The sequence below is a fragment of the Pseudomonas sp. TTU2014-080ASC genome (assembly GCF_001446935.1).
Lineage (GTDB): Bacteria > Pseudomonadota > Gammaproteobacteria > Pseudomonadales > Pseudomonadaceae > Aquipseudomonas.
Genome location: NZ_LKKK01000014.1, coordinates 57,672 through 170,563, shown reverse-complemented (window position 1 = coordinate 170,563; position 112,892 = coordinate 57,672). Strand labels below are relative to the sequence as shown.

Annotated in this window: 105 protein-coding genes, 8 tRNA genes, 1 pseudogene and 1 riboswitch (2 of these 115 cut by a window edge); of the genes and pseudogenes, 72 read left to right on the top strand and 42 right to left on the bottom strand. The window is 55.3% G+C overall.

The features are described 5' to 3' along the window. The 8 genes from uvrC to AO726_RS18480 all read left to right on the top strand — a co-directional run. Positions 1-1,307, top strand: the 3' portion of a protein-coding gene (gene uvrC, locus AO726_RS18515) for an excinuclease ABC subunit UvrC (protein ID WP_058069583.1). The gene continues 535 nt to the left of window position 1, outside the view; only the last 1,307 of its 1,842 coding nucleotides appear in the window; the start codon falls outside the window, past its left edge; it ends in the stop codon at positions 1,305-1,307. A 33-nt stretch (positions 1,308-1,340) separates the two neighbouring features. Further along, positions 1,341-1,901: a CDP-diacylglycerol--glycerol-3-phosphate 3-phosphatidyltransferase gene (gene pgsA / locus AO726_RS18510; protein WP_058069582.1), complete on the top strand. Its 561-nt coding sequence runs from the start codon at positions 1,341-1,343 to the stop codon at positions 1,899-1,901. A gap of 67 nt (positions 1,902-1,968) precedes the next feature. Then, positions 1,969-2,044 (top strand) — tRNA-Gly (locus tag AO726_RS18505). A 38-nt stretch (positions 2,045-2,082) separates the two neighbouring features. Continuing rightward, positions 2,083-2,156: transfer RNA gene (locus tag AO726_RS18500), tRNA-Cys, on the top strand. Positions 2,157-2,266: 110 nt separating this feature from the next. After that, a tRNA-Leu gene (locus AO726_RS18495) sits at positions 2,267-2,353 on the top strand. Between the two features lie 182 nt (positions 2,354-2,535). Further along, complete coding sequence (galU, locus tag AO726_RS18490) at positions 2,536-3,375, top strand: UTP--glucose-1-phosphate uridylyltransferase GalU (protein ID WP_058069581.1); 840 nt, start codon at positions 2,536-2,538, stop codon at positions 3,373-3,375. Between the two features lie 139 nt (positions 3,376-3,514). Further along, positions 3,515-4,876, top strand: coding sequence for a glutathione-disulfide reductase (gene gorA, locus AO726_RS18485; protein ID WP_058069580.1), 1,362 nt, complete (start codon positions 3,515-3,517; stop codon positions 4,874-4,876). 6 nt (positions 4,877-4,882) lie between these two features. Further along, positions 4,883-5,506: a trimeric intracellular cation channel family protein gene (locus AO726_RS18480; RefSeq protein WP_058069579.1), complete on the top strand. Its 624-nt coding sequence runs from the start codon at positions 4,883-4,885 to the stop codon at positions 5,504-5,506. A gap of 49 nt (positions 5,507-5,555) precedes the next feature. Here AO726_RS18480 and rdgC read toward each other — a convergent pair whose 3' ends face one another. After that, the gene (gene rdgC, locus AO726_RS18475; RefSeq protein ID WP_058069578.1) at positions 5,556-6,476 is read right to left on the bottom strand and encodes a recombination-associated protein RdgC; all 921 of its coding nucleotides are present in this window, start codon (positions 6,474-6,476) and stop codon (positions 5,556-5,558) included. Positions 6,477-6,731: 255 nt separating this feature from the next. Between rdgC and AO726_RS18470 the strand changes: the two genes are divergently transcribed. The 7 genes from AO726_RS18470 to AO726_RS18440 all read left to right on the top strand — a co-directional run bounded on the left by AO726_RS18470 (position 6,732) and on the right by AO726_RS18440 (position 9,881). After that, positions 6,732-6,807: transfer RNA gene (locus AO726_RS18470), tRNA-Val, on the top strand. 17 nt (positions 6,808-6,824) lie between these two features. Then, positions 6,825-6,901: transfer RNA gene (locus tag AO726_RS18465), tRNA-Asp, on the top strand. A 175-nt stretch (positions 6,902-7,076) separates the two neighbouring features. Next, positions 7,077-7,781: an FKBP-type peptidyl-prolyl cis-trans isomerase gene (locus AO726_RS18460; RefSeq protein ID WP_058069577.1), complete on the top strand. Its 705-nt coding sequence runs from the start codon at positions 7,077-7,079 to the stop codon at positions 7,779-7,781. Between the two features lie 370 nt (positions 7,782-8,151). After that, the gene (locus AO726_RS18455) at positions 8,152-8,580 is read left to right on the top strand and encodes a YkvA family protein (protein WP_058069576.1); all 429 of its coding nucleotides are present in this window, start codon (positions 8,152-8,154) and stop codon (positions 8,578-8,580) included. A gap of 136 nt (positions 8,581-8,716) precedes the next feature. Continuing rightward, entirely contained in the window at positions 8,717-9,046 is a 330-nt protein-coding gene (locus AO726_RS18450) for a helix-turn-helix domain-containing protein (RefSeq protein WP_058069575.1), read from the top strand. Next, positions 9,043-9,408, top strand: a complete 366-nt coding sequence (locus AO726_RS18445) for a hypothetical protein (protein ID WP_177330567.1) — start codon at positions 9,043-9,045, stop codon at positions 9,406-9,408. The genes AO726_RS18450 and AO726_RS18445 overlap by 4 nt, the downstream gene beginning before the upstream one ends. Continuing rightward, positions 9,408-9,881 (top strand): SEL1-like repeat protein, encoded by a 474-nt coding sequence (locus AO726_RS18440; protein ID WP_177330571.1) that lies wholly within the window; start codon positions 9,408-9,410, stop codon positions 9,879-9,881. The genes AO726_RS18445 and AO726_RS18440 overlap by 1 nt, the downstream gene beginning before the upstream one ends. A 13-nt stretch (positions 9,882-9,894) precedes the next feature. Here AO726_RS18440 and AO726_RS18435 read toward each other — a convergent pair whose 3' ends face one another. From AO726_RS18435 to AO726_RS18425, 3 genes are all read right to left on the bottom strand, one after another. Further along, on the bottom strand, positions 9,895-12,717 hold the full coding sequence (locus AO726_RS18435; RefSeq protein WP_058069573.1) for an FAD-binding and (Fe-S)-binding domain-containing protein: 2,823 nt from the start codon (positions 12,715-12,717) through the stop codon (positions 9,895-9,897). A gap of 13 nt (positions 12,718-12,730) precedes the next feature. Beyond that, positions 12,731-13,885: an FMN-dependent L-lactate dehydrogenase LldD gene (gene lldD / locus AO726_RS18430; protein WP_058069572.1), complete on the bottom strand. Its 1,155-nt coding sequence runs from the start codon at positions 13,883-13,885 to the stop codon at positions 12,731-12,733. Between the two features lie 70 nt (positions 13,886-13,955). Continuing rightward, positions 13,956-15,632 (bottom strand): lactate permease LctP family transporter, encoded by a 1,677-nt coding sequence (locus AO726_RS18425; RefSeq protein ID WP_058069571.1) that lies wholly within the window; start codon positions 15,630-15,632, stop codon positions 13,956-13,958. A gap of 270 nt (positions 15,633-15,902) precedes the next feature. Between AO726_RS18425 and AO726_RS18420 the strand changes: the two genes are divergently transcribed. Further along, positions 15,903-16,673 (top strand): FCD domain-containing protein, encoded by a 771-nt coding sequence (locus tag AO726_RS18420; RefSeq protein WP_058069570.1) that lies wholly within the window; start codon positions 15,903-15,905, stop codon positions 16,671-16,673. A 79-nt stretch (positions 16,674-16,752) separates the two neighbouring features. Here the strand turns inward: AO726_RS18420 and AO726_RS18415 are convergent, their stop codons facing one another. Continuing rightward, complete coding sequence (locus tag AO726_RS18415) at positions 16,753-18,834, bottom strand: carboxy terminal-processing peptidase (protein ID WP_058069569.1); 2,082 nt, start codon at positions 18,832-18,834, stop codon at positions 16,753-16,755. A 129-nt stretch (positions 18,835-18,963) separates the two neighbouring features. Between AO726_RS18415 and AO726_RS18410 the strand changes: the two genes are divergently transcribed. The 3 genes from AO726_RS18410 (at position 18,964) to ahpF (ending at position 22,328) form a co-directional block, all read left to right on the top strand. Then, the gene (locus AO726_RS18410; protein ID WP_058069568.1) at positions 18,964-19,929 is read left to right on the top strand and encodes an NAD(P)H-quinone oxidoreductase; all 966 of its coding nucleotides are present in this window, start codon (positions 18,964-18,966) and stop codon (positions 19,927-19,929) included. Between the two features lie 115 nt (positions 19,930-20,044). Continuing rightward, positions 20,045-20,608, top strand: a complete 564-nt coding sequence (gene ahpC / locus AO726_RS18405; RefSeq protein WP_058069567.1) for an alkyl hydroperoxide reductase subunit C — start codon at positions 20,045-20,047, stop codon at positions 20,606-20,608. Between the two features lie 163 nt (positions 20,609-20,771). Then, a complete protein-coding gene (gene ahpF / locus AO726_RS18400) occupies positions 20,772-22,328 on the top strand; it encodes an alkyl hydroperoxide reductase subunit F (protein ID WP_058069566.1) in 1,557 nt (518 codons plus the stop codon). Positions 22,329-22,407: 79 nt separating this feature from the next. On the opposite strand, the gene zapE is transcribed toward ahpF, so the two are convergent. The 7 genes from zapE to AO726_RS18365 form a co-directional block, all read right to left on the bottom strand. After that, entirely contained in the window at positions 22,408-23,526 is a 1,119-nt protein-coding gene (gene zapE / locus AO726_RS18395; protein ID WP_058069565.1) for a cell division protein ZapE, read from the bottom strand. A 90-nt stretch (positions 23,527-23,616) separates the two neighbouring features. After that, on the bottom strand, positions 23,617-24,270 hold the full coding sequence (locus AO726_RS18390; RefSeq protein ID WP_058069564.1) for an HAD family hydrolase: 654 nt from the start codon (positions 24,268-24,270) through the stop codon (positions 23,617-23,619). Continuing rightward, on the bottom strand, positions 24,270-25,259 hold the full coding sequence (locus tag AO726_RS18385; RefSeq protein ID WP_058069563.1) for an ABC transporter ATP-binding protein: 990 nt from the start codon (positions 25,257-25,259) through the stop codon (positions 24,270-24,272). Before AO726_RS18385 ends, AO726_RS18390 begins: the two co-directional genes overlap by 1 nt. Positions 25,260-25,276: 17 nt before the next feature. Further along, positions 25,277-26,083: an ABC transporter permease gene (locus AO726_RS18380; RefSeq protein ID WP_058069562.1), complete on the bottom strand. Its 807-nt coding sequence runs from the start codon at positions 26,081-26,083 to the stop codon at positions 25,277-25,279. Then, positions 26,070-26,909, bottom strand: a complete 840-nt coding sequence (locus tag AO726_RS18375; protein WP_058069636.1) for an ABC transporter permease — start codon at positions 26,907-26,909, stop codon at positions 26,070-26,072. The genes AO726_RS18380 and AO726_RS18375 overlap by 14 nt, the downstream gene beginning before the upstream one ends. Further along, the gene (locus AO726_RS18370; protein ID WP_058069561.1) at positions 26,909-27,715 is read right to left on the bottom strand and encodes an alkaline phosphatase family protein; all 807 of its coding nucleotides are present in this window, start codon (positions 27,713-27,715) and stop codon (positions 26,909-26,911) included. The genes AO726_RS18375 and AO726_RS18370 overlap by 1 nt, the downstream gene beginning before the upstream one ends. 91 nt (positions 27,716-27,806) lie before the next feature. Then, positions 27,807-28,859: an ABC transporter substrate-binding protein gene (locus AO726_RS18365; protein ID WP_058069560.1), complete on the bottom strand. Its 1,053-nt coding sequence runs from the start codon at positions 28,857-28,859 to the stop codon at positions 27,807-27,809. Between the two features lie 311 nt (positions 28,860-29,170). Between AO726_RS18365 and AO726_RS18360 the strand changes: the two genes are divergently transcribed. After that, positions 29,171-29,887, top strand: coding sequence for a UTRA domain-containing protein (locus tag AO726_RS18360; RefSeq protein WP_058069559.1), 717 nt, complete (start codon positions 29,171-29,173; stop codon positions 29,885-29,887). A gap of 6 nt (positions 29,888-29,893) precedes the next feature. On the opposite strand, the gene AO726_RS18355 is transcribed toward AO726_RS18360, so the two are convergent. Together AO726_RS18355 and AO726_RS18350 are read right to left on the bottom strand one after the other, a co-directional pair. Further along, positions 29,894-31,186 (bottom strand): M18 family aminopeptidase, encoded by a 1,293-nt coding sequence (locus tag AO726_RS18355; protein ID WP_058069558.1) that lies wholly within the window; start codon positions 31,184-31,186, stop codon positions 29,894-29,896. A gap of 60 nt (positions 31,187-31,246) precedes the next feature. Beyond that, complete coding sequence (locus tag AO726_RS18350; protein ID WP_058069557.1) at positions 31,247-31,957, bottom strand: 4'-phosphopantetheinyl transferase family protein; 711 nt, start codon at positions 31,955-31,957, stop codon at positions 31,247-31,249. Between the two features lie 338 nt (positions 31,958-32,295). Between AO726_RS18350 and AO726_RS18345 the strand changes: the two genes are divergently transcribed. The 4 genes from AO726_RS18345 (at position 32,296) to AO726_RS18330 (ending at position 36,266) form a co-directional block, all read left to right on the top strand. Next, complete coding sequence (locus tag AO726_RS18345; RefSeq protein ID WP_058069556.1) at positions 32,296-33,477, top strand: MFS transporter; 1,182 nt, start codon at positions 32,296-32,298, stop codon at positions 33,475-33,477. A gap of 103 nt (positions 33,478-33,580) precedes the next feature. Next, positions 33,581-34,186 (top strand): outer membrane beta-barrel protein, encoded by a 606-nt coding sequence (locus tag AO726_RS18340; protein ID WP_058069555.1) that lies wholly within the window; start codon positions 33,581-33,583, stop codon positions 34,184-34,186. A 59-nt stretch (positions 34,187-34,245) separates the two neighbouring features. After that, positions 34,246-34,923, top strand: a complete 678-nt coding sequence (locus tag AO726_RS18335; protein ID WP_058069554.1) for a response regulator — start codon at positions 34,246-34,248, stop codon at positions 34,921-34,923. 44 nt (positions 34,924-34,967) lie between these two features. Continuing rightward, positions 34,968-36,266, top strand: a complete 1,299-nt coding sequence (locus AO726_RS18330; protein WP_275044106.1) for an ATP-binding protein — start codon at positions 34,968-34,970, stop codon at positions 36,264-36,266. A 10-nt stretch (positions 36,267-36,276) separates the two neighbouring features. On the opposite strand, the gene AO726_RS18325 is transcribed toward AO726_RS18330, so the two are convergent. Next, the gene (locus AO726_RS18325) at positions 36,277-37,275 is read right to left on the bottom strand and encodes an AraC family transcriptional regulator (RefSeq protein WP_058069552.1); all 999 of its coding nucleotides are present in this window, start codon (positions 37,273-37,275) and stop codon (positions 36,277-36,279) included. A gap of 349 nt (positions 37,276-37,624) precedes the next feature. On the opposite strand from AO726_RS18325, the gene AO726_RS18320 reads away from it, so the two are divergent. The 4 genes from AO726_RS18320 to AO726_RS18305 all read left to right on the top strand — a co-directional run bounded on the left by AO726_RS18320 (position 37,625) and on the right by AO726_RS18305 (position 42,726). Then, a complete protein-coding gene (locus AO726_RS18320) occupies positions 37,625-38,959 on the top strand; it encodes a dicarboxylate/amino acid:cation symporter (protein WP_058069551.1) in 1,335 nt (444 codons plus the stop codon). A gap of 274 nt (positions 38,960-39,233) precedes the next feature. Then, positions 39,234-40,874, top strand: a complete 1,641-nt coding sequence (locus AO726_RS18315; protein ID WP_082629185.1) for an AMP-binding protein — start codon at positions 39,234-39,236, stop codon at positions 40,872-40,874. Between the two features lie 28 nt (positions 40,875-40,902). Then, on the top strand, positions 40,903-42,084 hold the full coding sequence (locus tag AO726_RS18310; protein WP_058069549.1) for a CaiB/BaiF CoA transferase family protein: 1,182 nt from the start codon (positions 40,903-40,905) through the stop codon (positions 42,082-42,084). A gap of 99 nt (positions 42,085-42,183) precedes the next feature. Then, positions 42,184-42,726, top strand: a complete 543-nt coding sequence (locus tag AO726_RS18305) for a cupredoxin domain-containing protein (RefSeq protein ID WP_058069548.1) — start codon at positions 42,184-42,186, stop codon at positions 42,724-42,726. A gap of 39 nt (positions 42,727-42,765) precedes the next feature. On the opposite strand, the gene AO726_RS18300 is transcribed toward AO726_RS18305, so the two are convergent. From AO726_RS18300 to AO726_RS18285, 4 genes are all read right to left on the bottom strand, one after another. Then, positions 42,766-43,299 carry a cytochrome b gene (locus AO726_RS18300; protein ID WP_058069547.1) on the bottom strand — a complete coding sequence of 178 codons (534 nt, stop codon included), beginning with the start codon at positions 43,297-43,299 and terminating at the stop codon, positions 42,766-42,768. A gap of 21 nt (positions 43,300-43,320) precedes the next feature. Further along, complete coding sequence (locus AO726_RS18295) at positions 43,321-43,815, bottom strand: SprT family zinc-dependent metalloprotease (protein WP_058069546.1); 495 nt, start codon at positions 43,813-43,815, stop codon at positions 43,321-43,323. A 149-nt stretch (positions 43,816-43,964) separates the two neighbouring features. Beyond that, on the bottom strand, positions 43,965-44,564 hold the full coding sequence (locus tag AO726_RS18290) for a Yip1 family protein (RefSeq protein ID WP_058069545.1): 600 nt from the start codon (positions 44,562-44,564) through the stop codon (positions 43,965-43,967). 249 nt (positions 44,565-44,813) lie between these two features. Further along, complete coding sequence (locus AO726_RS18285) at positions 44,814-45,419, bottom strand: DNA-J related domain-containing protein (RefSeq protein WP_058069544.1); 606 nt, start codon at positions 45,417-45,419, stop codon at positions 44,814-44,816. 96 nt (positions 45,420-45,515) lie between these two features. Between AO726_RS18285 and ttcA the strand changes: the two genes are divergently transcribed. The 13 genes from ttcA (at position 45,516) to AO726_RS18225 (ending at position 55,102) form a co-directional block, all read left to right on the top strand. Next, on the top strand, positions 45,516-46,340 hold the full coding sequence (gene ttcA / locus AO726_RS18280) for a tRNA 2-thiocytidine(32) synthetase TtcA (protein WP_058069543.1): 825 nt from the start codon (positions 45,516-45,518) through the stop codon (positions 46,338-46,340). Positions 46,341-46,362: 22 nt separating this feature from the next. Continuing rightward, complete coding sequence (locus AO726_RS18275) at positions 46,363-47,034, top strand: DNA-3-methyladenine glycosylase I (RefSeq protein ID WP_058069542.1); 672 nt, start codon at positions 46,363-46,365, stop codon at positions 47,032-47,034. A gap of 14 nt (positions 47,035-47,048) precedes the next feature. Further along, positions 47,049-47,834, top strand: coding sequence for an NAD-dependent deacylase (locus AO726_RS18270; protein WP_058069541.1), 786 nt, complete (start codon positions 47,049-47,051; stop codon positions 47,832-47,834). A gap of 53 nt (positions 47,835-47,887) precedes the next feature. After that, a complete protein-coding gene (locus AO726_RS18265) occupies positions 47,888-48,511 on the top strand; it encodes a C40 family peptidase (RefSeq protein ID WP_058069540.1) in 624 nt (207 codons plus the stop codon). A gap of 168 nt (positions 48,512-48,679) precedes the next feature. Then, positions 48,680-49,207, top strand: a complete 528-nt coding sequence (locus AO726_RS18260) for a C40 family peptidase (protein ID WP_058069539.1) — start codon at positions 48,680-48,682, stop codon at positions 49,205-49,207. A 49-nt stretch (positions 49,208-49,256) separates the two neighbouring features. Next, a riboswitch (cobalamin riboswitch) is annotated at positions 49,257-49,412 on the top strand. Positions 49,413-49,552: 140 nt separating this feature from the next. After that, positions 49,553-50,209, top strand: a complete 657-nt coding sequence (gene bluB, locus AO726_RS18255) for a 5,6-dimethylbenzimidazole synthase (protein WP_058069538.1) — start codon at positions 49,553-49,555, stop codon at positions 50,207-50,209. Positions 50,210-50,230: 21 nt separating this feature from the next. Beyond that, the gene (gene cobU / locus AO726_RS18250; RefSeq protein WP_058069537.1) at positions 50,231-50,752 is read left to right on the top strand and encodes a bifunctional adenosylcobinamide kinase/adenosylcobinamide-phosphate guanylyltransferase; all 522 of its coding nucleotides are present in this window, start codon (positions 50,231-50,233) and stop codon (positions 50,750-50,752) included. Further along, positions 50,749-51,801, top strand: a complete 1,053-nt coding sequence (cobT, locus tag AO726_RS18245) for a nicotinate-nucleotide--dimethylbenzimidazole phosphoribosyltransferase (protein WP_058069536.1) — start codon at positions 50,749-50,751, stop codon at positions 51,799-51,801. The genes cobU and cobT overlap by 4 nt, the downstream gene beginning before the upstream one ends. After that, positions 51,798-52,373, top strand: coding sequence for a histidine phosphatase family protein (locus AO726_RS18240; protein WP_058069535.1), 576 nt, complete (start codon positions 51,798-51,800; stop codon positions 52,371-52,373). Before cobT ends, AO726_RS18240 begins: the two co-directional genes overlap by 4 nt. Beyond that, a complete protein-coding gene (locus AO726_RS18235; protein WP_058069534.1) occupies positions 52,370-53,095 on the top strand; it encodes an adenosylcobinamide-GDP ribazoletransferase in 726 nt (241 codons plus the stop codon). The genes AO726_RS18240 and AO726_RS18235 overlap by 4 nt, the downstream gene beginning before the upstream one ends. Before the next feature lie 98 nt (positions 53,096-53,193). Next, the gene (locus AO726_RS18230; protein WP_058069533.1) at positions 53,194-54,402 is read left to right on the top strand and encodes an MFS transporter; all 1,209 of its coding nucleotides are present in this window, start codon (positions 53,194-53,196) and stop codon (positions 54,400-54,402) included. Continuing rightward, complete coding sequence (locus tag AO726_RS21525) at positions 54,399-54,521, top strand: hypothetical protein (protein WP_275044105.1); 123 nt, start codon at positions 54,399-54,401, stop codon at positions 54,519-54,521. The genes AO726_RS18230 and AO726_RS21525 overlap by 4 nt, the downstream gene beginning before the upstream one ends. Positions 54,522-54,544: 23 nt before the next feature. After that, positions 54,545-55,102 carry a glutathione peroxidase gene (locus tag AO726_RS18225; protein ID WP_058069532.1) on the top strand — a complete coding sequence of 186 codons (558 nt, stop codon included), beginning with the start codon at positions 54,545-54,547 and terminating at the stop codon, positions 55,100-55,102. A 70-nt stretch (positions 55,103-55,172) separates the two neighbouring features. On the opposite strand, the gene AO726_RS18220 is transcribed toward AO726_RS18225, so the two are convergent. The 4 genes from AO726_RS18220 to AO726_RS18205 all read right to left on the bottom strand — a co-directional run bounded on the left by AO726_RS18220 (position 55,173) and on the right by AO726_RS18205 (position 59,222). Then, positions 55,173-56,402, bottom strand: a complete 1,230-nt coding sequence (locus tag AO726_RS18220; RefSeq protein WP_152987320.1) for an OmpP1/FadL family transporter — start codon at positions 56,400-56,402, stop codon at positions 55,173-55,175. Positions 56,403-56,511: 109 nt separating this feature from the next. Next, positions 56,512-56,997 carry a hypothetical protein gene (locus tag AO726_RS18215; protein WP_058069530.1) on the bottom strand — a complete coding sequence of 162 codons (486 nt, stop codon included), beginning with the start codon at positions 56,995-56,997 and terminating at the stop codon, positions 56,512-56,514. Between the two features lie 218 nt (positions 56,998-57,215). Continuing rightward, positions 57,216-58,070, bottom strand: coding sequence for a sulfurtransferase (locus tag AO726_RS18210; RefSeq protein ID WP_058069529.1), 855 nt, complete (start codon positions 58,068-58,070; stop codon positions 57,216-57,218). Between the two features lie 90 nt (positions 58,071-58,160). Further along, positions 58,161-59,222: an SMP-30/gluconolactonase/LRE family protein gene (locus AO726_RS18205; protein WP_058069528.1), complete on the bottom strand. Its 1,062-nt coding sequence runs from the start codon at positions 59,220-59,222 to the stop codon at positions 58,161-58,163. A 138-nt stretch (positions 59,223-59,360) separates the two neighbouring features. On the opposite strand from AO726_RS18205, the gene rnd reads away from it, so the two are divergent. The 5 genes from rnd (at position 59,361) to AO726_RS18180 (ending at position 63,573) form a co-directional block, all read left to right on the top strand. After that, positions 59,361-60,494 carry a ribonuclease D gene (rnd, locus tag AO726_RS18200; protein WP_058069527.1) on the top strand — a complete coding sequence of 378 codons (1,134 nt, stop codon included), beginning with the start codon at positions 59,361-59,363 and terminating at the stop codon, positions 60,492-60,494. Next, complete coding sequence (locus AO726_RS18195; protein WP_058069526.1) at positions 60,491-60,784, top strand: YcgL domain-containing protein; 294 nt, start codon at positions 60,491-60,493, stop codon at positions 60,782-60,784. The genes rnd and AO726_RS18195 overlap by 4 nt, the downstream gene beginning before the upstream one ends. Before the next feature lie 19 nt (positions 60,785-60,803). After that, positions 60,804-61,736 (top strand): D-2-hydroxyacid dehydrogenase, encoded by a 933-nt coding sequence (locus AO726_RS18190; protein WP_058069525.1) that lies wholly within the window; start codon positions 60,804-60,806, stop codon positions 61,734-61,736. An 87-nt stretch (positions 61,737-61,823) separates the two neighbouring features. After that, entirely contained in the window at positions 61,824-62,273 is a 450-nt protein-coding gene (locus tag AO726_RS18185) for a YcgN family cysteine cluster protein (protein WP_058069524.1), read from the top strand. A gap of 73 nt (positions 62,274-62,346) precedes the next feature. Then, positions 62,347-63,573 carry a hypothetical protein gene (locus tag AO726_RS18180; RefSeq protein ID WP_058069523.1) on the top strand — a complete coding sequence of 409 codons (1,227 nt, stop codon included), beginning with the start codon at positions 62,347-62,349 and terminating at the stop codon, positions 63,571-63,573. Positions 63,574-63,577: 4 nt separating this feature from the next. Here the strand turns inward: AO726_RS18180 and AO726_RS18175 are convergent, their stop codons facing one another. The 4 genes and pseudogenes from AO726_RS18175 to AO726_RS18160 all read right to left on the bottom strand — a co-directional run bounded on the left by AO726_RS18175 (position 63,578) and on the right by AO726_RS18160 (position 66,977). Then, positions 63,578-64,048: an RNA methyltransferase gene (locus AO726_RS18175; RefSeq protein WP_058069635.1), complete on the bottom strand. Its 471-nt coding sequence runs from the start codon at positions 64,046-64,048 to the stop codon at positions 63,578-63,580. Positions 64,049-64,095: 47 nt separating this feature from the next. Then, a complete protein-coding gene (locus AO726_RS18170) occupies positions 64,096-64,458 on the bottom strand; it encodes a YajD family HNH nuclease (RefSeq protein WP_058069522.1) in 363 nt (120 codons plus the stop codon). A gap of 155 nt (positions 64,459-64,613) precedes the next feature. Beyond that, a pseudogene (locus AO726_RS21520) lies at positions 64,614-64,832 on the bottom strand (methyl-accepting chemotaxis protein); the annotation flags it as partial. A 114-nt stretch (positions 64,833-64,946) separates the two neighbouring features. Then, positions 64,947-66,977, bottom strand: coding sequence for a S9 family peptidase (locus tag AO726_RS18160; protein ID WP_058069520.1), 2,031 nt, complete (start codon positions 66,975-66,977; stop codon positions 64,947-64,949). Positions 66,978-67,126: 149 nt separating this feature from the next. Between AO726_RS18160 and AO726_RS18155 the strand changes: the two genes are divergently transcribed. From AO726_RS18155 to AO726_RS18145, 3 genes are read left to right on the top strand one after another with little or no spacing between them, the layout of a single operon-like run. After that, complete coding sequence (locus tag AO726_RS18155; RefSeq protein WP_058069519.1) at positions 67,127-67,600, top strand: hypothetical protein; 474 nt, start codon at positions 67,127-67,129, stop codon at positions 67,598-67,600. 56 nt (positions 67,601-67,656) lie between these two features. Further along, a complete protein-coding gene (locus AO726_RS18150) occupies positions 67,657-68,433 on the top strand; it encodes a class II glutamine amidotransferase (protein ID WP_058069518.1) in 777 nt (258 codons plus the stop codon). A 19-nt stretch (positions 68,434-68,452) separates the two neighbouring features. Next, positions 68,453-68,977, top strand: a complete 525-nt coding sequence (locus tag AO726_RS18145) for a DUF2937 family protein (protein ID WP_058069517.1) — start codon at positions 68,453-68,455, stop codon at positions 68,975-68,977. Positions 68,978-69,019: 42 nt separating this feature from the next. On the opposite strand, the gene AO726_RS18140 is transcribed toward AO726_RS18145, so the two are convergent. Next, positions 69,020-70,198: a vWA domain-containing protein gene (locus AO726_RS18140; protein ID WP_058069516.1), complete on the bottom strand. Its 1,179-nt coding sequence runs from the start codon at positions 70,196-70,198 to the stop codon at positions 69,020-69,022. Between the two features lie 28 nt (positions 70,199-70,226). Continuing rightward, a complete protein-coding gene (locus AO726_RS18135; RefSeq protein ID WP_058069515.1) occupies positions 70,227-71,072 on the bottom strand; it encodes an AAA family ATPase in 846 nt (281 codons plus the stop codon). Between the two features lie 320 nt (positions 71,073-71,392). Here AO726_RS18135 and cysK point away from each other — a divergent pair, with 320 nt between their 5' ends. After that, entirely contained in the window at positions 71,393-72,367 is a 975-nt protein-coding gene (gene cysK / locus AO726_RS18130; protein ID WP_058069514.1) for a cysteine synthase A, read from the top strand. A gap of 107 nt (positions 72,368-72,474) precedes the next feature. Here the strand turns inward: cysK and oprI are convergent, their stop codons facing one another. Further along, positions 72,475-72,726, bottom strand: a complete 252-nt coding sequence (oprI, locus tag AO726_RS18125) for an outer membrane lipoprotei OprI (protein WP_037058464.1) — start codon at positions 72,724-72,726, stop codon at positions 72,475-72,477. Positions 72,727-73,221: 495 nt separating this feature from the next. Here oprI and AO726_RS18120 point away from each other — a divergent pair, with 495 nt between their 5' ends. Beyond that, positions 73,222-73,500 (top strand): GNAT family N-acetyltransferase, encoded by a 279-nt coding sequence (locus tag AO726_RS18120; RefSeq protein ID WP_058069513.1) that lies wholly within the window; start codon positions 73,222-73,224, stop codon positions 73,498-73,500. A gap of 31 nt (positions 73,501-73,531) precedes the next feature. Here the strand turns inward: AO726_RS18120 and pabB are convergent, their stop codons facing one another. After that, positions 73,532-74,899, bottom strand: a complete 1,368-nt coding sequence (gene pabB / locus AO726_RS18115; protein WP_058069512.1) for an aminodeoxychorismate synthase component I — start codon at positions 74,897-74,899, stop codon at positions 73,532-73,534. Between the two features lie 161 nt (positions 74,900-75,060). On the opposite strand from pabB, the gene AO726_RS18110 reads away from it, so the two are divergent. From AO726_RS18110 to AO726_RS18080, 7 genes are all read left to right on the top strand, one after another. Then, positions 75,061-77,772 carry a LuxR C-terminal-related transcriptional regulator gene (locus AO726_RS18110; RefSeq protein WP_152987319.1) on the top strand — a complete coding sequence of 904 codons (2,712 nt, stop codon included), beginning with the start codon at positions 75,061-75,063 and terminating at the stop codon, positions 77,770-77,772. Further along, the gene (locus AO726_RS18105; RefSeq protein ID WP_058069511.1) at positions 77,769-80,492 is read left to right on the top strand and encodes a helix-turn-helix transcriptional regulator; all 2,724 of its coding nucleotides are present in this window, start codon (positions 77,769-77,771) and stop codon (positions 80,490-80,492) included. The genes AO726_RS18110 and AO726_RS18105 overlap by 4 nt, the downstream gene beginning before the upstream one ends. Positions 80,493-80,724: 232 nt before the next feature. Continuing rightward, the gene (locus AO726_RS18100; protein WP_058069510.1) at positions 80,725-81,162 is read left to right on the top strand and encodes a DUF6160 family protein; all 438 of its coding nucleotides are present in this window, start codon (positions 80,725-80,727) and stop codon (positions 81,160-81,162) included. Between the two features lie 85 nt (positions 81,163-81,247). Next, complete coding sequence (locus AO726_RS18095) at positions 81,248-82,009, top strand: C39 family peptidase (RefSeq protein ID WP_058069509.1); 762 nt, start codon at positions 81,248-81,250, stop codon at positions 82,007-82,009. A gap of 78 nt (positions 82,010-82,087) precedes the next feature. Then, positions 82,088-83,050, top strand: a complete 963-nt coding sequence (locus AO726_RS18090) for a transporter (RefSeq protein ID WP_241492145.1) — start codon at positions 82,088-82,090, stop codon at positions 83,048-83,050. A gap of 16 nt (positions 83,051-83,066) precedes the next feature. Next, on the top strand, positions 83,067-84,659 hold the full coding sequence (locus AO726_RS18085) for an outer membrane protein transport protein (RefSeq protein ID WP_152987318.1): 1,593 nt from the start codon (positions 83,067-83,069) through the stop codon (positions 84,657-84,659). Positions 84,660-84,668: 9 nt separating this feature from the next. Next, positions 84,669-85,817 carry a MalM family protein gene (locus AO726_RS18080; RefSeq protein ID WP_058069506.1) on the top strand — a complete coding sequence of 383 codons (1,149 nt, stop codon included), beginning with the start codon at positions 84,669-84,671 and terminating at the stop codon, positions 85,815-85,817. Between the two features lie 60 nt (positions 85,818-85,877). Here the strand turns inward: AO726_RS18080 and AO726_RS18075 are convergent, their stop codons facing one another. Genes AO726_RS18075 through rloA form a run of 3 tightly spaced genes read right to left on the bottom strand, consistent with a single transcriptional unit; the run spans position 85,878 to position 88,933 of the window. Beyond that, entirely contained in the window at positions 85,878-86,861 is a 984-nt protein-coding gene (locus AO726_RS18075; RefSeq protein ID WP_058069505.1) for an alpha-L-glutamate ligase-like protein, read from the bottom strand. Between the two features lie 3 nt (positions 86,862-86,864). Beyond that, positions 86,865-88,391 (bottom strand): osmotic stress tolerance membrane protein RloB, encoded by a 1,527-nt coding sequence (gene rloB, locus AO726_RS18070; RefSeq protein WP_058069504.1) that lies wholly within the window; start codon positions 88,389-88,391, stop codon positions 86,865-86,867. A gap of 5 nt (positions 88,392-88,396) precedes the next feature. Next, positions 88,397-88,933: a retropepsin-like aspartic peptidase RloA gene (rloA, locus tag AO726_RS18065; protein ID WP_058069633.1), complete on the bottom strand. Its 537-nt coding sequence runs from the start codon at positions 88,931-88,933 to the stop codon at positions 88,397-88,399. Between the two features lie 296 nt (positions 88,934-89,229). On the opposite strand from rloA, the gene AO726_RS18060 reads away from it, so the two are divergent. From AO726_RS18060 to prpF, 5 genes are all read left to right on the top strand, one after another. Next, the gene (locus tag AO726_RS18060; RefSeq protein WP_058069503.1) at positions 89,230-89,952 is read left to right on the top strand and encodes a GntR family transcriptional regulator; all 723 of its coding nucleotides are present in this window, start codon (positions 89,230-89,232) and stop codon (positions 89,950-89,952) included. Further along, a complete protein-coding gene (gene prpB, locus AO726_RS18055) occupies positions 89,949-90,833 on the top strand; it encodes a methylisocitrate lyase (protein ID WP_058069502.1) in 885 nt (294 codons plus the stop codon). Before AO726_RS18060 ends, prpB begins: the two co-directional genes overlap by 4 nt. A 68-nt stretch (positions 90,834-90,901) precedes the next feature. Further along, a complete protein-coding gene (gene prpC / locus AO726_RS18050; protein WP_058069501.1) occupies positions 90,902-92,062 on the top strand; it encodes a bifunctional 2-methylcitrate synthase/citrate synthase in 1,161 nt (386 codons plus the stop codon). Position 92,063: 1 nt separating this feature from the next. Then, positions 92,064-94,673, top strand: coding sequence for a Fe/S-dependent 2-methylisocitrate dehydratase AcnD (gene acnD, locus AO726_RS18045; RefSeq protein WP_058069500.1), 2,610 nt, complete (start codon positions 92,064-92,066; stop codon positions 94,671-94,673). 100 nt (positions 94,674-94,773) lie between these two features. Continuing rightward, positions 94,774-95,961 (top strand): 2-methylaconitate cis-trans isomerase PrpF, encoded by a 1,188-nt coding sequence (gene prpF, locus AO726_RS18040; protein ID WP_058069499.1) that lies wholly within the window; start codon positions 94,774-94,776, stop codon positions 95,959-95,961. Positions 95,962-96,123: 162 nt separating this feature from the next. Here prpF and ppsR read toward each other — a convergent pair whose 3' ends face one another. After that, the gene (ppsR, locus tag AO726_RS18035) at positions 96,124-96,942 is read right to left on the bottom strand and encodes a posphoenolpyruvate synthetase regulatory kinase/phosphorylase PpsR (protein WP_058069498.1); all 819 of its coding nucleotides are present in this window, start codon (positions 96,940-96,942) and stop codon (positions 96,124-96,126) included. Positions 96,943-97,119: 177 nt separating this feature from the next. On the opposite strand from ppsR, the gene ppsA reads away from it, so the two are divergent. The 8 genes from ppsA (at position 97,120) to AO726_RS17995 (ending at position 105,033) form a co-directional block, all read left to right on the top strand. Further along, entirely contained in the window at positions 97,120-99,492 is a 2,373-nt protein-coding gene (ppsA, locus tag AO726_RS18030; RefSeq protein WP_058069497.1) for a phosphoenolpyruvate synthase, read from the top strand. Positions 99,493-99,554: 62 nt separating this feature from the next. Then, positions 99,555-100,556 carry an alpha/beta fold hydrolase gene (locus AO726_RS18025; RefSeq protein ID WP_058069496.1) on the top strand — a complete coding sequence of 334 codons (1,002 nt, stop codon included), beginning with the start codon at positions 99,555-99,557 and terminating at the stop codon, positions 100,554-100,556. A gap of 103 nt (positions 100,557-100,659) precedes the next feature. Then, positions 100,660-101,148 (top strand): ribonuclease E activity regulator RraA, encoded by a 489-nt coding sequence (rraA, locus tag AO726_RS18020; RefSeq protein WP_058069495.1) that lies wholly within the window; start codon positions 100,660-100,662, stop codon positions 101,146-101,148. Positions 101,149-101,168: 20 nt separating this feature from the next. Continuing rightward, positions 101,169-102,164, top strand: coding sequence for a zinc transporter ZntB (locus tag AO726_RS18015; protein ID WP_058069494.1), 996 nt, complete (start codon positions 101,169-101,171; stop codon positions 102,162-102,164). 53 nt (positions 102,165-102,217) lie between these two features. Then, complete coding sequence (locus AO726_RS18010; RefSeq protein ID WP_058069493.1) at positions 102,218-102,463, top strand: hypothetical protein; 246 nt, start codon at positions 102,218-102,220, stop codon at positions 102,461-102,463. 1 nt (position 102,464) lies between these two features. Further along, positions 102,465-103,289, top strand: a complete 825-nt coding sequence (locus AO726_RS18005) for a mechanosensitive ion channel family protein (RefSeq protein ID WP_058069492.1) — start codon at positions 102,465-102,467, stop codon at positions 103,287-103,289. A 64-nt stretch (positions 103,290-103,353) separates the two neighbouring features. Next, positions 103,354-103,962: an RNA polymerase sigma factor SigX gene (sigX, locus tag AO726_RS18000; protein ID WP_152987317.1), complete on the top strand. Its 609-nt coding sequence runs from the start codon at positions 103,354-103,356 to the stop codon at positions 103,960-103,962. A gap of 108 nt (positions 103,963-104,070) precedes the next feature. Beyond that, on the top strand, positions 104,071-105,033 hold the full coding sequence (locus AO726_RS17995) for an OmpA family protein (RefSeq protein WP_058069490.1): 963 nt from the start codon (positions 104,071-104,073) through the stop codon (positions 105,031-105,033). A gap of 656 nt (positions 105,034-105,689) precedes the next feature. Here the strand turns inward: AO726_RS17995 and AO726_RS17985 are convergent. From AO726_RS17985 to AO726_RS17970, 4 genes are all read right to left on the bottom strand, one after another. Further along, a complete protein-coding gene (locus AO726_RS17985; protein ID WP_058069488.1) occupies positions 105,690-106,652 on the bottom strand; it encodes a bifunctional GNAT family N-acetyltransferase/nucleoside diphosphate kinase regulator in 963 nt (320 codons plus the stop codon). A gap of 261 nt (positions 106,653-106,913) precedes the next feature. Further along, positions 106,914-106,998 (bottom strand) — tRNA-Leu (locus AO726_RS17980). Positions 106,999-107,051: 53 nt separating this feature from the next. Then, positions 107,052-107,127 (bottom strand) — tRNA-His (locus tag AO726_RS17975). A gap of 32 nt (positions 107,128-107,159) precedes the next feature. Then, positions 107,160-107,236, bottom strand: a tRNA-Arg gene (locus AO726_RS17970). Between the two features lie 265 nt (positions 107,237-107,501). On the opposite strand from AO726_RS17970, the gene folD reads away from it, so the two are divergent. After that, positions 107,502-108,356 carry a bifunctional methylenetetrahydrofolate dehydrogenase/methenyltetrahydrofolate cyclohydrolase FolD gene (gene folD, locus AO726_RS17965; protein WP_058069487.1) on the top strand — a complete coding sequence of 285 codons (855 nt, stop codon included), beginning with the start codon at positions 107,502-107,504 and terminating at the stop codon, positions 108,354-108,356. A 44-nt stretch (positions 108,357-108,400) separates the two neighbouring features. On the opposite strand, the gene AO726_RS17960 is transcribed toward folD, so the two are convergent. From AO726_RS17960 to AO726_RS17950, 3 genes are all read right to left on the bottom strand, one after another. Beyond that, positions 108,401-109,801 (bottom strand): hypothetical protein, encoded by a 1,401-nt coding sequence (locus AO726_RS17960; RefSeq protein ID WP_152987316.1) that lies wholly within the window; start codon positions 109,799-109,801, stop codon positions 108,401-108,403. Positions 109,802-109,891: 90 nt separating this feature from the next. Further along, positions 109,892-111,274 carry a cysteine--tRNA ligase gene (cysS, locus tag AO726_RS17955; RefSeq protein ID WP_058069485.1) on the bottom strand — a complete coding sequence of 461 codons (1,383 nt, stop codon included), beginning with the start codon at positions 111,272-111,274 and terminating at the stop codon, positions 109,892-109,894. Positions 111,275-111,337: 63 nt separating this feature from the next. Continuing rightward, positions 111,338-112,892 carry the 3' portion of a glutamine--tRNA ligase/YqeY domain fusion protein gene (locus tag AO726_RS17950; protein ID WP_058069632.1) on the bottom strand. It continues 110 nt past the right edge of the window, so only the last 1,555 of its 1,665 coding nucleotides appear in the window; its start codon lies off the right edge, out of view; its stop codon occupies positions 111,338-111,340.

Genomic DNA, 112,892 nt, shown 5'->3' with positions numbered 1-112,892 from the left:
GCTGTAAGGCACCCTGCGTGGGGCTTGTTGATAGGGCAGAGTATGCCGAGGACGTTCGGCATTCAGTTATGTTTCTGGAAGGACGTAGTAATGCGCTTGCAGATGAGCTCTCCAGTGCTATGCAGGCGGCATCTACAAAACTAGAGTTTGAGCAGGCTGCGCAGTTGCGCGATCAAATTGCGTTACTAAGACGCGTGCAGGATCAGCAGAGTATGGAGGGAGGCTCCGGCAATGTTGATATTGTTGCGGCTATTGTTAGCCCAGGAGGGGCGTGCGTTCATCTAATAACTGTCAGGGGTGGAAGGGTTTTAGGCAGCAAGAGCTTCTTTCCCCAAGTTGTTATTGAGGAGAAGGGCAGCGATGTTCTGCTGGCGTTCCTAGAACAGTATTACCTGAATAATCCCGAGCGAGATTTGCCTTCAGAACTCATTGTCAATGCACAGCACGATGACTTTTCAACCTTGGTCGCAGCGATCCGAGAGTTGCGAGGTAAGGATGTGAGTATCAGCCATCGCGTGAGGGCTACCCGAGCGCGTTGGCAGCAATTAGCCGTCACGAATGCTGAGTTGGCACTGAGTTCGAGGTTGGCGAATCGCGAACATGTCGCGGCTCGTTTTGAGGCTTTGGCCCAGGCCTTGGACTTGGATGAGGTGCCTCAGCGACTTGAGTGTTTTGATATCAGCCACTCAAGTGGGGAGGCCACAGTGGCCTCATGCGTCGTCTTTGGTCCGGAAGGGGCGCTTAAGTCAGACTATCGACGATATAATATTGATGGTATCTCGCCAGGGGATGACTATGCGGCTATGCACCAAGCGCTGACTCGCCGTTTTAGTCGGGCTAAAGACGGTGAAGGGAAGTTGCCGGATATCTTGTTAGTGGATGGGGGCAAGGGGCAGTTAGCAATGGCTCGGGAGGTACTCACTGAGCTCGCTGTAGCAGATGTCACGCTACTGGGTGTTGCTAAAGGGGTGACGAGGAAGCCGGGGCTGGAAACCCTCTATCTGAATGATGCAAATCATGAATTTACATTGCCAGGTCATTCACCTGCTTTACACTTGATCCAGCAGATTCGCGATGAATCCCACCGTTTTGCGATTACGGGGCATCGTGCTCGACGTGGCAAAGCTCGCAGAACTTCGACTCTAGAAGGGGTGACAGGGGTCGGGCCGAAGCGTCGTCGTGAGTTGTTGAACCATTTCGGTGGCTTGCAGGAACTATCCAGAGCGAGTGTCGAAGAAATAGCCAAAGTACCGGGCATTAGTAAAAAGCTTGCCGAGACAATTTATGCAGCACTCCACAGCGAGTAGAATCCTCACCAACTTTCCCGCCAGCTTGTGCCAATGAATATCCCAAATTTGCTTACCGTACTCCGTGTTCTATTGATCCCGGTGTTTATCTTGCTGTTTTACATCCCGTTTGGCTGGAGTTACTGGGCGTCGAGTGCGGTATTTGCAATAGCTGCTGCCACCGACTGGCTGGATGGATATCTAGCTCGCCGCTGGCAGCAAAGCACGCCGTTCGGTGCGTTTCTTGACCCTGTTGCGGACAAGCTGATGGTGGCAGTAGCGCTGGTGCTGTTGGTCGAAGAGCACGCCAATTTGTGGTTGACCCTGCCGGCAGCCATCATTATCGGTCGCGAGATCGTCGTTTCTGCATTGCGTGAGTGGATGGCCGAACTCGGTGCTCGTGCCCAGGTTGCGGTCTCCAACCTGGGCAAATGGAAGACAGCTGCGCAGATGGTCGCTTTGATCATTTTGTTGGCAAATCCTGCGACTATGAGTCTCTGGGTAGGTATTGGGTATGCGCTGTTATTGGTCGCGGCTGTTCTTACGCTCTGGTCAATGGTCCAGTATCTTTTGGCCGCCTGGCCGCACCTTCAAGCCACGACTGAAAAGAAATAAACTTTTTTGAATCAAAGGCTTGACGAATGGTTCTGAAGATATAGAATGGCCACCGTCAACACGACATGCGGGAATAGCTCAGTTGGTAGAGCACGACCTTGCCAAGGTCGGGGTCGCGAGTTCGAGTCTCGTTTCCCGCTCCAGTTTCAACGGACCGTCTAGGCGGTCCGTTTAGTTTAAAGGCTGAGTAGCAGAGTGGTTATGCACCGGATTGCAAATCCGTGAACGCCGGTTCGATTCCGACCTCAGCCTCCATTTAAAGAGCCTCGTAGATCTATGATCTTCGAGGCTTTTTATTAGCAAATGGAAGTCTTGCGGCTTGCAGATAGGCTGTATATAGTCCTGAGCCGCAATGCAGCGCTACCGCCCGAATGGCGAAATCGGTAGACGCAAGGGACTTAAAATCCCTCGAGGGTAACCTCGTGCCGGTTCGACCCCGGCTTCGGGCACCATATATCTTACGTTGCTATTTTCAGCAGTGTATTTAAAGACCGGCTAATGCCGGTTTTTTGCTATTTGGGAACCGCAGAGGCGAAATATGCTCTGATGTGCTGACAGATTTATCGCTCGTGGTTGCAGTAGTTGCCATCCTGATAAACTTCACTCGACATTCCAACATCACTCAAGGCTAAACATGATTAAGAAATGCTTGTTCCCTGCGGCAGGATATGGAACCCGTTTTCTGCCGGCTACCAAGGCGATGCCCAAGGAAATGCTGCCTATTGTGAACAAGCCGCTGATTCAGTACGGCGTAGAAGAAGCACTTGAGGCTGGGCTGACTGAAATTGCAATGATTACCGGGCGTGGCAAGCGTGCGCTTGAGGACCATTTCGACATTAGTTACGAGTTGGAAAACCAGATTCGAAATACTGATAAGGAAAAGTATCTGGTCGGTATTCGTCGGCTGATTAATGAGTGCAGCTTCTCCTATACCCGTCAGGTTGAAATGAAAGGCTTGGGGCACGCAATTCTATGCGGTCGCCCGCTGATTGGTGATGAGCCTTTTGCTGTGGTTCTTGCTGATGACCTGTGCATGAACCTGGAAGGTGATGCAGTACTGACTCAGATGGTCAAATTGTATAAGCAGTTCAGGTGTTCAATCGTGGCGATTCAGGAAGTACCGCCAGAAGAGACCAACAAGTACGGGGTGATCTCCGGTGAGATGATTCGCGAAGATATCTACCGGGTTAACAGCATGGTTGAAAAGCCCAAGCCTGAAGACGCGCCATCTAACCTGGCGATTATTGGTCGCTATATTCTGACGCCCGATATCTTTGAGCTTATCGAAAAAACCGAGCCCGGCAAGGGTGGGGAGATTCAGATTACCGACGCGCTGATGATGCAGGCGCAGCGGGGTTGTGTAATGGCCTATAAATTCAAAGGCAAACGTTTCGACTGTGGTGGTGCAGAGGGCTATATTGAGGCCACTAACTTCTGCTATGAAAACCTGTACAAGACAGGTAAGGCGTTTTAAAGCTTCCGCTTGTGCGTGTTAGCAGACAGCCACCTTCGGGTGGCTGTCTGCATTTGGGGGCTTTCTTAATCAATGGTTGAGCATGGGCTCATGTGTGGCGCCATTGGGGTATGCTTGGTGATTGTTTGGAGGCGCTGAAATGACTTACGACTACGACTTGTTTGTAATTGGGGCGGGTTCTGGTGGGGTGCGGGCGGCACGTTTTGCTGCTGGATATGGTGCCCGTGTCGCGGTTGTTGAAAGCCGTTACTTGGGAGGAACCTGTGTCAATGTTGGCTGCGTCCCCAAGAAGCTCTTTGTTTATGGCGCGCACTATGCGGAAGATTTCCAGCAGGCGAAGGGATATGGTTGGGAGTTCGATGCTCAGGCACGCTTTGATTGGTCCACTCTGGTTGCCAATAAGGACAAGGAGATTGAGCGCCTCAACGGTATTTATAGGAATCTGTTGCTGAACAGTGGTGTAACGTTGCTGGACGGGCATGGGCGTATTGTGGATGCCAATAGCGTTGAGGTAGAGGGTAAGCGCTATACAGCCCGTCATATTCTTATTGCAACTGGAGGCTGGCCACAGATCCCGCAGATCCCTGGGTATGAATTGGCCATTAGCTCCAATGAGGCGTTCTACTTGAAGGAGTTGCCCAAGCGCGTGCTTGTGGTCGGTGGTGGATACATTGCAGTCGAGTTTGCATCGGTTTTCAACGGATTGGGCGCGCTGACCACTTTGCTTTACCGTGGTGATCTGTTCCTGCGGGGCTTTGATGGTGCTGTGCGTAATCATCTTAAGGACGAGTTGGCCAAGTCCGGTATGCAGTTGCAGTTCAATGCAGACATTGTTCGTATCGACAAGCAAGTGGATGGCAGCTTGCAGGCAACGCTCAAGGATGGACGTGTGCTGGAGGCAGATTGCATCTTCTATGCAACGGGGCGGCGACCCATGCTGGATAACCTGGGATTGGAAAATGCCGGTGTTGAGCTTGATGGGCGTGGATTTATCAAGGTCGATGAGCACTACCGCAGCAGTACGCCCTCGATCTTTGCCATTGGTGACGTAATCGGCCGCGTTCAGCTTACGCCGGTAGCGCTGGCAGAAGGTATGGCTGTAGCCCGCCAGCTTTACAAGCCGGACGAGTATCGCAAGGTCGATTACAGCATGATTCCTACTGCAGTATTCAGTCTACCCAATATCGGCACGGTCGGTCTGACCGAGGAGCAAGCCAGAGAGCAGGGGTATGAGATCAGCGTATTCGAGAGTCGTTTCCGCCCAATGAAGCTGACTATGACCGACTGCCAGGAGCGCACACTCATGAAGTTGGTGGTCGACGCTGGCACCGACCGGGTGTTGGGTTGTCACATGGTGGGACCTGAGGCTGGCGAGATTATCCAGGGGCTCGCTGTGGCACTCAAAGCAGGTGCTACCAAGCAGATATTTGACGAAACGATCGGTGTGCATCCGACTGCGGCTGAAGAGTTTGTAACCATGCGTACACCTGTTTCAGCCTGACGACATATGGAAAAGCTTTTTTATTTCACCGATTTGTTTGGCGTGGCTGTGTTTGCAATTACCGGTGCATTGATGGCTGGTCGCAAGTCGATGGACCTCTTCGGTGTATTGGTGATTGCTATCGTTACGGCTCTCGGCGGCGGTACGCTTAGGGATTTGATTCTGGATAACCACCCGGTCAGTTGGATTCGAAACGACCTGTATATTCTCGTGGCCTCATTAGCTGCAGTAGGTACCGTGCTGTGGGTACGCATGACACGGCCAATACATGAGAAAGGATTATTGATTGCAGATGCGATTGGCTTGGCCATGTTTACCGTGATTGGCTGTGAGATCGCGCTGCAGAACCAGGTGCCCTATAGCACGGCTGTAATTATGGGGGTTATGACCGGGGTTGCGGGTGGAATCATGCGGGATGTGATTTGTAACGAAATTCCGCTGATCTTTCAGAAGGAGATTTATGCCACGGCCTGCCTGATTGGGGCTGTTGTATTTATCACAATGCGTGAATTGAACACGGCCCACTGGCTGGACACCACCGTTGCGATGCTGACAGTGCTGATTATTCGATTGGCAGCAATACGTTGGCACATCAGCTTGCCGCGTTTTCACTTGCTAGACCGGGAATAGGTGGATCTGGCGAAGGCAGCTGGGAGGGGGCTGCCTTCGCCGGTTTTGCTCAGATGCCTTCAGGTGTGTCTTCGCCGCCTAATGCTTCGAACAAGGCTGGTAGAAACTCAACGAGCGTCATCATCATCAGGGTAAAGCTGGCGTCCTGCTGGCTTAGTGCATCATCGCCACCATCTTGCTCAGCTTGCTCCTGCAGCAGGTCTTCGAAGCGCAGCCGCTTGATTGCCAGTTTTTCGTCCAGAACGAACGATAGCTTGTCCTGCCAAGCCAGTGACAATTGGGTCACCTGCTTGCCTGCACTCATATGCTGCTGGATTTCTTCGCTTGTCAGGTCCTGGCGTTTGCAGCGAACCACGCCGCCGTCTTCATGGGTATCTTTCAGCTCACATTCATCGAGAACATGGAAGTCAGGAGCAGCCTGCTGTGATTTAACCCAGTCAGTAAGTGTGGCAGTTGGGGCAATTTTTACTGTCAGTGGGCGTACAGGTAGGGAGCCGATCGCCTCGCGCAGTGTGGAGAGCAGGTCTTCAGCGCGTTTGTGGCTGGACGTGTCCACAAGAATCAAGCCCTGCTTGGGGGCGATAGCTGCAAAAGTGGCCGACTTGCGAATAAACGCACGTGGCAGGAAGGTCTGCACGATATCGTCTTTGAGCTGGTCGCGCTCTTTCTTGTAGACCTTGCGCATCTGTTCGGACTCAATCTCGTCAACCTTCTCCTTGAGTGCGTCGCGCACCACGCTTCCAGGAAGGATGCGCTCTTCCTTGCGTGCGGCAATCAGCAGGAAATCTCCGCTGGGGTGAACCAGTGGGGCGTCAGCGCCTTTGCCAAGGGCAGGAATAAAACCATACGTGCTCAGCTCCTGGCTGGCGCAAGGTCGTGCTTCTTTAGTGGCAAGGGCGCGATCCAGCGTGTCCGCGTCGAGAGGAATGTCTTGGGTGAGACGGTAGACCAGCAGGTTACGAAACCACATAAAAGCTTGAAACTCCTTTATAAACCTGCCTGGGGCAGGGGGTTGGGGCACTGGCAGCCGGGTGTGATCAATCGGTTTGAACGTGAGATAGAACCACAGTTTCGTGCCGTAATGATATTCGGACTCCATTATTAATCGGTGTTCGCATCCGGCCAAGTCTTAGCTAAGTCTTTGGAAAAACAGGAAAAATAAATAAAAATAGCGCTTGCCAAGGTGTGGCGTGGCCTCTACAATGCGCACCACTTCGAGAGTGAAGGGTGATTAGCTCAGCCGGGAGAGCATCTGCCTTACAAGCAGAGGGTCGGCGGTTCGATCCCGTCATCACCCACCAATCTCTAGAGGTTACGCGCAGCGGTAGTTCAGTCGGTTAGAATACCGGCCTGTCACGCCGGGGGTCGCGGGTTCGAGTCCCGTCCGCTGCGCCATTTCTCTCTTCCCTCCTGTGACAATCCTCGCTCTATTGACCAACCTTAAGTTCAGCTAAATATCTGAACTTATGCGGTTTTTCTTATTCCAAACCCCATAGCCAGTATTAAGAGCGGCCTGTTAAGCTCGCGTATTCAAAACTGTGCCCCTGGGCGTACCGAACAAGGAACAAGCATGAAACAACATCGTTTAGCCGCGGCGGTTGCCCTGGTAGGACTGGTTCTGGCCGGCTGCGATTCGCAGACAAGCGAGGTCAAACTTGAAACTGCACCACAGAAAGCCTCTTACGGCATTGGCCTGAATATGGGCAAGAGTCTGGCGCAGGAAGGTATGGATGATCTCGACCCTAAAGCAGTGGCTCTGGGGATTGAGGATGCCATCGCTAAGAAAGAGCAGCGTCTGAAAGACGAAGAGCTTATTGAGGCATTTGCTTTCCTTCAGAAGCGCGCAGAAGACCGCATGGCCAAGATCAACGAAGAGTCGGCCAAAGCGGGTAAGAAATTCCTTGAAGAAAATGGAAAGCGTGAAGGCGTTGTGACCACTGAAAGCGGTCTGCAGTATGAAATTGTTAAGAAGGCCGAAGGTACCCAGCCGAAACCTTCTGATGTAGTGACTGTTCACTATGAAGGCAAGCTTACTGATGGCACTGTATTTGATAGCTCTGTAGAGCGTGGTAGCCCGGTTGATCTGCCAGTTGGCGGTGTTATTCCAGGTTGGGTTGAAGGTCTGCAGCTGATGCACGTCGGCGAGAAGTACAAGCTGTTTATCCCGAGCGAACTTGCTTATGGCGATAACAGCCCTTCACCGGCCATTCCGGCAAACTCGGTGCTGGTGTTTGACCTTGAGCTGATTGGCATCAAGGATCAGGCTAAGGAATAAATCTTATCCAGATTTTGCAACAGCGCCCCGCAAGTCGGGGCGTTGTTGTTTTTACGACATGGCGCTGTACTTTGGTCAGGGTGGCTCATGTCGCTACCACGTCCTGTGATTGTAGGTGTTACTGTTATGCACATTCGATGTTCCTGCATTCTTTGCACAGTAGCAGCCTTCGGATCGGGTTCTTTAAATTTCGTATCTTATTGAATAATAAGACTATTTTGTGCATGTTCAAAATCTGGTCGATCCGTGCGCAGGCCCCGTAGAACGGGGGTTTTAAAGGATAGTCTTAAAAGTGCCCACAGGGTTATCCACAGGCTTTGTGGGTAAGTGTCCATACACCAGTAGGTACGCGGGATTGGAAGGAGTTGAGATGAAAGCACCGAAAAGCTTCCCTCGTTACGAGTTACTCGCGAAGCGTTTCCTCAGCGCAGGAAAGTTACCTTCATTGCTGTTTTCAGTTGCACGCAAACGTGAGGGCCTCGGAAATGGTTTTTCCGAGCTCAAAGACAACCTGAAGATATTTCAGTCGCTGTGTATTGCTTGGATCCGTGGCGAATATCGTGCGATCAAGCCCCAGGCTTTACTCTCTGTAGTCGGTGCTTTGTTGTATTTTGTAGCCCCGATTGATGCCATACCTGATTGGTTGTTGGGAGTGGGTTTTATTGATGATCTGGCTGTTTTGGCCTGGGTTTTCAAAAAATGGTCTGACGAGCTGGCGGCTTTCAAGCAGTGGCGAGAAGCGCAATCCGCACATGTGATCAAGTCTCTGGAAGTTATTCCCAATTCTGAATCGACCTGAGCGCCTGCGGTGCCTTTTTTGCATCAAAGTGCAGGCAGCGTTTGAGGGGGCACATTGGCGTGCTACTCGCTGTTAAGATGCAATTAATAAGGCTGTTGAGTTGTTCGCGGCACTGTCAATGTTTGGAGAGCTATAAATGAAGGTTCAAGTCATTGAGCGTGATGGTCAGCCTGAGTATGCGGTCCTGCCGTGGGATGAGTACCAGGCCCTGCTTGGCGCAGCAGGGATCAAGCCTGCGGAGACTGCTGGGCCGCCTGTAGTGACTGCAGCTCCCCGACCTGGTTTGGATGAACTTGCCAGTCTGCGTGAGGCGAAGGGGCTGAGTATTGAGCAGTTAGCGCGCAATGTCGGTATCAGTCCTCATTATTTGGGGATGATTGAGCAGGGCGAACGTGAACCGGATGCTGCAATCCTACGGGCGCTGGCCTGGCAGCTGGGTATCGAGGGATGGAGGCAGGCGAGTTGAGTCTGCGCATCACCCGCCAGAGCTGGCAGGCGCTGCTGACCGAGTTGGAGTCTGCTCGTAAGAGTCGCCATCTGCTCACCTATCGGGCTCTGATTGAACGTCTCGCATTGCCAACGCCTGCCATGCAAACACTAGTGACTGCCCTGGAGTATCTAGCCGCGCTAGATGCCAAGGCTGATAGGCCACTACGCAGTGCCCTGGTAATTAGTCAGGGGGTCAGTCGAATGCCTCGGTCTGGTTTTTTCGAATGTGCCAGTCGCCTGAACCGTTTTTGCGGCCCCTCGGATGGCCAAGCCGCGGCCTCGTGGCATGCGGCTGAAGTGGCTAGGGTGTTCGAGTTCAATTACCCGGAGGACGTTTGATATTTCATGCTCTCAAAGCGCGACTGAGCTACAGCCTGGCGCGCCGATTGTTCCACTGGCGCTGGTTGGTTAAGCAGCCCAAGGCTTGGTCATGGATGGAGGGGCAGTTTGCCCGTATGGCCAATCTGGGGGATGTTCAGGCGCAGAGCTTTTACGGACATATTTTGCTGTTTCGCGGCCAGGGTGCAGCTGCGCGCAATGAGGGGCGTCGTCTGCTGACGCTTGCGGCCCAAGCAGGTGATGCCAAGGCCGCCTATCAACTCGGTGTGCTTAGTCTGGCGGGTGATATACACCAAGCGGCGGATGCCAGCGCGGCAGTCAAGTGGTGGATGCAGGCAGCCGAAGCCGGGCATCCAGCAGCGGCTCACCGGCTGTCAGGGTTGTACCGCACCGGCGCAGAGGGTGTGCCTGCTGATCCAGTCCAGGCAGAATATTTCGCGAGCCTTAATACTCAATCAGCCCGGCGCGGGTAAGCCTCAGCTCCCGTCAGTTGACGGGAGCCTGTTCCTTTCTGCGACTGACCCGGTCCAGCAAATACACCAGACCGTGATAGTCGATTCCGCCATGCTGGCTCAGGCCGATTTCGCAAGTTCTGCTGGTACTGATTCCTTCTGAGCAATGCTGCACTGCGGTTTTCAAACTGCGTAGGGCGTGGCTATTGAGTTCAGGCTGAGTAAATCCTTTATCTCCAGCAAAGCCGCAGCAGTGAATACCTTCTGGAATCACAACTTCAGTGGCGCAGCGCCGGGCGATGTCGATCAAGCCTTGGGCTTCGCCCAGGTGATGTGTGCTGCAGGTGACATGAACTGCCACGGGCTGTTGCTGAGGTGTGATATCCAGCCGGTCTAACAGGTGTTCGCGGATGAATCGCACCGGGTCATAAAGCTTTAAGCGCGTTTGCACCGTGTCCTCGAGTAAGCGCAAGGTACAGGGGCTGGTATCGCAGTAGATCGGATCGATGCCGCCGCGACTGGCTTTAAGCAGTGAGTTAAGCATTTCCTGACGCTTGCGCTCGGCTTGTTGCGGATAGCCTTTGGAGGCGAATGGCTGGCCACAGCAGAGTCCGTCGAGGGCGTCGGGTAAAACTACCTGATAGCCTGCCTTTTCCAGCAGTGCGCGGGTTTTGTCGAAGAGCGAGGTTTGCTCTCGATCACCCACAGCAGGGCCCATGACCCGTGAGACGCAAGCAGGCAGATAGACCACTCTTGGACGACTGTCGTCGAGTGCGGGGGGTACCTGTACAACTGAGGTGCTTTGTGGCATCGCCGGCGTCCATAGAGGTAGTCGCTGCTGGCTGAGCCGGCGCAGACTGCTGGACACCCGACTCAAGCGCGCACTGCCGAGCGCCTTATGCGCCAAGGCTGCTGTGCTCAGGACTAGTCGCGCACCTTGCAGGCTGCGTTGGAAGTTATCGGCCAGCCAGTCAGCCCGCTTCGGGTGTTGTGCAGTGTTGCTGCGCAGCTTGCGCACCAGATCACCGGTGTTAATCCCGACTGGGCAGCGCTGAGCGCACAGACCTGTGGCTGCACAAGTATCAATACCTTGATAGTGGTAAATAGTTTCCAGCTCACGGGTGTCTATGCCGGCACGCTGCTTGGCCTGAATATCCCGCCAGATAACAATGCGTTGTCGTGGGCTCAGTGTCAGCCCTTTTGATGGACAAACCGGCTCGCAGAAGCCGCACTCAATGCATTTGTCGACGATCTCATCAGCGGCTGGAAGTGGTTTGAGATTCTTCAGGTGCAGCTGTGGGTCTTCTGTGAGGATGACGTCTGGATTGAGGATGCCTTGGGGGTCGAGCAGGCGCTTGATTCGCCACATCAGCTGATAGGCGTCATGCCCCCATTCCAGTTCAACAAATGGGGCCATATTACGGCCTGTACCGTGTTCAGCTTTCAGCGCGCCGCCATATTCAACGGCCACCAGTTGTGCCACATCACCCATAAAGGCTTCATAGCGTGAAACCTGGTGCGGATCATCAAAACCCTGAGTGAAAACGAAGTGCAAATTACCGTCCAGGGCATGGCCGAAGATGATTGCTTCTTCATAGCCGTGCTTGTCGAACAGTTGCAACAGGCGGTTGACGCCTTCGGCTAGCTGTTCGATGGGGAAGGTGACGTCCTCGATGATCACTGTTGTGCCGGTCTGGCGTACGGCGCCGACGGCGGGGAAGGTGTCTTTGCGGATTTTCCACAGCTGGTTGTAGACCTGCGGGTCGGTGCTGAACGCTACCTGCTTCTCCAGCGGATAGTTTGCAATAGAGGCCATGACGTGCTGGATGTGTTCATCCAGCAGGCTGGCGCTGGCCGCCCGGATTTCAATTAGCAGGGCGCAGGCGGTATCTGATAGTGCTTTAACCCAATCGGGCATGCCGGGCATGTCCTGCACTGAGCGCAGACTGCGGCGGTCAAGCAGTTCCACGGCAGCAACCGGTTGTTGTTTGAGTACGGTGACCGCACGGCAGCAGCTCTCCACATCAGGGAAGACGAGCAGGGCGCTGGCTTTATGTGGGTGATCAGGAACGGTGTCGTAAGTTACTGCACTGATAAAGCCCAGAATGCCTTCTGACCCGACCATCAGGTGGCTTAGGATCTGCAGCGGATCATCAAAGTCGATCAGGGAATTAAGGGACAGGCCGGTGGTATTCTTGAGCCGATATTTGTGGCGGATCTTATCTGCCAATGCACTGTTGGCTCGGGTTTGGCGGCCCAGTTCGGCCAGCTCCTCAAGTACTGCGTTGTGGCTGTCACGAAAGCGCGCCACGCTTTGCGGGTCTTCGGTATCAACCACGGTGCCGTCAGCCAGCACGAAGCGCATGCCTGCTAGCGTCTGGTAGCTGTTTTGCGCGGTCCCACAGCACATCCCGCTTGAGTTGTTGGCGACCATGCCGCCGATTTTGCAGGCGTTGATTGATGCCGGGTCAGGGCCGATTTTGCGTTGGAAAGGAGCCAGCACGGCATTTGCCTGAGCCCCGATAACTCCTGGCTGCAGGCGGATTTGCTGGCCATTGTCACGGATTTCGCGACCATTCCAGTTGTCGCCCAACACGATCAAGACCGAATCGGTAACTGCCTGGCCGGACAGACTGGTTCCGGCGGCCCGAAATGTTACTGGCACTTGGTGCTCACGGGCCAGTTTCAACAGGTCAACCACCTCCAGCTCAGCTTCTACACGGATTACCAGTTTCGGGATCAGGCGGTAAAAGCTGGCGTCTGTACCAAAGGCTAAGGTGGACAGCGGATCGTCAAACAGGCGCTCACTGGGGATCAGGCGTTCAACGGCGCTCAGAAAGGCGCTGGGCAGGCTCATACAGACTCCAGAATCAGGATGCGGCGTGTCGCAGTTCACGTACCAGCGAGTCGGTGGTGATCTCGCTGATGGATTTAGCGCCGGTCAGAACCATGGCCACGCGCATTTCTTTTTCGATCAGCTCGAGCAGGTTGCTGACGCCCGCGCCACCGGCTGCCGCCAGCGCGTATACAAAGGCGCGGCCGAGCATCACGGTGTCAGCACCGAGAGCGAGCATACGCACTACATCCAGCCCGGTACGAATGCCAGAATCCGCCAAAATCGCCAGCTCGCCTTTGACCGCATCTGCAATTGCAGGCATGGCACGGGCACTGGAAAGAACACCGTCGAGCTGCCGGCCGCCGTGGTTGGACACCACGATGCCGTCAGCACCGAAGCTCACGGCGTCTTTGGCATCTTGCGGGTCGAGGATGCCCTTGATCACCATCGGGCCGTCCCAGAACTCGCGGATCCACTCTAGATCCTTCCAAGAGATCGATGGATCGAAGTTCGCTCCCAGCCAGCCGATGTAGTCAGCCAGGCCGGTTGGATTGCCACGGTAGGTTGAAATATTACCCAAGTCATGCGGGCGGCCAAGCAGGCCAACATCCAGGGCCCAACGTGGATGGGTGCAGGCTTGCAGCATGCGTCGCAGGGGCGCGTTTGGGCCGCTCATTCCAGAGTGTGCGTCACGGTAGCGGGCACCGGGAACTGGCATATCCACGGTGAAAACCAGCGTGGTGACGCCAGAAGCTTTGGCCCTCTCCAGGGCATTCTTCATAAAGCCGCGATCTTTCAGCACATACAGCTGGAACCACATTGGTCGCTGGATGGCTGGTGCGACTTCTTCAATTGGGCAAACCGAGACAGTGGACAGGGTAAACGGGATGCCTTTGTCCGCAGCAGCCTTAGCGGCCTGGACTTCGCCACGGCGGGCGTACATACCGGTGAGGCCGACTGGGGCCAATGCGACTGGCATGCTCAGGGTTTCGTTGAACAGTTTGGTCTCAAGGCTCAGCTCTGACATGTTGCGCAACACGCGCTGGCGCAGAGCAATGTCCGACAGGTCTGCTACGTTGCGGCGCAAGGTATGTTCTGCGTACGCGCCACCGTCAATGTAATGGAAAAGAAACGGCGGCAGGCGGCGTTGGGCCGCCGCACGGTAGTCGGTTGAGGCAGAGATGATCATGGTTTTCTCATCCGTAAAATGAGTCGAACAATACGTAAAAAGGCGCGCCTGTGTAGGTGCGCCGGGAGGCTTACTTAACCAGCATGCCGGTTAGCCAATAGGCCTGCACGATGGTGATTAGACCGACAAAGGTGGCAAAAATCAGGCTGTGCTTCAGGGTAAAACGGAACAGATCAGACTCTTTGCCTACCATCCCGGTGGCCGCACACGCTACGGCGATGGACTGCGGTGAGATCATCTTGCCGGTCACGCCACCGCTGGTGTTGGCAGCAACCAGCAAAGTCTGGTCAACACCAATTTGTTGGGCTGTAGTAGCTTGTAGCGAGCTGAACAGAGCGTTGGAGGAGGTGTCCGAGCCTGTCAGGAATACACCTAACCAGCCCAGGAATGGCGAGAAGAACGGGAACAGGGCGCCCGTGCCAGCCAGGACCAGCGCTAGCGTGCTGGACATGCCCGAGTAGTTGGTGACAAATGCGAACGCCAGCACCATGCCGATGGACAGAATCGGCCACTTCAGTTCAATGAAGGTGTCTTTAAGGGTGATCAGGCCTGTACGCAGATCAATTTTCAGCACCAGCATCGAGATCAGCGCCGAGAGGAAAATCGACGTGCCGGTTGAAGAGATCGGGTCAAGTTTGAACACCGCAGCCATCGTCGTCGGTTCTGCCACGATAGGGGCCACCTTGACCACCAGCTGATCCAAGTACGGAATCGCGAAGTTGAAGACGGTTGAATACATCGCGCCGCCAGCTGCAAACAGAGCTTTGAACGGCTTCAGCGTCCAAATGGTCACCAGCAAGGTGAGAATCAAGAACGGTGACCAAGCTTTGAGAATCTGGGCAAAGCTGTAAGGCGACGGGGTAGTTGTACGTGCGCCCGAGAACCCGCCACCTGCGATGCTGCCGTCGGAGTTGACCGCGTCCGCTTCGCGATGTGGACTCCAGACTTTCAGGAAGCATGCCAGGCACACCAGGCTGACCAACGCCGAAGTGATATCCGGCAGCTCAGGACCAATGAAGTTTGAGGTGAAATACTGGGTGATGGCAAAGCTGACGCCCGCAACCAGCGCAGCCGGCCAGGTCTCTTTAATGCCACGCCATCCATCCATCATCGCTACCAGCCAGAATGGCACAATTACAGACAGAATTGGCAACTGGCGACCGGTCATTGCTCCGATGTCGAACGCATCAATCCCTGTTACCTGGCCCGCCACAATGATTGGAATCCCCAAGGCACCAAACGCTACCGGAGCCGTGTTGGCGATCAGGCACAGGCCCGCGGCATACAGCGGATTAAAGCCCAGCCCCACTAAGAGGGCGGCGGTGATTGCTACAGGAGCCCCGAAACCGGCGGCACCTTCCAGGAACGCACCGAAGGAGAAACCTATCAGCAGCACCTGCAAACGCTGGTCGTCGGTAATCGACAGTACTGAACTGCGGATGACTTCGAACTGACCGCTTTTCACCGTCAGTTTGTAAAGAAATACCGCCGAGACAATGATCCAGGCAATTGGCCACAGCCCGTAAGCGAAACCATATCCCGCTGCAGCGAATGCCATATTGGCGGGCATCTCAAAGGCGAAAATGGCGACTAGCAAGGACAGCGCAAGGGTGATCGTACCTGCGACGTGACCTTTGAGGCGAAAAACGGCAAGGGCAAGAAAGAAAAATACAATTGGGATCAAGGCAGCGGTGGCTGAAAGGCCAAGGCTGCCGAGGGGCGCGTAGAGTTGTTGCCAGGTTTGCATGGGCACGGACTCACTGATTATTTTGGTTTGTCATTTTTACCATTTGTCCGTTTTCAGCACGGACCATGGATTAAATCCTGATCTAATTGGTAATACCAATTTACAGACTGCAAAACCAGAATAGTGTCTCTGCTTTGTAGGAGTCAATTTGGCGCACTACGACTTTTGTCTAACCTGCACTTCAGGCTGCATGGGCTTATGGCCGCAACAGCGCAGGTTGGTTACAGTTCACAGCGCATATTGCTGCGTCAGTTATGGAGTCAGATGAGTATGGGCTTTGGCCAGGTTCAGCCACGTCGGTTATCCGACGATATCGTTCAGCACCTCGAGTCAATGATTCTCGAAGGCAGCCTCAAAAGTGGCGAGCGTTTACCCGCAGAGCGCGTGTTGGCTGAGCAGTTCGGCGTATCCCGGCCGTCTTTGCGTGAAGCTATTCAGAAACTAGTCGCCAAAGGCTTGCTAATCAGCCGGCAAGGCGGTGGCAACTATGTGGCTGACACTCTGGGCTCGACGTTCAGCGACCCCTTGCTGCATTTGCTTGAGAGCCATCCAGAAGCTCAGCGTGATCTTCTCGAATTGCGCCATACCCTCGAAGGTTCGTGTGCCTATTACGCAGCGTTGCGTGCTACCGAGGTGGACCGCGAACGGTTGAGTGATGCCTTTGCTGCACTGCAGGATTGTTATGACCGTCAGGGAAAAGTCAGCCGTGCAGAAGAGGGGGCGGCAGATGCGCGCTTTCACCTAGCCATAGCTGAGGCGAGCCACAACGCGGTGTTACTGCACACCATCCGCGGATTATTTGATTTGCTCAAGCGCAACGTCGTAACCAATATCGGTGGGATGTACGCTCATCGCGATGAGACCCGGGATATGCTGATTACGCAGCATCGGGAGTTGTACCAAGCGATCATCGATGGACGGGCAGAGGATGCGCGCACGCTTTCTAACCGGCATATCGATTATGTCCAAGAGGTACTGGCTGACGTGCAGGAGCAGACGCTGAGAGAGGAGCGCTCATTGCGCCGTAATCCCGCGCGTTGAGATCATTTTCTATCGTGCATGAAAAACGGGGCTGGTTTGTGCCAGCCCCGTTGATTGGGTTACTGCTGATAGCTGCAGGTTAGTGTTTAGCTATCTGTGTGTTAAGGCCCAGATAATCGATCAGAATGCGCCCGGATTCAGTGAGATAAGCATCATCTTCCGGCTTGATCTTATCTTCTTCAACCGGCAGTGCTTCCTCGTCTTCTTCCTTGATTTTGCTTAGCAGGTCTTCACCTTTTGCTTTGCGGCGAGCGTTCTCGATGGCCAGTTGCTGAGCTTCAATGCTGCTTTGCTGAGCGCGGCGCTTCGCTTCGTTGAGGCTGACGCTTTTCTCTTCCATCAGCTTCTTGGACAAGGACAGACGATCACGTGCGAAGGTAAAGTCCGGGTCACTTGCGGTGCGGGACTCATGCAGTTTGCTCAGCTGCGCTAGGAACGGTTTGATCGGATCAAGCTCAGGCTCAATGGCTGGCTTGATGCTGTCCCAAGGCAAGGCTTCGGGCAGTGCGCTCTCGCCAATGTCCTTGTTGTCCATAATGTCCGGGTAGGTAATGTCCGGAATTACACCCTGATGTTGCGTGCTCTGACCTGAGACGCGGTAGAACTTGGCCAGAGTCAGTTTCAGCTCACCATGATTGAGCGGTTGAATGGTTTGCACTGTGCCTTTACCGAAGGTTTGGCCACCAAGAATCAGGGCGCGGTGGTAGTCCTGCATGGCGCCGGCAAAAATCTCGGATGCTGACGCAGACAAGCGGTTTACCAGAACTGCCATCGGGCCTTTATAGAACGCGCCTTTGTGTTCATCAGCAAGCACGTCGACGCGGCCGTCGCTGTTGCGCACCAGCACTGTCGGGCCTTGGTCGATGAACAGTCCGGTCAGCTCGGTGGCCTCTTGCAGTGAACCGCCGCCGTTGTTACGCAGGTCGATGACGATGCCGTCGACTTTTTCTTTCTCAAGCTCACTGATCAGGCGCTTAACGTCGCGAGTAGTGCTCTTGTAATTAGGGTCTCCAGCACGGTAGGCCTTGAAATCCAAGTAGAACGCGGGAATTTCAACAACGCCGAGTTTGTAATTGCGGTTCTCGTGGGAGAGGTTGATGACTGACTTTTTCGCCGCCTGCTCTTCAAGCTTCACTGCTTCACGGGTGATTGTGACGATCTTGCTGGTCTGATCATTTGGCGCATTGCTGGCCGGAATCACTTCAAGGCGCACTTGAGAGCCTTTCGGGCCGCGAATCAGCTTCACCACCTCATCCAGGCGCCAGCCAATCACATCAACCATCTCTTTGTTGCCTTGGGCAACGCCTATGATTTTGTCAGCCGGAGAAATCTGCTTGGTTTTTTCGGCAGGGCCAGCTGGCACCAAACGCACGACTTTCACGTGCTCGTTATCGCTCTGTAGCACCGCACCGATGCCTTCAAGCGACAGACTCATGTTGATGTCAAAGTTTTCAGCATTGTCCGGTGACAAGTAGCTGGTATGCGGGTCGTAGGACATCGCAAAGGCGTTGATATAAGCCTGGAACACGTCTTCGCCGCGGGTCTGTGAGAGACGGGTCAGCTGATTTTTATAGCGTTTGGTGAGCAGGTCCTGAATCGCTTTCGGCTCTTTACCGGCAATTTTAAGACGCAGGACTTCGTCCTTAACACGCTTGCGCCACAAATCGTCAAGTTCGGCGACATCTTTCGCCCATGGCGCATTTTCCCGGTCAATCAGCAGTTCTTCATCAACGGTGAAGTCGATGTTCTCAACGCCTTTGTCGAGCATGCTCAGAGCATATTCAAGGCGGCTCTGCAAACGCTCCAAGTGGCGCTTGTAGATGGCAAAGCCAGGCTCAAGGTTGCCGTTTCTGAGGAAGTCATCGAAACGAGTTCTCCATTGATCAAACTCAGCAATATCGGATGCAGTGAAATACACCCGCGCAGGGTCAAGCATCTTCAGGTAGCCCTGATAGATCTTCTCTGAGCGCTCGTCATTGAGGGGGGGCTTGTTGTAGTGATGACGCTTAAGCAACTCCACAACGTTAAGACTGGCGATAACCTGATCACGATCAGGCTGGAGGTAATCCCAGGTGGTTGGCCCGGAAACCTTAGCTGCCGCTGGGAGAATATTGAGGGCAAGCGACAGAGCTAGGGTGGCGCTGAGGATGGTTCGCTTCATGCTGATTCGACGTATTGGGAGTTGATAACGCATATTAGGCCATCTTTAAGGGCGCCGGGTTCCATCTGGCGCAATGCAAACGCCCGGCATGGTAAGCCGGGCCCGTTAGATTTGAACTATGGAGGCTGTGTGAAGGCATTGCAAGGCGTTGAAGGGCGTGTTGTGTGGGCTGATTACCCAACACCCGCCTGTGATGTTGGGCAAGTCCGTATCCGTGTCATAGCGGCGGGCCTGAATCGTGCTGACTTGTTGCAGCGCTCGGGTCTATACCCACCGCCGCCCGGCGCTAGCGAGGCGCTTGGGCTTGAGTGCTCCGGAGTGATCAGTGAGGTTGGCGCCGGTAGCTCCTGGCAGATTGGTGATCGCGTATGTGCGCTGCTGCCTGGCGGTGGTATAGCTGAAGAAGTGGTGGTGGACTCACGCCACGTTTTGCCGGTGCCCGACGGCGTCAGCCTCGAAGAGGCTGCAGCCTTGCCTGAGGTCTATGCCACAGCGTGGCTTAACCTGTTCCAGCTGGCACGCCTGAAACCAGGCGAGAAAGTGTTATTGCACGCAGGAGCCAGCGGTGTGGGCTCTGCTGCTATTCAGTTGTGTAAAGCGTTCGCCAGCCCCTGTTGGGTGAGCGTCGGTTCTGCTGAGCGATTGGCCTACTGTCAGTCACTCGGGGCCCAAGGCGGCGTGCTGCGAGATGGTGAACATATATCCGGCTTGCGTGATTTTGCCCCGTTTGATGTGATTCTCGACCCGGTTGGTGGCAGCTATGCAGCGCTTAATCTGGAGCTGCTGGCCCGTGATGGACGATGGGTGAATATCGGTTTGATGGGCGGGCGCAAGGCTGAGCTGGATCTGGCGTTGGTGCTTGGCAAACGCATTGAGTTGATCGGTTCTACCTTGCGCAACCGCGATGATGAATTCAAAGCAGAACTGATTCGCGAACTGCGGCAATTTGTGTGGCCGCTCTTTGAACAGAAACTAATCGAGCCTAAGCTTGAGCGCCTGTATCAGCTCAAGGATGCCGAGTTGGCCTTTGCAGCGCTTGCCAGTAACCAAGTTAATGGCAAACTTGCGCTGCGGATCGCCCCTACAGACGATTGAATGGCTAGCGATTGAGCTAGTCAATCAATGTGATGGCGCTAATCAATAAGCTTTTTTATTTTTTGGCGTTAATATGGGTCCCGTAAGTTTTCCAACCCTCAAGAAGGAACCAGAGATGTCCCTGATCAATACTCAAGTACAACCGTTCAAAGTTAACGCTTTCCACAACGGTAAGTTCATCGAAGTAACCGAGCAGTCGCTGCAGGGCAAGTGGTCGGTTCTGATCTTCATGCCAGCTGCTTTCACCTTCAACTGCCCGACTGAAATCGAAGACGCTGCCAACAACTACGCTGAGTTCCAGAAGGCCGGTGCAGAAGTTTACATCGTGACTACTGACACCCACTTCTCTCACAAAGTGTGGCACGAGACTTCCCCGGCTGTTGGCAAGGCTCAGTTCCCGCTGATCGGTGACCCGACTCACCAGCTGACCAACGCTTTCGGCGTTCACATCGCTGAAGAAGGTCTGGCTCTGCGCGGCACCTTCATCATCAACCCGGAAGGCGTTATCAAGACTCTGGAAATCCACTCCAACGAAATCGCTCGTGACGTTGGCGAGACTCTGCGCAAGCTGAAAGCTGCTCAGTACACCGCTGCTCACCCAGGCGAAGTTTGCCCGGCTAAGTGGAAAGAAGGCGAGAAGACCCTGGCTCCGTCCCTGGACCTGGTTGGCAAGATCTAAATGCCGGTTCGAGAGCTGCCGCAGTTGCGGCACTCTCACCACTGCAGCTTAGATTCACTCGCGCTTCAAGGGCTGTAACCCAGTCCCGCAAGTGCCCGACGCCCGGGCGCAATCCGTCCGGGCGTTTTTGTTCCTGAAATTTGTATAAAGGGATACCTGAATCATGTTGGACGCAACGCTTAAAACCCAATTGAAGGCCTACCTCGAGAAGGTCACTCTGCCGTTTGAGATTGTCGCGACCCTCGATGACAGCGAAAAATCCCGCGAACTGAGTGGTCTGCTCCACGACATCGTCAGCCTGACTGACAAGATCACATTGCGCGAAGACGGTACTGATGCACGCATCCCGTCCTTTTCGCTGAATCGCCCGGGTGCTGAAATCGCGCTGACTTTCGCCGGCATCCCAATGGGCCACGAATTCACCTCGCTGGTGTTGGCACTGCTGCAAGTCGGCGGCCACCCATCGAAGCTCGAGCCTGAAATCATCGAGCAAATCAAAGGCATTGAAGGCGAGTTCAATTTCGAAACCTATTACTCGCTGTCCTGCCAGAACTGCCCGGACGTTGTTCAGGCGCTGAACCTGATGGCTGTGCTGAACCCTAATATCCGCCACGTAGCGATTGACGGTGCACTGTTCCAGGAAGAAGTAGAGCGTCGCCAGATCATGGCGGTGCCGAGCATTTATCTGAACGGCGAAGTATTCGGCCAGGGCCGTATGGAAGCCGCCGAGATTCTTGCCAAGATCGATACCGGCGCTGCCAAGCGTGACGCCGAGAAAATGAATGCTAAAGAAGCATTCGATGTACTGGTTGTCGGCGGTGGCCCAGCAGGCGCTGCAGCAGCTGTATACGCTGCCCGTAAAGGTATTCGTACCGGTGTAGCGGCTGAGCGCTTTGGCGGTCAGGTGCTGGACACCATGTCCATTGAGAACTTCATCTCTGTACAAGAGACTGAAGGCCCGAAACTGGCTCGCGCCCTTGAAGAGCATGTGCGTCAGTACGAAGTGGACATCATGAACCTGCAGCGTGCATCCGCGCTGATCCCAGCCGCTGAAGAAGGTGGCCTGCACGAAGTGAAATTCGAGAGCGGTGGTAGCCTGAAAGCTAAAACCGTGATCCTGTCGACTGGTGCCCGCTGGCGCGAAATGAACGTGCCGGGTGAGCAGGAGTACAAAGCCAAGGGCGTTTGCTTCTGCCCGCACTGTGACGGTCCGCTGTTCAAAGGCAAGCGAGTGGCAGTAATTGGTGGCGGTAACTCCGGTGTTGAAGCGGCGATTGACTTGGCAGGTATCGTGGCACACGTGACGCTGCTGGAGTTCGCAGACACCCTGCGCGCAGACGATGTACTGCAGAAAAAGCTGTACAGCCTGCCGAACGTGACTGTGATCAAGAGCGCTCAGACCACTGAAGTGGTTGGTGACGGCCAGAAAGTAACCGGTCTGACCTATAAAGATCGCACCACTGAGGCGCTGCACACTGTTGAGCTGGAAGGCATCTTTGTGCAAATCGGCCTGCTGCCTAACACCGACTGGCTGAAGGGCACCATTGAGCTGAGCCGTTTCGGTGAGATCGAGACGGATGCCAAAGGCCAGACCAACGTGCCGGGTGTATTTGCTGCTGGTGACTGCACTACTGTGCCGTACAAGCAGATCGTAATTGCGATCGGAGAGGGTGCCAAAGCCTCGTTGAGTGCATTTGATCACCTGATCCGTCACAACTGAATGTCATTTGCCTGATGACGATTGAGGGGTGAATAACCCCTTTACAAGCGGACATCCCTCCCCGAGGTGTCCGCTTTTTTTATGCGTGGCTGAAACGCTGAAGCTGCATTTCCTGTAAGCGGCTGAAGGTGCGACGGAAAGCAAAGCCGAGGTAGCCTTCGGTGTACAGATGCTCCAGCGCAACTGCGGCTTCGATATACAGCGGCACTTTGCGGTCGTAGCACTCATCAACCAGCGCAATAAAACGCCGCACGCTGTCATCTTTAGAGGAGAGGCGTGGTAGTTGGCGATCGCCTGCTTCGACCTTAACCGCCGCATCCTCTGTGCCTCGTGCGATCTTGGCGTCACGCTGTGCGCTGCCGAGTGAAGGTACATTGCTCAGCAGAATGGCTTTGAACTGGTCACATAACTCGATGAAGTCTTGCGCGGCCAGGGGCTGTTCGCACAGCTCGGCAAATGTGCACCAGATTGCATCCTGACAGCGCTTGACCACGTTGATGCTGCGCGGGCCGATTTGAAGGGGCTGTTCCGTGACGTTCTGGCCAACTGAGAGCTCGCTGAAAGCGGCCTCCAGCGCGCTGGCCTGATCTGGCTGTACTTGCCAGTAACGGGTTTGAATAGCGCCGGGATGTAGGCGGTGATCCTGTTCGCCATCTACGCTAACCACTTGCATATGCTGTTTGATCGCTGCGATTGCTGGCATGAAGCGCTCACGGTTGAAGCCATCGGCATACAGCTGCTCGGGCGGTTGGTTGGATGTAGCAATCACGATCACGCCTTGATCGAACATCACCCGAAACAGGCGGCCAAGAATGATGGCGTCGCCAATATCATTGACGAACAGCTCATCAAAGCACAGCACGCGCACGTCACGGGCAAGTTCTACTGCCAGTGCATGCAGCGGATCAGCCGTACCGGTCAGTTCGAACATGCGCATATGGACCCAGCGCATGAAGTGGTGAAAGTGCTGACGCCGAGCAGGTACCTGTAAGCCTTGATAGAAACAATCCATCAGCCAGGTTTTGCCTCGGCCAACAGGCCCCCATAGATACACGCCGTTTACTGTTGTCTTGCCTGAATGAATGTCGTCCTGGCAGCGCTGCAGGACTTCTACGGCTTTTTGTTGGGCTGGGTCAGGATGGAAGCCATCGCGTTCAATGGCTTGTTGATAGGCGGCAAGGGGGGAGAGCAGGCTCATCGAGGTTTCTGTCCAGTGCTGGGAGCAGGCAATTGCTTAGCAAGCTATTGTTTTTCCCTGGGCGTGTCCAGCACTGGCAGTCTTAGGGCGTTATTTCCAGCTCAGAACGGGCCAACCGGCAGACTCTGCATGCTTGAGCAGTACAGGATCGGGATTGACCACATGGGGCTTGTCGACCAGTTGCAGCATCGGCAGGTCATTGCGTGAGTCCGAATAGAAATAGGCCCCTTGCAGACTTTCACCTTGTTCTTTCAGCCATTGATTCAGCCGCTCTACTTTGCCTTCGCGATAGGTCAGGACACCCTGCGTGTGGCCGCTGTAATGCCCATGCTGTTCTGCAATGTCGATAGCCAGCACTTCTTCAATGTTCAGGCGGGCGGCAATAGCGCTGACCAAGAAATGCGCAGAGGCAGAGATGACCAGAATTCGATCACCATTTTCACGATGTTTGGCCACACAGCGCATGGCATCGCTGTAGATGATCGGCTCGATCACGTCTTCTACAAAAGGCTCTACTACGTGAGCGACTTCTTCAGCAGTGCGTCCTACCAGCGGGGTCAGGGTGAAGTCCATGTAGTCCTGCATGGAGAGTTCACCGCTGGCGTATTGACGCATGAGTTCCTGCTCGCGGGGAAGGTAACTGCCCGCATCAGCCCAGCCGAGCTTGACCAGTTCCTGCGCCCAAAGCGTTGAACAGTCGTCGGCGATCAGGGTTTCATCCAGGTCGAATATTGCCAAGGCCATCAGGCCACCTCACAAATTGCGTTGTCTTCGATATTCAGGGTAATGCGTTCGCCACAGCTCTGCAGGTCGGATGGTGACCTGTTCAGCACATCCACCAGCAGTTCGACACCACGGGCTTCCACACGGTAGCGGATGACGTTACCTAACAGGCTATGGCTGCGAATATGGGCCTCGATTGCTCCATTTTTCGCGACTTCGATGGCCTCGGGACGAATCGCGATGCGGCTGCCGACTGGGCGTGCGAGCAGGCGGCTGGCAGCTTCAGGATCGAGCAGGTTGTAGTTACCAATAAATCCGGCAGCGAACGCATCGGCCGGTGCGGTGTAGAGGTCTTCCGCTGCGCCAGACTGAACGATTTTACCGCCATTCATGAGCACAATCCTGTCGCTCATGGTCAGGGCTTCTTCCTGATCGTGGGTGACGAAAATGGTGGTCAGTCCAAGCTCGCGCTGAATGCTGCGAATTTGCTCGCGTAAATGTTTACGGATACGTGCATCGAGCGCAGACAGTGGCTCATCCAGCAGCAGCAAGCGCGGACGCGTGACCAGCGAGCGAGCCAGGGCGACTCGTTGACACTGACCGCCTGAAAGCTGCTGCGGATAGCGGTTGGCAAAGTCGGTCAGTTCAACCAGTGCCAACACCTCTTTAACGCGCTGCTCGGCCTCGCTGCCTTTGATCTTCTGCATGCGCAGGCCGAAGGCGACGTTTTGCTGGACAGTCATGTTGGGGAACAGGGCATAGCTTTGGAACACCATGCCGATGCCGCGCTTTTGCGGGCTCAACGGCAGTAGGTCCTCGCCATCCAACCGGATTTTCCCGCCATCAACACTTGTCAGGCCGGCAATGCAGCGCAGTAGTGTGGATTTACCGCAGCCAGAAGGGCCGAGCAGGGTGATGAACTCGCCTTTGTTGATTTCGCAGTTGATATCCGTGAAAACGGTGGTCTCGACGTAACACTTGTGCAGGTTCTGGATACTCAGATAACTCATGGTAAGCCCTTGCTTGATCAGTCCGGCGCTTGCGCCTTGTCCTTATTGAGGCGGCTGGCCGCCCAGGTCATCAGCAGCACGAAGAGGAAATAGGAGATCACCAGCGCGCTGGTGAAGTGGCCGCTGCCCTGACGCATGTTGAACAGATACACCTGCAGGGTTTCGTAGCGTGTGCCGACCAGCAGATTGGCAAACACGAACTCACCGAACAGGAAGCTAAACGAGAGAAACACAGAAACCATCAGGCCTTTGTGCAGGTTGGGCAGCACCACCATAAAGGCTGCACGCCAGGTGCTTGCGCCAAGAAGGTGAGCCGCATCCATCAGGTCACGCAGGTTGATGGCTTGCAGGTTGTTGCTGATGGCCCGGTACATGAAGGGCAGGGCGATTGTGAAGTAGCAGCCGATCATGATCCACGGTGTGCCAATGATCGGCAGCGGACCACCGGCAAACAGCTCCATAAGCCCGACCGAAGACACCACCGGTGGCACGGCGAAAGGCAGCAAGATCAGCACATTCATCAGGCCGTCGAGCTTCGGAAAGTGGTAATTGACCACAAACAGTAGCGGCAGAATCAGAAACAGCGACAAGGCCAGTGCAACGAAGCACACCAGTAGCGAGCGACCGAAGGCTGCGAGAAAGCGTGTGTCGCTCCACAGCTCCACATACCACTTGAAGGTAAAGCCGCTGGGCAGGATGGTGGCCGACCAGCTGGTGGAAATGGAGTAGATCAGCGTCGCCAGCAGCGGTAACAACAGCACCAGCAGCAGGCTGTACACGACAACCTGATGGAGCGCGGTGGAGCGTTTCTCAGCGTGGGACATGGTAGCTCCTGCGCAGTAGCCATTGATGCACCAGGGTGATCAGGGTCATCAGCCCGACCAGAATCATTGCCAGAGCGCTGGCCATGTTCGGATCCAGGAAGATATCGCCGGAAACCATCGCTGCGATGCGGATTGGCAGGATGTTGAAGTTGCCGGTAGTCAACGCATAGACCGTGGCGTATGCCCCCAATGCGTTGGCCAACAGGATTACGAAGGTGCCCAGCAGCGCTGGCATCAGTACCGGAAGGCCGATATGCCGCCAGAACTGCCAATTGCTTGCGCCGAGCAGGCTGGCGGATTCACGCCAGTCTTCGCGCAGCGCATCAAATGCCGGGTAGAGCAGCAATACACCCAGGGGAATCTGGAAGTAGGTATAGAGCACGATCAGACCTGTTTTGGAGTACAGGTTGAAGTCCTCGATGATGCCGAGCTGCTTGAGCAGGATGGTCAGAGCCCCGTTGAAACCCAACAGAATGATGAAGGCAAAGGCCAATGGCACGCCGGCAAAGTTACTGGTCATGTTGGCGAACGCCATGACGAAGTCCCGCAACTTGCTGTTGATCTGTCGTAGCGAGTAACTGCCGACAATAGCAATCAGGATGCCGAACAGGCTCGACCAGAAGGCTACCTCCAGACTGTGGCGAATGGCCTGACGGTAGAAAGCTGAGTCAAAAGCAGCAATGTAATTGGCCAGCCCCCAGCCTTCAGAGGATTTGAAACTGTTGATGGCGACCAGAATCAGCGGGGCAATCTGGAACGCCACAAAGAACAGGGCAAACGGCAGTAGGCACAGCAGTGCAGCCCATTTACCGCGCAGGGTCTTTATCACTTCAAAAGCTCCCGGCAGACAGGTTTGTCATGGTGTGCGCTCAGTAGTTCGCAGATCGTCCCGCACAGTTGCAGCTGTGAGGGCTGCGCGTTGGCACTGAGGCTGAAGGCATCGCCCAGTACGAATAGTGGAACTTCGCGTTCCTCTGGAAGCAGGCCGTTGTGCGACCGGTCGTTGTTCATGCCGTGGTCAGCGGTCACCAGGATCTGGTAGCCGTCATCCAGCCAGCGCTGAAGGTAATTGGCCAGCAAGACATCGGCACTGCGAGCACTGTTGCGGTATTGCGAACTGTCCAGCCCATGTTTGTGCCCGGCGTCGTCAATATTCATCGGGTGTACGAGCAAAAAGTCCGGTTGGTGCACGCGGCGTAGGCTTTCTGCATCGGCAAACAGATGGGAGTCCGGGTAATGATCAGCGTAATAGAAGTGGCCGTACTGGATCGGTAACGAGGCGTCACTGGTATGACGATCCCTGCCTGCATCGAATGGCGCCCGGTTGTACAGCTCGCTGATCCAGTGGTAAGCCGCAGCAGCAGTTTTCAGGCCGGCACTACGGGCGTAATGGAATACGCTGCTCCCGCTTGAGAGCCGCACCACATCGTTATTGACGATGCCGCTGTCGATGGGGGTAATCCCGGTGAGAATGGTTTCGTAGAGGGGGCGGGATAGTGCAGGTAGTTCACATTCCAACTTGTACAGCGCAGCCCTGCCTGCTGCACAGAATGCCTGAAGATGGCCAAGGGCGTGCCGGGCGACCTGATAATTCAATCCGTCCAGCATTACGAGAATAACTTTGTGTGACATGAGCAGCCTATGTCCTTAAGGCGCTCCGGCAATTGCACGGAGCAGTGGGCGCTCTGCGGGAACGTGAAGACTCCCGCAGAGCGCCGTGGCATCAGTTCATGTGGATGATGACGTGCTCTTGCCACAGACGCGGCAGAACTTTGGAGGTTGCCTCCCAGGCTGCGTTGTCCTTGATCGGCTGGACTTTGGCGTATTGCTCCTGTGGCAGCAGCTTGGCCTGAACTTCGGCTGGCAGGGTCAGATGCTCAGCACGAATAGGGCGGGCATTGCCTTTGGCCAGATTGATCTGGCCTGCGTCGCTGAAGATGTATTCGCGGGTCAGCTTCGCCGCATTCGGGTTTTTCGCCCATTTGTTGATGATGGTGGTGTAACCGGAAATCACCGAGCCGTCAGACGGGATCAGCACTTCAAAACGCTCAGGATCAATCTGGTCGCGGTAGGAGAGGCCGTTGAAGTCCCACACCACACCGACTTCCACTTCGCCTTTTTCCAGAGTCTGGATGGTCGGGTTGGCCATGGACAGGCGGCCTTGCTTGGCAATATCGCCGAACAGTTCAAGGCCGGGCTTGATGTTCTTCTCATCGCCGCCCAGTGCGATGGAGGCAGCCAGAACGCCGTTAACAGCTTGCGCGGCGGCGCTGACGTCACCGATGGCGACTTTGTACTTGCCAGTTTTCAGATCAGCCCAGGACTTCGGTGATTCTTTGACCAGCTGTTTGTTAACGATAAAGGCGATGGTGCCGGTGTAGGCCAGTGCCCAGTGCCCATCTTTGTCTTTGGCCCAGTCAGGAACCTGATCCCAGGTGGTTGGTTTGTAAGGCTGGGTGACGCCTTGCTGGACGGCGATTGGACCAAATGCAGCACCTACGTCGCCGATGTCAGCGGTGGCGTTTTCCTTTTCAGCGGCGAATTTAGCGATTTCCTGGGCAGAGCTCATGTCGGTGTCCATGTGCTTCAAGCCGTAAAGTTTGCTCAGATCGGCCCAGGTATCTTTCCAGTTTGCCCAGCTGTCCGGCATGCCCACGCTATTAACCGCGCCTTCTGCACGAGCTGCCTGTTCAAGTGCTTGCACATCGTTGGCCTGCGCCATATTTGCCAGGGCAATGGTTGTACCCAGCAGTGAGGCGAGTAGCAGGTTTTTCATCGAAAGCTCCTTTACGGGTGAAGGTTCTGGTCTAGATCAGGAATGTAGGCGGCTTTAATGACGTTTTTGTGTCATATCGCCGCGAAGATCAGCCTTTATTGCTTCGAACAACTGCACTGCAACGTTCAAACCATAGCATTAGATCCACCACTGAAATAAGCGGCGTTAGTGTTCTGCACTGACAAATGTCTATGCCGCATCTGCCGTAACTTTGCTGTCATCAGACGTGCTTAGGATTGAAATATCGCGTGCAACGGCTCTCCCAGAGCCCGTTGACATGGAGTTGGTCTAGTCCAGTAAGTGAGGCGGTGATGCGCGAAGATGAGCCAAGAGCGGCCCTGGCAATTAGCCGTGCGCTTGAGGAGCAGATAGAGGATGGCTTACTGGTACCCGGCAGCCAGTTACCGGCTGAGCGCAAGTTGAGTGAAGTATTTGCGACAACGCGCATAACCTTACGAGAGGCGCTCGGGCAGCTTGAAGCACAGGGGCTTATCTATCGGGAGGAGCGGCGTGGTTGGTTTGTTTCGCCGCCGCGTCTTTCCTATAACCCGCTGGTGCGTAGCCACTTTCACAAAATGGTCGGGGAGCAAGGGCGAGTCCCGGCGACTGAGGTGCTCAGTGCCCGATTGATCCCCGCAAGCTCAGAAGTCTGTCACCTGCTGGGGTTGCCCGGCTTGTCCCGTGTGTATCAGATCAGGCGGGCACGTCGGGTGGATGGGCGGCTCGTGTTGTATGTCGAGCACTACCTCAACCCGACGTTTTTCCCCGGCATACTTGATTATGATCTGACCCGTTCGCTGACTGAGCTGTACGAGCAGGAGTACGGCATCCAATACGGCAGAGTACGTTTTGAGATAGTCCCGACAGCACTTCACAGTGAGGCGGCGACAGCATTGAAAGTCGTGAGAGGAAGCCCAGCACTGCGAATCGTGCGGGTCAACCGTGATCAGCATGGCCGTTTGATTGACTGTGACCTGGAGTTCTGGCGCCACGACGCCCTGCAAGTGAGCGTCGAGGTGCCAGATTGACCCGGCTTACGGTAGTTCCGGGCTGGCGTAGAAAGCGCTTAGCACTTTGACCAGATGAGCCAGATCGTGGCTACCTGCCATTTCCCGGATAGAGTGCATCGCGAAGGTCGGCAGGCCGATATCCACGGTGCGCACGCCCAGCTGGCTGGAGGTGATCGGGCCGATAGTGGAGCCGCAGCCCATGTCACTGCGTGTTACGAAGCTCTGCACCGGCACTTCGTTCTCCAGGCACAGGTGGCGGAAGAAGCCCGCTGTTTCACTGGTGGTGGCGTAGCGCTGGTTGCTGTTGATCTTGATCACCGGGCCTGCGTTCAGTTTCGGGCCGTGGTTTTGATCGTGCTTGTCCGCGTAGTTCGGGTGGATGCCGTGGGCGTTGTCAGCCGACACCAGCAGAGAACGCTGAATGCAGCGGACGTAATCCTCACCATCCGGCAGCAGGCGTCGCAGTACCTGCTCAAGCATCGGGCCGTCAGCACCACAGGACGAGCAGGAACCCACTTCCTCATGGTCAGTGCAGACCAGCAGGCAGGTTTCATCATCGTTGGCGTCCAGCAATGCACGTAAACCGGCATAGCAGGAGAGCAGGTTATCCAAGCGCGCTCCGGCGATAAAGTCGCCGTTAAGGCCAATCACCGCAGCGCTTTGGGTGTCGTAGAAGCTCAGCTCGTAGTCCAGAACCGCGTCAGCATTGAACGAATGCTGCAAGGCCAGTTGCGCGGTGATCAGTGCACGGAAGTCAGCTGGATCATCACTGCCCGCATACTGAGCAAGAATGGGTGGCAACTCGGTTTGTGCATTGATCGCCCAGCCTTGGTTAGCTTCACGGTTCAGGTGAATAGCCAGATTAGGGATCACGGCAATCGGTGCTTTGAAGTCAATCAGCTGGCTTTCTACTTTACCGTCACGGCGGTAGGTGACACGTCCGGCAAGGGATAAGTCACGGTCAAACCACGGCGCGAGCAAAGCACCACCGTAAACCTCAACACCCAATTGGAAATAACCATGACGCTGCAGTTCAGGCTGTGGTTTAACCCGCAGACAGGGGCTGTCTGTGTGTGCGCCGACCATGCGGATGCCGCTTTCAGTCAACGGGCGCATGCCCAGCTTGAAGGCGATGATCGAGGAGTCATTGCGCGTGACGTAATAGCGGCCACCGGCTTCGGTGTGCCAGTTATTACGCTCATCCAGATGCTGGAAACCGGCAGCTTCGAGGCGATGGGCCAGGGTGGTGGTGGCATGAAAAGGGGTGGGGGAGGACTTAAGGAAATCAATCAAGCCCTGATTCAATTCTTCGCGCATACAAAAACTCCAACCGGCAGTGCGCGGATAGTAGCGGATTTGCCGCCTGAATTGGCGCTCTCAGCGTGGGATGGCAATAAGTGTGAGTAAATAATCGTCGAACATGCAGAACTGGCCGGTCACAACGCTTCCGGTTGTCCAGCTGCCATCCAGGTCGATGAGTAATCTCAAAGTAAAGTGCTGATCGGGGGTGACCGAAAGCAACTCGGCATCGTGGAACCAGAAGCGTTTAAGCACTTGCGGATAGAGCGCTTTGAACAAGCTTTCTTTGGCTGAGAAGGTCAGGGTTATGCGCAGGGCTTGCTCCGCAGAGTTGAGCGGGCCAAGCCGGTCCAGTTCGGTAGGGGTCAGGATTTCTCCAGCCAGGCGCTGGGCGCGCTGCTCGGGGATCAGGCTTTCGGCATCCAGTCCCAGTCCGCGCCAGTTCTGCAAGCTGCCCACAATTGCGGCGGCATAATCCCCGCTGTGGGTTATAGAACCGACTGTACCTTCTGGCCACTGTGGGGCACGGTCTTCACCACTGGCTGGGACAGAGCCTGCGCCGGTTAAACGCTCCAGCGCTTGCCGGGCACAGATACGGCCAGCAAGAAACTCAGCCTGACGTTTGGCCAGCGCGTTGATCATCGGCACACCGCAGCGGACAAAGTCGTCAGACTGTAAGCGCGTCTTATCGAAGTGGGTGCTGATCAGATGCACAGATGAGTGTGTATGAGGCAGTGGCCAGTGATCACTGAGCGGACTGCAACACGTGGGAAGGGAGGGGCTGGTCATGGGCGCTATTGTGCCGTGGCTGGCGAAAGCCGCCAACACTACAGGTGCGTTTACATTTCTTTGCACAGATGCAACAAAGCGGAACGGAGTCTTGCTTACTGATTTGAGACACTAGTTCTGCGTTTCTACGGAAATGCAGGTGAGGTTGTTTTTGGCTAAGGTCCCCAGGCCTTAAGCGTTCACACTCAGAATGAGTACGGGAGCCGATTGGCTCCCGTTTTTTTATGGCGGCATTGAGCGCCTACAGCTGTCAAAAATATCATTCACTTCGATGAAAAATCGTTAGCTTGCGTGCTAATCTTCCGCCCAGGTCATCCACAGGCCTGCGTGAGTTAGCTATGTCATCTGAAGCATCTTCCCATCTGTTACGCGGCACTGCCGCTTACCGCCGGGCCACCCTGGCGTTGTTCTGTGCCGGTTTTGCCACGTTTGCGCTGCTGTATTGCGTGCAACCACTGTTGCCGCTGATGGCGGAGCATTTCTCCGTTTCGGCAGCTGGAAGCAGTCTGGCGTTGTCGTTTACCACGCTGACACTGGCGTTCTGTCTATTGATATCCGGTGCGTTAGCAGAAAGCTGGGGGCGTAAGCCTGTGATGGTGGCTGCGTTAGGTGCGGCTTCATTGCTAGGCATTGCCTGTACGCTGGTAGACAGTTGGAGCCACCTGCTGTGGCTGCGGGCATTGCTGGGGCTGGCCTTGAGCGGCTTGCCTGCGCTGGCGATGGCCTATGTGGGGGAAGAGTTCGACCCGCAATCGCTGCCCGCTGCGATGGGGTTGTATATCGGCGGCACAGCCTTGGGCGGCCTGTTGGGGCGGCTGATTGCCGGTTTGCTCAGTGATATTGGCGGCTGGGAGCTTGCATTAGGCGGTGTTGCAGGGATGGGCTTTGTCGCCCTGGCGCTATTTGCCTGGCTGCTGCCGCCGTCGCGGCACTTTACGGCTCAATCTCTTTCGCTTCGTGGGCTGTCCGCCAACTTTGCCGGGCATCTGCGTAATGCCGCGTTGCGCAGGTTATTCTTGCTGGCCTTTTTGTTGATGGGCGGCTTTGTGGCGATGTTCAATTATGTGGGCTTTCGCCTTGCCGGTGCGCCGTTCAACTTGTCTTCCACGCTGATCGGTTTGCTCTTTACGGTCTATCTGGTCGGTATCTTCAGCGCTGGCTGGGGCGGCAAGCTGGTGCCGCGCTTGGGCGCTCGGCGCGTGTTGCTGGGCAGTATTGGCATCATGCTGCTGGGAGTCGGCCTGTGTGCCACACCGTGGTTGAGTATGGCGGTTGCCGGTCTTGCGCTGTTTACGCTTGGGTTCTTTGCTGCCCATGCGGTGGCCAGCGGGCAGGTGGGGCAGCAAGCAAAAACTGCTAAAGCCCAGGCCTCAGCGCTGTATTTGTTTGCCTATTACCTGGGTTCTAGCCTGATCGGCTACGCTGCCGGGTACGTTTGGGAACATGCGGGCTGGCTGCCGATGTTGGCGGTGTTGGCGTTGGTATTTGTGATTGCCGGGGTGAATGCACGAAAGGTTTGATTCGTTCAGCGTAGGTTCAGGAAGGGTTCAGGGGCTGTTCAGGTTGCATTGGGCAATATGGATTCCGAGTTAGGCAAACAGCCCAATCATGGAGGAACACCTTATGAACAACACACTTGGCAAACTGGCACTGGCCAGCGCTCTGACATTTACCGCAGTAGCAGCTAACGCTGCAGACAACTTTGTCGGCCTGACCTGGGGCCAGACAGACAACAACATCCAGAAATCTTCTGCGCTGAATCGCAACCTTAATAATCCCAAGTTGGATAAGGTGATTGATCACACCGGCACTTGGGGCATTCGCGCCGGGCAGGTGACGGACACTCACCGTTACTACGCCACCTACGAAAACCTCTCAGACTCTGACAGCGGCCTGAAGCTGCGTCAGCAGAACCTGCTGGGCAGCTATGATGTGTTCCTGCCAGTAGGTGACTACAACACCAAACTGTTCGGCGGTGTAACTGCTGGTTTGGTAAAGCTGGAGCAAGAAAGCAAAGGTTATAAACGCGACAGCGACGTTGGCTATGCTGTGGGTTTACAGGCCGGTCTGCTGCAGGACATTAACCAGAATGCCTCGATTGAGGCCGGTTATCGCTACCTGCGCACTAACGCCAGCACCGAGATGGCTGCCCATGGTGCGCCTAAAGCGGGTTCGCTGGACCTGCACAGCAGTGGCCAGCTCTACTTGGGCGCGAACTACAAGTTCTGATCGGCAGTCCCAGATACTGGCCGGGGTAACCCGGCCATTCCATTTGCAGGAGGCACGACATGAAGTTGTTGGTGGTGGAGGATGAAGCCCTGCTGCGTCATCACCTCTACACCCGACTGGGTGAACAGGGACACGTTGTTGACGCAGTTGCAGACGCTGAAGAAGCGCTGTACCGCAGTACTGAATACAACCACGATCTGGCTGTAATTGATCTGGGCCTGCCGGGTATGAGCGGTCTGGACCTTATTCGCCAGTTGCGCAGCCAGGACAAAACCTTCCCGATTCTGATACTGACCGCCCGTGGCAACTGGCAGGATAAGGTCGAGGGTCTGGCCGCCGGTGCGGATGATTATGTGGTCAAACCCTTTCAGTTTGAGGAGCTTGAAGCGCGTCTTAACGCGCTGTTGCGGCGTGCTTCCGGCTTCACTCAGGCGACGATTTCAGCTGGGCCGCTGCTGCTGGACCTGAACCGCAAACAGGCGCTATTGAATGATGAGAATCTGGCGCTGACTGCCTTTGAATACCGGATTCTGGAGTACCTGATGCGCCATCAACAGCAGGTGGTGGCAAAGGAGCGGCTGATCGAACAGCTCTACCCAGACGATGCAGAGCGCGACCCTAACGTGATCGAAGTGCTGGTTGGCCGTTTGCGCCGCAAGCTGGAGGGACATCAGGACTTCAAACCCATTGAGACCGTTCGTGGCCAGGGCTACCTGTTTAACGAGCGCTGTCGATGAGACTTCGCCTGTCTTTACGCGCGCGCCTAATGTTAGGCGCAACGATGCTGGCCATCCTGTTTATGTCGGCGTTACTGCCAGCCTTGCGCGGCGCATTTGTGATCGCGTTGGAGGAATCCATCGAAACGCGCCTGTCTGCTGATGCCGTGGCGCTGGTTTCAGCTGCGCGCACCCAAGACGGCAAGTTGAAAATGCCGGATATCCTCCCGGATGAAGAGTTCGATGGGCTGGAGTCCAAACTGCTGGGTTTTATCTACGACCGCAATGGCAGCCTAGTCTGGCAATCCCGTTCGACTCTGGGCCTGAGTGTCGATTACAAACCCAGCTATGACGGCACCGACCATATCTTTCTGCGCGCTCAGGATGCCGATGGGCATGAGTATTACGTCTATGACGTCGAAATTGATCTGTTGCGCGGTAAAGCAGCTGCCTTCAGCGTGATTACCCTGCAGCCTGCCAGTAACTATCAGTCCATGTACCGCGAATTTGTCGATCAGCTCTATCTCTGGCTGGGCGGCGCTTTGCTGGTGTTGTTAGTGCTGCTGTGGTTTGGTCTGACTTGGGGGTTTCAGGCGTTGCGCGGGCTGAGCACCGAAATGGACGAAATTGAGTCAGGCAGCCGCCACAGTCTGAGTGATAACCACCCCAAAGAATTATTGCGCCTGACCGACTCGCTTAACCGCTTACTGGAAAGTGAGCGCCAGCAGCGCGAACGCTACCGCCACTCACTGGATGACCTTGCGCATAGTCTGAAAACCCCGCTGACTGTGCTGCAAGGTGTTGGTGATGTAGTCGCCAGTCAGCCGCAAAACCGTGAGCAATCGCAGATCCTGCAGCAGCAGATCGAGCTCATGAGCCAACAAATCGACTACCAGCTGCAGCGCGCGAGCTTGCGCAGAAGTGGGCTGATTCGTCACCGGGTGCCTGTGGAGCCCGCATTGGGCAATGTGTGTGCTGCGCTGGATAAGGTGTATCGGGAAAAACAGGTCAGCGTGACTCGCCAGGTTGCTGCAGATCAGCAGTTACCGCTGGAGCAGGGCGCGCTGTTGGAGTTGCTCGGTAACCTGTTGGAAAACGCTTACCGACTCTGCGTGTCACAGATCAGAGTCAGCGTCCGCAACCTGCCTCAAGGCTATGAGTTGGTGGTTGAGGATGATGGACCCGGTGTGCCGGAGCGCCAGCGCGACTTCATTCTGCAGCGGGGTATGCGGCTTGATGTACAGAACCCGGGGCAGGGTATTGGTCTGGCGGTGGTGCTGGATATTGTCGAAAGCTACTCGGGTGAGCTGTTTATCGAGCGATCTGAACTCGGCGGTGCTGCATTTCGCATGCGCTTTAGCTGAGCCACCTGGATCAGCTTTCCTGGCTGCGGTAAGCGCCAGGCGTTAGTCCGGTCCATTTTTTGAAGGCCCGGTGAAACGCAGACGGTTCAGAAAAACCCAGTTGTTCGGCAATGTCCTGGATCGCCAGTTCGTTGCGCCCCAAGTGATAAATTGCCAAGTCGCGGCGCAGATTGTCTTTGAGCTCCTGAAAGCTGGAGTCTTCCTCACGCAAGCGCCGACGCAGTGTCTGTGGGCTGGTGTTGAGCTGGCGGGCGACATTGTCCAGATCAGGCCAGTGATTACAGTCGCGGCCTAGCAGGCGGCGGATCTGGCTGACCAAGCTGTCACCGCCATCAGGCCGGGCCAGCAGATCGGCCGGAGAATGCTGGAGAAAATGCTTGAGCGTGCGCTCGTCCTGCAGCAGTGGCATATGCAGGTAGCGGCTGTGAAAGCACAGGCAGGTGACGGGCCTTGAGAATTCCCGCCGGCAGGGAAACAGCAGTTCGTATTCGCTAGCGTGGCTGGGCTCTGGGTAGGTGAACGTGGCTTCTTCAATGCGTACGCGCTGGCCAATTAGCCAGCTGCCGAGGCGATGCCAAATCACCAACAGGCTTTCCACCAAAAAATGGTCCGGGTCCCACAGGCTGGAGTCATCCACTGTCAGTCGTGCCCAGTCACCGTCCACATCCAGGCGAATGGCCGGTGCGTCCGGGAACAGGCTGTAGAACAGCGTGCCTCGGAGCAGGGCCTTTTCCAGCGTGCGACAGTGAATCAAGGTGTGGCACATCATGGCGAAGGTGCCGCGTTTGCTGGCGCTGCGGCCAAAGCCGAGATATTCGTCATCCAGGCTTTCCCACAACAACTGAATCAGCCGGGCAAACTGCTCCGGGGCGATACGCGCCCGTGGTTGATCCAGCAGCGCCGGTTGAATTCCGGCCTGACGCAATGGCGCGGCACAGTCGTGACCGTGGCGCTGGGGACCACGCAAGGCTGCGCGGACAAAGTGAATGGCGATGGTCCGTTCACGCATAGGATGAGCTCAGTGGAAGGCGGGTCGATCTTAGCCAGCCTATCCGTCCGGCAACAAGCGGCCTGTTGCAATCTTCATGGCTGCTGTGTGTGTGGAAACCCGCCAGTTCGGTCATGTAGTACGTGCGGAAATCCGCCAATTCAAATCGATTACATATCCCTTCATGTACCGCTTTAGTCCAGTAAATACGGGGGATTAAGTGGTTTTTTGTGCTTTGGCACAGGCCTTGCGATAGGCCCTGTAGCGACGCCCCTGGCGTTCTGAAACGCCTCTCTGACGCGAGAGATTGCACTTAATTCGGCGACGCAACATTTCCAACAACACCTGCGTGCCGCAGAGGATCACTGCAATGACTGACACCACTCTTGATGCTGCCCCACGCCAGCCGTTCTACAAAATGCTGTATGTGCAGGTGCTGCTAGCCATCACCATCGGTATTCTGCTGGGTCACTTTTACCCGGAAACCGCAGTTACCCTGAAGCTGCTGGGCGATGGATTCGTCAAGCTGATCAAAATGGTAATCGCGCCAATCATTTTCTGTACGGTCGTCAGCGGTATTGCCGGTATGCAGGACATGAAGGCAGTCGGTAAAACCGGCGGCTATGCCCTGATGTACTTCGAGATCGTCTCCACCATCGCCTTGGTCATCGGCCTGATTGTGGTTAACGTGGTTGAGCCAGGTGTGGGTATGCACGTAGACCCGGCCACGCTGGATGCCAGCAAAATCGCCAGCTATGCAGCAGCAGGTGAGCAGCAATCGACTGTTGGCTTCCTGCTTAATGTGATTCCAGGCACTGTGGTTGGGGCGTTTGCCAACGGTGACATCCTGCAGGTTCTGTTCTTCTCGGTCATTTTTGCCTTTGCTCTGCAGCGCATGGGCGACTACGGCCGCCCGGTGCTGGATTTTATCGACCGCATTGCCCATGTCATGTTCGGCATCATCAACATGATCATGAAGGTAGCTCCGATCGGTGCATTTGGTGCGATGGCTTTCACCATCGGCCAGTATGGAGTGGGCTCGCTGGTGCAGCTCGGTCAGCTGATGCTGTGCTTCTACATCACCTGCGTGGTGTTTGTTCTGGTTGTTCTGGGCGGGATTGCCCGCGCCCATGGCTTCAGCATCCTGCGGTTTATCCGCTATATCCGTGAAGAGTTGATGATCGTGCTCGGCACCTCTTCTTCAGAGTCAGTATTGCCGCGCATGCTGGCGAAAATGGAGAAGCTGGGAGCGAAGAAGTCGGTGGTGGGGCTGGTTATCCCGACTGGTTACTCCTTCAATCTGGACGGCACTTCAATCTACCTGACCATGGCTGCCGTGTTTATTGCCCAGGCAACTGATACACCGATGGACCTTTCGCACCAGATCACCCTGTTGTTGGTGCTGTTGGTGGCTTCTAAAGGGGCGGCGGGCGTGACTGGTAGCGGCTTTATCGTACTGGCAGCGACTCTGTCTGCTGTGGGGCATCTGCCGATTGCTGGTTTGGCGCTTATTTTGGGTATCGATCGCTTCATGTCCGAAGCCCGTGCCTTGACCAACCTGATCGGTAATGGTGTTGCCACAGTTGTGGTTGCCAAGTGGTGTAAAGAGCTGGATGAAGACACCCTGCAGCGTGAGCTGGCCAGTGGCGGAAGCACGCCACCTGTATCGCAGTCGCAGTCGCAGTCGCAGTCGCAAACAGTGTAACGACGCGCCTGTGCGCAGACGCAAGCCGCTGTCCTTTGGGATAGCGGCTTTTTTGTGCCTGACGCTTAGGTGTGAACCAATGGGTCAACCCAGCTGAGCGCATGAGTCATTGAGACGTGGCTGAGCGATATTTACTCTTCAGAAGATTCTGCAGACTGGCTGATGCATAGTAAGCACACCTGTACACGATCGACAGGCCTGCAGGAAAACAGCGCACCACAGGAGCAACAAAGTCGTCCTAACCGGCATACAACAATAAAACCGAGGAATGGCTATGACTTATCAACTGCCGCTGCAACGTCTGGCCCATTGGGTCAAAACAAAACCGGATTCCGTCTGGTTGAGCCAGCCAGTCAATGGCCTGTGGCACGATCTGACTTGGGCTGAGGTGGATGATCAGGCACGGCGTATGGCTGCTGCACTAAAGGCACTTGGCTGTGAGCCGGGCGATCGGGTGGCGTTGCTGTCAAAGAATTGCGCGCAATGGATCATTGCCGACTTGGCAATCATGATGGCGGGTTTGGTCAGTGTGCCGCTGTATCCGTTGCAGTCCGCTGAAAGCATTGCCTATGTGCTTGATCACGCGCAGGTCCGGGTCATCCTTGTCGGCAAGCTGGATGATGCTCAGAAATTGGAGGCCGGCATTTCTGAGCAAATTGTGCGCATTGCCATGCCGTATCCGACGCTGACGGCTCAGCACCATTGGGACGCTTTATTGGCAGCCCATGCACCTTTACGTGAAGTGCATGAGGTCAGGCCTGATGATCTGGCGAGCATCCTCTATACCTCCGGCACCACCGGTAACCCGAAAGGGGTCATGCTTTCGGTGCAGTCATTTGCATGGTCTGGCACGCAGTCGGTTGCAGAGCTGGGCATCAACGAGAACGACCAGTATTTCTCCTATCTACCTTTGTCCCATGCGGCTGAGCGGATTTTGGTGGAGGTCAATGCACTCTACAGTTCGGGCCGTATCGCATTTGTAGAGTCTTTGGACAGTTTTATGCGGGACCTGCAGCGTGTGCGCCCGACCATCTTTTTCTCGGTGCCGCGTCTGTGGACGCGATTCCAGCAGGGTGTGCTGGAAAAACTGCCTCAATCCAAACTGCAGCGCCTTTTGCGTGTGCCATTACTGGGCTCGCTGGTGGCCGGCAAAATTCGCAAAGGCCTTGGCCTGGATCGAGCGCGGTTTCTGGTTAGCGGTGCCGCGCCGATTCCAGCCGCGCTGCTGCAGTGGTATCGCAGCATCGGCCTGAACATCTGCGAGGGCTATGGAATGACTGAGCATCTGGCTTACGGCTGCTTTAACCGACCAGAGCAGATTCGCATTGGTACGGTGGGGCGGCCGATGCCGGGCCTGGAACTGCGCATTGCCGATGATGGTGAGATTCTATTGCGCTGCCCCAGCATGATGCAGGGCTACTATCTGGATCCGGAGAAGACTGCGGAAACCTTGCGTGACGGCTGGCTGCACACAGGTGACAAGGGTTCTGTAGATGCCGAGGGTTATCTGACTATTACCGGCCGGGTTAAGGACATTTTTAAAACCAGCAAAGGTAAATATGTCGCACCGGCACCGATTGAAGGCGAAATCGCGAAAAACCTCTGGGTGGAGCAGGTCTGTCTGATTGGCAATGGAATGGATCAGCCGGTCGCACTGATTGAGCTGTCACTTGCGGCTGCCGGGCAGAGTAGGGAGGCGCTGACACAAAGCTTGGAGCAGACCTTGCAAACCGTGAACGAGCGCCTGCTGCCCCACGAAAAGGTCAGCCATTTGCTCATCGTGAGTGAGCCCTGGACCACCGACAACGGATGCATGACGCCGACCATGAAGATCAGGCGCAACGTTCTTGAAGCTAAATTCGCACACGAGCCAGCGGTGCAGGACTCCACTGCGCTGGTCGTTTGGCAGGCATGAATAAACACATTGGAATAAGGAAGGTGTCATGAGTGGCCCGCTGTCTTCACTGAAAGTGCTGGATTTTTCAACTTTGCTGCCCGGACCGTTTGCGTCTCTGCTGCTGGCAGATATGGGAGCAGAGGTGCTGCGTGTGGAGTCACCGGGGCGCATGGATCTAGTGCGACTGCTGCCGCCCCATGCTGATGGTTTATCTACGAGTCACGCCTACCTCAATCGCAACAAGCGCTGCATCGCATTGGACTTGAAGAAAGCCGAAGCGGTGGCAATCGTCAAACAGCTGGTGGCTGAGTACGACATTGTCCTGGAGCAGTTCCGGCCCGGCGTGATGGACAAGCTGGGAGTGGGTTATGAGGCACTGAAAGCCATTAACCCGAAGCTGATTTACGTGTCGATCACCGGCTACGGCCAAACCGGCCCTTACAAGGATCGCGCCGGGCACGACCTGAATTATCTCGCTCTGTCCGGTCTGGCCAGTTACACCGGTCGCCGGGACAGCGGGCCTTTGCCGTTGGGTATTCAGGCGGCAGATATCGCAGGCGGTTCACTGCATGGTGTGATTGGCCTGTTGGCGGCGGTGGTCAATCGCCAAGTGACAGGGCAGGGCCAGCATGTGGATGTGAGCATGACCGACTGCGCGTTTAGTTTGCATGCTATGTCCGGTGCTGGTTATTTGGGCGCCGGGGTCGAGCCGCAGATGGAAAATCAGGCTCTCAACGGCGGCAGCTTCTACGACTATTACCGTACACGCGATGGTCGCTGGCTTTCAGTTGCCAGTCTGGAGCCGCAATTTATGCAGCAGCTGTGTGCGGTACTCCAGCGCCCAGACTTGGCGAATAAAGGCCTGTCGCAAAATCCTGAGGATCAAGCTGCGCTACGTCGTGAACTGGAAATTGAGTTTGAAAAGCGCGACTTCACAGATTGGACTCAACTATTCAGCCAGGTGGATGCCTGCGTTGAACCGCTGCTGAGCGTAAGCGAAGCCGTCGAGCATCCGCAGCTGAAGGCCCGTGAAGTGGTCACACAGGTTCCGCTTGCAGGGGGTAAGACACAAGCCCAGCTGGCCTGCCCGATCAAATTCTCCGCAGGTCTGGACGCTCCCCGTCATGTTGGTGCCGCACTGGGCGCGCATACCGTAGAAGTGTTGCAGGGGCTGGGTTACAGCGAGGAGCAAGTCGTTGCGCTGAAAGCGGCCAAGGTGATTGCTTAGGTGCTGCTATTAGATGACGAAAATGTAGTGTTGGAGTCATCCGGGCGGAATGATGGATTTTCTAGGATAGCGTCTCATTGACTGGAAATGAGGCTATCCATGACGTCCTTACCTGCAACGTTACTGATCGGTTTATTGATCGGCGGCACTACACAGAATGCTGCAGCGACCCAAGAGGCGAACAAGGCAGCCCAGGCCAACCCTATGGCTCGGGTTGTATTCGTCAAGCTGGATGACATCAGCAACGACCACTCAGTAATCAAGGTCTCACCGGGTGAAACGGTGCGCTTTGTGGTCAAGAATGAAGGCTCATACCTGCATGAGTTCAACATCGGCACAGCGGTTGAACAGCTAGAGCATCAGCGTGAGATGGTCGGTTTGTTCAAAAGCGGGATTCTGACCCCGACAGGTTTCTCAGACAAAATTGTCTGGCGAGAGCGCTCTGGCATGGGGGACTCTAATCCGCCAGGCATTCCTGAAGTCATCAGGGCGACCCATACGGATGCCAATGCAATCATGATTGAGCCGGGTACAACCAAGGAGCTGGTATGGACCTTTAATCAACAAGGCGCACTGGACTTTGCCTGTACGTTGCCAGGGCATTATCAGGCTGGTGAGCGAGGGCGTTTTGCAGGGGTGTGAGCTACATAGACCGGGCACCCTGAGGTGCCCGGAATAGGTTTAGCCGAGCATACGTGGAAGCACGTCTTGGCTAGGATCACGGCGGTGCAGTAAAGTCATCACGATGTGGCCGACGATCAGCGCTAGGAGCACCCAGCCCAGCAGGCTGTGGAAGTTGCCGCCCAGATCAACCATCCAGCCGTACGTCTGATCCGGCGTGGCGGCCATGATCTGTACGCCGAAGGCCTCAAACGCTCGACCAGAACCGAATTGACGAAGCAGGCCGATAAAAGGTACGGCCACCATCAATGCGTAGAGCGCCAGATGCCCGAGGCTGGCAACCAGGCTGACCGAAGCCGGACGCCGGCTGCGGTTGAGCACTGCCCACAGCAGTCGGATCACGACGCAGGCAGCCAGAAGCAGGCCTGCCGCTTTGTGAGTTGGCCAGAGAAAGCTGTCCAAAGCTCCTTCGTTGAAAAATTTATGCGCTAAGGCACTGCTGAATACCCAGGCGAAGCCTGCAGCCATCCCCCAGTGCAGAATCCGGCTAACGCTGTCGTAGGTTTGTGGTGTGTTGGTTGTTTCGCGGGTCATTCTTGACTCTCATTGTCAGGGCTATTGGAGGCGCTGTTCACCTGTGTAAATCAGCGTTGATTTACAGCGGCGACAGTAATAACGGCGTCCTTTGCTAACCAGTGCATGGCGTTGTGCGGAGAACGGGAACTCTCCATTTGCGCACGTGCAGCGGTAAATGAAGCGGGACACCTGGCGGCGCTCCACTTCATAGCTATGGCAGCGATCGGGCGGGAGCTCATAAACACCACGCATGATCAACTGCCACTCCTCTCCATGGGGTTGGATACGCGGTCCGAACAGATGATGGGCAATCATGTGAGCGACTTCATGCGCCACGGTCTGACGAATGAAGTCTTCCTGATTGGCCCGGTACAACTGCAAGTTAAAGCGCAGCTTGTTTTCAGTCAGATGCGCTACACCTGCTTTTTGCCCACGCAGCTTAAAACTCACTTCAGGGCGCGGGAAACGCTGCTTGAAGAAGTCTTCAGCTTGCGCATAACAAGCTTCTACACGGGTATGGATGTGTTCGGTCATACCATCGACGTCTGAATAAATCACAGGACCTTGTAGATTTAGCCGCAAGGTCGCGGCGGATTATGCCCAATCCGCTTGAGTCAGACAGCCCCAAAAAAGTACGAAACCACCGGCAGGTGGTTTCGTCGTGTTTCAGTACGGTGTGTTCATTAGCTGGTGTAGATCGGTCCGACGCCAATGCCCCAGAGGATAACTGAGCACGCGATCATCGCTACTAGCACTACCAAGCCGACAGCCAGCACTGAGCTTGAGAACATAAAACCTTCTTCATCCGGTATCCCCATAAACGTAGGAATGCCGACATACAGCAGGTACACGGTGTAGCAGATTGCCGCTGTACCAACGACCATCGCCAGCCACAGATGCGGATACAGTGCAGCCAAGCCGCCCACAAACAGCGGTGTGGCGGTATACGCAGAAAACACAATGCACTGGGTCAGATTAGGGCTGGCATCGTACGTGCGAGCCATCCAATGGATAAATGCCCCCATTACTGCGACGCCCGCCAGCATTGCCAGATAGGTCAGGACTGTCAGTTGCAGCGCGCTGGATTCAGTCAGCATCACCGGCGTACGGTCGCCAATGGCCCAGCCGACCTGGGTGGTACCGATATAAGCAGAAATTGCAGGTATGGCAGCAAGCACAAGAACGTGGGTCAGATACATGTGACTAATACTTTCCTCTTCGCCACGAATATCCTGCCACTCCTGATCGGGATGGGTGAAAAGCCCCCAGACATGATTGATCATTGCCGAGTCTCCTCTTCTTATAAATGTCACCTCCGGCAATGCACCATTCCATTCGTGCGCCGCAGGTCAGGGACGCTAGTGTGCGACCCTATGTCGCAGTATAGGCGCGGGTGATGAATGCGTTGGGTGGCGCTTAGAGCAAAAGGGAGCATCAACCGGCACGTTAATACTGACAGGCGTGGGCGTTAGCGCTGGAGTCATGGCTTGCTGGCGTATTTAGACTTTTCAGTACTGAAAAGCCTGGTGTTTTTATGCCACTGCAAAATGCCGATGAAGAATCTCCATCGCTTTGTTGATTGATTGTAGCCGTGCAGTCTGGCCGCCACGGTCCGGGTGATGCTCACTGACCAACTGCCGGTACCGGTGTTTGATGGTCTTCAGGTCCAATCCAGCGCTATCACTGGGCAGCCCAAATAACTCAAGCGCCGTCTGCACTTCCTGCGGCCCTGTGTACAAGCGCAGCCAGAAGTCGCGTAATAGGCGATCTACCTCGTCAGCGTCCGTACTGCTTAGATGAGCCGGGTCCAGATAGTAGGCGCGCAGAGCATCATGTTCAGCCAGTAACTGGCTGCCTGGTGCGTACGGCTGTAATTGAATGAGCAGGGGAGAGATGCTCAGGTTAGCCAGACCTGCCGACCAAAGTTGATCGCGTAAACGGTAGAGCGCGTTGAACAGCAGAAAGTGTGTGCGAAATAGGCCCAGCGAGTCTGAAAGCGGAAGATCAGGCAGCACAGCGGTTGCCGAAGCTTTAAGTTGCTGAATCAGCGCGTACTCGCTAAGCCCTTGCGGGGCCGCGCGCAGGTGTCGGTAGGCTTCGTTACACAGGCCACATTCAAACGCGGGAAAATCTTTCATCGGGCGAGATTAGCATTTGATGCGGATTGGGGTGGGGTGTTGAGTGCTTTCTGAGTAAAATGGTGCGTTTTCTCAGCTTTCGGATTACTGCGCACCATGGGCACCCTTTCGGTCAACCAGAACAAACTGCAAAAGCGCCTGCGTCGTCAGGCCGGCGAAGCCATCGCCGACTTCAACATGATTGAAGATGGCGACAAGGTTATGGTCTGCCTGTCTGGCGGTAAAGACAGCTACACCATGCTCGACGTGCTTCTGCACTTGCAGAAGGTTGCGCCGATCCGCTTCGAGATCGTAGCCGTCAACATGGACCAGAAGCAGCCGGGCTTCCCGGAGCATGTGCTGCCAGCCTATCTGGAATCCATCGGCGTGCCTTACCACATCATCGAAAAGGACACCTATTCGGTGGTGAAAGAGAAAATTCCGGAAGGCAAAACCACCTGCTCGCTCTGTTCGCGCCTTCGTCGGGGTACGTTGTACACCTACGCGGATGAGATCGGTGCGACCAAAATGGCGCTCGGCCATCACCGCGACGATATTCTGGAAACCTTCTTCCTCAATATGTTCTACGGCGGCACCTTGAAAGCCATGCCGCCCAAACTGCTGGCCGACGATGGCCGCAACGTAGTGATTCGTCCGCTTGCCTATTGCAGCGAGAGCGATATCGAAACGTATAGCCGCATGAAAGAGTTCCCGATCATTCCTTGCAACCTGTGCGGCTCACAGGAAAACCTGCAGCGTCAGGTGGTGAAGGAAATGCTTCAGGAGTGGGAGCGCAAGACTCCTGGCCGTACTGAAGTGATGTTCCGTGCGTTGCAGAACGTGGTGCCGTCGCAATTGGCAGACCGCAATCTGTTCGACTTTAAGAGTTTGAAAATTGATGAAACAGCCACGCCGCGTTTTGTCGATGTGATGAATCTCTGATTTCAGGGCAGAGGGATGCCTGATGCGTGACTACAGCTGGCTGTACGAATTCTGCCTCAATCGTTTTGGCTCTAAGGCGGCGCTAGAAGCACAGCTGCCCCAGCCCCGTAGCGCTGATGAACTGCGACAGATCAGTGATGATCGCTATTTATCGACACTCAGCCTGCGCGTGTTTCGTGCCGGTTTAAAGCACAGCGTGGTTGATGCCAAGTGGCCTGCGTTTGAGCAGGTGTTCTTTGGCTTTGATCCTGAAAAAGTAGTTCTGATCGGGGCCGAGCGTTTGGAAAACATGATGCAGGACACCCGATTGATTCGGCATCTGGGCAAGCTCAAGAGCGTGCCGCGTAACGCTCAGTTCGTTTTGGATGTAGCGAAGGAAAAGGGCAGCTTCGGTACGCTGATCGCAGACTGGCCCAGTACAGACATTGTTGGTTTGTGGCGCTACCTGGCTAAACACGGCAGTCAGTTGGGCGGGCTCTCGGCACCACGCTTTCTGCGGATGGTCGGCAAGGACACGTTTGTCCTGACTGATGATGTTGTGGCTGCCCTTAAAGCCCAACAGGTCATCGATAAAGCCCCGACCAGCCAGAGAGATCAAGCTGCAGCTCAGGCTTTCTTTAATCAGCTGCATGCGCAAAGCGGCCGACCTTTATGCCAGCTGTCGATGATGCTGGCGTATACCGTCAACCATTAACTGTGGGGGAGGGGATGGATACCGACCTTCAGCGCGTGGCTGAGCAACTCAACCGTGCTCAGCGCATATTGATCATTACCGGGGCTGGATTATCCGCCGACTCAGGCTTGCCCACTTATCGCGGTATGGGCGGCTTGTACAACGGGCATACCCCTGAAGGCCTTCCGATTGAAGCCGCTATATCGGGTCCGATGCTGCAGCGTGATCCGGCATTGTGTTGGAAGTATCTGGCCCAGCTAGGCAGTGCCTGTCTGGGGGGTAAACCCAATCAAGCCCACTTAGCCATAGCCCGGCTGCAGCAGCTCAAACCTGAGTGCTGGGTGCTGACCCAGAATATCGATGGTTATCATGGCGCCGCAGGCAGCCCACCTGAACGGCTCATTGAAATTCATGGCCAGTTGCAGCCGTTGTACTGTCAGGCGTGCCACGCCCAGGATGACGATCTTGCCGGGCGGCTCACCCAGCCCTTACCGCCGCTTTGCAGCTCTTGCTCAGGTGTAATGCGCCCGCCGGTGGTTCTTTTCGAAGAACGTTTGCCAGAACAAGCCACTGCGACGTTACGACGCGAACTGGCTAAAGGTTTTGATTTGGTGATGAGCGTCGGCACCAGTGCGAGCTTCCCATACATCGCCGAACCTGTCCGCAGAGCGCGGGCTGCAGGTGGTTTTACGGTTGAGATCAATCCGCAACCGGCGTTCTTGATCGGGCAGGTAGACGTCACAATGAAATCGCGTGCGTTAGATGTTCTGCCGCAACTTGTGAGTCACACGTTTGTCGATAGAATTTGCAAATCTAACTAATAGAGGGCATAGTTCCATCCTTAATAAGGACTCTCAGACACGGTCGTGCCCATATGCTAAAGCGTTTCGCACCCCTCGTGCCCATTGCACTGACACTGACTCTCGCTGCGTGCGCAAGTCAGCCTTACCAGGCTCAGCCTGAAGCCATTCAGCCGCTGGTAAGCAAATCTACAGTCTTTCCTCCGTTTGAGGATGTGACAACAGAAAAAGAAGCTGCAATCGGTGATTTCACGGACGAAAAATCTTACAAACTGCCTCAACTGGCAGACAGTATTCTGAACCACGGTCTCTCCCTTGTTGGAACCCGTTACCGCTACGGCGGTGGCTCGGTCAAGTCAGGTTTTGATTGCAGCGGATTTATCGGCTATCTCTTTAAAGAAGAGGCCGGTATGCAGCTGCCGCGCTCCACGCGAGAAATGATCAATATCGACGCACCACTGGTAGCCCGTGATGAGCTTGAACCTGGTGATCTGCTGTTCTTCAGCACCAACGGCCGTGGCCGTGTCAGCCACGCCGGTATCTATTTGGGTGATGATCAGTTCATTCATTCCTCCAGCTCCCGCAGTGGCGGCGTGCGGGTTGATAGCCTCCAGGACCGTTACTGGAAGCGCACATTTATTGAAGCCAAGCGCGCTCTGGCAATGGCCACGGTTGATACTCCGACCCAGCATCGCTAACGCATATTTAGGTCAAAAAAACGCCCGGGCTTGCCCGGGCGTTTTCGTTTGTGCACATCCCGAACCGAAAGCATTGAATATCAATGGTCTGGCGCATTAACTTAAAGCTTGCACTTAAGAGTTAATGGAGGCAGAGTAGTGATATCTCGGCTCAGGATGGGATTGTCCATGACCGTATTTCTTCGCTTATCTGTTATTGCCTTCGCGGCACTGTTGGGGGCGTGCGCCAGCCAGCCACCCGCGCCAGCGCCTCAACCTAAAGCTCCTTTTAGTCCATCCATCAGCAAGTTCGGCGGAGCCAATGATGTACTGTTCAGCGCATTGGGCTTGGTCGGAACGCCGTATGTGTGGGGTGGTAATACGCCTGAGAGTGGCTTTGATTGCAGCGGGCTGATCGGTTACGTGTACCGTGACGCCGCTGGTATCAGCCTGCCGCGCACGACCCGTGAAATGATCAATCTGCATGCGCCAAACGTAAGCCGCGACTCCCTGCAAAGTGGAGACTTGGTTTTCTTTGCTACAAGCGGCGGGCGTCAGGTCAGTCATGCAGGCATTTATGTGGGCGATGGCCGGTTTGTGCATGCGCCTTCCAAAGGCGGTACGGTTCGCCTAGATAGTCTCAGCAATACCTATTGGCAGCGCACTTACCTCAGCGCCAAACGTGTGTTTCCGCCGCGCCTCGCCAGCAATCCGTGAGCGCCGCTACGCGCGCTTCATGTTTGACGCTGCACTCATAAGCCTCTAGGCTTCGCGCCTTGCAACAGGTGCCCCAGGCGCAAGCTTGGGGTGAAACTGGGAAGTTGGTGCGCATGTTCTTTTGCTATTCCGACGCTGCCCCCGCAACGGTAGATGAGTGTTCTGACTCATAAGCCCGGAGACCGGCCTTTTGCATACCTACGGCATCGCGGAGGGCTTTGCCATGCAGGCATCTGTTTTAAGCGCTTATAGGCGCATCTCTCCGCGCATTTTCTTTGTTGTTGCATACAGAATTCCCACCATGTTGAGTGACCAGAAACAACCTGCATGCTGTGAGGTTGGTCGATGAGCGACTTCGTCTTCAGTCAGGCCGAGCGGGCTGCGGTCTATCGTGCTATCGCGTTGCGCCGTGATATGCGTCACTTTTCAGGCGGCCAGGTAGAGCCTGAGCTACTGGCCCGACTGCTTGAGGCTGCGCATCAGGCACCCAGCGTGGGCTTGATGCAACCCTGGCGGTTTATCCGCATCACTCGGCCTGAATTGCGTGAATCAATCCGTGAGTTGGTTGAAGAGGAGCGCTTGCGCACCGCTGAGGCACTAGGGGAGCGAGCAGACGCCTTTCATAAGCTCAAGGTTGAAGGTATTCGCGAATGTGCCGAGCTCCTTGTAGTAGGGCTGATGCCAGATCGAGAGAGGCACATCTTCGGGCGGCGTACGCTGCCTGAGATGGATCTGGCTTCGCTGGCCTGCGCCATCCAAAATCTATGGCTGGCCGCTCGCGCTGAAGGACTTGGACTGGGCTGGGTTTCCCTCTTTGAACCCAATGCACTGGCACAGTTACTGAACATGCCATCAGGCAGTAAGCCAGTGGCCATTCTCTGTCTCGGGCCCGTTGAGCAGTTTTACGATGAGCCGATGCTGGTTCAGGAAGGCTGGGCGACCCCCCGGCCATTGAGCGAGTTAATGCATGAGAACACTTGGAATGACGACCCGAGTCCGTAGCGCCTGCGTAGGAGCCTGTGTATGCAGCAGCTGATTTTAGGGGGCGCGCGCTCCGGCAAAAGCCGTTTGGCCGAGCAACTGGCGACCGAGTCCGGTTTGGCGGTGACCTACATCGCCACAGCTCAGACGCTGGATGCCGAAATGGCAACGCGCATCGCGCACCATCAAGCACAGCGCCCACAGCATTGGGCGCTGGTTGAGGAGCCTCTCGCTTTGGCGGCGACTCTGGCTAAGCATGCGACTGCTAATAGCTGTCTGCTGGTGGACTGCCTGACGTTGTGGTTGAGCAATTTGTTGATGCAGGAGGATACGCTGCGCCTGCGTGAGGAATGTGACACCTTGCTTGCGCTGCTACCGCGATTACCTGGGCAACTGATATTGGTTAGCAATGAAACCGGTATGGGCGTGGTGCCAATGGGAGAGTTGAGCCGCCGTTATGTTGATGAAGCCGGGCGACTGCATCAGGCGCTGGCAGCACAATGCCAACAGGTGGTGCTGTGTGTGGCAGGTTTACCGTTGGTTTTGAAAGGAGCTGCGTTATGAATGCGTGGTGGCAGCAGGCCTGCCAGGCGGTTAATGAAGACGCTCGTGAGCAGGCGCATATGCGCCAGCTGCAGTTGACCAAGCCGACCGGATCGCTTGGGCGGCTGGAGGCCATTGCGATCCAGACTGCTGCTTTACAGGGGCGGGACAGGCCGTCGCTGGATAAGCTGCATATCGGCATCTTTGCCGGTGATCATGGAATTGTTGCCGAAGGCGTTTCTGCTTATCCGCAATCCGTCACCGTGCAGATGTTGAGTAATTTCATTGGCGGTGGCGCGGCCATCAGTGTCCTCGCAGCTCAATTGCAAGGCAGTTTGGAGGTGATTGACCTGGGGACGGTCCAATCCCCTCAGGTCATGCCCGGCGTTCGCCAATTGCATCTGGGGCAGGGTACGGCAAATTTCCTGCACCAAGCCGCGATGACCGAGGTGCAACTTGAACGTGCACTCGAGGCTGGACGCGATTGCATCGCGCGAGCTCGGCAAAACGGCTGCGAATTATTCGTGGGCGGGGAGATGGGCATTGGTAATACAACGGCGGCGACTGCACTGGCCTGCTGGCTACTAAAGTGCCCGGCTAAGGAGCTTTCCGGCCCTGGTACTGGTCTTGATTCAAATGGCGTGGAGCATAAGGCTCGCGTCGTAGATGCGGCACTGCACACTCATTCGGCGGCGGTTAGTGATGCGCTCAAGGCATTGCAGTACTTCGGCGGCTTTGAGGTTGCTGCCCTTGTCGGTGCCTATCTGGCTTGCGCACAAGAGGGCGCGGTCGCCTTAGTGGATGGTTTTATCTGCACAGTCGCGGCGCTGTATGCCGTTCAGTTGAATCCAGACTGCCGTAGCTGGATGCAGTTTGCTCACCAAGGTGCTGAGCCCGGCCATCAACGTGTTCTTAAGGCTCTGGACGCGCAACCACTTCTGGATCTGAATTTGCGTCTCGGCGAGGGCAGTGGAGCTGCATTAGCGGTACCTCTGCTACGGCTGGCCTGCGCGTTGCACAATGACATGGCCACCTTTGCTGAGGCCGCAGTTGCGGATCGTGCCCAATGAGCCTGACGCTTGAGCTGATCCGCCATGGCGAAAGCGAACTGGCCGGTAGTTTTCGGGGCAGCACGGACGATCCACTGACTGACACTGGCTGGGCGCAGCTGCGTGCCGCGGTCTCAGAAAAATGCCGTTGGGATCATATCGTGACTTCGCCGTTACAGCGTTGTGCGCACTTTGCTGAGGAGCTCGCAGCGGCGCGTGGCTGTTCGTTGAGTTATGAGGCAGATTTGCAGGAGCTGCATTTTGGTCTTTGGGAGGGGCGCAGCAGTGCCGAGCTGATGCAGACGGAAGCCGCTGCACTGACCCGGTTCTGGGAAGATCCGTATGCTTTCACGCCGCCGGATGGTGAACCCTTGCAAGCCTTTGAGGCGCGAATTATGCAGGCTCTGCAGCGCCTGTATGAGCGCCATGCCGGGCAGCACATTCTGGCTGTGACCCACGGTGGCGTAATCCGCTTACTGGTGGCAAAGGCCCGCGGTTTGCCGCGTAACGGTCTGCTGCAGGTTCCGGTTGGCTTCGCCCAGCGCTTTCAGGTCGTTCTGAGCGAGAAGGGTGAGCTTAAGGAGCTGCAATGAACGCCTGGTGGATTGCGCTGCAGTTTTTAACACGTCTGCCCGTTAGTTTGTCGGCGATGCCTGAACCCCAACAGGTCGGCCGCTCACTGCTGTTCTATCCTGCGGTTGGGCTGTTGATCGGCGGATTGCTTTGGGCTGTACAGGCCCTGACTGAAGGTGCGCCGCTGTTGCTGCAGGGCGCGCTGATTCTCACGCTCTGGGTTGCAGTGACGGGTGCCCTCCACCTTGATGGGCTGGCTGATTCTGCTGATGCTTGGGTCGGAGGCTTGGGCGATGTCGAGCGCACGCTGCGGATTATGAAAGACCCAGCCAGCGGGCCGATTGCCGTGGTTAGCCTGGTTCTACTGCTGTTGCTGAAGTTTGCGGCAATTGTGGCCATCCTTGATGCAGGGCATGGGGTGTACCTGCTGCTGGCACCTTGGTTGGCCCGTGTGTTGCTGCCGCTGTTGCTACTGATAACGCCTTATCTGCGTGCAGGAGGCTTGGGTGCAGCTCTGGTTGAGTACATGCCGCATACGGCGTTACGTCGGGTGATCGGGCTGAATCTGCTAGCTGTGTTGCTGTTTGGCTGGACAGGTGGAATGGTGCTGATGGTGGGGCTGGGTGTCTTCTTCTATTTGCGCCGACTGATGCTGCAGCGGCTTGGTGGCTGCACCGGTGATACGGCAGGCGCATTGGTAGAGATCAGTGAGTGCGCAATTGTGCTGACGTTGGCCCTATAAGTCGCCACTGATAAGTACGGTGTTACACCAAAGAACAGTTGTGACCCAAACGCGGGCAATGAATGCTTCGCAGTTGAGTAGATCGGATTGAGAAAACTATGGGCGCGTTAGGGCGTGGTGCGTTTCTGTTATTGCTGGGCAGCTCATTGATTCTGGCTTTGTCGCTGGGGGTTCGGCACGGCTTTGGGCTGTTTCTCGCGCCGATGAGCGCCGATTTCGGGTGGGGGCGAGAGGTCTTCGCCTTTGCCATCGCCCTGCAGAATCTGGTCTGGGGCTTGGTGCAACCTGTTACGGGGGCGCTGGCGGATCGTTTTGGTGTGAAGAAGGCGGTGATCGTTGGCGGTGTTTTATACACCGTGGGTTTGCTCTGCATGGCGCTCACCGAGTCGCCCCTTGGGCTCTCCCTAAGCGCTGGGGTTCTGATCGGTTTGGGACTGTCCGGGACATCCTTCTCAGTCATTTTGGGGGCAGTAGGACGCGCGGCTCCGATCGAGAAACGCAGTATGGCTATGGGTGTTGCAGCGGCTGCCGGTTCGTTCGGGCAATTTGCGATGTTGCCGGGCTCATTAGGCTTGATTGGCTGGTTGGGTTGGTCGGGGGCGCTGATTGTACTTGGTCTGCTGATCGCGTTGATTTTGCCGCTCGCCAGGATGCTGACGGACGTCCGCCAGGCTGACCATGGTCCACAGCAAAGTCTGGGTGAGGCGCTGCGTGAAGCTTGCACTCACAAGGGGTTCTGGCTGTTGGCGCTGGGTTTTTTCGTGTGTGGTTTTCAGGTCGTATTTATCGGCGTGCACCTGCCTGCCTATCTGGTTGATCAGCATTTACCGGCAATGGTGGGGACGACGGTGCTTGCCCTGGTCGGGCTGTTCAATATCTTCGGTACATACGGAGCCGGCTGGTTGGGCGGCCGCTATTCTAAGCCTAAGCTGTTAAGTGCACTGTATTTGCTGCGTGGTTCGGTAATCGTCATTTTTTTGTTGGCGCCACTGAGCAGCTGGAGTGCCTACGCCTTCGGCATGGCTATGGGGCTGTTGTGGCTGTCTACTGTGCCGCTGACTAATGGGACCGTTGCCACTTTGTTTGGTGTGCGCAATCTATCCATGCTCGGTGGGATTGTCTTCCTGTTCCATCAGTTGGGTTCGTTTATGGGCGGTTGGCTGGGTGGATATGTGTATGACCATACTGGCAGCTATGATTTGGTCTGGCAGATCTCCATCCTTCTTAGCTTAATGGCAGCGCTGTTGAACTGGCCTGTGCGGGAAGAGCCAGTGGCTCGGCTGCGGATGCAAGGGGTTAACGGGTGAAACAGGAAACACTTAAGGGGCTGCTGGTTGCTGCTGCACTGTTGTTGATCGGCCTGGCTTGGTGGGGCTGGCAGCAGGGCGGGTTGGCGTTACTGCAAATGGGCTTAAGTGTGTGTTGAGCCAATTGAAAAGGCGGGTAGCTATGAATCTCAAGAGTCTATGCGTGCTAGGACTGCTGACGCTGGGTACGCCCTTGATGGCGCAAGAATGTCCGGTGTTGCTGCAGGGTGAATTGCCACAACTGCGCAGCGACCAGTCGATCAACTTGTGTGAGCGCTTTGCTGGTAAGCCTCTGCTGGTTGTAAATACCGCCAGCTTTTGTGGCTTCACTAAGCAGTTCACTGGTCTTGAGGCTCTATACCAGCGTTATAAGGATCAAGGCTTAAATGTACTCGGTGTGCCTTCGGATGACTTCCGCCAGGAAGCAGACAGTAGCGCCGAAACAGCCAAGGTCTGCTACGTCAACTACGGTGTGACCTTCAGCATGACCGATGCGCAAGCAGTCAGAGGTCATGACGCTATTCCTTTATTCCAAGAGTTGGCGAAACAGAGCAGGGCGCCGCGCTGGAATTTTTATAAATATGTTGTGGACGCCAAAGGCAATGTTTTGGCCAGCTTTTCCAGTCTGACCAAACCCGATGATCCGGAGCTGATTGCTGCGATTGAGAAAGCCATCGCTTCGCAGGCTGACCAACCCTGACGGCGCATTAAAAAGGGGGGGAATACAGTCATCCTGTATTCCCCCTTTTTTGTTTCACTGAATCAGTCGATCAGAAGCGGTAGGTGATTTGTGCACCGAGGCCATGAGCGCTGTTCTTGTAGTCGGCGTTGTACTCCTCGGAGCGCACGCTGACTTTCTCCTCGCGCAGGTAGCTGTAAGCCACGTCGATGGTGACATCGTCGTTCGGGCTCCAGCCAGCGCCCAGGCTGAGTGCCCGGCGGTCACCAGTTGGAATGCGTGGCGAGCGATCCGTATTGTTGGTAGGCGACTGATCTACCGCCAAGCCTGCGCGCAGTGTCCACTGCTGGTTCAGCTTGTAAGACGCACCAATTGCATGGCCCCAGGTGTCATGCCAGTTCTGCGGTTCTGTGATGGTGCTGAGTACACCGGACAGAGGTTGCGCAACGCCTTCGTTCTGCACGGTGATGTCTTTCAGGCGGCTCCAGCGTGTCCACGTGCTGCCAGCGTAGATCGTCCAGCGGTCATTGAGCTCATGCGTCACCGAGAAGTCCACCGACTCAGGCGTGGTCAGGCGCAGTGAACCGTTGTATTTGACGTTGATGAAGTTGCTCAAATCCATCTTGGTATCGCCCTTGAGGCGGTACTTCACCTTGGAGTGGTAGGTGAGCCCGGCGCGGGTCTGCGGCGTGAACTCGTAGAGCACACCGACGTTGTATCCCACCGCAGTGTCGTCACCTTTTACTTTGACCTTCGCTTCGCCTAACGGGCTTGGTACTGCCGAGGTAAGTTCGCCGTCAATGCGGTTGATGGTGGGACCAAATCCGACCGAAAGGTGGTCGTTAAAGCGGTAACTCACAGTCGGTTGAACCGTGATGACCTGAACATGGCTTTTCTTGCCTTCAAGGCGGCCCTGAAAATTACTTTCGTAATCAGTTGTCAGGCCAAACGGTACATAAACACCGAGGCCAAATGACCAGTTGTCATCAATTGGTTTTACATAAAAGCCTAGGGGAACCGCCACCAGCGGTACCATGTCGCCGTCGTTTGAGCCGTTCAATACCCCGTTGGCGTGAGAAATATCAGTTTTGGCATCAATGAGTACGGCGCCAGCTGAAATTTGTTCACGCTTGAGGCGTGCCATACCGGCAGGGTTACTGGCGACTGTTGTCGCGTCCTCGGCTGAGGATGAACGACCAGCGAATGATGTTCCCATCGAACTCACGCTTTGCTCGCTCAGAGCAAAGCCCCCCGCGATGGTTTGGCTGGCAGCAGACATCAGGGCCAGCGAAAGGCAGGTTCTTGAGAGTTTAGTAGCCACGGGTTGAGCTCCTGATTATTTGAATTGGCGGTAAGCTGCTCGATGCAGACTGTCTTGAACTGATTGAAGTTCCCAGTTTAGAGCGGCCAGATCAATAAAAACTGTCTAATCAGGCAGCTTTGTACGCTTGTTCGACATGTTTGTGCCAAGCAGATACAAAGTCTCGGATACGGCCGTCTGGTCTGAAGACCTTTAGCCAAAGTTGAGCCATTTCCTGAACACTCTGCTGCTCAGGAAGCGGAAGAGGGTGAAGATGTGCCTCTATGAGCATCCATGCAATCGCCGTTGCATAGCGGAGATTAACGGTGAGTTCCAGATGCGGTGCTGTGAGGAATGCATGCTGGCTGGCAAGCCCGCGTACCTGGCTGGCTAAGTCCGGCTCAAGGGCCAGGAAGTGATCCCAAAGCGTGAGATGGCTCGCCTCGCTGATGCAGTAGATGCCATGGCCGTTTGGGTTATCCAGGCAGAGACAGAGGTGTGATTGGCAGGCAGCAACGCCCAGTAGGAGGTTTTCAGCAGCGCTAGAGTGGCGGTTGAGTCCAAGCAGGGTTGGACGAATGACGTGTTCAATCAACTCACTGGCGGCAACACCCATAAACCCTCCGAGCAAACAGGCGGGCTGGGCGGGTAAGCGGAAATCAAAAAGGCCCAGCCTGAAGCGGGTTTAGCCGCTTCACTTTAAGCCTAGCTCGATAAAGTCGCTGTAAAGAGCTGTTTTTAAATTGTTTTTAATTTTCAGCGTGAGTGCATATAGCGATTGATGCTTAAACGCCTCTTTATTTCCCGCGACTGAAGTAAAGAGGCGTTCTGCAATTACTCGCCCGTAGCAACCGGTCGCTCTGGGTTGGTTACCCACTCACTCCAAGAGCCGGCGTAAAGCGGTGCCAGCGGATATCCGGCAAGGCACAGGGAAAATAGGTTATGGCAGGCAGTCACACCGGAACCGCAGTAGGCCACCAGCTCGCTAACCGGACGCCCTTGTAGCAGACCGGTGAAACGTTCACGGAGTTGTTGAGGGCTGAGGAAGCGTCCATTGCTGTCGAGATTGCCCAGATACACCGCGCACTGAGCACCGGGGATATGCCCGGCGACAGGGTCCAATGGTTCCACTTCACCCTTAAAGCGGGGCAATGCGCGGGCATCGATAAGTGTCAGGCTTGTATCGCCTAGCCGTTGTTGCAGATCTTCAGCACTAACCAATAGGAGAGGGTCTGGCTGGCCCTGGAAGTTACCCAGCGCGTAATCAGGCACCGCTTGGCTCAGCGCGCCACCGGCCTCACGCCAAGCCTTCATGCCACCATCCAGCAGATAAACGCCATCGCGCTTGCCGAGCCACACTAAGGTCCACCAAGCGCGCGCAGCAAAGGCATCGCTGCCATCATCGTAGAGCACAATTTCGCTGTCCTGATTGATGCCCCACTGGCGCAAACGCTCACTCAGGGCATCGGGACTTGGCAGTGGGTGGCGTCCGGTAACGCCCTTGATAACCGGGCTGGACAAGTCTTCATTGAGGTCGGCGTGGTGTGCGCCCGGAACATGCCCTTCGGCATAGCGATCTTTGCCATAGGCCGGATTGTCCAGCGCAAACCGGCAATCCAGTATGCGCAGTCTAGGTTGGTTGAGGCGCTGTTTGAGTTGGTCGACGCTGATCAGTTGAGCGAGAGGCATGCCAGTCATCCTGTGGGGCAAATATGCGCCACATGATAAACCTGCCTTAGCGGGGGCGACAGCTTAAGCGTCCCCGCTGGCAGGACTGACTCAACGAATTCTCAGCTTGCCGATACGGTCGTTCTCGAGACTGCCCATATAGAGATAGTCGCCAACCGGTTTGGCGGAGGTAATCATGCGCAGATGGTTGCCGGTGACATCATGCAGGCTCCGGGTGATCTGTCCTTGTTCGTTTAGGGCAATCACCAGGCCGTAAGGTGTGGCCTTTGGCCAGAAGCTACGCGGTAACTTGGCCAACTGTTGTTTTACCCAAGGCAAACGGTGCAACAGGTCTGCATCAGCCTTACGCGGCGATGGCAGGGCAACCCAGAAGGTGCCTTCACGGTCGCCCTGCAGGTTGTCTGGCAGGCCGGGCAGGTTGTCGATAAAGACATCATGGGTCCCAGCTTTTTCACCTTTAAGCCAGTAGCGGGTGATGCGGTATCGGTAAGTCTCGTTAACCAGAACGAAGTCTTCGGCAGCTGACAGCGCGACACCATTGGCGAAATACAGGTCCTTGAGCAGAACGCGAGTTTCTTTGCTCTGTGGCTCATAGCTCAATAGACGACCATACGGGCGTGCCTCCAGCAAATCGAGGAGGTAATCAGGCTGCTGAAAGCGAGAACTGGCATCGCTGAAATAGATGGTGCCGTCGCTGGCGATATCCAGGTCATCCGTAAAGGCGAAAGGGACGCCCTCGGCTTCGGTCGTCAGGACACTGATCTGTCCCTGCGGATCAATGCTTAACAGGCCTTTATAGGCGTCAGCCACAATCAGGTTGCCGTGAGTGTCGAAGTCCATGCCCAATGGCCGCCCCTGCGTATCGGCAAATGTCTCCTGCCCGCCGTCAGCAAAGATGCGGACAATCCGCCCGTCGTGTAAACCCGCGTAGAGGCGGCCTTCACTGTCCATCGCAGTATCTTCAGGACCACGGAGCTGCCCCCAGGCAACCAGTTCTGCCTTCATCAGCGTGTCATTCGGTTCCATTACGCCAGTCATGGCCGGTGCTTCAGGAGGCTGCCAGCCCAGAGGTTGAATTGGGCTGGGAGTTATAGCCAGCCAGATGGCGCTGGCTGTGATCAGAAGTACGAGCAGGACAAGAAGCTTTTTCATCGTTTTTATATTCCTGGCCGGATATAAGTGGTCGTCGCAGGCCTATCCGTGTGTTGGCCTGTCGTTCAATGGTATCAGCGCATCACAAGTGCAGGGTGGCCGATATATACTTTGCGGCATCACTAGTGGGAGAGCCGTGTGGCGATTGAAATTCAATGGGTTGGCGATGACGCCAGCCTTGCGCAACATTGCGCAGCATGGCGGGCGTTGCCGTATGTAGCGCTCGATACTGAGTTCATGCGGGTTGATACCTTTTACCCGATTGCCGGGCTGGTTCAGGTCAGTGAAGGAGAGCGCGCTTACCTGATTGACCCTCTGCTGATCAGCGACTGGACTCCGTTCGCAGAGCTGCTGCAAGATCCGCAAGTGGTTAAGGTCCTGCATGCATGCAGCGAAGATCTGGAAGTCTTCCACCGCCTGACAGGTAGTTTGCCGAGTCCGCTGTTCGATACGCAGTTGGCTGCCGGATACCTCAATATTGGTTTTTCTATGGGCTACTCCCGACTGGTGCAGTCAGTCCTTGATATTGAATTGCCCAAAGGGGAAACCCGTTCAGACTGGCTGCAGCGCCCACTGTCGGACACGCAAGTCAGTTACGCCGCAGAGGACGTGGTACATCTGGCGGTCATCTACCGTCATTTGAAAGACAAGCTCAGTGCCGATAAATACCAGTGGGTGATTGAAGACGGGGCCGAATTGGTCTGCCAGATGCGCCGCGAAGTTCCGCCAGAACTGGCCTACCGCGAGGCGAAGCTGGCGTGGAAACTGTCACGCCAGCAACTTGCCGTGCTGCGCGCCTTATGTGCCTGGCGCGAGCGGCAGGCACGTGCGCGCAACCAGCCGCGTAACCGAGTTCTTAGGGAAAACTCACTGTGGCCTTTAGCCCGCACACAACCGGACAATCTGGTTTCGCTGGCTCGCATTGAAGACATGCACCCGCGCACCGTGCGACAGGACGGCGAGTTTTTGCTGCAACTGATCCGCGATGCTGCCGCCACACCAGCATCAGAATGGCCCGAAGCGCTGCCAGAGCCGTTGCCCCTTGAAGCAACAGGGCTGCTGAAGAAGCTACGCAGCATCGGCTTGCGCGAAGGCGAGCGGTTGGATATTGCACCAGAGCTGATGATGCGCAAGAAAACCCTCGAAGCCTTATTGAAGTCCGGCTACCCCAACGGACCGTATCAACTGCCAGAGTCCCTTAAAGGCTGGCGACGTGAATTAATGGGCCAGGCGCTGCTTGACTGCCTGGCTGGTGCTGGAGAATCCGCTTGAAACAGATTTGCTCGATCTACAAAAGCCCGCGCAAGAACGAAATGTACCTGTACGTCTTGCGAAGCGAGGGCTTGTCCCGCGTCCCGGAGGCGTTACTGGGCATGTTTGGTCCGCCAGCTCTGGCCATGGAGTTGGTGTTGACCCCGGAGCGCAAACTGGCTCGGGAAGACATCAACAAAGTGCTGGAAAACCTCAAAGAGCAAGGTTTCCACTTGCAAATGCCACCACAGAACGACGAGTACATTGAGCACCTGCCGGATGAGCTGCTGTGCCGCAATGATCCGGTCTGAGATAAGGAACTGATTGCCCATGCGCCTGCTGATAGCTGAGCAGCAATACAGCCTCTATGCAGAGTTAGTGCGCCAGTACGCGCCGGATATTGAGGCCGTGGCCAGTGACGAAATTGAGGTACTGCGTGAGCAGGCCGCCATCTGCCCGATCTGGCTCGGCCAGCCGGATTTGCTGGCCAACTTATTACGCAGCGGCAGCCAACCGCAGTGGCTGCAATCCACATGGGCGGGTATCCGCCCGTTACTGGCTTCAGACCTGCCGAATGATTACCTGCTTACCCGGGCAACCGGTATTTTCGGCCAGGTCATGGGCGAATATGTGTTGTGCCACCTGCTGGCCCATGAGCGACAGTTGGCACAACAACTGAGTGAACACAGCCGCCAGCAATGGGTTAATCGCGCCCCACGTAGCTTGGCGGGACGCCGTGCGCTGATTGTCGGAGTCGGTGATATTGGTCTGAGTGTGGCGCAGATGCTGGCCCCGTTCGGTATCCAGCTACACGGTATTGCCAGCCGAGTTCGGCCGTTGCCTCCATTTAGCCGGGTCGGCACCCTCGACAACCTGACTGAGCTGGCTGCCCAAGCGGATTACATCATCAATTTGCTGCCGGACACGCCCAGTACTCATGATCTGTACGATGCCGCGTTCTTCGCAAGTCTCCAGCCGCAAGCCCTGTTGATTAACGCCGGACGTGGCTTCGCTGTGGTGGATGAAGCCTTAGTGGCTGCCCTTGAGAACGGTCAGCTAGCTGCCGCCGTGATTGATGTCTGTCGCCAAGAGCCGTTGCCTGCCACGCATCCGTTCTGGAAAGCACCTAATCTGTTGTTGACCGGGCACAGTTCAGCACCGACTGATCCGGGGCTGATGGCACAGCTGTTCGTCAGCAACCTGCAGCGCTGGCGTAACGGCGAAACACTGCCAGGTTGTGTCGATTTCGCCAGGGGTTATTAGTGACGCCGCACCCGGCCTGCTTGGCTCGGGTCTGGCCAGAAGCTAGACTGCCCGGCTTTTTTAGCTCCTTACCGTAGTTACTTGTATATGGCCGCCAAAGTCGAACCTTTCTGGAAACGTAAAACCCTGGAGCAAATGGACCAGGATGAATGGGAGTCGCTCTGTGATGGCTGCGGCCTGTGCTGCCTGCAAAAGCTTGAAGATGAGGACGATGGCAGCGTTTATTACACGCGAATTGCCTGCAAGCTGCTGGACCTGAACACCTGTCGCTGCACCAACTACAGCGAACGACGCAAGTTTGTACCGGATTGCATCCAGCTAACCCCAGCCCAGGCAGACAGCTTTCAGTGGCTGCCGCCGACCTGCGCATATCGTCTGATCAGTGAAGGCAAGGACCTGCTGATCTGGCACCCGCTGGTTTGTGGAGACCCAGAGCAGGTTCATAAACAACGGATTTCCCAGTCCGGGCGCATGCTCAGTGAAGGCAGCGTGCCGGAGGATGAATGGGAAGATCATTTGATCTTCCGCGCCGGCTAAATATACGGGCGGGCCATGGATGGACCGGTCTGCCTATTTATTGAGTCATACAAATGCACTGTGGAGCGTTGCCATGTTGATTCGCCGTTTACTGATGTCCGCTGTTGCGCTGTCCTTGAGTTCACCGGTATGGGCTAAAAAGGTCGACCTGGATTTCAACGTACGCTTTCTGCCGGAAACCGAGCAGGCAGAAGTGCGTATGACTGTAGAAGAGGGCGCTGTAATCAGGAGCCTGGACTTCAACTTAGGTGACAACGGTGCCTACAGTGACTTTGTCGCGGATGGTGAGTGGACTGCGCAAGGCGAGCAGCGCGGGATTTGGAAGCCTGCTGCCGGAAAATCCAGCCTGACCTACAAGGTTCGCATTAATCATGAACGCGCGCCGGGGCGCTATGACGCGCGCATCACACCGGACTGGACCCTGCTGCGGGGCGATGATCTGGTGCCGCCAGCCAAGCTGGATCAGCTAGATAAAACCAACTTGGTCACGCGCATCCAGTTCCAACTCCCCAAAGGCTGGAAGTCTGTAGAAACCGGCTGGCCGCGCATTGGCAAGAACAAGTTCCGTGTCGATAACCCTCAACGCCACTTTGACCGCCCAACCGGTTGGATCGTTGCAGGCAAGGTGGGCACTCGCCGGGTCAGGCTGGGCGAGACGGATGTTGCCATTGCTGCGCCAGTGGGCGAGGGCATGCGCCGGATGGATGTGATGACTCTGCTGACTTTCGTTTGGCCGGTGGCGCAGGACGTTTTCCCGCGTGATCCCGCCAAACTGCTGATCGTCGGAGCCGGCGACCCGATGTGGCGCGGCGGTCTGTCTGCCAGCAACTCCTATTACATGCACAGCGATCGCCCGCTGGTGAGTGAGAATGGCACCAGTTCTCTGATTCATGAGCTGGTCCATGTGTTTAGCCGGATTACGGCCAAAGACCGCAGTGACTGGATCACTGAGGGTATCGCCGAGTACTACTCGATCGAGTTTATGCGTCGGGCCGGTGGTCTCAGCGAGGAGCGCTACCAGAAAATCCGCGAGCAGCTGATTCGTTGGAGTAAGCCTGTAAAAAGCCTACGCACAGACCGCTCCAGCGGTGCCATCACAGCCCGTGCTGTGTTGCTCATGCAGGAGCTGGACCGTGAGATTCGGGCTGCCACCAAAGACAGCACCGCGCCACGTTCACTGGATGATGTAGCGCGGGGGCTGATGCGCCTGGACAAAGTCAGTACCAAGGACTTTATCGAAATCAGCGAAAACCTGATGGGGCGTCCTTCGAAAGTCCTAGACAGTAAACTGCTGCGCTAGCTTCTTACTTGAACTTGGGGCCTGAGCGGGTGTTCAGGCCCTTGGCCATACGGTCGTAGAGCACCACATTTACCGTGGCCGCCAAGTTCATACAGCCTTGAGTAGGGATATAAACCACGTCTTCGCACCAAGCGCGGATTTCATCATTCAATGAGCCGTCTTCCGGGCCGAAAATATAAATCGCTCGGTCCGGATGTGTGTACTCGGGCAAAGGGCGGGCATCGTCAACCAGCTCAACAGCTACCGGAGTGCAGCCCAAGGGGATGATTTGTTTGAGGTCTTCCACGCCAATCAGCGGGATATCCATATACACGCGCTTGGTATCGGTGACGAAATCCCGGGCCCGCTCATAGCGCTTACCGGTGTAAAACACAGAAGCAACCCCGTAGCAGCCCGCCGCGCGCATAACAGCGCCGACGTTCTCAGGTGATTTGGGGTTGTATAAACCAATACAGCTATAGCGTTTGTTTGCCACGGAACCGGCCTTGCTCAAGCGAAAGGGCGCAATTATACGTTGGCTCGCTAGGGTTTACCTTTCTGCAGCAGTGCTGCGAGGTCAGCAAAGGCTTTATGCGTGGCTTGCGGCCCCTGCGGTGTAGCGGTTGAGCCTTCGCTGAAGTATTGCTGATCGGTGTAGCGGGCGTGCTCGTTGTCGTGGCAATACAGGCACAGCAGCTCCCAATTCGAGCCGTCTTGTGGGTTGTTGTCATGGTTGTGATCACGGTGGTGCACCGTAAGCTCACTAAGGCGCTTGCCGGAGAATTCACGGGCGCAGCGGCCACAGACGTGGGGGTACATTTTCAGCGCCTTGGCTCGGTAGCCTTCTTCACGCTCGCGTTGGGCTTCGGCGAGGATGCGGTCGAGCTTGCTGGTTGTGCTGTTCATGTCGGGTCCCTTGGCTGTGATGGGTGGAGTCTAGCTTTACGAACGAAGTCAGGGAATCCTGTGCCACCCTGTTACAGGCTAAAGCGTCTGATCACGTCCTGAAATCGTTCGGTGTGAGGTTTCCGGCGCTTCTGCAAGGGCGTTTTTGGGCCGCGCTGTGCTGTTCGGTCTGCCAGATTGCGTACTTCATCGGCTACCACTGCAAAACCACGGCCTTATTCACCGGCACGAGCTGCTTCGATGGCGGCATTCAGTGCCAGCAGGTTGGTTTGCTCAGCAATGTCTCGGATGACGTCGACGATGCTGCTGATATTGCGTGACTGCCCTGCTGTGGCTTCGACATCCGCCGAACACTGTTGCACCAAAACGGTGATGTGCTTTGCAGGCTTGCTCAATCACGCTGCGGATGGCAGCGTGAGCTGCCTGCTGCTCAGCACAGATGGCTTTAGGCTACTTGCTGAGCTTTTCAGCCTGAACGGTCGCGCGGTTTAAAGCAGTTTGAGGCTCTTGAGAATGAAGGCGTACTCCAGTGCAGCATCTTTAAGTGCCTGATAGCGGCCACTCATGCCGCCGTGTCCTGCGTCCAGCTCTGTTTTCAAGAGCAGCAGGTTGCTGTCTGTTTTAAGCACGCGGAGTTTGGCCACCCATTTGGCGGCTTCCCAATAGTGCACACGGCAGTCGTTGTAACCGGCGACCACTAGCATGGCCGGGTAGGGCTGGGAGAGGACATTCTCGTAGGGGGCATAGCCTTTAATGCGCTCATAGGCGTCAGGCTCGTTGGGATCGCCCCATTCATCGTATTCCGTCACGGTCAGCGGTAGGTCAGGGTTGAGCATGGTGTTGAGCACATCGACGAAGGGCACTTCGGCAATGGCCGCTGCGAACAGCTCAGGGCGCATGTTCAGCACAGCCCCCATCAGCAGCCCGCCCGCGCTGCCACCGCTGATCACCAGTTGCGAGGCGCAAGTGTAACCTTGTGCAATGAGGTGCTCGGCGCAGGCGATAAAGTCGGTGAAGCTATTGCGCTTGTGTTCCATTTTCCCGCTGCGATACCAAGCCTCACCCAGTTCACCGCCACCGCGAACATGCGCGATGGCAAAGACAAATCCCCGTTCCAGCAGACTCAGACGGGCATGGGAGAACCACGGATCAAGGCATTCGCCATAGGCACCGTAGCCGTACAGATAGAGTGGGGCGGGTTTACCGAGTACGTCGCGGCGGGCGACCAGGCTGATCGGTACTTGAGTTCCGTCCGCTGCGGTCGCCCAGAGACGCTGGCTGACGTAGTCATTGGCATCAAATGCCCCCAACACTGGCGTCTGTTTGAGCACAGCCTGTGTGCCGTCACTCAACAGAAGCTGACGAATCTGTGCGGGCCGGTTGAGGGCTTCGTAGCGTAAGCGGATGACCGGGCTGTCGAACTCCAGGGTGTCTTGCACATACAGGCTGTAGGCAGCATCGGGTAGTTGCACACTATAGGTTGCGGCGTAGTTAGGCGTGACTTCGATCACCGGCAGCCCGCCCTTGCGCAGGCTGAGGATCAGCGCCTGCTGATTGAGGTTGACGCCGTCAATCATTACCTGTGGATCGTGGGCACGCAGTACCTGCCAGTTGCTGCGCTGTGGGACAGGTTCAGGGGCGGTATACAGGGCGAAGTTGATGCCGTCCTGATTGCTACGGATAAACCAGCGCCACTCACCGTCCAAGAGACCGTGGTCCACATCGTACTCATGACCTTCTTCGCGGCTGGCCACGCACTGAAACTGTCCTTGGGGTGTGTCGGCATTTAGCAGCCAGCATTCACTTGTGGTGCTGCAGCCCAGCAGCAGGATCAACTGGCGTTCAGAGCTGCTGCGGTAACAGGACAAAAAGAAACGTTCGTCCGCTTCGTAGAAGACCTGCACAGCTTGCTCATCGCCCAGCGTATGACGGAATAACGTACAGGGGCGGTGGCTGTCATCCAGTCCAGTGAAAAACAGGGTCTGGCTGTCGTTAGCCCAGGTTATCTGGCCAGAGCAATCGGCAAAAGGCAGGCTAATCACAGCTCCATCAGACAGATCTTTGACGAACAGTGTGAAGACTTCATCGCCACTGGTATCCAAGCTGTAGGCTAGGCTCTTATGGTCCGGGCTGACGGTAAAGCTGCCAATTGAAATGAAGCCGCCCTGTGCCAGTGCGTTCGGGTCCAACAGTAACGTCTCGGAGGACGAATCAATCTCCAGCGAGCCATCAGCGGGGCGGTTGCAACGATAATGGCGTGGGTATTCGTCACCGGCAGTGGTGCGTTGGTAATACAGATAGGGGCCCCACGGCGAAGGCAGGCTTAGGTCGGTTTCCAAAACTCGGCCCTTGATCTCATCAAACAAGCGCTCGCGCAGCTGCGCCTGGTCCGCCATCTCACTCTCAAGGTAGGCGTTCTCGGCCTTGAGATACTCCAGTACATCCGCCTCATCGCGCCGTTCCAGCCACTTATATGGATCTGGTGTGGCCTCAGTTCTGGCGATAGGGGCGCTATGCATAGTAAAACTCCGCGGTAAAAGGCTGCCTGCGAGTGACGCGATGGCCGGTAAAAGCCGCTATGATAAGCAGCGCTCAGCCTTACGGCTGCTTCTATTTTGTATAACTTGCGCTGCGCTCCCGCCAGCTTCACGCCTGAGAATCCGTTGTTATGACTGAACACGACTACCTGCTTGCCTGGGGGATCTACCTGATTGCGGCACTGGGCTGCCTTTTGGTGGGGTTCCGTCTGACCAGTTGGATGTGGCGTTACCTGCGAGAGCCGCTGCGGGTGTTGGTCTTTATCCTGCTGTTTAGCCCAACGCTGGTTGATCCAGGCCAGGACAAAATGGCCCCATCCATTGCTATCGCCGCAATGGACTTGCTGTTGGGTGTGGGGAGCAACGCCTGGCGAGCCGTGGCCGACTTGAGCATGTATGGCCTGATTGTGTTTGTGCTTTACCTGATCTTTGTTTTTATCCGTTGGCCGATTGAGCGCTGGTGGGAAGGGCGAAAAGAATATGAGCCGATCGCAGACGATGAACCGACCCTGCGTGAAATGATGGCGGCTCAGGAGCAGGACACCTATTACCGCGATGATGATTACCCGCGACATAGCCGCTCCCGGATCGAACCGCGCCTGTAAAACAGCGTTTCCCCCCTGTTAGACCTGAATACCCTAAGTGCGTGAGGCTTGAGTGAATGTGTGAGCTATTGGGCATGAGTGCCAACGTGCCAACTGACATCGTGTTCAGTTTTACTGGACTGATGCAGCGCGGTGGACGTACAGGCCCACATCGGGATGGCTGGGGCATCGGCTTTTATGAAGGACGCGGTCTGCGCCTGTTCCAGGACCCGCGCGCCAGCAGCGAATCTGAAGTTGCGCAATTGGTGCAGCGCTATCCGATCAAGAGTGAAGTCGTCATTGGCCATATCCGTCAGGCCAACGTCGGCCGTGTCTGTCTAGCCAACACTCATCCGTTTGTGCGCGAAATGTGGGGGCGCAATTGGTGCTTTGCCCACAACGGCCAGCTTGCCGGTTTTAGCCCTGAGTTTGATCACTACTGGCCCGTTGGTGATACCGACAGTGAGGCGGCATTTTGTGATCTGCTTAATTGTCTGCGTCGTGAGTTTCCGCAACCGGTCGATGTTATGGCACTTTTATCCACCCTGATTGATGCCTGCTCACGCTTCCGTTCGTTTGGCGTTTTCAACTGCCTGCTCAGCGATGGCGATTGGCTGTTCAGCTTCTGCACCAGTAAGTTGGCACACATTACCCGCAGAGCACCATTTGGTCCGGCACACCTGAAGGATGCGGATGTGCAGGTGGACTTTCAGGCAGAGACAACCCCTAACGATGTGGTCACGGTTTTGGCCACCGAGCCGCTGACTGATAATGAAAGTTGGTCGCTGTATCAGGCAGGCGAATGGCGTCTGTGGCGGGGTGGTGAATGCATCGCACATGGAATTGCGACATAAATTGAATAAAGGAACCACGATGTTTATCAGCTATCTGCGCATGGCGTTATTTGCCTTGGGCCTTCTTGTCGGGATTCAGGTACCTGGCTTTATCGAAGACTACACAACCCGGGTAGAAGCCCAGTTGCAGGAGTCGGAGAAGGGCCTTGAAGGCTTTCAGAAAACTGCCAAACGCTTCTTTAAAGGTGATCTGATGGCTTTGGTCACCCATTACCAGGAAAGCAAAGACCCGGTCATGCGTAGCGACGCTAGCAGCCTGCGTGGTCTGATTGACCGCTCCGCCTTCCTCAAGCGTGAAGCTCTGGTCATGCAAGGCCCGTGGTACAAACAAGCGTGGCATTTGTTGGTGCGCGGTGATCAGGAACTGCTCAGGGAAACCTTTCAGGCGTACCGCTATCAGGTCCTGTTTGCACCGGAAGTGATTGCCTGGGGGCTTGGTGTTGCACTGATCCTGTCTTTGTTTGCAGAAACTGTGTTGAACCTGCTTGTGAGTCTGATTGGGCAGGGCAGCACGCGACGTACCCAACAGAAACACTGGCGCTGACCTGCTCGGATAAAAAAGGCCCTTACGGGCCTTTTTATTGGGTTACTTGGATAGGAAGCGCATTCCGTCTTCAAGCCCCTGAAGGGTTAGCGGATACATTTGATCATTAAGCAGTTCGCGCATGATCTCAGTGGACGCGGTAAAGCCCCAGGTGTCTTTCGGATAGGGGTTAATCCAGATCAGCTTTTTGTACTTCTCCATAAAGCGTTTAATCCAAACGTAACCGGCTTCTTCGTTCCAGTGCTCCACGCTGCCACCTGGTTGGGTGATCTCGTAGGGGGCCATAGCTGCGTCGCCGACGAACACCACCTTCCAATCCGGCCCATACTTGTGCAGCAGATCAAAAGTGGAATAGCGCTCTGAAGTACGGCGCAAGTTATTCTTCCACACCGATTCATAAACGCAGTTATGGAAGTAGAAGTATTCCATGTGCTTGAACTCGGTCTTGCACGCGGAGAACAGCTCTTCACAGGCCTTGACGTGAGCATCCATTGAGCCGCCGATGTCGAACAAGATCAGCAGCTTCACCGTGTTACGTCGTTCAGGGCGCATCTTGATATTGAGCAGACCGCCATCTTTGGCCGTGTGATCAATTGTCCCCTCAAGGTCAAACTCATCCTGAGCGCCTTCGCGGGCGAACTTTCGCAGGCGGCGCAGCGCCACTTTGATATTGCGCGTACCAAGCTCAACCTGATCATCCAGGTTCTTGTATTCGCGTTGATCCCAGACCTTAACCGCCTTGCCCTGGCGTTTGCCGGCATCGCCAATACGAATACCTTCCGGGTTGTAACCACCGGAGCCGAACGGACTGGTGCCGCCCGTGCCGATCCATTTGTTGCCGCCTTCGTGCCGTTCCTTTTGCTCTTCAAGGCGCTTCTTGAATTCTTCGATCAGCTTGTCGAGCCCACCCAGCGACTCAATCTTGGCGCGCTCCTCATCTGTCAGTGAGCGCTCGAATTCCTTGCGCAGCCAGTCATCAGGGATCAGCGCTTCGATATGCTGATTTAGATTCTCGAGGCCTTTGAAATAAGCGCCGAATGCACGGTCAAACTTGTCGAAATGGCGCTCATCTTTCACCAGAATGGCTCGGGACAAGTAATAGAACTCGTCCATATCGGCGAACACGACGTTGTGCTTAAGCGCGTTAATCAGGTCCAGCAGTTCCCGTACGGAAACCGGCACCTTGGCCGCACGCATTTCATTGAACAGGTTAAGCAGCATTACGCCACCTCATCTCTTGAAGCTGCAATCAGCGTGAAGCCCGACGGCTCATAAAGGCCAGGCGCTCAAGCAACTGCACATCCTGCTCATTTTTCACCAGCGCACCGGCCAGCGGCGGGATGGCTTTAGTCGGGTCGCGTTCACGCAGCACCGCCTCGCCAATGTGGTCAGCCATCAGCAGCTTGAGCCAGTCAACAAGCTCACTGGTGGAAGGTTTTTTCTTCAGGCCCGGCACTTTGCGGATATCAAAGAACACATCCAGCGCCTCAGACACCAGCTCATTACTGATGTTGGGGTAGTGCACGTCTACGATCTTCTGCAGTGTGGCGCGGTCCGGGAAGGCGATGTAATGGAAGAAGCAGCGGCGCAGGAAAGCGTCCGGCAGCTCTTTCTCGTTGTTCGAGGTAATGATGATGATCGGGCGCTGCTTGGCTTTGATCGTCTCGTTGGTCTCGTAAACGTAGAACTCCATCTTGTCGAGTTCTTGCAGCAGGTCGTTGGGGAACTCGATATCGGCCTTGTCGATTTCGTCGATCAGCAGAATCACGCGTTCTTCAGATTCAAAGGCCTCCCACAGCTTGCCTTTTTTGATGTAGTTCTTCACATCGTGGACTTTATCTGAGTCCAGCTGAGAGTCACGCAGACGGCTGACAGCGTCGTACTCATAAAGACCTTGATGAGCTTTGGTGGTGGATTTGATATGCCAGGTAATTAGACGCGCACCGAAAGCTTCAGCCAACTGCTCAGCCAGCATGGTTTTACCAGTGCCTGGCTCGCCTTTGACCAGCAGCGGACGCTGCAGGGTAATGGCGGCGTTGACGGCCAGCTTGAGGTCGTCGGTGGCGACGTAGGACTGAGTGCCTTCGAACTTCATCGGTAAATCCTCGAACGGAATCGCGCAGACCATGGCTGCGGTGCATGGATAAAGAAGATGACTATACCGCGCTGCTCCATTGGCTGTGAACGCAGACCTAGTATTCAGTCACTGAATAGCCGGTCAGCAGGTGAACAGCGTTTTGTTGGCCAGGCAGGTCTGTACGTGGCTGGAGAAAGTCAGTCCTGAGCGATGCAAAGCCGTTTAGGACTGCATGATTTGTTTCAAATCAGCAGCTCATAACTACGCGTTGACTGGACGCTTTGCACCACTGGTCTTAGGCTAGAGGGCTTTCGCATGCACTCATTAAGGTCATCACCATGAGCCGTATTTTCACTGACAACGCACAAGCTATCGGCAACACACCGCTGGTACGGATTAACCGTCTGGGGCCTAAGGGCGTCACCATTCTGGCCAAGACAGAAGGGCGTAACCCGGGTTACTCCGTTAAGTGCCGTATTGGTGCCAATATGATTTGGGACGCCGAAGAGCGGGGCGTTCTTAAACCCGGCATGACCATCGTTGAACCAACGTCCGGCAATACCGGTATCGGTCTGGCCTTTGTAGCTGCTGCCCGTGGTTACAAACTCATTTTGACCATGCCGGCCTCTATGAGCCTTGAGCGCCGCAAGGTCCTCAAGGCGCTGGGCGCTGAGCTGATTCTGACTGAGCCAGCTAAGGGCATGAAAGGAGCCATTGAGAAGGCGACTGAAATTGTTGCGGCGGATCCGGCTAATCACTTCCTGCCTCAGCAGTTTACCAACCCCGCTAACCCGGCCATTCACGAAAAGACCACCGGGCCGGAAATCTGGAATGACACGGACGGTAACGTCGATGCCTTGGTGGCAGGCGTTGGTACCGGCGGCACCATTACCGGTATTTCCCGTTACATCAAACACACCCAAGGTAAAGCACTGCTTTCAATTGCGGTTGAGCCTGTCGGCTCGCCGGTTATCAGCCAGACGTTAGCTGGTGAAGAACCGAAACCTGCCCCTCATAAAATTCAAGGCATCGGCGCGGGTTTTGTGCCCGGCAACCTTGATTTGAGTCTGGTCGACCGGGTCGAGCAGGTGACCGATGAAGATGCCAAGGCTGTGGCGCTGCGATTGATGCGCGAAGAGGGCATTCTCTGCGGTATTTCTGGCGGCGCTGCTATGGCCGCAGCGATCAAAGTTGCTCAGGAACCGGATATGCAGGGCAAGACAATCGTGGTGATTCTGCCTGACTCCGGTGAGCGCTATCTAAGCAGTATGTTGTTCAGCGATCTGTTCACTGAACAAGAACTGCAGCAATAAGGATGTTCTGGGCTGGGAACTAAGGGTTCTCAGCCAGCATGGCAAAATGCGGGCAATAAAAAAGCCGCCCCGTTACCGGAGCGGCTTTTCTAGCAGCCTGAGTGCAATTACTTGCGGCTAGCTTTTTCCAGCATGCGCAGAGCGCGCTCGTTGGCTTCGTCAGCAGTCTGCTGAGCCTTCTGAGCAGCAGCCAGAGCGTCATCAGCCTTACGGTAGGCTTCGTCAGCACGAGCTTGAGCGCGAGCAGCTGCGTCTTCAGTAGCAGTCAGGCGAGCTTCGGTTTCTTTAGATACGCTGCTGCAACCGGTAGCCAGAACTGCGGCCAGAGCCAGAGCAGAGAATTTCAGAACGTTGTTCATCGTGTTCCCCTTAAGAGGTGGAGTTTTCCATAAAAGCAATTCCCCAAAACTGGGAAATTGGCCGGCGTACATAGTACCTGTAACTTGTAGTAAGTAAACTGAGAGAGAGCAAGGAGAAGCGAATTTTTTCTTACAAGAGGTGGGTTTTCTCTGCCTGAATCTAATTTTGATTAAAAAACAAACAGTTTCCTTATGTAAGCACTCGCCTCAATGATCAAAAGTCCGTGTCCGTAACATGATTAACAAGGCTATACAGTGGTGTGAACTCAACTGCTTTCTGGTGGGTCATAAGTCGTTTAGTAAGTTATTCGGTTTAGCCTTAGTGGCTTCAATCAAAGAGTCTCAAGTCCAAATCCTAATCCCGTAAGTTGTTGATTCGCGTGACCTCATGGCGCTCTGCCTGCTAAGCTCGGGTAACTTCTTGCTCACCGAGATTGCCAGGTACAAACCCGGCGCAGTGGGCGGGTATGGAACGTATATGAATGAGGAGATGTGATGAGCGAAGCGCTATCCATCAAGCACGACCAGACTGCTCACCAATTTGAGACTATCGTCGATGGTGATCGGGCTTATCTGGCATACATGGATCTGGGCAAGCAGACGCTGGATATTTACCGGACATTTGTGCCCAACTCACTCCGCGGTCGCGGCATTGCGGCAGCATTGACCGAGCATGCATTACAGTATGCTGAGCGTCTGGGCTACTCGGTTATCCCGTCATGCTCATATGTCGAACGCTATATGGAACGTCGTCAGCGTAAACAGGCTGAGTAAGTGCTGTTAAGACGACGAAGAAAAGCCCGCATCAGCGGGCTTTTTCGTTTTTAGTGAGTTGTTCAAGTGTCTCTAAGAGCACGCTGACTTTGGTTATGGACTCCTGATACTCAGCCTCAACTTCCGAGTCAGCGACTATTCCACCGCCACCCCAGCAACAAACAGTGCCGTTTCGAATCAGCAAGCTCCGGATGGCAATTGAACTGTCCATCTCGCCGCGTACATCCAAATAAAGCAGCGATCCGCAATACAGCGCGCGGCGGGTCGGCTCCAGCTCATCGATGATCTGCATGGCCCGGATCTTCGGAGCGCCGGTGATGGAACCGCCCGGGAAGCTACCGCTGAGAAGGTCCAGCGCATCAAGCCCTTCAGCTAGTTCACCGGTTACAGCGCTGACCAAGTGATGCACGTTCGGGTAACTTTCTAGGGCGAATAACTCCGGCACACGGACCGTTCCAATTCGGCAGCTACGCCCGAGGTCATTGCGCAGCAGGTCCACAATCATTAGGTTTTCTGCGCGGTCTTTGGGACTGTTCAGCAGTTCTTCAGCCATTGCCTGGTCGTGCAGCGGATCAGCTTGGCGAGGGCGGGTTCCTTTGATTGGGCGGGTCTCAACCAGCCCCTGATGGACTTGAACGAAGCGTTCGGGGGACAGACTGAGAATGGCGTCGTTATCGCCCAGGTTTACATAGCCGGAGAAGGGCGTTGGGCAGGAGGCCCGCAGCGCGCGGTATGCAGTCCAAGGCGATCCGCTGCAACTGCTGGTAAAGCGCTGGGCGTAGTTGACTTGATAACAGTCACCCGCGTTGATGTAGTGCTTAATGCGGGAAAAACTTGCCTGGTACTGTTCGGCGCTGATATCGGCTGTGAAGGGCGCATTAAGAACAAATGGTTCACTTTCAGCAAGCGCGCTCGTAGAAGTGAATAGCTGTTCTAAGCGTTGGCGTTCGGCGGCCTCAAGACTTGGATGAAATACCAGACAGCTACGCTGCAGCTGATGGTCGCTGATCAGTGCCCAGGCATACAAGCCAAACACTGCATCATTTAGGTCAAGATCATTGCTGGCCAATGCAGGCAGGCGCTCGATTCGGCGGCCGAAGTCGTAGCTCATATAGCCAATCAGACCACCACAGAATGGCAGCTCTTCGCCTGCGGGTAATTGCGCCTGGCCGAGCTCTGCCAGGCTTTGGCGCAAGCGCGTGAAGAATGCCTTGGCCGGTTCGTCTGGCTGAGTCTCCAGTTCTGCCAATGGCCAGGCACTCATAATGTCGTAACGTCCGCGCTCAGATACTGGCTTTCCGCTATCGAGCAGAATGGCTCCGCGCGCAGAGGAAATACGGCTGAAATAATCGGTCGGAGCCGCGTGGTAGAGCAGATCAACTACAAAACAAGTAGGCATGGGGTACTTATGAACGGGGCGCGGAGCGAGATTGTAGTAGTTCGAAGTGTTACATCCTAGTGCACGACTAGTGTTTACTCGGATAGGTTTCGATCATTAGTATGGTGCCATCCCGATGCTATCAACTCACCCACAACAATAATTAATATGGGTTCCTCATCATGGATGAAGTAGCAGTACAGTCTGCAGCTACCCAGCTGCCCCGCACGCGCTTGATGCCAGCGCAGGCTGATTTTCTTTCCCGCCCACAGCTCGAGTCGGCCCTTAAGGCTAACCCCCACGCTCGCGTTCTGCTGTTAGCTGCTCCTGCAGGCTTCGGAAAAACCAGTTGTTTGCTTGCCCTGGCCCATGAACGGGAGCAGAGCGGGCATGCGGTCGCCTGGTTGTCATTGGTGCCAGAGGATGACGAGCCTGGTCAGTTTCTGCGCAATCTGATTGACGCGCTAGCGGCCCAGATCTCTGGTTTTGGTGATGATGCCAAGGCTTACCTGCAAAACGTCATGTATGTGCCAGTAGCGGCTGTGATGGAAAGCCTGTTGGTACACCTGACTCAGCTGGAGTCTCCGGTGCTGCTGGTTCTGGATGATTTACATGTAATCCAGAATCCTGAGCTGATATCCGCATTAAACCGCCTTATCAAATTTGCTCCGGAAGGATTCACCCTGGCGATTGGTTGCCGTTCGCAGCCAGCGTTGAATCTGGCGACTCTACGGGCGAAAGACCTGTTGCTGGAAATCGGTGAAAAGGAGTTGCGCCTAAGCCCTGATGAAGCGCGCCTTTATCTGTCCCGATCAGGCCTGGAGCTAGAGCCGGCGGTTTTTGCATCGCTATATGAGCAAACCGAAGGCTGGCTGGTCGGCTTACAACTGGCTTGTCTGTGGTTGCGCCATCGGGCAGACGCCAACTCACCGATCTCAGTACTGGGCGACGATCAGGTCGAGGTAGGCGAGTACTTGCTACGTAGTGTGTTCGAGCAGATGCCCACTGAGCGTCAGGAGCTGTTGCTGGCACTGGGTATCGCCCAGCAACTCAGTGGCGATCTGGCCAATGCCCTGACCGGACGTCAGGACGGCCAGCAACTGTTGGAAGAAATCGAAGGCATGCAGCTGTTTCTACTGCCTTTAGATCACGAACGGCAGTGGTACCGCTTTCATAACCTGTTTGCTGAGTTTCTTCGCAATCGTTTGCGCGAGCGTGAGCCTGAGCGCTTCAAACAGCTGCACTTCAATGCCAGCCTGTGGTTCACCAACCATCACATGCAAAACCTGGCGATTGAGCATGCTTGCCTGGCTGAGGACCCGGAAATGCTCGCTGCACTGGTCGATGGCTGTGGGCTTGAGCTGATTAACCGTGGCCAACTGCACTTGATTTATCGCTGGCGGCAACGAGTTCCAAATGAGATCGCTGAGCGTTTCCCCATTCTGGTGCTGGCGGATGTGTGGACACGGGCCGCCGAGATGGGCCTGTCAGAAGCCAATCGCATGCTGGATGAGCTGATTGAACGATGGAGTGAGACACGCGGGCAGGGCACGTTAAATGACAAGCTGCTGGCAGCGCTTGCGGTCAAATCAGTGTTGGCATTGCAAAAGGACGATTTGCAAACGTGCGTGATGCTGGCACGGCGGATTGAGGCCCAACTAGGCCAGCATGCTGCCTTCCTGGAAGTGGCTATTCTGATCGTCGGCGCTCTGGCCAGTGTGATGCTGGCTCAACCTGATGAGGCCAAGAAACTGCTGGCTCTGGCGCAGCAGCGTAATCATTTCCTTGAAGGGCGCTATCTGGACATCCAGCTAAGTAATGTGGAAGTGCTGCTGAGTATGGAGCGCGGCCACATTCGCCAAGCGGAACTACTGGCTGCACAGCTGCGCTCGCGGATTATTCCGTGGTTCGCTGAACGCTCAAGGGCACTGGCCATTCCGACCATCAGTGAGGCGCTGATTGCTTACAGTCAGGGCCGCCTCGAAGGCATTGAAGAACGCCTGCGTTGGGCACTGGCGACACTGGATGTGATCAACCCGATCGACATTTATGCCCAGGGTATGTTGTGCCTGGCCCATATTCAGCGCTTACGGGACAACGCCAAAGAAGCCCAGAACAATCTGATGCTGATGCAGAATCTGTCAGTGCGGAACAAGACCTGGCGCTTCTACACCCAGGCAGTCGCCGATGAAATCGTCCAAATTCTGCAAGAGCCTGCGGCCGACAGGGTAAAACGAGCGGAACAGCGCTGGCAAAGCGTTGAGTGGTCGAAGCTGGCTGAACACTATCAGCATATGCGCTTCAATCCGGTGTTGTGGGTTAGGGGACTGTGCAGGGTCCGCCTGCAGCAGGCGCGGGGGCACTACAGCGAAGCGCTGCATGAAATCAGCCAGTTGCGTGGGCTGCTACTGGACAATTGGCACGGCATGCACCGTCTGCGCCTGGATCTGTTGGCGGCACTCAGCTATCAGCGCCTGGGCTATCAGGAACGCTCCCACAGTTTGCTCTTGCAGTGCCTGATCGGCGCTGAGCGCGAGGGCGTACGCAGTCTGTTTATTGAAGAAGGCGAAGCCATTCGCCAACTACTCCAGCAACTGGAGATCGCAGAACGCCAGCCGGCTATGCAGGGTTTTATCCGCAGTGTGCTGGCGTTATGGCCTGGGCAGAAGTCACGCCAGGCTCAGGGTGAGCTGGAGGAAGAACTGACTGAGCGCGAATGCGAGGTGGTGAAGCTGGCTGCTGAGGGGCTTTCCAATGAGGAAATCGGCAAACAGCTGGCGCTGGCACTAGGCACAGTTAAGTGGCACCTGCACAACATTTACGAAAAGCTCAAAGTGCGTAATCGCACCCAAGCTATCAGACGGGCCCGAGAACTGAGTCTCCTGGAAACATGAACCGTATGCTGAGCACACAAAACACTGCAGTACCCTTGCTGAGAACCAAGTTGTATCCGGCAGAAGGTAGCGGGCGGCCCATGTTGGCCCGGACCGAGCTGCTTGAGCATCTGTTTGATAAACGCCAGCAGCGATTGATGATCCTCAGTGCTCCGGCGGGTTTTGGCAAAAGTACGGTACTGAGCCAGTTTCGCCTGCGCCTGATTGAGGCCGGTGCGAAAGTCGCCTGGCTGTCCTGTGATGAGGCGGACAGTGAGCCCCGTCGCCTGCTGCGCTATCTGGTAGCGGGGATTGAGGCGCAATTGCCCGGTCTGTGCAGCGGTACCCTGAGGCTCTTGGGCGAGGACCTGAGCCTGCCGAATGAGGTGTTACTGGATGCGTTTATTGCTGACCTGAAGAAGTGTCACGTCCCGTTGTATTTACTGCTGGATGATGTACACCGTGTGCGTCAGCTGAAGCTGGATGAGCTGGTTATCCGCTTTCTACAGAACGCCCCGGACAACATCTACGTGGTCGGTACGACGCGTTACCGCACAGTGATGGCTAATCCAGGCTCATTGAACACCAGGCAAGTCGTCTGGATAGAAGCCGATGATTTGCGCCTGAGTCGGAGTGAAACAGAGGCCTATTTCCATCAGCTAAAACAAATCCCTCTCAGTGATCGTGAGTTGGATCTGCTTTATAAGCGTACTGAAGGCTGGGTCACAGCCTTACACTTGTTCGCCTTGGCGCTGGCGCGCAACTCTGAGCGCAAGACGCTGCTGGCCGGACTGTCCGGTACCGAGCGCAATATTGCTGATTACCTCACCGAGGATGTGCTCAGGCACTTGCCTGCCGAGCAGCAGCTGTTTCTTGAGCAAACCTCGCTGCTGGACGAATTCAATGCTGATTTGTGCAATGCATTAACCGGCCGCAGTGATGCCGATCAGACGCTTCAGGAGTTGCGCAAAGCCCAGCTGTTTATTATCGCCCTGGATGCCCAAGGCAGTTGGTACCGCTACCACCATCTGTTCGCCGAGTTTTTGCAGAGCAGGGTCAACCGTGGCTCCAGTCCGTCCCATTTGCTGCATGCGGCTTCGCGTTGGTGTGAAAGCCATGACATGGTCGACAAAGCGGTCAAGTACGCTCTACGTGCACGGGATTACACCTTTGCTGCGGACTTACTGGAACGCCATGGGGCCACATTGATTGCGGCTAATCAGGTTTATGGCATCCTCACAGTGCTTAAGGAGGTGCCCTCTGAGGTTATTCGCGAACACCCGGTATTCCAGATTTTCTACGCCTGGCATTTGGCGTTTGAGCACAAGTACGCAGAAGCCGAAGCGCTGATTGAAGAAATCAGCAACCGTTTGATTCAAAGCCGTGGCAAGACACTCAATTTCGGCCTGATGCTCCTGCTTGCTGTCGCTCAGGTCCTCAAGGCCTTGGTGTTGCTCTATCAGGACAAGCTTGAAGGAGCTCTCAAAGTAGCCCGTCACTGGCTGAGCATGGTGCCTGACAGCCAGCCGATCTTCCGCGCCAGCTTGGCCTGTATTCAGGCTGCGGCGTACGCGCTACTCGGCGAGTTTGGCCAAGCTGAAAAGTCCATTCATCTGGCGCGCAATAGCCTGCGTAACGGCGACAGCGAGTACCTTAATGTCGTCGTCAGCCTGATCGAGTCGCTGGTGTGTAAAGAAATGGGCCACCCAGAGCAGGGGCGTGTGCTGGCAGAGGCTGCGCGCTTAAGGGTCGAACAGGTTTTCGGCCGCCACAGTCGGGTGGGTGGGCCGCTGGCGCTGGCTTACGCCGATCTGCTTTATGAGCAGGACCGCCACGCCGCCATTCTTGCGGAGCTGCCGCAGGCAACTACGTGGCGAGATGTGGCAACGCCTATCGAGTTGATCAGCCGCGGCAAACTGGTGTTGGCCAAAGCACGATTCTTTGCCGGGGAGGGCGTGTCGGCCCTGGCAGAGCTTGATGATTGGCTGGAGTCTCTGCACGGCCCCGGTTATGAGCGTGTGTATGCACTGGGGATGAGCTGCAAGGTGCAGTTTCTCTTATGGCTGCGCAAACCGAATGAGGCCGAGCGCACTTGTCTGCAGTTGCAACGCCATTTGGCCAGCTTCGCTGAAGGGCGTTATGCCGATGCCGAAACGATGCTGGCAATCACTGAGGCCCGCCTTGCCCTGAGCGAGCGTCGTGCCGATAAGGCGCAGGCGACGCTGGAAGCCAACCTATCCAAACAGCTGGCTGAGCACCGCAAAGACCGGCGATTGCGTCTTTCCCTGTTACTTTCAGTGGCGCTTTGGCGAAAGGGTAACAGCGACAAGGCGTTTGCACTGTTTGGGCAAATCATTGAGCAGGCGTGGTCAGCAGGATACCGCCGCTTATTCCTGGATGACGCTTTGTGGATCCTGCCGCTGCTCGAAGCGTGGCGCGAAGCTGAGCCAAAAATTGCCGGGAAATGGCAGGGGCTTGCCGAGCAGCTGCGAGAGCAGTGCCTAAGGCTGTCAATCGATCTGAAAATGTTCGATGAAAATCAAGATGTTAGCCACCGGGAGCGGGAGATTCTGCGCTTTGTTGCAGCAGGACTTTCCAATCGTGATATCGCCCAAGCCGTGCATTTGTCAGAGGCCACCATTAAGTGGCATCTGCACAATTTGTTCTCAAAACTTGGGGTGCGCAGTCGTACCCAAGCGGTACTGAAAGGCAAAGCGTTGGGTTTACTCAGTGAGTCCTGAATATTAGTTAGTACAAATGCTCCATTCATTGGATGGGCTGGCAGGTTGGGCAAGTGCCATTAGCTTTGTCACCAGGTCGACAACACACGTGATGTCGATTCATCACCGGACACATTCTGGAATTGCGTGCCGGACCTGGTGTTGTAGCGAGAGCTGCTGGCGCTGTTAGGGGACAGGAGTCCGAGGGCCTGCCAGGAACAACCTCTAAGTGAACTGTGGAGAAAGAATAAGAATGAAAACCATCAAGCAACTGGCCCTGGCTGCCGCTGTTCTGGCTGTTCCTTTCATGGCTCAAGCTGAGCTGAAAGCAATGGATGACTCTGCCTTGGCAACTGTAAGCGGTCAGGCTGGTATCAGCATTTCCGGTGACTTCAGCGGTTCTATCGGCTCCATCGCGTGGAACGATGACGGCGGTGACCTGCGCCTTGAAACTATCGCATTCAGCGGTTTCGAGATCAGTAACGACAGCCCGCTGAAAGTGGACGTAGGCGATGGCGCCCTGACTGGTGGCAGCACTGTTAAACAACTGCAAATCACCCTGCCTGAAATGACCGGCCAACTGTCTGTAGCTGCGATCAAAGTCGGCGCTACCACTGCTGCAAGCCTGGGCGGCGTGACTATTTCCAACGTCGATATGGGCGGTACCACTATCAACGTTTGGGGCCACTAAGTTCACTTAGTTAGTCCGTTCCATGGAAAGTCTTACCGGTGCAAGCCGGTAAGACTTTTCCTTATGAAAGGAGTGGTAGTGGCTGATGATCGAGATTCTGCTAGGCAGCATGATTGGTGTATGGGGTTTTACCGAGGCTGTTGAAACCAAGCCTCAGGCTCCAGGTACTGTGCACATCAATCAGCATGTACTGCCGAACGGGCCATGGCGTGAGACCGTTACTCTTGAACCCATGAACCAGCTGCAGTTCCGTAATGTTATCCGTCAGGCCTATGACTACAGCTGCGGTTCAGCAGCACTAACCACGCTTCTGGATTATTACCTTGGCCGTAACCTGCAAGAGCAACAGGTTATGGAAGGGCTGCTGCAGTACGGTGAGACCGACAAGATCGTCGAACGCCGTGGTTTCTCTTTGCTGGATATGAAGCGTTTTATGACCGCCCTGGGCTATAACAGCGGCGGATTCCGTGCTGCATTCAAAGACCTCGACGAGCTCGAGCACCCGGCCATCGTGCCCATTGAATATGCAGGCTTTAAACACTTTGTCGTAGTGCGTGATGTGCACAACGACCATGTTTTCGTGGCAGACCCAGCGCTGGGTAACATCAGTTTCACCCGCACGCGTTTCGAAGAAATCTGGGATCAAAACGTCCTGTTTGTGATTTTCCCCAAAGGTAATGAACCGCCGAATGCGCTGGCACTGAAAGAGACTGATCTGCGATTAATTGATGACCGTACGATGAGTTTGCTGGCGTTTAAAGAGTTTCCGCAAATCACCAAATTCACCGAAAACCAGGCCACTGAATTGGGCTCTGGGGGTGACATTCAATACATCCGACGCAAATAAAACGCCCGGTATAACAATAATAGTGGGGGCTGTTCCATGAGGGGTTTGGGATTGGTGTGGCTGGTAGTACTGAGCGCTATGTTCAGCCAGGCACTGCATGCTGACGAGGCAACGGTTGATGACGCCCGTCAGGCACTGAGCAAAAAGGATGATGACGCAGACAGCACCAAAGCCCTGGAAGAAGTGTTTCAGGCGGCGGAAAAAAGTTACACCCTACTGAAGAAAGGTGAGCGCACGCTGACCTATGGTTTTGACTACTCGCTGGTGCGCGACACGATGATCGAGACCATCCGCACGGGCAAGGATGTCTACAGTGTCATCGGCCATAGTGAAGCCAATCACACCTTCACCAACTCTTTCACCTTTGACTATGGCGTCTGGGACAACCTGACCTTCAGTTTCAGGGTTCCGCTGATCGCCAAATACGACACCGAGCGCGATCTGGATGCCTACAGCCTCGGCGATGTCTCTGCCAGTTTGCGCTGGCAACCCTGGACTTCATTGCGCGGCAAACCTGTTACCACGCTTTATGCAACCTTGGGCCTACCGACTGGAGACAGTCCGTATGACATCAATCCGAACAATGACCTGTCTACTGGCAGCGGCTATTACAGCTTGGGCTTAGGGGCGAATGTCTCCTACGTGATTGATCCGGTCGTGCTGTTTGGTTCGGTCGGATACACCTACAACTTGCCGGTTAAAGATATTGATCAGGTGCGGGGCGGCCGTTTGCTGGAGGAAGTCGAACCAGGCTCATCCATTAACTTGAGCATGGGCTTCGCCTACTCGCTGTCCTATGACGTGTCGCTGGCAACCTCGTATCAGATGCAGCATTCACTCAAGCCCACCTTCCGTTTTGTAGACGGCAAGGCGGAAGGGAGTGAGCAGACCAGCTCAGTCATGAACTTTTCACTGGGCTTGCGTACCGCGCCAGACCGGATCGTCAACGTCAACGCTGGGTTCGGTATGACCGAAGACTCGCCAGACGTGATTCTGGGGCTTTCCATGCCATTGGATATCGAAGGCCTCAAGGCCCAATAAGCGCGAGCATACTCAGATGACGATGCGAATTTCGCTGCTTGCGCAGGCGGTGGTTTGGGCGAGCCTGTTTGCAGCCGGTGGTGCACACGCACAACTGGCGCAGAACCTGACAATTGGAAGTCCCAAGGCCATGGCTCTGGGCAATGCGGTGACAGCTGATTTCACGGGCATGGATTCGGTGCACTACAACCCGGCCGCTCTGACCAAGCTCAAAGGCCGGCAGACGAGTGTGAAATTCATCACTGGGATGATGGATATCCGCGCCAAATTCGATGCCCCGGAGAATTACGGGAGTAACTTTCTGGGGTTGAAGGATGACGCGATTGCCGGCTCATCCAGTAAAACCCATGCAGCAATGATGTACTTACCGGGGCTTGGCGGACCGACCGAGTTGCCTCTGATGATGGCTCCTATGGCCGGTATTTCCATTAACCCGCCGGGCTCAAAACTGACCTTTGCCACCAATATGTACACGCCTCAGGCGCTGGGTTATGCCCGTGACGGCGATGACGCCGGACGCTATCAAGGCAAAGAGTTGGTGATGCAGCGGCTGACATACTTTTCCCCGTCAGTGGCTTATCAGATGAACGATGAGCTGTCTGTGGGCCTGTCCATCGGCTTCTCACATCAGGCCATGGCGCTTAATCAGGACTTCCGCGCACCCGGCATCCTGACAGGGTTGGTCGGGGTAGCGCAGGATGCCTTGTGCGAAATTGGCAGCACACCGTTTGACGTCTTCCTCAACATTTGTGGCGGAGAATTAGGTCCGTTTACCGATATCGCCAACATCGACGTAGACATGCAGCAGACCCTGTCACCTACCTGGAATATCGGGTTTCTCTGGGAGCCCAACGACTGGTTTGCCCTCGGCGCGGTGTATCAGAGCGAAGCCAAAACGCGCCTCAAAGGCAAATACAAGGTCAAGTACAGCGAAGACTGGCAGGGGTTCTGGCAAGGCCTGGATAACTCGTTTATTGGTGCGGTTTTCTCCAGCATCACTCCAGACGGCTTGTTCGGTGAAGAAAGCGGCAACGTCGCGCTCGATATGACCTATCCGGCTCACTTTGCTGCTGGGATCAAGTTCAAGCCGCATCAGCGCTGGCAGATCAACCTGGACGTTAAGTGGACAGACTACAAGGCCTGGAACAATTTCGAGCTGGAGTTCGATCGCCAGCTGGACGTTCTGACCATCGCCAGCTTGTTCTCACCCAATAACGCAACGGCGACAACTATCATTCTGGATCGCGGCTACGAGTCGGTATGGAGCTGGGCGATTGGTGTGGAATACCAAGTCAATGACCGCCTAAGCCTGCGTCTGGGCTATGAGCCGCGTCCATCAGCGATTCCAGGTGACAAGGCTGACGTTCTTGCGCCACTCGGTGATGCTCATCTGTACGGTTTCGGCCTGGGCTATCAGTGGGACAAGGACACTGTAATCGACCTCGGCTTTAACTACCTGGTCAGCAAGCAAAGCATTCCGGCCGGATCAAGCTGCAACATCAACTGCTCGGAGATCGACAGCATGGTCTACAACCCGTACGCCGATTTGAATGTGAAAACCAGCGTCAAGGCGTATGTGATGGCGCTGACCTACCGCACCACCTTCTGAGGGTTCGCCATGCGCACGTTGTTCATGCTCATTGCATCGCTGACCTGTCTTGAAATCCAGGCAAATGGCCGCTACCTGACGTGGGTGGATGACCAGGGCAGGGTGCATAACACTTTTGTGGATGAGCGTTATGAGGCGCAGCAGCGTACTGCCAGCAACACGGCTAAGCGCACAGATGTAGAGCGGCTTAACCAGGAAACTACGTCGAACTGGCCAGGCAGCAAAAGCCCTGTAGAAAGCAAACGGCGTTATTTCACCTGGGTCGATGCCAGTGGCAACCTGCAGAACAGCTTCTACGCCGGGCAGCAGGTGCAGGCGAGTGGCCACGAAGTATTGCTGGGGAATGGCCAGCGCGCCAGTGAATACATCAGCTCCGATGTGCTCGAAGGACGGGATTTCGCTCGGGACGACGCCGACGGTCGCTATTTCACCTGGGTTGATGAACAGGGCCGGATGCGTAACTCCACCGTGTTGCCTAAAGGGCGTCAGGCGGTTACGCCAAACCGGCACAGCGTCGAATTTACTAATGGACGCGTCATCGAATTTAGTAAAAAAACGCCCCAGTTGCCCGGTCTGAACGGCCAACCCACAGCCGCGATGCAAGCGCTGCTGGAAGGCACTTCAAACGACGCTGCTGAGCCGCATGAAGCACTGATCAGACTCTGCTGCGGGCAGTTAGCCGAAGACGATTTCACTCCGCTCAGTGCAGAAGAACCCCGCTACGAGGAACTTAACCGCTTTTCCCCGAGCCTTGAGTTCCCGATGGGCAAAAGCCATTACGTTGCTCTTAAATTACCCCGTTCGCAGTTCGACTTTGGTTTGCGTGTGCGCAGCTTTGCCAATAAGCAAGTGGCTTATCCGAGCCTGTTGTTCCTGGATAAAAACAAACAACCGACCCGCTTGGTCAGCGATGCGGTGTATCAACTGCATGGTGAAACCTGGTACCGCTACGCATTTCTCGAAGGCACCGTACCCGTACGTGCGGCCGCCGGTGAACGCTATGTGCTGCTGTTGACTACCAATGAAGACCTGAGCCTGAGCACCTTGGACAACAAGCCGTTTAAACGGCCTCTGCAAGATTTGCAGTTGGACGAAGGCGGTATGCAGAAACACGCTCATAGCCGGGAAGGGGCCTTTGAGCTGGCAATCGTCCGCTGATCCAATCGCCGTAAACAACAAAGCCCGGCAAAACCGGGCTTTGTTGTTTATACGGATCACTCAGTCGCTGAGGCTGACGTGGCCGAACAGGCTTTGTGAGAAACGCACGCGTTCTTCAGGGGTTTCCTTGATGCCTTTTTCCTTCAGTTCAGCCAAGCGTGCCTCGATGGCGTGGGCCCGGTGAGTCAGGCCGCAGTCATTGGCGATCTGAATATTTAGGCCGGGACGGGCGTTGAGCTCGAGAATCAACGGACCCTTTTCCTGGTCCAGCACCATGTCTACACCAATGTAACCAAGGCCGCACAGCTCATAGCAGCCGGCAGCCAGTGTCATAAAACCATCCCAGTTCGGCAGTTGCACGCCATCAACCGCATTGGCGGTATCAGGGTGCTTGCTGATTTTGTTGTTCAGCCAAGTGCCGCGCAGAGTAATACCTGTTGCCAGGTCCACACCGACTCCAATTGCGCCCTGGTGCAGGTTGGCTTTGCCGCCGGACTGGCGGGTTGGCAAGCGCAGCATGGCCATCACCGGATAGCCCATGAGCACGATGATGCGAATGTCCGGCACACCTTCGTAGCTGATGCTTTTGAAGATCTGATCCGGTGTAACCCGGTACTCAATCAGCGCGCGGTCACGCAGCCCACCGAGTGAGTACAGACCGGAGAGAATACTGGAAATCTGCTGCTCAATTTCTTCATGACTGATGATCTTGCCAGAGACCGTTTTGTACTTATCTTCAAAACGATCAGCGATCACCAGAATCCCGTCACCACCGGCACCCTGTGCCGGCTTGACCACGAAGTCAGGGCGATCAGCAATGATCTCGCGCAGTTTCTCGATGCCTTTTTCGGTATCAATGATGCCGTACATTTCCGGCACCGCGATCCCGGCCTCGATAGCGCGATTCTTGGTGATGATCTTGTCATCCACGATCGGATACAGATTACGTTTGTTGTACTTCAAAACGTAATCTGCGTTACGACGGTTGATCCCCATGATGCCTTTGGCTTCCAGGGCCTTCCAGGTTTTCCAGAGTCCGAACATGGCTCAATCCTTCAGGAAGGCTTTGAAGCGGAACAGCTCAGTCAGGCGATAGCCGCGGTAGCGACCCATTGCCAGCATGAAGCCCACCAGAATCAGCAATACAGCCGGGAAGGTGAACACAAAGTAGTTCAGCTCCGGAACGCTCATCAGCAGGTGCGCAAGGGTTGCTGCGAACAGTGTACCGATGGCTACCTTGAAGGCAGTCGGGCCACCACGCTCTTCCCAAGTGATAGACAGACGCTCAATGGTCATAGTCAAAATCACCATCGGGAATAGGGCAACCGACAGGCCGCGCTCCAAGCCCAGCTTATGGCTGAACAGACTAATCACAGCAATCAGTACCACCACAAAGGTCAGCACTACTGACAGTCGCGGCAGCATTTGCAGCTTCAGGTGCTCAAGATAGGAGCGCAGCGACAAGCCAAGCGCCGTGATGATGGTGAACAGCACGATACCGAAACCGAGCTGGGTTTCGCGGAACGCCAAGGCAATCAGCACTGGAGTAAAGGTACCCAGTGTCTGCAAGCCGCCCAGGTTGCGCAGAATCAGAATCACCAGCACGCCGAACGGAATCATGACCATGATCATGAAGGTCTGCTGAGTTTGCAGCGGCAGGCCGTACAGCGAGTACTCAAGGAAGTCAGCGTCGGTATTCTCGTCAGTCAGCTTGGCAAGGCGGATTGCGTTCATCTCGCTGCTATCCAAACTGAAGCTCACCTGAGCCTGTTTGCCACCCTCAAGGGTCAGCAGATCGGCATCGCCAGTCCACCAAACCAAGCGATCAGCCGGCAGACCTTGCTGGCCACTTTCCGGGTTGAAGTACAACCAGTTTTCACCGTTGAAACTGCGCAGCCACAGCTCCGGCGACTGAGCGATATCGGCCGCCAGGCGGATGGTGTGCACACGCTCCATCGGCACATGGGCGATGGACAGCAGCAGGTCGATCACCTTGGCTTTATTGGCTGTAGAGGCGTCACCGCCGAGTAACAATTTGACGTTGTCATCGTTGGTGTTGTTAACGCGCTTGATGGTTTCGCTAATGAAAGTTTCTACGTCAGCCGAGTGCTGGCGGATCGGCGCAAGAAGGGCTTCGGCAGCGATTTTTTCAGGGCCTTCAACCGGCAGGCTGTCACGGAAGATCGGGCCTTTGGTTTGGCTTTGCTCGCCGCTGTAACGCTTGGTTAGAACCAAACGGTAGTAAAGCGTTTGCTTGCCACTGGCGCGACGTGCCGACCAGGTCACCTTACGGTTGCCATCAACCCGGTTGACGCTGACGCCGTAGTTGTTAGAGATGAAACTCTCATTGAGGCTGACGTAATCCTGCGTCAGTGGCGGCACAAACATCTGCAGCTTGACCGGCTCACGTGCATTGGCCTGGAACTCGACTTTGGCGTCGATATTCCACAAATCATCAGTCTCATCTTCGGTCATGGGAATACCGAGGACAAAGATCTGATAAGCCGTGATCAGAACGCCCAGACTCACAAGGAGTATGACCAGGACTTTCAGATGAAGAGTAAGAGAGCGCATTGGAGTTACTCGGCAGGGGTTACGTCAATGCTGCAGGCTGGCTTGCCTGAAGCGTAGGTGAGACTTGGATCGACCAGCGCTGAAAAACGCTTGAGCGCTTCTGATCCAATTAAGAGTGGGTATTCGAAGGCACTGCGATCAGTCAAATTGACTTCGATAGTTTGCAGGTTGTTCCCCATGCAAACATCCAGCTCAATCACAGGGCGGGCTGTGTAGGTTTTATCTTCTTCAGGATCGTAGTCGCCGGCGCGGCGTTTGATCTTGCTGATCCGCGCCAATGGGCGCTCGATAGAAGACGTGTGGCTTGCATCAATTGCCAGATTAAAACGCACCCAGGTTTCGCCGTTACGTTTAAAACGGGTGATGTCCCGTGCGCTCAGCGACGCAGTTTTGGCTCCGGTATCCAGCTTAGCGGCCAGATCAAGGTTCAGATCAAACACTTTGACGTATTCATTGAGCCCATAAATGTTCTTTCCTGCAGCATGGCTGATGCTGGGAATCAACGTCACAAACAAAAGGAAGAGGGCGTTTTTAATTGTCATAAGTTTGGAGCACAACATCCGAATAGGTACATGCTGCAGCACTGTATGGCCGACCTTGATTTTGGAGTCTAGCAGGCCACCCAAGGAGTGTTCTCCAAGCCCCGGGCGGCGCGCATTCTAGCATGCTGTTTTTCTGTAGTGGCAGGCACTTACCTGTCTTTCTGAGGGTATGAGACCTACATAACCTAGGTTTTGTGCCACAAAGAATTAATTGTCGACAATGTTTGCAGGATCGATTGACCAAAACCCTCTATATAGTTAGATTTGAGCGATCAAATCAAAACAGTGTCGACAATATGCTCGATTTTACCCATCCGCAGGGTACAGACCAGGAAGACAGCGAAACGCTGTCTGAGCAGGTTTTCCGCCGCATCCAGACGGCAATCGTCCAGGGCGAAATTGCCCCCGGCAGCAAGATTTCCGAACCTGAGCTGGCAAGGGTCTATGGCATTAGCCGCGGGCCGCTGCGTGAGGCGATCCACCGCCTTGAGGGGCAGCGTCTGTTAGTGCGTGTGCCGCATGTCGGTGCCCGAGTCGTTTCACTTAGCCATGCTGAGCTGATTGAGCTTTACGAGATCCGCGAATCCCTTGAGGGGATGGCCTGCCGCCTGGCCGCTGAACGCATGACCCAAGCCGAGATTGATGAGCTGCGCCGTGTTCTTGAATTACACGAACAGGATGCAGCCTTTAAGGCTGGAGTCGGTTACTACCAGCAGGAAGGCGACTTCGACTTCCACTACCGGATCATTCAAGGCAGCGGCAACAAGACATTGGTGCAGATGCTGTGCGGCGAGCTTTATCAGCTTGTGCGCATGTACCGCTTGCAGTTCTCCGCCACGCCTAACCGTCCGCGTCAGGCCTTCAACGAACACCACCGTATTCTCGACGCCATCGCTGACCGTGACGGTGAGCTGGCCGAGCTGTTGATGCGCCGTCACATCGGTGCATCAAAACGCAACATCGAGCGCCATTACCTGAGTGCGCAATCCCAAACCGCGAAATCCCGAGGTGAGTCATGAGCTTGAAAAGTCCCGGCCAGCGTTTCCGTGATGCAGTCGCTGAAGAACATCCGCTGCAGGTAGTCGGCGCGATTAACGCCAACCACGCCCTGCTGGCCAAACGTGCGGGTTTCAAGGCGATCTACCTGTCTGGTGGCGGTGTAGCCGCAGGCTCGCTGGGCCTGCCGGACCTGGGCATTACCGGCCTTGACGATGTGTTGACAGATGTTCGTCGCATTACTGATGTCTGCGATCTGCCGCTTTTGGTGGATGTAGATACCGGCTTCGGCGCTTCGGCCTTCAACGTCGCCCGTACTGTTAAATCCATGATCAAGTTTGGCGCTGCAGCCATTCACATTGAGGATCAGGTGGGTGCCAAGCGCTGCGGTCATCGCCCTAATAAAGAGATCGTTTCCCAGCAGGAGATGGTTGACCGTATTAAAGCCGCTGTTGATGCCCGTACTGATGACAGTTTCGTGATCATGGCGCGTACCGATGCGCTGGCTGTAGAAGGCCTGAACTCGGCGTTGGATCGCGCGGCTGCATGCATTGAGGCCGGTGCTGACATGATCTTCCCCGAGGCCATCACTGAGCTTGCGATGTACAAGACCTTTGCTGAGCGCGTGAAGGCACCGATTCTGGCCAACATCACTGAGTTCGGTTCCACGCCGTTGTACACCACAGAAGAGTTGGCCTCGGCTGACGTCTCCATCGCGCTTTACCCGCTGTCCGCATTCCGCGCCATGAACAAGGCCGCCGAAAACGTCTACACCGCACTGCGCCGCGACGGCACCCAGAAAAATGTCATCGACACAATGCAGACTCGCATGGAGCTTTACGATCGCATCAATTACCACGCCTTTGAACAGAGCCTTGATGCATTGTTCGCTGCGAAGAAGTAAGGGAAGGGCCGCTAATCAGGCCCTCACATAACAAGAATTCAGCTGGATCAGATCAGGAGATAAACGCCATGAGCGCTACCCCAGAGACCACCCCAGGCTTCAAACCGAAAAAATCCGTTGCCCTGAGCGGCACCGCCGCCGGTAATACCGCGCTGTGCACCGTTGGCCGCAGCGGCAATGACCTGCATTACCGTGGCTATGACATTCTGGATGTCGCCACCACCTGCGAATTTGAAGAAATCGCCCACCTGCTGGTCCACGGCAAGCTGCCGAATATTGCTGAGCTGACCGCTTACAAAGCCAAACTCAAAGCCCTGCGCGGCCTGCCTGCTGCACTGAAAGCAGCGCTGGAACAACTGCCGACATCGGCACACCCGATGGATGTGATGCGTACCGGTGTATCCGTTCTAGGCTGTCTGTCACCTGAGAAGGACGACCATAACCACCCAGGTGCCCGCGACATTGCTGACAAACTGATGGCATCACTGGGCAGCATGCTGCTGTATTGGTACCACTTCAGTCACAACGGCAAGCGCATCGACGTTGAAACCGATGACGACAGCATTGGCGGCCACTTCCTGCACCTGCTGCACGGCCAAGCTCCGCAAGAGTCTTGGGTGCGCGCCATGCACACCTCGCTGATTCTGTACGCAGAGCATGAGTTCAACGCATCGACCTTCACCTCCCGTGTTATCGCAGGTACCGGCTCCGATATGTTCTCGGCGATTGCCGGTGGCATTGGCGCGCTGCGTGGCCCGAAACACGGTGGCGCTAACGAAGTAGCCTTTGAAATCCAAAAACGCTACGACAACCCGGACGAAGCCGAAGCGGACATCCGCGCCCGCGTAGAGAAGAAAGAAGTCGTAATTGGCTTCGGTCACCCGGTCTACACCGTGGCTGACCCACGCAACAAGGTCATTAAAGAAGTGGCTCGCGAGCTGTCAGTCGAGCAGAACAACACCAAGATGTACGACATTGCCGAGCGCCTTGAGTCGGTCATGTGGGAAATCAAAAAGATGTTCCCCAACCTCGATTGGTTCAGCGCCGTCAGCTACCACATGATGGGCGTGCCTACTGCCATGTTTACGCCGCTGTTTGTGATTGCTCGTACCGCCGGCTGGTCCAGCCACGTGATCGAGCAGCGCATCGACGGCAAGATCATCCGCCCGAGTGCCAACTACACAGGCCCCGAAGACCTCAAATTCGTCGCCCTGAAGGATCGTAAATAAGATGAACAGCCAATACCGCAAGCCGTTAGCGGGTACTCAGCTGGATTATTTCGATGCCCGCGAAGCGGTCGATGCCATCGAGGCCGGTGCTTGGGCCAAGCTGCCATACACCAGCCGCGTTCTGGCGGAGCAACTGGTGCGGCGCTGTGATCCCGCAGCGCTGACTGACTCGCTGAAGCAGCTGATTGAGCGCAAACAGGAACTGGATTTTCCTTGGTATCCGGCCCGCGTGGTGTGCCACGACATTCTCGGCCAGACCGCACTGGTCGACCTGGCCGGCCTGCGTGACGCCATTGCAGAGCAGGGCGGTGATCCGTCCAAGGTTAACCCAGTTGTGCCGACGCAGCTGATTGTTGACCACTCGCTCGCTGTTGAATACGCAGGCTTTGACCCAGATGCGTTCGAGAAAAACCGTGAAGTTGAAGAGCGCCGTAACGAAGACCGCTTCCACTTTATTGAGTGGACCAAGACTGCGTTCAAGAACGTCGACGTGATCCCGGCCGGCAACGGCATCATGCACCAGATCAACCTGGAGAAAATGAGCCCGGTAATCCAGGCCCGTGGCGGCGTTGCTTTCCCGGATACCTGCGTCGGAACCGACAGCCACACACCGCACGTCGATGCACTGGGCGTGATCGCCATTGGTGTCGGTGGTCTGGAAGCTGAAACCGTAATGCTCGGTCGCGCCTCAATGATGCGTCTACCGGATATCGTCGGCGTCAAGCTAACCGGCAAACGTCAGCCAGGCATTACCGCCACCGATATCGTTCTGGCCCTGACCGAGTTCCTGCGTAAGGAGCGCGTGGTTGGTGCCTGGGTCGAGTTCTTCGGTGAAGGCGCTGACAGCCTGTCCATCGGTGACCGTGCCACCATCTCCAACATGTGCCCGGAATACGGCGCGACAGCGGCGATGTTCTACATCGACCAGCAAACCATCGACTACCTCAAGTTGACTGGCCGTGAGCCAGAGCAAGTGGCCTTGGTTGAGAATTACGCGAAGACTACCGGTCTGTGGGCTGATGCACTGAAAACAGCGGTTTATGAGCGCGTATTGAGCTTTGACCTGTCCACCGTTGTGCGCAACATGGCTGGCCCGTCCAACCCGCACAAGCGCCTGCCGACTTCTGCGCTGAACGAGCGCGGTATTGCTGACGAAGCCAAACTGGCTGCCGCCAAGCAGGAAGAAGCCCAAGGGCTGATGCCGGATGGAGCAGTGATCATTGCTGCGATCACCAGCTGCACCAACACCTCCAACCCGCGGAACGTGGTTGCGGCCGGTCTGCTGGCGAAAAAGGCCAATGAGCTGGGTCTGGTTCGCAAACCATGGGTTAAAACCTCTTTTGCGCCAGGTTCCAAAGTCGCCAAACTGTATCTGGAAGAATCCGGTTTGCTGCCTGAGCTGGAAAAGCTCGGCTTCGGCATCGTCGCTTATGCCTGCACCACCTGTAACGGCATGAGCGGTGCGCTGGACCCAGTGATCCAGCAGGAAATCATTGACCGCGACCTGTACGCCACGGCTGTGCTGTCAGGTAACCGCAACTTTGATGGCCGCATCCATCCGTATGCCAAACAGGCCTTTCTGGCCTCGCCACCTCTGGTGGTTGCTTACGCGATTGCCGGTACGGTGCGCTTTGACATCGAGCAAGATGTGCTGGGGCATGACGCCCAAGGCAACCCAATCACCCTGAAAGACCTGTGGCCGAGCGATGAAGAAATCGACGCCATAGTTGCCGCCAACGTGAAGCCTGAGCAGTTCAAACAGATCTACATCCCGATGTTTGATCTGGGCACCGTTAAAGAAGCGGAAAGCCCACTGTACGACTGGCGCCCGCATTCCACCTACATCCGCCGCCCGCCGTACTGGGAAGGTGCGCTGGCAGGTGAGCGTACGCTCAAAGGCATGCGTCCGTTGGCATTGCTGCCAGACAACATCACCACCGATCACCTGTCGCCGTCCAACGCCATTCTGGCCAACTCGGCTGCGGGTGAGTATCTGGCGAAAATGGGCCTGCCAGAAGAGGACTTCAACTCCTACGCGACCCACCGTGGTGATCACCTCACCGCACAGCGCGCGACCTTCGCCAACCCGCAACTGGTCAACGAAATGGCTGTGGTTGATGGAGAAGTGAAGAAGGGCTCGCTGGCCCGCGTGGAGCCGGACGGCAAGGTCATGCGTATGTGGGAAGCGATCGAAACCTATATGGAGCGTAAGCAGCCGCTGATCATCATCGCCGGTGCGGATTACGGTCAGGGCTCGTCTCGTGACTGGGCGGCCAAAGGCGTGCGTCTGGCTGGCGTTGAAGCGATTGTTGCCGAAGGCTTCGAGCGTATTCACCGCACCAATCTGATCGGTATGGGCGTGCTGCCGCTGGAGTTCAAACCGGGCACCAACCGCAAAACACTGGAACTGGATGGCACTGAGACTTACGACGTGGTTGGTGAGCGTAAACCGCGCACTGATCTGACCCTGATCATCAATCGCAAGAACGGTGAGCGGGTTGAAGTGCAAGTGACTTGCCGTCTGGACACTGCCGAGGAAGTCTCTATCTACGAGGCGGGCGGTGTGCTGCAGCGCTTCGCTAAAGACTTCCTGGAGTCCGGCGCAGCCTGAGTGACCACGTGACCTTAAGGAGCGGCTTCAGCCACGACCTGAAGTCGCTCTTGCAAGGCTTAACAATTTCGCCAGCGATACGATTTATCAGGATCGAGCCATGGCCCATTTACCGCAAGTTAAGATTCCTGCCACTTATATTCGTGGCGGCACCAGTAAAGGTGTGTTCTTCCGCCTACAAGATCTGCCTGAGTCCTGCCAGAAGCCTGGTACAGCTCGGGATCGTCTGTTTATGCGGGTTATCGGCAGCCCCGATCCGTATTCGGCGCATATCGATGGCATGGGCGGCGCGACCTCCAGTACCAGCAAGTGCGTGATTCTGTCTAAAAGCAGCCAGCCGGATCATGACGTTGATTACCTCTATGGTCAGGTTTCCATCGACAAGGCCTTTGTTGACTGGAGTGGTAACTGCGGCAACCTGTCCACCGCAGCCGGAGCGTTTGCCATCCATGCCGGATTGGTCGATCCAGCGCGAATCCCGCAGAACGGCACCTGCGTAGTGCGAATCTGGCAGGCCAACATCAATAAAACCATCATTGCCCACGTCCCAATCACCAATGGCGAAGTTCAGGAAACAGGGGATTTTGAGCTGGATGGCGTGACCTTCCCAGCAGCAGAAATCGTGTTGGAGTTCCTTGATCCATCAGATGATGGCGAAGAGGGCGGCTCCATGTTCCCCACCGGCAATCTGGTGGACGCGCTTGAAGTGCCGGGTATTGGCACCTTACAGGCGACCATGATCAGCGCAGGCATCCCGACAGTTTTTGTGAAGGCCGAAGAAATCGGCTACCAGGGCACTGAACTGCGCGAACAAATCAATACCGATCCGCAGGCACTGGCGAAGCTTGAGGCCATTCGTGTGGCCGGCGCGCTGCGCATGGGGCTAATCAAAACCCCGGAAGAGGCTGCAACACGTCAACACACGCCGAAAATCGCCTTTGTCAGCCCGCCTAAAGACTATGTGTCCTCAAGCGGCAAAACCGTTAAAGCCGATGATGTTGACCTGCTGGTTCGCGCCGTTTCCATGGGCAAACTGCACCACGCCATGATGGGCACAGCCGCGGTTGCCATCGGCACCGCGGCTGCAATTCCCGGCACGCTGGTAAACCTTGCAGCCGGTGGTGGTGAGCGCAATGCGGTACGTTTCGGGCATCCGTCCGGCACATTGCGGGTCGGTGCAGAAGCCAAGCAGGAGCAGGGAGAATGGGTAGTGAAGAAGGCCATCATGTCGCGCTCGGCACGCATTCTGATGGAAGGTTGGGTGAGGGTGCCGCAGGAGTCGTTCTAAGCTACACACCTGATAAAGCACTTTAGGTTACGGATTCTTTTTCTCTAAACTCAATGTATTAAGAGGTATTTAGAGAATTGGGATTAGCTTCTGCGCGACTGAAGCTGCCTCTACAGCTGAGGTATTGTAGGGACGGCTTCAGCCGCGAAAGCACAGCAATTCTTACTTGAGACGACGCTCAACACCTTTTTCCACCAGAATCTTGGCGGAAATCTCTTCAACTGAGAAAGAGGTTGAGTTGAGGTATGCGATGCCTTCACGGCGGAACAGGCTTTCAACCTCGCGCACCTCAAACTCACATTGAGCAAAGCTGGCATAGCGACTGTTGGGTTTACGCTCGTGACGGATTGCAGTGAGTCGATCCGGATCGATGGTCAAGCCAAACAGCTTGTGCCGGTGTTGCTTGAGGATCGCGGGGAGCTGCAAGCGCTCCATGTCTTCTTCAGTTAGTGGATAGTTAGCGGCGCGGATGCCGTACTGCATGGCCATATACAGGCAGGTGGGTGTTTTACCGCAGCGGGAAACACCCACAAGGATCAGGTCAGCTTTATCGTAGTGCTGGGTGCGGGCACCATCGTCATTGTCGAGGGCAAAGTTCACCGCCTCGATCCGCTCCATGTATTTAGAGCTCTGGCCGATGGCGTGGGATTTACCCACCGAGTAAGAAGAGCGGGATGCCAGTTCCTGTTCAAGCGGGGCAAGGAAAGACGAGAAGATGTCGATCATGAATCCTTCAGACTCGGCGAGTACTTCACGAATTTCCTGATTGACAAGTGTGTCAAAAATAATGGGTTTACTGCCGTCTTTCTCGGCGGCTGCATTGATTTGTTGTACCATGGCGCGCGCTTTATCTACGGTGTCGATGTAGGGACGCGTGAGTTTGACGAAATCGATGGTCTCAAACTGCGCTAACAGGCTCTGGCCTAGTGTTTCGGCAGTGATACCAGTGCCATCGGAGATGAAGAAAGCGGTACGTTTCATTTGCGCCGTGGGCCTTAAGCTGGGAACTGTTCTTGGCTATTATATGGCCCGTTTGGCAGGGCCAACCTGCGCGGCATTGTTACTTATTTTCCAGGGGCAGGCCACACAGCTGGCGTACAACGCTGCTGCAAGTGCCTGACCCATGAGCTTTTCCAACACCTAAGTGGAGAGATCACCTTGGTAGAGTACGTAGTTTCCCTCGATAAGCTCGGCAATCACGATGTTGAGCACGTAGGGGGCAAGAACGCCTCCCTGGGCGAGATGATCAGCAACCTGTCAGGGGCTGGCGTTTCCGTACCTGGCGGCTTTGCTACCACGGCCCAGGCCTACCGGGACTTTCTCGAGCAGAGTGGGCTGAATGCGCAAATTCACGCAGCACTCGATGCTCTGGATGTCGACGATGTAAACGCACTGGCCAAAACTGGTGCAGAAATTCGTCAGTGGGTGATGGATGCACCTTTCCCTGCAGAACTGGATAAGCAGATTCGCGAAGCTTTTGCTGCCATGTCAGGTGGTAACGACAACATGGCGGTAGCCGTTCGATCGTCCGCAACTGCAGAAGACCTGCCGGATGCCTCCTTCGCAGGCCAGCAAGAAACCTTCCTCAACATTCGTGGTGTCGATAACGTTATCCGCGCAGCTAAGGAAGTATTCGCTTCGCTGTTCAACGACCGTGCTATCGCGTACCGCGTACACCAAGGCTTTGACCATAAATTGGTAGCCCTGTCCGCTGGCGTGCAGCGCATGGTGCGCTCCGAAACCGGTACTGCTGGCGTGATGTTCACTTTGGATACCGAATCCGGTTTCCGCGACGTGGTATTCATCACTGGCGCCTATGGCCTCGGTGAAACCGTTGTACAGGGTGCTGTGAACCCGGATGAGTTCTACGTACACAAGCAGACCTTGGAAGCAGGTCGCCCGGCCATTCTGCGCCGCAACCTGGGCAGCAAAGCCATCAAGATGGTTTACGGCGATGAAGCCAAAGCCGGTAAGTCGGTCAAAGTGGTTGATGTTGATCGCGCTGACCGTGCCCGTTTCTGTCTGACTGACGCTGAAGTCTGCGAACTGGCCAAACAGGCCATGATCATCGAGAAACACTACGGCCGTCCAATGGACATCGAGTGGGCCAAAGACGGTGACGACGGCAAGCTGTACATCGTGCAGGCCCGTCCTGAGACTGTAAAAAGTCGCTCCAACGTCAATGTTATGGAGCGTTACCTGCTTAAAGAAAAAGGCTCAGTTCTGGTTGAAGGCCGTGCAATCGGTCAGAAGATCGGTGCAGGCCGTGTCCGCGTCATCAACGACGTATCTGAAATGGACAAGGTACAGCCAGGCGACGTGCTGGTTTCCGACATGACAGACCCAGATTGGGAACCAGTGATGAAGCGCGCAAGCGCAATCGTGACCAACCGTGGCGGTCGTACTTGCCACGCTGCGATCATCGCCCGTGAGCTGGGCATTCCAGCTGTAGTTGGCTGCGGCAACGCTACCCAGGCCCTGAAAGACGGGCAGGGTGTGACTGTTTCCTGTGCTGAGGGTGACACCGGTTTCATCTTCGAAGGTGAGCTGGGCTTTGATGTGCGTACCAACTCGGTCGACGCCATGCCTGATCTTCCATTCAAGATCATGATGAACGTTGGCAACCCGGACCGTGCTTTCGACTTTGCCCAACTGCCGAACGAGGGCGTTGGCCTGGCTCGTCTGGAGTTCATCATCAACCGCATGATCGGTGTGCACCCGAAAGCACTGCTGAACTACGCAGGGTTGCCGCCAGAGCTGAAAGACAGCGTTGAAAAGCGCACTGCAGGCTACAGCGATCCGGTCAACTTCTACGTTGAAAAGCTGGTTGAAGGCATCAGCACCCTGGCTGCCGCATTCTGGCCGAAAAAAGTCATCGTGCGCCTGTCGGACTTCAAGTCCAACGAATACGCCAACCTGATCGGCGGCAAACTGTACGAGCCGGAAGAAGAGAACCCGATGCTGGGCTTCCGCGGTGCTTCGCGCTACATCAGCGAGTCTTTCCGTGACTGCTTCGAGCTTGAGTGCCGTGCCCTGAAGAAAGTCCGCAATGAAATGGGGCTGACTAACGTCGAGATCATGGTTCCGTTCGTTCGTACACTGGGCGAAGCAAGCCAAGTTATCGATCTGTTGGCCGCTAATGGTCTTGCCCGTGGCGAAAACGGCCTGCGCATCATCATGATGTGTGAGCTGCCATCCAACGCACTGCTGGCTGACGAGTTCCTCGAGTACTTCGACGGTTTCTCCATCGGTTCCAACGACCTGACTCAGCTTACACTGGGCCTGGATCGCGACTCCGGCATCATTGCGCACCTGTTCGATGAGCGTAACCCAGCGGTTAAAAAGCTGCTGAGCAATGCCATTCAGGCCTGTAACAAGGCGGGCAAATACATTGGCATCTGCGGCCAGGGCCCGTCTGATCACCCTGATCTGGCGCGCTGGCTGATGGAGCAGGGCATTGAAAGCGTGTCGCTGAACCCGGATTCCGTGCTGGATACCTGGTTCTTCCTCGCTGAAGGTCAGACTGCCTAAACAGCGTTAACATCCATTTTAAGGGCGGGCTAACACCTGCCCTTTTTTGTGCCAGTAGAAAGATGCAAAGCAGCAGCAAGCTATTCCCTGTCGCCCTTATCAGTGCCGACTTTCGTGGAGATCTCACCGAAGACGTTTACCGTCTCAAACCTGGCAATAGTCCTGACTACAGCGTTGAACTGGCGCTAACCCGGCTTGGCAGAGCTGGTGATGAAGGGCATCGGGGGACTCCGGTCATTCTTGTACCCGGTAGTTTTTCCAACCGCCGCTTTTGGTATTCACCCAAAGGAATCGGACTTGGGGCCTATCTTGCCCGAGAAGGTTTTGATGTCTGGATTGCTGAAATGCGCGGTCACGGTCTTTCACCTCGTAACCAGAGCTATCTGAAAAACACCGTAAATGACTACGTGCGTTTTGATCTGCCAGCGATCGCCGAGTTTGTTTATGAACTCAATCCGCAAAAAGCGCATTGGCTTGGGCACTCGCTGGGCGGAGTTATCGTGGCAGCTGCATTGGGGGGTATGTATCTGGATCAGGAGAAAATTGCCTCATGCATTTTATTTGGCAGCCAGGTCAGTAGCGCCCACTGGTCACTAAAAATCCCTCCTGTTGAGTGGATCGCACGGTTAGTACTGAAACTCAAGAGCACCTTGTCTGGCCCTGACTTGAAGCGCGGCCCTGAAGATGAGCCAGCAAGCGTGGCCATTGAAGCAATGCGATGGCATGGGTTATTTGGCCGCTTTCGCTCAGCAGAACGCGACTGGTGGTCAGGCTTGAATGACGTGGAGGTTCCAGTCATGTCTGTTACGGCGACAGCAGACAAAATGGACCCGGCATGGGCTTGCGAAAAAATGTTGCAGCACTTCGGATCATCATCCAAAGAGCTGCTGCTTCTAGGCAAACGACAGGGATTCAGCAGTGACTTTGGTCACGTCGAAATGCTCATCAGCAAAGAAGCGCAACGCGAAGTATGGCCATTGATCAGGAAGTGGCTTCAGAAAAACAGTCACCGGCCTGTTCCTGAGCAAAAAATGACCGGACAGTTGCAATCCTACAATTGCTGACCAAATGAGCTGTCACAGGTTTATTCGTCACTTCAGTAGCTTATGATAAGCAAGCATTATCAATTTCTTGACCGAAACCAATAACGCCACAAGGAGTTTTGCCATGCAGTACATCACCCCAGATCTGTGCGACGCTTATCCTGAGCTGGTGCAAGTCGTTGAGCCTATGTTCAGCAACTTTGGCGGCTGCGACTCCTTCGGCGGTGAAATTGTCACTGTCAAATGTTTCGAAGATAACTCCCTAGTCAAAGAACAGGTTGAGCAACCAGGTAAAGGCAAGGTCATGGTGGTTGATGGCGGTGCATCTATGCGCCGAGCACTCCTGGGGGACATGCTGGCTGAAAAAGCCGCCAAAAATGGTTGGGAAGGCATCATCGTTTACGGCTGCGTACGAGACGTCGATGTTCTCGCACAAACCAATCTCGGCATCCAGGCACTGGCTAGTCACCCCATGAAGACGGACAAGCGTGGCATCGGTGACCTTAATGTCGCAGTCACCTTTGGTGGAGTGACATTCCGCCCGGGCGAATTTGTTTACGCAGACAACAATGGCGTTATTGTGTCGCCATCTGCCCTGAAAATGCCGGAGTAAAAGGCTTGCAGGAAAGCGCAATGTACGAGGACGACAACGCCCAGTGGGGCTTGCTGCACGCATTCGTCCTTAACGGGAAGGGCGGTGCTCGCAGCATCGCTCGCCAGGACCTGCAGGAATTGCAGCTAGAGAAGCATGAAAGCCTCTGGTTGCATTGGGATCGCAGCCACCCTCAGACACAATCCTGGCTACGACAGGAAAGTGGCTTGAATGAGTTTGTCTGCGATCTGCTGTTGGAGCAAAACACGCGCCCACGCTTACTGGCTCTACCTAACAATCAGTTATTACTTTTTCTGCGCGGACTCAACCTCAACCCTGGCGCAGAGCCTGAAGACATGGTGTCGGCACGCATTTTCGCCGATGGACAACGCGCCATTTCGCTGCGCCTGCGCCCCCTGCACGCGACCGAAGAGCTGATTGAGGACTTGCTCGAAGGGCGAGGTCCTAAAACCGCAGCTGAGCTGATCCTCAGCATGGCCCACTACATGACCGACAAGATCGATCTGCTGGTTTCTGAGCTGGGCGAGCAAGTAGATGCTGAAGAGGAGCGGGCAGACGCGCTGGATAATCCTGCACCGGACCATGCCATGCTCATGCAGATCAGACGGCGAGCAGCCAGCCTGCGCCGCTTCCTGGCCCCTCAGCGCGACATTTTCGCGCAGATCACAGGCAATGCATTCAGTTGGTTCTCTAACGGAAATATTGGCTACTGGAACGAGCTGAATAACCGTTTGACCCGTTACCTTGAGGAGCTTGAACTCAACCGTGAGCGGGTCAATCTCATGCTGGAGTCCGAAAACAGGCGCATGAATGAGCGGATGAACCGGACCATGTATCGTTTTGCCGTGATCACTTGCATTTTCTTGCCCATGAGTTTTTTAACCGGTTTACTCGGGATCAATGTTGGCGGAATCCCCGGTGCGGATAACCCCTGGGCCTTTTTGATTGCCTGTGGTGCTATCGCTCTGGTAGCAGCGGGGCAGTGGCTTTTATTCCGCAAGCTACGTTGGGTCTAATGTGACTTGCCCATTACTGAACTCGTCTAGCCGAGACATCCCGTGAGGTTCGTATGCACGACCCATTTGAAGAATCCCTGCGCGATTTGCTCAAGTCATCGGCCACCAACCGCGATGACGACGCCTGCCTCAATCGCGTCCTCAAAACTGCCAATCGCCAGGTTGGAGCAGGGGACATGTTCAGCCTAATGGGCAATTGTCTCAGTGCACTGATGATTGCTCTGAACAATGGCTCGCCTCACCTGGCACCAGTATCCCGTCGTAAAACCACAACACGCTCGACAAATAAGGTTGACTGATATGGAACTCGATCCCTGGACTCATAGTTTGGTCGCTGCAATGACAGCCTTATGGACCAAAGTTGCTGGGTTTATACCGAATCTTTTCGTCGCACTGATTCTGGTTCTGCTGGGGTTCGTCGTCGCTAAACTGCTCGACACTCTGCTCTCAAAGCTTCTGGGCAAGGTTGGGCTGGATCGCCTGATGGCGGGCACAGGTCTGACCAAACTGCTGTCACGCGCAGGTATTCAGGCCCCCGTTTCGACCCTTATCGGCAAGATTGTCTACTGGTTCGTGTTGTTGATTTTCTTGGTTTCCGCAGCTGAGTCCCTTGGACTTGAGCGCGTATCAGCAACCCTGGACGTCCTGGCTCTGTATCTGCCTAAAGTATTCGGTGCGGCCCTGCTCCTACTTGGCGGCGTGCTGCTTGGGCACTTAGTCAGTGGCCTAGTTCGCGGCGCAGCCGAAGGAGTCGGTCTTGAATACGCACACGGCCTTGGACGCATTGCACAAGGGCTGGTGATCATTATCAGCATCTCGGTTGCGATCGGTCAGCTTGAAGTCAAAACAGACTTGCTCAACAACGTCATTGCGATTGTTTTGATATCCGCTGGTCTGGCAGTTGCCCTAGCACTTGGACTTGGCAGTCGCGACATTGCCAGTCAGATTCTTGCCGGTATTTATGTGCGCGAACTCTACGAAGTTGGACAATATGTCGAAGTAGGCGGGGTAGAGGGGCAGATTGAGGAGATCGGAACTGTCAAAACAACACTGCTTACCGATGATGGCGAACTGATCTCAGTCTCTAATCGCACCTTGCTCGATCAACGCGTTAGCAGCCGATAAGCTCATTCCCTGCTATTGTATGCGGCCAATCCGCGAGCGCTTGCTCGCGCGGCTTTTGTATTGAATGTCGGCCCGACTCGTTTTGAATAAAACCACCACAGCGCCTTCGCGTTACGACCCAAGCACACTCTCAGACGAAGAGCTTGCCGCGCGTGCTCACGATGAGCTGTTTCACATTACACGCGCATATGAAGAGTTGATGCGGCGATATCAGCGCACACTGTTCAACGTGTGCGCACGCTATCTGGGTAATGAACGAGACGCAGACGATGTTTGTCAGGAAGTAATGCTCAAGGTTCTGTATGGCCTTAAAAACTTTGAGGGTAAATCTAAGTTTAAGACTTGGCTTTACAGCATCACATATAACGAATGCATTACTCAGTATCGTAAAGAGCGCCGTAAGCGCCGCCTGATCGACGCCCTGAGCCTTGACCCGATAGAAGAAGCTTCGGATGAGAAGTCCCCTAAAATTGAGGACAAGGGTGGGCTGGATCGTTGGTTAGTTCATGTCAACCCAATCGACAGAGAAATTCTAGTCCTAAGATTTGTAGCCGAACTGGAGTTTCAAGAAATCGCTGATATTATGCACATGGGATTAAGTGCGACTAAAATGCGTTACAAACGCGCGCTTGATCGCCTGCGTGACAAATTTTCTGACGGAAGTGAAACTTAATTAGGTGGAATGCTGTCCTAATTACAGGTTGTTTCTGTTAGAATAACCTGCAGAGTTGTCTTGTTTGTCAGACAACTTACTGAGCACACAAGATAAGGGATTCTCGTAATGAAATTGAAAAACACACTCGGCGTCGTCATCGGTTCGCTGCTGGCCTCGTCCTCTCTCAGCGCACTGGCTCAAGGTCAAGGTGCAGTTGAAATTGAGGGCTTCGCCAAGAAACAGTACTTCGATAGTGCTCGTGAGTTCAAAAATGACGGCAACCTATTCGGCGGTAGCATCGGTTACTTCCTGACCGACGATGTTGAGCTGCGTCTGGCCTATGACGAAGTGCACAACGCTCGCGCAAACGACGGCAAGAACGTGAAGGGCGCCAACACCGCTCTGGACGCTCTGTACCACTTCAACAACCCAGGTGATGTGGTTCGCCCATACATCTCCGCCGGCTTCTCCGATCAGAGCATCGATCAGAACGGCCGCAACTCCCGCAACCGTTCTACCTTCGCTAACGTCGGTGGCGGTGCCAAGTTCTACATCACTGACAACTTCTATGCCCGTGCTGGCGTGGAAGCTCAGTACAACATCGACCAAGGTGACACTGAGTGGGCACCAAGCGTAGGTATCGGTGTTAACTTCGGTGGCGGCAGCAAGCCTGCTCCGGTTGTAGCAGCTGTTGAGCCGACTCCAGAGCCGACTCCGGTTGAAGAGCCGCTGGAGCTGGTACGTGTTGAGCTGGACGTTAAGTTCGACTTCGACAAGTCTTCCGTTAAAGAAGAAAGCTACGGCGACATCAAAAACCTGGCTGACTTCATGAATCAGTACCCACAAACCACCACCGTGGTTGAAGGTCACACTGACTCCGTAGGTAGCGATGCCTACAACCAGAAGCTGTCCGAAAACCGCGCAAACGCTGTTCGTGAAGTGCTGGTTAACCAGTACGGCGTTGATAGCAGCCGCGTAAGCGCTGCTGGTTACGGCGAATCCCGCCCAGTTGCTGATAACGCAACTGCTGAAGGCCGCGCTGTTAACCGTCGCGTAGAAGCTGAAGTAGAAGCTCAAGTTCGTCAGTAATTGAACTGAGTTTTACTAGAAAAACCCGGCAATAGCCGGGTTTTTCTTTGCCCGCTAAAAAGCACAACTGAAGATGAAGCATTAAAACGGTAAATCACCTGGAAAATAATAGATAAGGAGAGGGCTCTAGACCGCCAGCTTGTCTGCGACTTGATTAGCAGCAGGCTTTGAACTCATAGTCCGGCACTACTGATAATTGACAGAGCAGATCGCCGCAACCTCAAAACCCTCCATCACCGGCAGTCTGAGCGGCCTAGGCAGTACAACCGATCAGCATCCTCACGCAAGCCGTCACGTGGTTCAATTTTGCATGCCTCGCCACAGGCGCTCGATTGCAGTCCACCTGCAGTAGTATCAAATGCGAATCTAAATATTGCCCCCAGCAACAAGCTACTTGGTTTTCTAGCATTCTCTTCAGGTAGTCAAACGCGATTTGCTTGAACATGGATATGAGTTTGATAGGGCTGATTACGTGGAGGGTTAGTCTGTACGTTACTGACACTTCAATTCGCATAATGTATATTATGTTAAATAGAATGCAATATTGATGTAGACCTATGCACCACTTCAGGATCTGGTTCATTCCACTTCCAAATTTAAACAGCACGAGACCCGCCCCTTGGCCGGCCTCGCTCCTGAGTTTAATCAGTACACATCTAAAGATGGAAATCGCCTGCTGACTCAGGCTGGTAAAGCACCTTCCTGATTTGGATGCGACGAGTTCGATCTGAAATCCGCCAGTCGATGGAGTCTCCCTCCTGGTACCCCAGAATCGCAGCACCAATTTCAGAACAAACAGAATGCTTGCCTGCGCCGCTATCTGCATCTTCGGGATAGACCAACGCAACTTCCAACTCTTCGTCATCCAACTGTAATAAGGTGCGTGAGTTCATCGTTACAACATTCCGGGCAACCTTTTCCGGCTTAACGATAATTGCGCGTTCGAGCTCGTGCTCGAGGTCAATGACGGCCGGCCCCTGCTCAAACAGTATCAGGCTTTCAAGCCGCGACTTGTCGATTTCGGTAATGAAAATCCCCGCCGAGTCGCTCAAGGCACCTTTGCGCAAAAGCTGGAGATAATTCCCTGCTGTCATTGCGAATAACTTCAGTGCCGGGGACTCACTCTCAAGCTGAAAGCCGCTGCGCAGGAAGGCCTTCAGAGAGCGCACGTTATCGGGATGGATTTTGGCAATCAGTTTCTCTGCTCGCATGTCCAGAAAAGCCAACTTCATGCTTTCACTGATCGTCCGGGAGCCTAGGTTTTGCCCCCATTTAGCGCTGTCGCCGATGACGAGGACAATCTCGCAATCTGCGCCGGTCTTGATCAGCCGGACAAAACCAACAGGGTCATCATGCCGGTCATAGGCCATGAAAAATCGGCCGCCCCGGTTAAAAAGATGCGTAAGGATCGGCAGTTGCGTCCGATCGATAGCTTGTTCAATGGAGCGGGACACATGGCGCGAATCACTCAGATAACGGGTGACTCTTTCGTCTTCCAACCACTCCATCAACGTCAGCGCATGTGCCCGCGTAATCTCCGGACACAGCGAAATGAAAGGCTTGTTCATCTTCACCACACTCATTTGCAAAGAATGAAAGCCCTTCATGGCTACGGCCATGACGGTTCTTTCTGCGACCGGACATCTTAAGTCATAACGCGAGCAAAGCCGACCTTTCAGCACCCTTTTCTATGTCACACAGTACGAGGATTACAGGAAGAGTACTACCCTCCTACTCCCGCGCTAATTGCTGAGTAGAAAGAAGCCGTCAGGCTTCTTCCGCGCGGGAGATATACGAAAAGATTGAATTGCAGAAACAAAAAAGCCCTGAACAAGTCAGGGCTTTATGTATTTGAGTACTGGGAGTACCAGAGAATCAAATGGTGCGGACCGAGAGACTCGAACTCTCACGCCTCGCGGCGCTGGAACCTAAATCCAGTGTGTCTACCAATTTCACCAGGTCCGCATGTATCGCTTTATACGAAAACGCCAGGGTTTAACCTGGCGATTTCTTGAATATGGGGTGGACGATGGGGATCGAACCCACGACAACAGGAGTCACAATCCTGTGCTCTACCAACTGAGCTACGCCCACCATATTGCATTGCTTGAGCCAAGATCACCAAATGGCGCACCCGGCAGGACTCGAACCTGCGACCATCCGCTTAGAAGGCGGATGCTCTATCCAGCTGAGCTACGGGCGCTTACATCTGCTTGGCAGATCAAAGCTTTCGGCTCGGGAAAAAACTCTTCAGCTTCTACCTTTGCCGTCTTACCCAGCGACTGGCTGTGCTCGACAAGCGGGACGAATGTTATAGAGGTCTCTATAGGTCGTCAACAAAAAAATTCAAAAAAATTCAGTTATTTAAAGGAGTTACGTGAAAACCCTCGCCTCTGCCTTTGCCCCAAAGGCTGGTCATGCGAGAATACGCACCCTTTGTTCATTCAAGTAATGGTTAATCAAGCGCAATGACCGCCCAACTGATCGATGGCAAAGCAATTGCCGCCAACCTGCGTCAGCAGATTGCCCAACGTGTTGCCGAGCGACGCCAGCAAGGCCTGCGAGCACCGGGGTTAGCAGTAATTCTTGTTGGTAGCGACCCTGCGTCCCAAGTTTACGTCTCGCATAAGCGTAAAGATTGCGAAGAAGTAGGCTTTCTGTCGCAGGCCTACGATCTGCCGGCCAGCACGACTCAAGAAGAGCTGCTGTCGCTGATTGATCGTTTGAATGACGACCCGCAGATTGACGGCATTCTGGTTCAGCTGCCGCTGCCGGAGCATCTCGACTCATCTCCGCTGCTAGAACGTATTCGCCCTGATAAAGACGTAGACGGTTTCCATCCATATAACATCGGCCGTCTCGCCCAGCGCATGCCGCTGCTGCGTCCTTGCACTCCTAAAGGCATCATGACGCTCCTTGAGAGCACCGGTGCTGATCTATACGGCATGCACGCTGTTGTTGTGGGAGCGTCCAACATTGTCGGCCGGCCAATGGCACTTGAACTGCTGCTGGCGGGCTGTACTGTCACCGTCACACACCGCTTCACAAAAGACCTGGCAGGGCATGTCGGTCAAGCAGACATTGTAGTTGTGGCGGCTGGTAAACCCGGTTTGGTTAAAGGCGAATGGATCAAGCCTGGCGCGATCGTCATCGACGTTGGTATCAACCGACAGGAAGATGGCAAGTTAGTTGGTGATGTCACCTACGACACCGCCCTGCCTCGCGCTGGCTGGATTACTCCGGTTCCAGGTGGCGTTGGCCCTATGACCCGTGCGGGCCTGCTAGAAAACACGCTGCACGCTGCTGAACACCTACACAAATGATAAAAAGCCCTCCTGGCTTTGGCCGGGAGGGCTTTGGGTAGTGATCAGTCTGCTGCCTGAACTGAAAGCGTGAACCTGCCTGCGCCTCCGTCCACAGCCGACACTGTGGCGCGATATTCTCCGGCCTCAAGATAATGGCTAATACGGGCGTTAGTGCCACCACCGCTGTCGTCATCCTGCAATTCTACCCCCTGCCCCCTGAGCTCAAGCATCGCATCGAAGCTTGCTGATGATAGGTCAATCACGTAATTACCGGATGCCGGGATAACTATAGACGCTTGCCCTGCACGGTTCTGTGAGTGCGTTCCCTGGGCATATTGGCCTGGACGCACTGCCGTGAGCCGACTTTCGGAGGCTGGCATCTGGCGGTAGCTCAGATGAAAAATACCAGGCTGATCGTTGATGCTTTTAGCCTCAACCTGATACCGCCCCGGTAACAACAGCGCACTTAGCTTGGCATCAGAGCCGCCGCCGCTGTCATCATCTGTGAACTCTTGACCATTGCCGCTGAGCACGAGCAGTGAGTCGATCTCATCTGAGCGCATTTCCAATTGCACACGTGATGCTTGTTTGAGCTCAAGACTGTAGGTGACTGGAGCCATACTGACGAGGCCTGTTATGTTCTGCCCTGCGTGCAGCGTTCCGCTGTTGGTAAGTTTGATACCTTCAGGCAGGTTACGGCGATTTACGTCAAGCGTGTAAGCCCCCTTCGAACCATCCTCCAAGCCTTTTGCGCGCACTTGATAGGTCCCTGGTTGCAAATACAAGCTCAGTTTGGAGTTTGTGCCCTCGCCGCTATCATCATTCTCAGCGTTTATCCCACCGCCCTGCAGTGCCAGATGCGTATCAAACGCATCGGACACCATTGTCACGGTATAGATAGCAGGCTCTTTGACTGTTAACTGGTAGCTATTGCCCGAGTCAAGCAACTGGCCGGCGAAGCTGTCGCCTGCAGCCAGACTTCCGGCGTTGCGTGATTCAATAGGGCTCAACGAGAGTGTGAATGGACCATAGTCGGTAGCCCCACTACCACTGACCCCCAAGGTATAGGTGCCTGCGCTGGGCGCGACGAATGTCAGGCTATCAAGGCCCGGCCCTGCAACAAGCCGCCCCTCTGCATCGAGCAGTGTCAGTCGTGTGGCGAGTGCTTCGGACTGCTGAACGCGAATAGCACCACCTGCATTTACACTCAGGCCGTAACGCTCATATCGAGAGCCATCGTTGATATTGACGTTGCTTTGAGTGGTCAGCTCGCCATTGAGAGAAATAGGCTCACTGACACTAACTGTTGAGCGCAGCCCATTGCCTGCGCAGCCAGTTATGGCGACTGCCAATCCGGAGAGAAGAAAAAAACGCGGAACTGAGGCAAACGTCTTTCGCATATACCGTCCTTGATGTGTGTGGTGGGTAATGGCAATGTGCCGAGAGCTTTGCTCGCTCGGCACATTCACCCCAAAAGGATGACACAGATCGCACACGAAACGCGAAATGTGTCATAGCCACAGACTTGGAAAACTGCGCGTAATTTGGCTGATTTATTCTGCCAGTCGCCAGGTGGTCCCGCCTTTGCTGTCTTCGAGCACCACCCCCATCGACGTCAATTGATCACGGATACGGTCAGACTCAGCCCAGTTTTTCTCAGCCCGCGCCTGCAGGCGAGCCGCAATCAGGGCTTCGACCTCTGCCGAATCAACCTTGCCTTCGGCCCCAGCTTGTAAAAACGCCTCAGGCTCCAGCTGCAGAACCCCCAGTACACAGGCCAACATCTTAAGGCGAGCGGCTAATCCGGCCGCAGCCTGTACGTCAGAATCGCGGAGGCGATTGATTTCCCGCGCAAGTTCAAACAGAACAGCACAGGCCTCAGGCGAGTTGAAATCATCATCCATCGCAGCTGCAAAACGCTCAACATAGTCTTCACCGCCAGCAGCCTCAGCAGCAGGCAACCCTTTAAGCGCGTTATAAAACCGCTCAAGGGCGCTTTTGGCTTCGCGCAGGCTGTCTTCTGAGTAGTTGATCGGGCTGCGGTAATGGCTGGACACCAGCAGATAGCGAACCACTTCCGGGTGGTACTTTTCCAACACCTCACGAATGGTGAAAAAGTTACCCAGTGATTTGGACATCTTCTCGCCATCCACGCGTACTGCCCCCGCATGCATCCACGCATTAGCGTAAAGCTTGCCGGTGGCCGCCTCACTCTGGGCGATTTCATTTTCATGGTGCGGGAACACCAAGTCCGGCCCGCCACCGTGAATATCGAAGGTTTCACCTAAGCAACAAGTGGACATCACCGAACACTCAATGTGCCATCCCGGGCGACCTGCTCCCCATGGTGACTGCCAGCTCGGTTCGCCCGGCTTAGCGGATTTCCACAAGACAAAATCGAGCGGATCTTCTTTGATCTCATCGACCTCAATACGAGCTCCGATCTTCAGCTCATCAATTTTGCGGCGCGATAGTTTGCCGTAACCGACGAATTTGCCGACGCGGTAGTAGACATCACCGTTGCCAGGAGCATAGGCATAGCCTTTGTCGATCAGGGTCTGAATCATTTCGTGCATGCCCGCGATGTGATCAGTCGCCCGCGGCTCCTGATCTGGACGCAGCACATTGAGGCGCGCTTCGTCTTCATGCATGGCGGCGATCATGCGGGCGACCAGAGCCTCAAAGGGTTCACCGTTTTCATTGGCGCGCTTGATGATCTTGTCGTCGATGTCGGTGATATTGCGGACGTAAGTCACGTCGTAGCCGCGATGGCGCAACCAGCGAGTGACGACGTCAAAAGCGACCATTACCCGCGCATGACCAATGTGACAGAAGTCGTAAACCGTCATTCCGCACACATACATGCGTACTTGGTTACCCACTAACGGTTTGAATTCGTCTTTGCTTTTGGTCAGCGTGTTGTAGATGGAGAGCATCGAAATTCCTTGAGCAAGCCGCAGGCCGCGAGTGCGGCCTGGTTCATATCAAATCACCCGGACTTAAGCCCAGGAGTCACGCAGGGTGACGGTGCGGTTGAAGACCAAGTTGCCTGGCGCGCTGTCCTGGCTGTCTAGGCAGAAGTAGCCTTCGCGCTCAAACTGGAAGCGATCATCAACGCTCGCTGTAGCCAGGGATGGCTCGGCACGACAGCCTTTGAGTACAACCAGCGAGTCCGGGTTGATATTGTCGAGGTAGCTGCCGCCCTCTTCGGCCTTCTCTGGGTTTGCAGAACGGAACAGGCGATCGTACAGGCGCACTTCGCACTCAACGCTTTCTGCTGCCGGTACCCAGTGAATCACGCCCTTGACCTTGCGACCTTCAGGGTTCTTACCCAGCGTGTTTTCATCATAAGAGCAGCGCAGCTCAACGATATTGCCGTCGGCATCCTTAATGGCCTCGTCGGCACGAATCACATAGCTGCCACGCAGGCGCACTTCACCGCCCGGAATCAGGCGCTTGAAGCCTGCTGGTGGTACTTCTTCAAAGTCGCTGGCGTCAATGAAGATTTCACGGCTAAACGGCAGTACACGCACACCCATATCCTGTTTCGGATGGCGCGGCAGCTCCAACTGTTCAACCTGGCCTTCAGGGTAGTTGGTGATCACTACTTTGAGGGGCTTAAGCACGCACATGGCACGGCTGGCGTTGGCATCCAGGTCTTCACGGATAGCGAACTCAAGCATGCCGATATCGACCACGCCGCCAGCCCGGTTCACACCGATCATGTCGCAGAAATTGCGAATCGAAGCCGGTGTATAACCACGGCGGCGGAAACCCGAAAGCGTCGACATACGCGGGTCGTCCCAACCAGTGACGTGCTGCTCATCAACCAGCTGCTTGAGCTTGCGCTTGCTGGTGATGGTGTAGTTCAAGTTCAGACGGGCAAATTCATACTGACGCGGCTGTGCCGGAACCGGCAGCTGCTCCAGGAACCACTCGTACAGAGGGCGGTGATCTTCAAACTCAAGGGTGCAGATCGAGTGGGTGATGCCTTCGATGGCGTCCGACTGGCCATGGGTGAAGTCATAGCTTGGGTAGATGCACCATTTGTCACCAGTCTGGTGGTGATGGGCATGACGAATCCGATACAGGATGGGATCACGCAGGTTCATGTTCGGCGAGGCCATATCAATCTTGGCTCGCAGGGCGCGGGCGCCATCCGGGAATTCACCGGCTTTCATGCGGGCGAACAGGTCAAGGTTCTCTTCGACGCTACGGTCGCGGAACGGGCTGTTTTTGCCAGGTTCTGTCAGGCTACCGCGATATTCGCGAGCTTCTTCCGGGGACAAGTCGCACACGTACGCCTTACCAGCTTTGATCAGTTCGATTGCCCAATCGTGAAGTTGATCAAAGTAGTTGGAGGCATAACGCTCTTCACCAGCCCATTCAAAGCCCAGCCACTTCACGTCTTCCTTAATGGCATCGATGTATTCCTGATCTTCCTTGGCCGGGTTGGTGTCATCGAAGCGCAAGTTGCACTGACCACCGAACTCTTTGGCCAGGCCGAAGTTCAGGCAAATCGACTTGGCATGGCCGATATGCAGATATCCGTTA

Excerpts from the sequence above, each read along its gene's own strand:
- AO726_RS18155 (WP_058069519.1), top strand. The coding sequence starts at position 67,127 with ATGACTGAACACGACTACCTGCTTGCCTGGGGGATCTACCTGATTGCG.
- AO726_RS18110 (WP_152987319.1), top strand. The coding sequence starts at position 75,061 with ATGGATGAAGTAGCAGTACAGTCTGCAGCTACCCAGCTGCCCCGCACG.
- AO726_RS18310 (WP_058069549.1), top strand. The coding sequence starts at position 40,903 with ATGAGTGGCCCGCTGTCTTCACTGAAAGTGCTGGATTTTTCAACTTTG.
- AO726_RS17995 (WP_058069490.1), top strand. The coding sequence starts at position 104,071 with ATGAAATTGAAAAACACACTCGGCGTCGTCATCGGTTCGCTGCTGGCC.
- AO726_RS17985 (WP_058069488.1), bottom strand. The coding sequence starts at position 106,652 with ATGGCCGTAGCCATGAAGGGCTTTCATTCTTTGCAAATGAGTGTGGTG.
- AO726_RS18300 (WP_058069547.1), bottom strand. The coding sequence starts at position 43,299 with ATGACCCGCGAAACAACCAACACACCACAAACCTACGACAGCGTTAGC.
- AO726_RS18180 (WP_058069523.1), top strand. The coding sequence starts at position 62,347 with ATGTTGATTCGCCGTTTACTGATGTCCGCTGTTGCGCTGTCCTTGAGT.
- AO726_RS18060 (WP_058069503.1), top strand. The coding sequence starts at position 89,230 with ATGCTCGATTTTACCCATCCGCAGGGTACAGACCAGGAAGACAGCGAA.
- AO726_RS18385 (WP_058069563.1), bottom strand. The coding sequence starts at position 25,259 with ATGAGTTATCTGAGTATCCAGAACCTGCACAAGTGTTACGTCGAGACC.
- AO726_RS18285 (WP_058069544.1), bottom strand. The coding sequence starts at position 45,419 with ATGAAAGATTTTCCCGCGTTTGAATGTGGCCTGTGTAACGAAGCCTAC.
- prpB (WP_058069502.1), top strand. The coding sequence starts at position 89,949 with ATGAGCTTGAAAAGTCCCGGCCAGCGTTTCCGTGATGCAGTCGCTGAA.
- AO726_RS18105 (WP_058069511.1), top strand. The coding sequence starts at position 77,769 with ATGAACCGTATGCTGAGCACACAAAACACTGCAGTACCCTTGCTGAGA.
- AO726_RS18265 (WP_058069540.1), top strand. The coding sequence starts at position 47,888 with ATGCTAAAGCGTTTCGCACCCCTCGTGCCCATTGCACTGACACTGACT.
- cobT (WP_058069536.1), top strand. The coding sequence starts at position 50,749 with ATGAATGCGTGGTGGCAGCAGGCCTGCCAGGCGGTTAATGAAGACGCT.
- rloA (WP_058069633.1), bottom strand. The coding sequence starts at position 88,933 with ATGACAATTAAAAACGCCCTCTTCCTTTTGTTTGTGACGTTGATTCCC.
- AO726_RS18135 (WP_058069515.1), bottom strand. The coding sequence starts at position 71,072 with ATGAAGTTCGAAGGCACTCAGTCCTACGTCGCCACCGACGACCTCAAG.
- AO726_RS18350 (WP_058069557.1), bottom strand. The coding sequence starts at position 31,957 with ATGACCAGCCCCTCCCTTCCCACGTGTTGCAGTCCGCTCAGTGATCAC.
- prpC (WP_058069501.1), top strand. The coding sequence starts at position 90,902 with ATGAGCGCTACCCCAGAGACCACCCCAGGCTTCAAACCGAAAAAATCC.
- ahpF (WP_058069566.1), top strand. The coding sequence starts at position 20,772 with ATGTTGGACGCAACGCTTAAAACCCAATTGAAGGCCTACCTCGAGAAG.
- AO726_RS18090 (WP_241492145.1), top strand. The coding sequence starts at position 82,088 with ATGTTCAGCCAGGCACTGCATGCTGACGAGGCAACGGTTGATGACGCC.
- AO726_RS18340 (WP_058069555.1), top strand. The coding sequence starts at position 33,581 with ATGAACAACACACTTGGCAAACTGGCACTGGCCAGCGCTCTGACATTT.
- AO726_RS18140 (WP_058069516.1), bottom strand. The coding sequence starts at position 70,198 with ATGCTGCTTAACCTGTTCAATGAAATGCGTGCGGCCAAGGTGCCGGTT.
- galU (WP_058069581.1), top strand. The coding sequence starts at position 2,536 with ATGATTAAGAAATGCTTGTTCCCTGCGGCAGGATATGGAACCCGTTTT.
- bluB (WP_058069538.1), top strand. The coding sequence starts at position 49,553 with ATGAGCGACTTCGTCTTCAGTCAGGCCGAGCGGGCTGCGGTCTATCGT.
- rloB (WP_058069504.1), bottom strand. The coding sequence starts at position 88,391 with ATGCGCTCTCTTACTCTTCATCTGAAAGTCCTGGTCATACTCCTTGTG.
- AO726_RS18335 (WP_058069554.1), top strand. The coding sequence starts at position 34,246 with ATGAAGTTGTTGGTGGTGGAGGATGAAGCCCTGCTGCGTCATCACCTC.
- AO726_RS18315 (WP_082629185.1), top strand. The coding sequence starts at position 39,234 with ATGACTTATCAACTGCCGCTGCAACGTCTGGCCCATTGGGTCAAAACA.
- AO726_RS18120 (WP_058069513.1), top strand. The coding sequence starts at position 73,222 with ATGAGCGAAGCGCTATCCATCAAGCACGACCAGACTGCTCACCAATTT.
- AO726_RS18075 (WP_058069505.1), bottom strand. The coding sequence starts at position 86,861 with ATGTTCGGACTCTGGAAAACCTGGAAGGCCCTGGAAGCCAAAGGCATC.
- AO726_RS18080 (WP_058069506.1), top strand. The coding sequence starts at position 84,669 with ATGCGCACGTTGTTCATGCTCATTGCATCGCTGACCTGTCTTGAAATC.
- acnD (WP_058069500.1), top strand. The coding sequence starts at position 92,064 with ATGAACAGCCAATACCGCAAGCCGTTAGCGGGTACTCAGCTGGATTAT.
- AO726_RS18235 (WP_058069534.1), top strand. The coding sequence starts at position 52,370 with ATGAACGCCTGGTGGATTGCGCTGCAGTTTTTAACACGTCTGCCCGTT.
- oprI (WP_037058464.1), bottom strand. The coding sequence starts at position 72,726 with ATGAACAACGTTCTGAAATTCTCTGCTCTGGCTCTGGCCGCAGTTCTG.
- ppsR (WP_058069498.1), bottom strand. The coding sequence starts at position 96,942 with ATGAAACGTACCGCTTTCTTCATCTCCGATGGCACTGGTATCACTGCC.
- AO726_RS18170 (WP_058069522.1), bottom strand. The coding sequence starts at position 64,458 with ATGAACAGCACAACCAGCAAGCTCGACCGCATCCTCGCCGAAGCCCAA.
- AO726_RS18380 (WP_058069562.1), bottom strand. The coding sequence starts at position 26,083 with ATGTCCCACGCTGAGAAACGCTCCACCGCGCTCCATCAGGTTGTCGTG.
- AO726_RS18325 (WP_058069552.1), bottom strand. The coding sequence starts at position 37,275 with ATGCGTGAACGGACCATCGCCATTCACTTTGTCCGCGCAGCCTTGCGT.
- AO726_RS18450 (WP_058069575.1), top strand. The coding sequence starts at position 8,717 with ATGAAGGTTCAAGTCATTGAGCGTGATGGTCAGCCTGAGTATGCGGTC.
- AO726_RS18145 (WP_058069517.1), top strand. The coding sequence starts at position 68,453 with ATGTTTATCAGCTATCTGCGCATGGCGTTATTTGCCTTGGGCCTTCTT.
- AO726_RS18425 (WP_058069571.1), bottom strand. The coding sequence starts at position 15,632 with ATGCAAACCTGGCAACAACTCTACGCGCCCCTCGGCAGCCTTGGCCTT.
- AO726_RS18215 (WP_058069530.1), bottom strand. The coding sequence starts at position 56,997 with ATGGGTGTTGCCGCCAGTGAGTTGATTGAACACGTCATTCGTCCAACC.
- AO726_RS18225 (WP_058069532.1), top strand. The coding sequence starts at position 54,545 with ATGAATCTCAAGAGTCTATGCGTGCTAGGACTGCTGACGCTGGGTACG.
- AO726_RS18320 (WP_058069551.1), top strand. The coding sequence starts at position 37,625 with ATGACTGACACCACTCTTGATGCTGCCCCACGCCAGCCGTTCTACAAA.
- AO726_RS18185 (WP_058069524.1), top strand. The coding sequence starts at position 61,824 with ATGGCCGCCAAAGTCGAACCTTTCTGGAAACGTAAAACCCTGGAGCAA.
- AO726_RS18455 (WP_058069576.1), top strand. The coding sequence starts at position 8,152 with ATGAAAGCACCGAAAAGCTTCCCTCGTTACGAGTTACTCGCGAAGCGT.
- AO726_RS18345 (WP_058069556.1), top strand. The coding sequence starts at position 32,296 with ATGTCATCTGAAGCATCTTCCCATCTGTTACGCGGCACTGCCGCTTAC.
- AO726_RS18160 (WP_058069520.1), bottom strand. The coding sequence starts at position 66,977 with ATGCATAGCGCCCCTATCGCCAGAACTGAGGCCACACCAGATCCATAT.
- cobU (WP_058069537.1), top strand. The coding sequence starts at position 50,231 with ATGCAGCAGCTGATTTTAGGGGGCGCGCGCTCCGGCAAAAGCCGTTTG.
- AO726_RS18230 (WP_058069533.1), top strand. The coding sequence starts at position 53,194 with ATGGGCGCGTTAGGGCGTGGTGCGTTTCTGTTATTGCTGGGCAGCTCA.
- AO726_RS18025 (WP_058069496.1), top strand. The coding sequence starts at position 99,555 with ATGCAAAGCAGCAGCAAGCTATTCCCTGTCGCCCTTATCAGTGCCGAC.
- gorA (WP_058069580.1), top strand. The coding sequence starts at position 3,515 with ATGACTTACGACTACGACTTGTTTGTAATTGGGGCGGGTTCTGGTGGG.
- AO726_RS18100 (WP_058069510.1), top strand. The coding sequence starts at position 80,725 with ATGAAAACCATCAAGCAACTGGCCCTGGCTGCCGCTGTTCTGGCTGTT.
- AO726_RS18415 (WP_058069569.1), bottom strand. The coding sequence starts at position 18,834 with ATGAAGCGAACCATCCTCAGCGCCACCCTAGCTCTGTCGCTTGCCCTC.
- AO726_RS18205 (WP_058069528.1), bottom strand. The coding sequence starts at position 59,222 with ATGAAAAAGCTTCTTGTCCTGCTCGTACTTCTGATCACAGCCAGCGCC.
- AO726_RS18360 (WP_058069559.1), top strand. The coding sequence starts at position 29,171 with ATGCGCGAAGATGAGCCAAGAGCGGCCCTGGCAATTAGCCGTGCGCTT.
- AO726_RS18435 (WP_058069573.1), bottom strand. The coding sequence starts at position 12,717 with ATGAGCCTGCCCAGCGCCTTTCTGAGCGCCGTTGAACGCCTGATCCCC.
- AO726_RS18390 (WP_058069564.1), bottom strand. The coding sequence starts at position 24,270 with ATGGCCTTGGCAATATTCGACCTGGATGAAACCCTGATCGCCGACGAC.
- AO726_RS18460 (WP_058069577.1), top strand. The coding sequence starts at position 7,077 with ATGAAACAACATCGTTTAGCCGCGGCGGTTGCCCTGGTAGGACTGGTT.
- AO726_RS18240 (WP_058069535.1), top strand. The coding sequence starts at position 51,798 with ATGAGCCTGACGCTTGAGCTGATCCGCCATGGCGAAAGCGAACTGGCC.
- ahpC (WP_058069567.1), top strand. The coding sequence starts at position 20,045 with ATGTCCCTGATCAATACTCAAGTACAACCGTTCAAAGTTAACGCTTTC.
- AO726_RS18305 (WP_058069548.1), top strand. The coding sequence starts at position 42,184 with ATGACGTCCTTACCTGCAACGTTACTGATCGGTTTATTGATCGGCGGC.
- prpF (WP_058069499.1), top strand. The coding sequence starts at position 94,774 with ATGGCCCATTTACCGCAAGTTAAGATTCCTGCCACTTATATTCGTGGC.
- AO726_RS18365 (WP_058069560.1), bottom strand. The coding sequence starts at position 28,859 with ATGAAAAACCTGCTACTCGCCTCACTGCTGGGTACAACCATTGCCCTG.
- AO726_RS18275 (WP_058069542.1), top strand. The coding sequence starts at position 46,363 with ATGCGTGACTACAGCTGGCTGTACGAATTCTGCCTCAATCGTTTTGGC.
- AO726_RS18095 (WP_058069509.1), top strand. The coding sequence starts at position 81,248 with ATGATCGAGATTCTGCTAGGCAGCATGATTGGTGTATGGGGTTTTACC.
- AO726_RS18010 (WP_058069493.1), top strand. The coding sequence starts at position 102,218 with ATGCACGACCCATTTGAAGAATCCCTGCGCGATTTGCTCAAGTCATCG.
- AO726_RS18420 (WP_058069570.1), top strand. The coding sequence starts at position 15,903 with ATGGGCTTTGGCCAGGTTCAGCCACGTCGGTTATCCGACGATATCGTT.
- folD (WP_058069487.1), top strand. The coding sequence starts at position 107,502 with ATGACCGCCCAACTGATCGATGGCAAAGCAATTGCCGCCAACCTGCGT.
- AO726_RS18150 (WP_058069518.1), top strand. The coding sequence starts at position 67,657 with ATGTGTGAGCTATTGGGCATGAGTGCCAACGTGCCAACTGACATCGTG.
- lldD (WP_058069572.1), bottom strand. The coding sequence starts at position 13,885 with ATGATCATCTCTGCCTCAACCGACTACCGTGCGGCGGCCCAACGCCGC.
- rdgC (WP_058069578.1), bottom strand. The coding sequence starts at position 6,476 with ATGTGGTTTCGTAACCTGCTGGTCTACCGTCTCACCCAAGACATTCCT.
- AO726_RS18480 (WP_058069579.1), top strand. The coding sequence starts at position 4,883 with ATGGAAAAGCTTTTTTATTTCACCGATTTGTTTGGCGTGGCTGTGTTT.
- AO726_RS18260 (WP_058069539.1), top strand. The coding sequence starts at position 48,680 with ATGACCGTATTTCTTCGCTTATCTGTTATTGCCTTCGCGGCACTGTTG.
- AO726_RS18290 (WP_058069545.1), bottom strand. The coding sequence starts at position 44,564 with ATGATCAATCATGTCTGGGGGCTTTTCACCCATCCCGATCAGGAGTGG.
- sigX (WP_152987317.1), top strand. The coding sequence starts at position 103,354 with ATGTCGGCCCGACTCGTTTTGAATAAAACCACCACAGCGCCTTCGCGT.
- cysK (WP_058069514.1), top strand. The coding sequence starts at position 71,393 with ATGAGCCGTATTTTCACTGACAACGCACAAGCTATCGGCAACACACCG.
- pabB (WP_058069512.1), bottom strand. The coding sequence starts at position 74,899 with ATGCCTACTTGTTTTGTAGTTGATCTGCTCTACCACGCGGCTCCGACC.
- rraA (WP_058069495.1), top strand. The coding sequence starts at position 100,660 with ATGCAGTACATCACCCCAGATCTGTGCGACGCTTATCCTGAGCTGGTG.
- AO726_RS18085 (WP_152987318.1), top strand. The coding sequence starts at position 83,067 with ATGACGATGCGAATTTCGCTGCTTGCGCAGGCGGTGGTTTGGGCGAGC.
- ttcA (WP_058069543.1), top strand. The coding sequence starts at position 45,516 with ATGGGCACCCTTTCGGTCAACCAGAACAAACTGCAAAAGCGCCTGCGT.
- AO726_RS18015 (WP_058069494.1), top strand. The coding sequence starts at position 101,169 with ATGTACGAGGACGACAACGCCCAGTGGGGCTTGCTGCACGCATTCGTC.
- AO726_RS18330 (WP_275044106.1), top strand. The coding sequence starts at position 34,968 with ATGCTGGCCATCCTGTTTATGTCGGCGTTACTGCCAGCCTTGCGCGGC.
- AO726_RS18370 (WP_058069561.1), bottom strand. The coding sequence starts at position 27,715 with ATGTCACACAAAGTTATTCTCGTAATGCTGGACGGATTGAATTATCAG.
- AO726_RS18295 (WP_058069546.1), bottom strand. The coding sequence starts at position 43,815 with ATGACCGAACACATCCATACCCGTGTAGAAGCTTGTTATGCGCAAGCT.
- AO726_RS18355 (WP_058069558.1), bottom strand. The coding sequence starts at position 31,186 with ATGCGCGAAGAATTGAATCAGGGCTTGATTGATTTCCTTAAGTCCTCC.
- AO726_RS18270 (WP_058069541.1), top strand. The coding sequence starts at position 47,049 with ATGGATACCGACCTTCAGCGCGTGGCTGAGCAACTCAACCGTGCTCAG.
- cysS (WP_058069485.1), bottom strand. The coding sequence starts at position 111,274 with ATGCTCTCCATCTACAACACGCTGACCAAAAGCAAAGACGAATTCAAA.
- AO726_RS18210 (WP_058069529.1), bottom strand. The coding sequence starts at position 58,070 with ATGCCTCTCGCTCAACTGATCAGCGTCGACCAACTCAAACAGCGCCTC.
- pgsA (WP_058069582.1), top strand. The coding sequence starts at position 1,341 with ATGAATATCCCAAATTTGCTTACCGTACTCCGTGTTCTATTGATCCCG.
- AO726_RS18005 (WP_058069492.1), top strand. The coding sequence starts at position 102,465 with ATGGAACTCGATCCCTGGACTCATAGTTTGGTCGCTGCAATGACAGCC.
- zapE (WP_058069565.1), bottom strand. The coding sequence starts at position 23,526 with ATGAGCCTGCTCTCCCCCCTTGCCGCCTATCAACAAGCCATTGAACGC.
- AO726_RS18190 (WP_058069525.1), top strand. The coding sequence starts at position 60,804 with ATGCGCCTGCTGATAGCTGAGCAGCAATACAGCCTCTATGCAGAGTTA.